Genomic DNA, 115343 nt, shown 5'->3' on the forward strand with positions numbered 1-115343 from the left:
CAGCGTTCATCCTGAGCCAGGATCAAACTCTCCAATAAAGTTAGTTTGTCTAGCATCTAAAAATAAAAATTGACGTTCACGTTGTTTGTTTCGTTCAGTTTTCAAAGAACTTGTCTGCCGCTTCAAAAGCGACTTCATCATATTAACATCTTCATTTTTCGATGTCAACTATGTTTTTGAATTTCTTTTTTGTCGTTTTCTGCGTTTCCGCATCAGCGACGTTTATTAATATACCATCATGGTTTTTAAATAACAAGTATTTTTTATAAAAAAATACAAAAAGTTATCTATCCTACTTTCTTCTATAGAAAGAACCCTTATCCTTTCTACTAAAAACATTCATTTTGATTGTATACAAGTTACTATACACTATTATTAACCAGGCAGTATTTCACAATAACTTCCTAACCTTTAGTCTTCTCCTTTTTTAATTTTATAATTACCATAGTTCTACTTAAGAAGGACAAATAATCATTTAAATGTAGAGTAATAAAAAACGTGGCCACTATACTAGAGCAAAACTTTAATTCCTGATTTTTCTCTCCAATCAGGAATTTTGCTTCCACAAATAACAAACTTCCCCTCGAAATATTAACTTAAGATTATTGTTAGAATTTTTTTACATTTAATTAATGAAAGATATCCAATTTTTGTTATATAGTAAGAAAGTGCCCACAAAACTATAAATAAACTAATGGAGGAATTATTTTATGGATAGGTTAACAAAATTTTCATTAAAAAACCGAGCCGCTATTATTATCATGGTTTTTCTCATTTCCATACTCGGTGTTTATTCCGGCTCTAAATTACCTATGGAATTTTTACCAAGCATCGATAACCCTGCAATAACTGTTACGACATTATCTCAAGGGCTCGATGCTGAAACGATGACCAAGGACGTAACTGATCCCCTTGAAAAACAATTTCGTAATTTAGAACATATCGATGGCATCACTTCTTCCACACATGAAGGATTATCACGCATCGACATTGCATATACATCCAAGGCAAATATGAAAGACGCGGCACGCGAAGTCGAAAAAACAATTAATACGATTAAATTGCCTAAAGATGTAACTAAACCTGTTGTTAGTCAATTAAACACTTCTATGATTCCACTCGCTCAAATTACCATCCAGAAGCAAAACGGATTTTCAAAAGCTGACGAAAAACAAATTGAGAAAGAAATCGTACCACAACTCGAAAGCATTGATGGTGTTGCCAATGTTATGTTTTTCGGAAAATCAACTTCCGAATTATCCATCGTACTTGATCCTAACCAACTAAAAGATAAAAACATAACATCACAGCAAGTATTAACAGTTTTACAAGGAAAAGAAACTTCCACTCCAGCCGGAGCAATTACCGTTAATAAGACAGAATACAATCTTCGTGTCATCGGGGATATAAAAAATGTAAATGACATAAAAAACATCACCATTACACCTCAAGTAAAATTGCAAGATGTCGCTCAAATTGAATTAAAACAACATTACGATACAATCTCGCACATAAACGGGGAAGAAGGAACAGGATTAATCATCATGAAAGAGCCGAGTAAAAATGCGGTTGCAATCGGAAAAGAGATTGATAAAAAGATTAAAGATATAAGCAAGCAATATAAAGATCAATTCTCTATTAAACTTTTAGCTTCAACTCATGAGCAAGTTGAAAATGCTGTTACTAGTATGGGAAAAGAAGTAATCCTTGGGGCAATTGCTGCAACTCTCATTATCTTAATCTTTTTACGCAGCTTCCGAACAACACTCATCGCTGTCATTAGTATTCCATTATCTATTTTATTAACACTATTTTTACTCCATCAATCTAACATCACACTTAACATTCTAACTCTTGGTGGCTTAGCCGTTGCAGTTGGACGTCTCGTCGATGATAGTATCGTTGTCATCGAGAATATTTTCCGTCGTTTACAAAAAGAATCTTTCTCTAAAGATATTATTCTCGATGCAACAAAAGAGGTCGCCGTCGCAATTACCTCTTCTACTTTAACGACAGTCGCCGTTTTTTTACCTATCGGTCTCGTATCGGGAGTAATCGGAAAACTAATGTTACCTATGGTGTTAGCAGTTGTGTATTCTATACTGTCTTCCTTAATTGTGGCATTAACAGTCGTTCCACTTATGGCTTTTTTACTGCTCAAAAAAACAAAACGTCGCAATTCACATTCTTCACCGCGATATGTCACTACATTAAAGTGGGCTCTTTCTCATAAGTTTATCATTCTACTCACTTCTTTTTTATTATTTGCAGGATCAATTGCAGCCTACATACTACTTCCGAAAGCGAACATAAAGTCTGAGGACGATACAATGCTTTCCGTTAACATGACATTTCCAGGTGATTATGATTCTGAAGCTAAAAAACAAAAAGCCTTTGATTTCGAAAAGAAACTCCTCTCTAATTCTGATGTAACAGATGTTATTTTGCGAATGGGATCTAGCGCAGAAGATGCACAATGGGGACAGACAACTCAAAACAATCTTGCAACTATATTTGTAGTCTTTAAAAAAGGATCTGACATCGACCAATATATTAAAGAATTAAAAAAGGATCATACAGCTTTCGAACCAGCTGAACTTGATTATATAAAGACGAGTTACTCTGATTCCGGAGGCGGAAACAACTTACAATTTAACGTAACCGCTACTAACGAAACAAATTTAAAAAAGGCCGCTAACATCGTCGAAACAAAACTAAAAGGTATGGACGATCTCTCTAAAGTAAAAACAAATATAGAAGAATCTAAAAAAGAATGGCAAATTCATATCGATCAAACAAAGGCTGAGCAACTAGGTTTAACACCAGAATTAGCAGCACAACAAGTATCATTCCTTATGAAGAAATCTCCTATTGGGGAAATCTCAATCAATAATGAAAAAACAACTATTATGATAGAACATAAAAAGGCATCCGTTAACAAACAAGAAGATATTTTAAACACAAACATACTATCACCTATTAACGGACCAATTCCTTTAAAAGACATTGCAACTATTTCAGAAAAACAACTTCAAACGGAAATCTTCCATAAAGACGGGAAAGAAACGATTCAAATTACTGCAGAAGCTTCAAGTGAAGATTTAAGTAAAGTAAGCGCAGAAGTAAACAAAGCTATAGCCGACTTAGATTTACCTACCGGAGCAAAAGTAAATATCGCAGGTGCTACTGAATCTATGCAAGAGAACTTCACAGATTTATTCAAAATTATGGGGATCGCAATCGGGATTGTATATTTAATTATGGTTATCACATTCGGGCAAGCACGCGCTCCTTTCGCAATTTTATTCTCTTTACCATTAGCTGCTGTCGGCGGTATTTTAGGATTAATCATTTCCAGAACACCTGTTGACATAAATTCATTAATCGGCGCATTAATGTTAATCGGGATTGTCGTTACAAATGCTATTGTATTAATAGAAAGAGTGCAACAAAATCGGGAAAACGGTATGGAAACCAGAGAAGCCTTACTAGAAGCAGGATCTACTAGATTACGCCCAATTATTATGACAGCTATAACAACAATCGTCGCTATGCTACCACTCCTCTTCGGGCAATCTCAAGCAGGAAGTATGGTATCGAAAAGTCTGGCCGTCGTTGTAATCGGTGGTTTGGCAGTCTCAACCGTTCTTACATTAGTAGTCGTTCCCGTTATGTATGAACTATTAGATAAAATCGGGAGAAAAAGACGCTCCCGCAGAAAAATAAGCACTTCTACAGAAACACCTGATATTTAAACTAAAAGGCGTTATCTTCAATTATGAAGATAACGCCTTTTTATCCCTCTACCTATCCATAATATAATCCATCACTTTTTTACCATACTTCTCTAGCGGCTCTCCAGAATCTACAATAAGATATTCACCATGTAAAGGCCTTTTACTGCCAGCCAGACATTTTTGAAATGCTACTTCTGATTCTACTTTTGTAATTTGACTTATCTTACGTTTACGCGTTTGTAACCTACGATTAATTTCTTCTATATTATTAAGATAACATTCAATATATTTATATGTAGCCCCATACTTCCGACATAAACCTATTCCTTTTTTAACCATCCCTTCATAGAGACATGGACTATCTAATATCACACTGTGCTCTTGCTCCAACAAAAAATCGATCAGTTCCCACTCAATATCATAGGAGATCCCCCCAACCACTGTTGGTTCAACACCTTTTGCCTTTAATGATTTTAATAAAGCTGATTTCACGACGTCATGATCTACAATAACAGCACCTGTTAACTTAGCGATATACTTAGAAAGAGTCGACTTCCCTGATCCAGGAAATCCCGACATTTGCAGAAAAAACACCTTCAAACCCCTCCCTATTTTCATCCGAATATCCACATATTAAATTACCTATTCAACAACTCTCCTTCTTTTCCTTCCAGCAACAAAATGACCGTAAAAAAACTCCCTGTTTTATAAACAGAGAGTTTTCATCTTCAACTTATGCCGCTTTTACCTTCTTCGTCGTTTTACGACTTTTTTTCGCTCCTGTAAAACGCTTGTGTAATACAGATGCTACGAAACGAGAAATGATATTAAAGAGTAATACCATAATAATTAATACAGCTGCAGATTTTGTTGCAATTAACTTCGCATCCGGGATAATCCCTTCAGAGTTTAATTTCCAAATGTGAACAGCTAACGTTTCAGCTGGTCTAAATGGATTTAAAGGATGCGAGGGGCTCGAGAAGTCCGCTGCTGAATTTAAAATAGGTGATGTTAAACCCGCTGTATAAATTAACGCCGCAGCTTCACCGAATATACGGCCTGCCGCTAAAATAATACCTGTAATGATTTGTGGTAACGAAGACGGGATAATGATGCGGGCAATTGTTTGCCATTTCGTTGCACCTAGTCCAAGACTCGCCTCTTTTACATTATGAGGAACTTCAGAAATCGCATTTTCACAAACACGTGTTAAACCAGGTAAATTCAAAATAGTTAAAGCAAGAGCTCCACCCATTACTGTATATCCCCATCCTGTCATGGTAACAAATACTAATAAGCCAAATAGTCCAACAACAATAGAAGGTAAAGACGCCATTGTTTCAATACATAAACGAACAAAACTTAAAAAACGACCTTGTTTTGCATACTCCGCTAAATATATTCCAGCCCCTAGTCCAAGAGGAATAGATATAATAAGTGTTATAACAAGCATGTAGAAAGAATTGAATAACTGTGGACCAATTCCCCCACCAGCTCTTGTATTGCTTGGTTCTCCGAATAAGAAACTAGGATCCCAAAATCCCCATCCCTTTTGCAGAATTTCGTACATTAAAAAAGCCAGCAAAGCTACAACTAAAGCTGCAACCCCATAAAAGATACCTGTCCAAACTTTATTTACCGTTCTTGCATTCATTATTATCGCTCACCTCTTTGACCAATCGCTCGAATTACTAAAATAAACAGGAATGAAATAACAAGTAAAATCATTGCTAACGTCCATAGCGCATTGTTCCAAGCTGTTCCGTTCAATGTATTCGTCATATCCATTGTCAGAATACCTGTTAACGTTGCTGTTGGACTATATATTCCTTCCGGTAATTTAATCGTGTTCCCGATTACCATTTGAACCGCTAACGCTTCACCAAAAGCACGCGCTAACCCTAAAACTATACCTGTTAAAATCCCTTGTTTTGCAGCAGGAACAATAACTCGGCTAATCGCTTGCCATTTCGTCGATCCTAGACCGTAAGAAGCTTCCAAGTAATCAAACGGAACAGAGCGTATTGCATCAGAGGCAATACTAGCAATAGTAGGTAAAATCATAATACTCAGGACAATAATACCCGCAATTAAACTAAATCCCACTCCACCGAACGAATCCCGTAATAGAGGAACCAAAATCGTAACCCCTAATAATCCGTATACAACTGATGGAATACCAACTAATAATTCTAAAACAGGCTTTAATACTTTATTCCCAAACTTCGGCGAAATTAAATTCATGAATATAGCAAGAGCTATAGCAATTGGTGCACTAATGACAACAGCACCTAACGACACAAGCGTCGAACCGACAATAAAGATGACAGCACCATACGTACCTTGATCAGCATTTGGATTCCATTTCATCGAAGTTAACACCTCAGAAAATGAGATACCACTTTGCGTGAAAGATTGAATGCCTTTACCGCAAATAAACGCAATAATAGCTAATGTAATAAAAACAATAAAGATACCGCAAAACGTAACAAGTGATCTACCTATATATTCACTCTTTACGTAATTAATTTGTTTTTTCCCCTTCATCACAGGACAGACCCCACTTCATAGATTGCATTGAACAGGACTGGCCTTGCAGCCAGCCCCATAAAATTTTATTACTTATTTAATTTAGACATTGGGATGTAACCCATATCTTCTACTTGTTTTTCGAAATCTTTACCTTTTACATAGTCAATGTAAGCTTTTGTCGCTTCTTTTGCCTCACCTTTAGTTACCATGTACTCGTAAGACCAGAATGGATATTTACCAGCAGAAATATTTTCAACTTTCGGTTCAGATCCATCAATTTTAACCGTTTGTAACGCACCTTTTTTCTCACCAACCATGTAAGACATTGCTAAGTAACTAACTGAACCTGGAGTAGAGTTAATCGCTTGCTCTACAGCACCATTAGAATCTTGTGTTGTACCAGTTCCATCATTAATCTTCGCGTCTTTCATCACTGTCTTTTCAAAAGTAGCACGTGTACCAGATGAAGCCGGTCGGTTAATTACATTGATTTTTTCATCTTTTCCGCCTACTTCTTTCCAGTTCGTTACTTTTCCAGTGAAGATATCTTGCACTTGTTTTACTGTTAAGTTATCAACTTTTACATCTTTATTTACGACAAGTGCGAATGCGATACCCGCAACTTTGTTATCTACTAATTCTTTTGCTTTTTCAGCATCTTTTATTTTATCTCCAGCTGGAACATCTGAGTTACCAATTTGTACCGCACCAGATGCTACTTGGTTAATCCCAGTTCCACTACCGCCACCTTGAACTTGAATAGAAACTTTTGAATTTTTCTCCATGAATTTCTTTCCAGCTTCCTCCGCAAGAGGTTGAAGAGCTGTAGAGCCAGCCGCTGCAATCGTACCTGATAATTCTTGTTTTGCATCGCTACCTTTAGTAGCTTCCTTATTATCCGTACTTTCTGCTTTTCCACATCCAACTAATGCACCTGCAACAACTAAAGCCGCTAAAGAAAATTTAATACCCTTTTTCATAACCATGTCTTGTACCCCCATTTGGATTATCACTTTTCGAATTCATCTTCTTTCGAACACAAATTCATTGTAGGACAACAATATTATGTGAGTGTTAAGCAATTTTTAAGTTTAAGTAAATAGAGATAACATCCCCTAAAAGCCAGACATTCCAACATTTACAGTTGAAAAAGCCAACAAAACCCACACTAAACACGTAGTATTGTAAATTTAATCTTAACAATGTAAATTCAATGTAAATGATTTTCTGTATTTTTCCCTTTAGGTTAAAACTACATTTACAATCCCCCTATATTTTTAAGCTTTTACACTCTTACTTTAAGAAGAATTCCAGTAATATTTTTCGGTACAACTAAATAAATTGGAACAATTCTAAAAATATTTGAATATTTTTAAAGTACTAATTGACAGCATCATTAAATGTAGTCTACTATATTAGTATCAAAAAGTTTACCTAAGGAAACTTTTTAAACTAAAACTAAAAATATAGAGATGAGGTAACTTTTATGGTATCGGCTAATACTAAACCCCTTTCCGAATTCAGAACAGGGGAATTTGTACAAATTGAGAAGATACAATTAGAAGGAACTATGAAACGACGTTTATTAGATTTAGGCTTTTTTCCTGGAGCGACAATTAAAGTATTACAACGCAGCCCACTTGGAGACCCAGTCGCTTATCAAGTAAGCAACACAACTATTGCACTGCGTAGTGAAGAAAGCTCCCTTATTTTCGGGGTATTAATAGGAGATGATTTCAGATGAGTAACCATCGCATTGCGTTAGCTGGTAACCCGAATACCGGGAAAAGTACATTATTTAATACTTTAACAGGCTTAAAACAACATACTGGAAACTGGACGGGGAAAACTGTTTTAAAGGCTGAAGGGGAATATAAGCATGGCGGAAATATATATACAATAATAGATTTACCTGGAACTTACTCACTGTATTCAAATTCGGCAGATGAAGAAGTAGCACGAGATTATATTATATTTGAAAAACCAGAAGTAACTGTAGTTGTTATAGATGCAACTGCAATGGAAAGAAATTTAAATTTAGCACTCCAAGTGATGGAAATGACAAACGATGTGGTCATTTGTATTAACTTAATTGATGAAGCGGAGAAAAAAGGAATCATTATTGACGAAAAGAAATTAGCAAAATCACTCGGTGTACCTGTAGTGAAGATTTCTGCTCGTAACCGAGTAGGCATTGGTCATTTGCTAAATGTCATCGCTAAAGTAGCAAATAAAAAACTCATTCCAACACCAATTAAAATTACTTATAATGAAAAAATCGAAAATATGATTCAAGAATTAGAACCACAAATTTATAAAGTGTTCGGCAATACGTATCCAGCACGTTGGATTGCGTTACGTATTTTAGATGGAGATAAAAATTTCTTAACTGCACTTCAAAAACATCATAACGAACCACTTGTAAGGGAGGTCGTAATAAATGGAATCTCACTCAGCCAGTAAAGCTCTTCCGCTGGACTATATTGTTCAACATGCACAAACACTTTCAAAAGAAGATATACGAGATGATATTGTCGGAGATATTTATCGAACCTCCGCAAGTATATGTAAAGAAGCTGTCCAATATACAAATACCGATAAATTGTATCGTTCTGAAAAACTAGATAAAATTTTCACATCTCCAATCTGGGGATTCCCAATTATGCTCGGTATTTTATCTATTGTTTTTTATCTTACAATTGCAGGCGCTAACGTACCTTCTGATATGATCGCTAAGTTCTTTGGCTGGGTAGAAGGATATTTAACATCTTGGTTCCAAGCAGCGCATGCACCTGAATGGTTACATGGCATTTTAATACTTGGTTTATTCCGCGGTACCAGTGCTGTTATAAGCGTTATGTTACCACCTATGGCAATCTTTTTCCCTATGTTCGCACTATTAGAAAACTACGGATATTTACCACGTGTCGCATTTAACATGGACCGCTTATTCAAACGATCTGGTGCACATGGCAAGCAATCTTTAACAATGGCAATGGGATTCGGTTGTAATGCAGCTGCCATTATGTCAACACGTATTATTGAATCACCACGTGAACGTATGCTTGCAATCTTAACAAACAACTTCGTTCCATGTAATGGGCGCTGGCCTATGTTGATTTTAATGGCTTCACTATTTATGGCTGCTGGTTATACAGGTAGTATGCAAACACTTGTTACTGCTGGCGTTGTAGTTGGAATGGTTGTAATTGGTGTCATTATGACATTAACCGTTTCTTGGGTACTATCAAAAACAGCTTTAAAAGGTGTTCCGACTCACTACACACTTGAGTTACCACCGTACCGTAAGCCAAAAGTTTGGAATACAATTGTACGCGCAACACTCGATAAATCAATATATGTTTTAAAACGAGCTGTAGTTGTAGCTGCCCCTGCAGCTGCATTAACTTGGTTACTTGCTAATATTTTCATCGGTGACACAAGCTTACTTATGTATTTTGTAAACTTCCTAGATCCATTCGCTAAAATGTTAGGACTTGACGGCTTTATTTTAGCTGCATTCATTCTTGGACTACCAGCGAATGAAATTGTTATCCCGATTTTATTAATGTCTTATTTATCAACTGGCGCTTTAACTGAAATAGATGATTTTAATCAAATTAAAAATCTATTCTTAGAAAATGGTTGGACTTGGTTAACAGCTTTAAACACAATGTTGTTCTCACTCCTTCATTTCCCGTGTGGAACAACACTAGTTAATATATATAAAGAAACAAAAAGTGCAAAATGGACATTCTTATCGTTCGCAATCCCTACTGTTATCGCAATTGTTGTTACATTCCTCTCTACACAATTGGTACATTGGTTAGAACTTGTATAAAAAACAAAGCATACATAGAAGGTATCCCCCTTCACATATGCTTTGCACGAAAGAAACCTGAAATTATTCAGGTTTCTTTTTTTCTTTCCACGGCTGAGCTCCATACGTTGTGATTTTTTTATGAATGGAGTATATGGCTCCCGGAAGAATCGCCATTAATATCGTGCAACTAATTCCTAGTCCAGTAAACAACTTAAATCACCTTATTTCACTCTCTTCGGTAAAGCTGAACCTGAATGCTCAATTGTCGGATGAACATGAACAGTAACCTCAGCATTACTAAAATAATTTTCACCTTGATCCCAATTTTTATCTATCTTCTTCCATTCTTTATAATTATGCCGCTTATATACTTCTCCTAACGCTAATACATCTACCTTATATTTTGTTTGAACAAGCTTAATCGATTTTTGGATACGCTTCTCCATTTCCTCCGCAATGGTTTTCTTTAATCGCTTTTCATTCATAATTTGTTTATGATCACTAAAATGCAACTCTGCTAAGGTCCCTTCCAAAGATAAATGGATATCAAACTTCGGTTTTGTAGCATTTTCCGTAGATACTTTAATCTTTCGGTGCATCTTATGAATTTCGTATGTAACAAGCTGACCTTGTTTACGGATAGTAAAGAACCCTCCAATTTTTTTACCTATTATATAATTCATCCCTAATGTTTCTTCCCCACTCAAACTGCCTACACACTTATTATCTTTTCCACGAAACAACGCTGCCCCGTTCATTTGTACCCCCTGCTTTGTTAGTTCGAGAATAGGTAATACGAAACTTTGGTTAGCAATCATTTTTTGCTGTACCTCACCAATTCTTGCAGCTTCAATCATTTGAGCATTTTTCGGAGGATGCTCAGCTAACATATCAATATACTGTGCCGGTAAGTTCTCAGGCTTGGCACTCTGCTTTAAAATAGCTTCTGCATTTTTCTTAGAAACGAACAAACGAATATTTCTTCTCATCTCGTGATCACGAATATATACATCTAACGTATTTTGTAAAACATATGGATTCGCTAGTAAATCTTTAGAAAAAATTATCACTTGTATATGCGGAAAGAATAGTGAGCGACTAATTTTTTTAGCAATAATTCGTATTTGCTCAAAGACACTATCTGCTTTCGCACTAACATTAATATAATTTTCACTATCTCCACCGCCTTGGCCACCTTGTTGCGCTAACTTACTGGGAAGTACCATCTGATACGTCCCTTTCATAATTGGATTCGATTTCTTTTCCTTCACAATATCGTAAGCTGCGCCTACTACAAATCCTCTTTCTTCTATTTCTTCTAGCTCAGAGCACCCACTTATAGATCCAGCTAAAACCATAACCATTATAATTTTAAGAAGGTGTTTCATTTCTACCATTCCTTCTTTTTATTTTATATACAATAAAAACTAACAAAGGCGCTAGCACGACAAACCCCATATCTATCCAAGCTAAATAAGTCCCATAACTTGACAAATTATTCAAATTACTAGGTATCATATTCGCCATAAAAATAATCGGGGCACTTACAAAAATGAAAATATGTTTCTTCACTTTCGGAAACATAGCACAAAATAATAAAGATGCGACGTCATAATACATTGCTGTAGTGTTATAAATAGTAATAATCCAAGTAGTAAAAAAAATGGCATCAAATCTTTCTAAAAAACCTCCACCAATTTCAATTTCTTTACCCAATTCAATTGTTGGATACGTCAATCCACGGGTTGTCATATACGAAAAAACGCTAATACAAGTTACATAAATTAAAATGTATGACAGCACATTTACCATCACTGCTTTTGCAACTGCCATTGGCGCTTTTTTCGCTGTCTTATCGTTCAGCATCACAGCATAAAACAGAGCTACCTCAAATCCGATAAATGTGAAAATAGAATTTTTAACTCCTACAGCATATTGACTTGCGTTCGTTTGAAAAGCCGGTAGTAAATTGTTTATTTCCATTAAATTCACATTCAATAAAGAAAGCAACACTATCGCAATGAACACGATAGGTAAAAATAGAACATTTAACCTTACTAAAGCCGCTCTCGATCCTGCTACTCCATAAATAACAACTAATAAGAAGAAGAAAGAGAGTAGCTGTATTGGTGTATCACTAAATAAATATGTTTGTGAAATAATTGCAATCATTCGCGATTCATATGCGGTCAAAGCAGCAAATGTTAATACTAAAATGCTACTAATTGTGTATGCAACAGGCTTCGTCAAATGTGCACTCGTATATTGAACAAAGTTTTGCTTTGGGAATAAAATAGCTATCCTCGTTACAAACCAACCTAAAACCGCACATATCAATCCACCCAAAAGCAAAATAATCCAACCATCCGAAAATAAAGTTTGGTCAGCAATATCTCGAGGCATAGATAATGCACCTATACCGATAATTGTTGACGATACCGCAAAACCAAGTTCCCGAGATCCAATTTCTTCATCCCCATATTCAAATGGCTTCAATTACTCTCGCTCCTTTGGACGTAGTGTAGAATCTTTCGTTTGTAAATATTCTGGCCTCTCTTTTAACATTGATTTTGGTAGGCGAACCAATTCTTCTTCCCAATCTTTATAAAAAGCAGGGGCAATAGGTGTTGTATACGGTACCCCAACACTCTTTAAATTTGTAATATGGATCGCAAGTGCAATAAGAGCTAAAATGATTCCGTATAACCCAAAAGCAGTTGCAGCTAACACGAAGACGAAAAGTAAAATTCGAAATGTAATCGTAATGCTATATACAGGAAGTGAAAATGTAGCAATTGCGGTAACCGCAATAATAATTACTAAAAACGGATTTACAATCCCCGCATTTACTGCCGCTTCTCCAATTACAAGACCACCTACGATGCCAATTGTTTGTCCCATCGGTTTCGGAAGCCTAATCCCGGCTTCTCGTATTAATTCCATCGTTAATGCCATCATTAACGTTTCTATATAAGCAGGAAACGGTACCCCTTCTCTCGCTCCCGCAATGGAATAAGCTAGTTTAGATGGAATAAGCCCTTGATGATACGATACAAGCGCTACGTACATGGCAGGTAATAAAACAGCAGCAATACCTGATCCCATACGTAACATTCTTAATAACGTTCCAATTATCCAACGCTCATAATGATCTTCTACAGATTGAAAAATATCAACAAATACTAGTGGAGCTATAAGAGCAAATGGTGACCCATCTACTAAAATGGCCGCTTTCCCTTTCGCCAATGCAGCCACTATATTATCTGGTCTTTCTGTATTTAAAAACTGCGGAAACGGCGATAAATTATTATCTTGAATTAATTGCTCAATCGTTCCTGTCTCAAAAATGACATCTGTCACTATTGATTGAAGACGCCGATCTAGCTCGTTTACGATGTAAGGGTTAATAATATCCTCTATATATACTAGGGTTACTTCTTTCTGCGATCGCTTCCCCATAATATAAGATTGAAACCGTAACTTCGGATCACGTAAACCACGGCGAATTAACATTTTATTCACATTAATATCTTCATTTAACCCAACCCTCGGTCCACGAATTAAATCTTCTGTCACTGGCGGTTCTAGACTTCTTTTCTCCCAAGCCCTACTGTTAACAACAATAGCCGTTTGAATATTATCAATTAATATGACTGTATCTCCTGCTAAAATCGCATTTATAATATCTGGAAAAGTCGTCTTCATACCGACTTCTGCAATAGAAATAAAACGATCCAATAATATCTGAACCACAGCTGCTTCATTTGGTATTTCTTCATATTGAAGTGTACGAACTACATATTTATAAACATTATCCTTATCTGTCAATCCACATAAGAAAACAACCGCACAACGTGTAAAACTACCAGCAAGAGCAACTTCTCTAATTGTTAAATCATTAGGTGAACCTAACTCATCTCTAATTTCCTTCATAACTTCAAACAAGTTACCTTTTAGCTCTAACAATTTCCCCACCTAACTTCCTTTTCAACAAGTTTTTAGTTAGATTCCGCTAATAGAAGAAAATATATACAAAAAAGAGCTATCTCTTTTCGAAGATAGCTCTAACATACGAATTACTTTTCTACTATTATATTGTCGGTCTTTACAGATACATTTCTTGTGAATCCACTAACGATAAACATCACAATCATATTCATTAACAATGCGACTATACCTACATTTAAATCTTTTATATATTGCGGAAAACTCGGAAACATCGTAGCTATAGTTGAACCAGATAAGGTAATATATGCGACAATTAACAACCCAATCCCCATTCCTGCAATCGCTCCTTGCTTCGTAATAATTTGACGTGGAAACAAACTACATACAAGTGCAGGGAAAAGTTGCGTAACTATACTGTACCCCATTAAAAGAAGAGCCCCTATCGTTTCTCCCCCTTTAAATGTAAACAATACTGCAACAAGCGTTACAACAGGTACAAATAACTTAGCTACTTTTGCAACTTGTCTATCTGAAGCAGATGGCACCATTGTTCGGTAAATATTTTTTGCTAACAACGTAGATGCCGCCATAACAAGCATGGAACCTGGAACTAATGCCGTTAACACTCCTGCACTACCAATAATACCAATAAACCATGGATCAAACGTTTGAAGAGCCAGACGGAATAATGAAAGATCTACATCCGCTCCCTTTAACCCTGGAACTTGCAAGATAGCAGCAAAACCTGCAAAGAACACAAAAAGCAAAACTAAAGAATAGAGAGGCATAATTGCTGCATTTTCCCTAAATACTTTTTCACTTTTCGCTGAGAAAGCTGAGGCAAATGTATGAGGCCACATATAAAAACCGAGAGCCGTTAATATAATAGTAGAAACAAACCAAGAAATACTCATTCCCTTTTCAGGTAAAGATAAAAAACCTGGTTTTGCAGCTTCTACAGCTTCAAACATCGGTTGAAATCCTCCGTAATAGTGATACGGTAAATATATACCTAAAAACATAACGATAAATAGTATCATAATGTCCTTCAAAGCAGCTGTCCAAGCCGATCCATGTATACCTGAAACCATTACATAAATCGTTATAACAATAGCACCAATCCATACCGCAATAACAGGTGTCACTCTTCCATAGGAAGCTTCCGAAACGATAATTCCTAATCCCTTTAATTGCAAAACAAGATACGGGATAATGGAAATAACACCAATAATTGAAACAATTACCCCAAGCGTCTTACTCCTGTATTTCTTCGCAAAGAAATCTGATTGTGAAATGAGGTTATGTTCTTTTGCATACTTCCAAATTGGAGGCAATAAGAAATACGATAAAATATAAGCTAATGCACCATACCCTAAAATATAAAATGTAGGAGCTCCTTTACTATAAGCCCAGCCACTTCCTCCTAAAAATGTGAACGTCGTATAAATTTCCCCTGCCATAAGGAGAAAAACGAAAATAGTTCCAAATCCTCTTCCTCCAACTGACCATTGTTCTAAATTCATATCTTTTCCATGTTGTGCCCGAATTCCTAAAAATAGTGCGAGAAACAAAAATATAATAATGATAAATAATGCAGTCATTTTACGTCCCCCTTATTAGCAGGATCGAATACGTACACAAGACCCATACAAAGAGACGTAATGAGCACTGATAATAGTACCCAAAATAATAAAAATGGCATCCCCCATACGTAAGGAGTGACCGAATTTGCAAATACTGGTCCAACTACTAAACAAAGAACTGGAATAAGTGCTAGCACGTGTATTTTTTTCATCTCATTCTCCTTTACTTATAAAATTCATAATGGATGATACAAAGACTTCCACTCCAATTGATAATGCGTCTTCGTCAATTGTAAAACGAGGGTGATGATGCGGATATATAATTCCCTTCTCTTCATTTCCTGCCCCTATAAAAAAGAACGTCCCTGGTGCCTTTTGTAAAAATGCTGAAAAATCTTCCCCTGCCATCGTTGGCTGTAAACGAACAACTCTTTCTCTTCCATACAGCTGTAATGCTGTATGTTCAATAAGCTCTGTAACTTCATAATCATTCACAACTGGGCGATATCCATATTCATAAGAAAATGTATACTTAGCACCGTAGGATTCTGTAATATGTTTTACAATCCTTTCAAGCTTCTTCTTTGTTTCTTCTCTTAATTCATGCCTTAAACTTCTCACTGTCCCTTCAATCTCCGCTTGTTCCGGGATAACATTATGAGTTGTCCCAGAATGAAATTGCGTAACAGATACTACGAGAGAATCTAACGGATTCGTGAGGCGAGATACAATTTGCTGAATTTGCGAAACCACTTGCGCACCAATGGCGATACTATCAACTGTTTCATGCGGAATTCCAGCATGCCCACCTTTTCCCTCTATCGTAATTTTAAAAACGTCCGGCGCGGCCATCGCAGGACCATAAATTACACCTACTTTTCCAACCTCTAATGACGCCCAAAGATGAGCACCAATAATGTAATCCACACCTGTCATCACTCCCGCTGCGACCATTTCCTCTGCACCGCCCGGAAAGTTTTCTTCTGCATGTTGAAATAAAAAGCGAATCTCTCCTTTAACTTTCTCTCTTTCCTCTACCAACTTATGTACTACACCAAGCAATATTGCCATGTGACCATCGTGACCACACGCATGCATCACACCTGGATATATAGAAATAAAATCAAACTTATTTTCTTCATGAATAGGAAGAGCATCCATATCAGCACGAACCGCGATAGTTTTACCAGGCTGCCTACCAATTAACCTTGCCATTACACTATATTTAGTAGGCCTTGAGACTTCTAAATACGGGATTTCCCGAAGTATGTCGAATACAAATTGAGATGTTTTTTCCTCTTGAAAAGATAACTCTGGATACTTATGAAAATGCCTTCTCCACTCAATCAACTGATTCTTTGATAAAACAAGTTCCTTTGCGACATCCATTTCTCTTCTCCCCTTCTTTACCAAGTTAAATGTTATTATAGCGTGAATTGTTAACTTCCGAAAGAATTTTCAGAATTTTCTATAATGAATATTCAAAAAGAAAAAGCCATCTCAAGATGACTTTTCATTTTATAAAATAGTAATTGCTTGTTTCCCCATTTGCTCCCATGCCTTTTCAAATTCAGCACGAGGAACAGCTTTTCGTGGATTGTTTGCAAGAGGATCATTTACGTATACAAAGTTTTGATCATATCCAATTACTACAACACTATGCTCATAATATGTAATTTTCACTTCACCTGAACTCGTATTCCATGTTTCAAAACTACTTTCGGCTAATGGTTTAAACGTTGTATTAATAATCACCCATACTGGAGAACCAGAACTAATTACTTTATATAGATCTTGCACGTCTCTACCCGTTAAATTAATTACTTTTTCAGGAACATACTTTTCTGCTAAATTAAAAATCGGTTGATTATATACACCGTATCCCGGCTCAGCTTTCGTGTAAATATTTCCAACGAATCCCTCATACGGATTTCCATGCAAACCATCTTGTTTAAATGGAACGCGATGAATTTCACTAGCAAGTTGCATCTTATCTACTTGTACACCTTTATGTTGTAGTAGCATAGTTAAACTTGTCACTTCACAACCTCTAGGTAATTCAGGTAACTGTCTAATAAACGGAACCTCTGTAATCATTGCACTTTCTTTCATCTCAGAGAAAAGGTCTAACCGAAATTCTTGTGCCTTTTTCATAATTTTATCTTTCTCGAAAAAGAACACGACAGCAAATATAATACCGAAAATAAAAATATATTTTAACTTTTTCATCATAAACCAAACTCCATTATATCAATTATTTTAAAGGCACAACTCCTATCATTGTACCTTTCTTCTTACTAGTTTGCTAGAAAGATTCTGTGAATTATTATTCACAAATACCTTTTTAAAATTCCTATTGTTTGAAATAGAAAGAAAAAATATAATTTTTCAGAATTTTTTACTAAAAAACAAAATTATTAACCTAGTGAACGAATCGCGTTTCCTTCACTAGGTTAATAAACATTCTAAGGTATTTAGTCATAGTTAGTTTTTCCTTTACATACTCAGTTCACAACAAAATAAACCAAGTATGTTTTTCACCCCCACTAATGATTAAAAGCACCGAATAAAATCTAGTTAAAACATACAAAAAAATATGGGGGGAGGGACATATGAATCAACAAGTAGAACAAGCAGAATTAAAATACCGCACACCACTTTATCCAATAGTTCCAATCGTAGCTTTCTCACTCAATTTCCTTACATTTGTTAGTTTAGCTTTCATTCCAGATAAGAGAATTGCTCTTTATTGCGGGGTTCCATTTATGATCATTTGTTACATTTTATACCGAGTTAAAGTTTCGGAAAGTTGTCACATTTGAGCAAAAAAGAAATATAACTTAGGTAAAAACTGAATATATTAAAAATTCAGTAATTTTCCTTATGATAAGATAATTTTTTTCTATTTATTGGGTATGTTGGTATAACTTTATTTATCTTAAAATTCTCACAATCACGTTTTTATTTGGAAAATAGTTTACAATGTTATCAAGTTACAAATGATATTCACCTTAAAAAGCGTGCATTTGTGTCTATTTTTTAACAATATAACAAAAACTATTGCCATCTATAAATTAATAGGTTTATATTGTTTTATTGGCATAGTTTCAATCCAAGGAGAAAGGAGATTTTCAATCGTGCAACTAAAGAAAGCATTTTGGAAGTTGGCTTCGCTTCTTCCGTTATCATTACTTCTGTTCCTCGGTGGCTGTGATAAAAAACTCGCAGTATTAAATCCGCAAGGACCTGTTGCAAAAGCACAGTATGATTTAATTGTTTGGTCATTCTTGCTTATGTCATTAATTATCGCAATTGTATTCATCTTGTTTACAGTCATCTTGATTCGTTATCGTGAAAAACCAGAGAATATGGACTATGAGCCACCTGATCAACATGGTAACACATTATTAGAAATCATTTGGACAATTATTCCTGTTATTATCGTTATCGCATTATCGATTCCAACAGTTAAAGCAACTTATGCTTCGGAAGAGGTTCCGCAAGAGTCCAAACATATTAAACCAGTTGAAATTTATGTTACATCTGCAAACTGGAAATGGTTATTTAGTTACCCGGAGGAAAAAATTGAAACCGTTAACTATTTAAACATCCCAGCTGGTGTACCAATTCAATTTAAACTGACTTCTGTAGGTCCAATGAATGCTTTCTGGGTACCAGAACTTGGTGGTATGAAGTATACAATGGATGGCATGATCATGGACTTATATTTACAAGCTGACAAACCAGGTTCTTACCTAGGTCGTAGCTCGAACTTCTCTGGTGAAGGATTTACTCACATGGAATTCGAAGTTGAAGCAAAAACTAAAGAGAAATATGATAAGTGGGTAAAAGAAGTACAAGAAACTGCCCCTAAATTATCAGAAAAGAAATATAACGAAATTATTAAACCTGGTGTAGTGGGGCGTATGACGTTCTCTAGTCACCACTTAAGTTATGTAGATCCAAAATCACTTGAATATTGTGATTACAACTACTACAAAAACAAAAAATAATAGCTATTATTCCAACAGATTGGAGTGAACACAGTGAAGCTTGATGAATTTTTTGTCACAGGTGACCCGATTATTTACGGAGCTGACGCTTCTATCGTTCTTGTGACATTAGCGATTCTTTTCGTACTAACAAAGTACAAAAAATGGAGATGGCTTTGGGATGAGTGGTTGACAACTGTTGACCATAAAAAAATAGGGACCATGTATATTATCTCTGCCGTTATAATGTTATTCCGTGGTGGTATGGATGGTTTAATGATTCGTGCCCAGTTAACATTCCCGGAAACAACTTATTTAAACGCTGAACACTATAACGGAATCTTTACAACACATGGTACGGTAATGATTCTTTTCATGGCAATGCCATTCGTTATGGGATTAATGAACCTTGTAGTACCATTACAAATTGGTGCTCGTGACGTTGCATATCCGTTCTTAAATGCTTTAAGTTTCTGGTTATTCTTTGTCGGAGCAATGTTATTCAACATCGCTTTCGTAATCGGTGGTTCTCCAGACGCTGGGTGGACTTCTTACTTCCCAATGGCAGGTACAGAGTTTACTTCTGGTGTAGGAAATAACTACTACGCAATTGCATTACAGATTTCAGGTCTCGGTACGCTAATGACGGGTATTAACTTCCTTGTTACTATCTTAAAAATGCGTACACCTGGTATGAAATTAATGAGAATGCCAATGTTTACTTGGTCAATCTTAATTACAACAATTATCATTATTTTCGCTTTCCCAGTATTAACAGTTGCTCTTGCATTAATGACATTTGACCGTCTATTCGATGCTCACTTCTTTACGATGGCGAGCGGCGGTATGCCAATGTTATGGGCCAACCTATTCTGGGTATGGGGTCACCCTGAAGTATATATTGTTATTTTACCGGCATTCGGTATTTTCTCTGAAATCATTAGTACATTCTCACGTAAACGTCTATTCGGTTACAGTGCGATGGTGTACTCGATGGTTGCAATTTCTTTACTAAGTTTCGTCGTATGGCTTCACCATTTCTTCACTATGGGTGCAGGTCCAGCGGTTAACTCATTCTTCTCGATTTCGACAATGGCGATTTCGATTCCAACCGGTGTTAAGATCTTTAACTGGTTGTTTACACTGTATAAAGGACGTATTCGTTTTACAGTTCCAATGCTTTGGTCATTGGCATTTATTCCAAACTTCGTAGTTGGTGGAGTTACAGGGGTTATGCTTGGAATGGCAGCAGCTGATTATCAATACCATAACAGCTACTTCCTAATTGCTCACTTCCACTATGTATTAATCGCAGGTACAGTATTCGCTATGCTTGCTGGATTCACATACTGGTATCCAAAAATGACAGGTCATATGTTAAATGAACGCCTAGGTAAATGGACATTCTGGATCTTTATGAGCGGATTTAACATCTGTTTCTTCCCAATGTACTTCTTAGGTTTAGACGGTATGACTCGTCGTATGTACACTTACTCTGAAAGTCTTGGATGGGGCTGGCTAAACCAAATCGCATCTGTTGGTGCTGTAATGATGGCTATTGGCTTCCTAATCCTTTGCTATAACGTAATTTGGAGTGCACGTCACGGTGAGCGTGACACAACTGGAGATCCATGGGACGGCCGTACACTTGAATGGGCAACTCAATCTCCTGTACAACATTACAACTTCGCGAAACTTCCTGAAATTAAAGAAGCTGATGCTTTCTGGTTCATGAAAAAACGTGGAGAAACAATTACACCAACAGCAGATGAATTAAAACCAATTCACATGCCAAGTAATTCTGGTGTGCCTATTATTGCGTCTTTATTCTTCGGTCTTGCAGGTTTTGCATTAGTATTTAGCTGGTTCTGGATTGCAGCAATCGGTGGTATTGGTATTTTAGGTTGCTTAATCTATCGTTCATTCGATTATGATGATGGCTACTACGTAAGCGTTGATGAAATTAAAGAAACAGAACATATAGCATGAGAGGTGAAATGACATGGCGGCTTTAGATAAAAGCTTACCTTTGGAATATCAATCCGAGCAAAGCAGATTGAATATCCTAGGATTCTGGATTTTTCTTGGGGCTGAAATTATGCTGTTCGCAACACTTTTCGCCTCTTATCTAGTCCTTGCTGGTCGTACGGCTGATGGCCCAACACCAGCGCAATTGTTTGAAGTTAAAACACTTTTAATTCAAACACTGTTACTTTTAACAAGTAGCTTTACATGTGGGATCGCAATTCACGAAATGCGTAAACACAATCAAAAAGGAATGTTAGCTTGGTTTATCCTGACTTTACTTTTAGGTGCAGGCTTCCTATTCTTTGAAATTGAAGAATTCATTTTGTACGTTGGTGAAGGTGCAACGATTCAAACAAGTGCTTTCTTATCGGCATTCTTCGTTCTTCTTGGAACGCATGGTGCCCACGTAACAGGTGGTATCATCTGGGCAACTTGTGTTATTATCCAAATTTTAAAACGAGGTTTAACACCAGTTACAGCTCGTAAAGTATTTATTATCAGCTTATACTGGCATTTCCTTGATCTTGTTTGGGTCTTTATTTACACACTAGTTTACTTGAACGGGATGGTGGCGTAAATGGGTCAAAATAACAACCAAGCAAACGAGCATGGGCATAGCGGATTCCCATGGTCACACGTTTTCGGATTTATTTTATCGCTTGCACTAACGTTTCTAGCGTTATACGTGGCACTTTACACAAACCTGCCACTTTCAACGATATTAACAACTATCATCATAATGGCAGTTGCGCAAGCGTTATTACAATTAATTATGTTCATGCACTTAAAAGAAGGAGAAGGAAGAATTCAAGTTCTTACAATGATATACAGTTTCTTCGTTGCAACTGCAACAGTTGGTCTTACTGTATGGATCTTCTTCTCAATGTAATTTGCATGAAAAAGACTGCTGGGATTCCTCAGCAGTCTTTTTTTATCCCCTATTAACGAGCAGTAAGACCCCCACTGATTAAAGTTTCACTTTATCCCCTCCCCTATTACATCCACATTACGGAATTAACAACAAAATCATGAAAAATATACTTATTACGACAAATGTTAAGAAAACTCTTTCTTTATGAAATCGAAACCATATCCGTTGCTTTTCTTCCTATTATATGGCTAAATAGTTACTATATTTATTTGAAGGGAGAGAACGCAATGGAACATCATTCTTCTGTTCTATCACTTATGGTTGTCGTCGCAATCGCGTTTTTCGTTCCCCTTTTGTTACAGCGCTTTAAATTAAACGCACTTCCTGTCGTTGTTGCAGAAATTATCGCAGGAATCTTTGTAGGTAAAAGTGGATTTAACATCATTGAGCCAGATATGTGGCTTCAAGTCTTATCAACACTAGGATTTATCTTCCTAATGTTTTTAAGTGGTTTAGAAATTGACTTTTCGATCTTTAAACAAAAAGGGAAAAAGAATACGACAAACGAACCGAACACATTCCAAGCAGCAAGCATTATCTTCTTGTTTATTTTCATTTTATCTTATGCCCTATCATTAATATTCGTATGGCTAGGATTCGTAGACAATGCAATGTTCATGACTTTAATTATTTCAACTATTTCTTTAGGCGTTGTCGTACCAACATTGAAAGAAAATAACTTAGGAAAAACCGCAATCGGGCAAATCATTTTATTAGTCGCTGTTATTGCAGACTTAGTTACAATGATTTTACTCGCTGTATTCGTCGGATTAAATTCCGAAAGTGGCCAAAGCATGTGGCTTCTACTTCTTCTATTCGGTGCTGGTATTGTAATTTACTTTGTCGCAAGACGTTTTAAAAATATTCCATACCTAGAAAGCTTAAAAGCCGGTAGTGTACAAATTGATACACGAGCTGTTTTTGCACTCATCTTAATATTAGTTGGATTATCTGAATCTGTTGGGGCAGAAAATATTTTGGGAGCCTTTTTAGCAGGTGTACTCGTATCTTTATTATCACCAAATGAAGATATGGTTGAAAAACTTGATTCCATCGGATATGGCTTCTTCATTCCTATTTTCTTCGTAATGGTTGGTGTAAATCTAGAAGTATGGTCTATTTTTAACGAGCCTTCTAGTATGCTAATGATCCCAATTCTAATTGTGGGACTCTTTATTTCAAAACTGTTGCCATCACTCGTCTTACGAAAATGGTACCCACGCAATATCGTACTCGGAAGTGCTATTTTGTTAACATCAACACTTTCTTTAGTTATTGCGGCTGCACAAATCGGTGAAAAGCTAGGCATCATTAGCCCAAGTTTATCAGCATCTCTTATTTTAAGTGCAGTTATTACTTGTATTTTTGCACCTATATTATTTAAAAAGATGTTTCCAAAAGTGGAAACACCAAAACCGAAAGTATCTATTATTGGTGCAAGCAGAATTACCCTTCCGTTATCACTTGATTTAAAACGTGAAGATTATGACGTAACACTATATATGATACGTCAAAATAAAATAAATGATGAGGAAGCGAAATCTCATGACTTCCCTATTGTAAAATTAGATGAGATTACTATTCAATCTTTAATGGGGCAAAAAGCTTTCGAAGCAGACCGTGTTGTTGTTGCGACAAGTGATGATGAACAAAACTTATTATTAGCAGAACACGCAAAAGAATTAGGTGTTGAACACGTCATCGCAAGTGTAGAAGATCCCCTTCTACAAGAAAAAGCGACTCAAGAACATATCGCTGTATTCTCGACTATTAACTCTACACGTATTTTATTACGTGCACTTATTGATAAACCGAGTCTCGTTCGCTTGATTACAACAGCAAATGAAACGGTGCGTGAGGTTGAACTACGAAGTAATAAATATAATGGCTTAGCACTTCGTCGCCTTCCGTTTCTAGGTGATGTACTTGTCATTCAAATTTACCGTGGTAATAAAGCATTAATACCACATGGTGATACGAAGTTACAGCATGGCGATACTTTACTTGTAACGGGTTCAAAAGAACATATTGATACAATGAAAAACATATTAGAATAGAAAATGTCCCTCACATAAATGAGGGGCATTTTTTCAATTTCATATGGTAAAATGTTACTATCACATATTATGGGGATGAATCACATTATGTCTATTTCAACTTTAGCTCTCTTATTATTAGCAGAAGTACTCGTCGCCATTATTCTCATCGGTATTAGCATTGAAATTTGTAGTTATGGATGGAAAAAATCGAATGGAATTAAGTACTTTTGTCTCTTAATTTCACTCCTTCTCGGAACAGCTAGCATACTAGGACTTCTCGTTGCACCCGCATATTTCTTCTTACAACTTATAGAAAAAGGCTTATAAGAAAGGATGATATTATGATTACAGTGAAACATATTGATGCATCTGAAACATACTTATTACGTCAAAAGGTTTTACGTCCCAATCAATCATTAGAAGATTGTAAATACGATTCAGATTACGAAACAGACGCCTTTCATTTAGGTGCATTTTTATATGATGAACTTGTTAGTATCGCCTCTTTCTCTAAAGAAATACATCCTGATTTACAAGCTGGTACCCACTATCGTCTACGAGGAATGGCAACATTACCTAATTTCCGAAACCAGCATGCTGGCAGCTCCTTAACCCGTAAAGCTGAGCAAGTCCTCCAAGAACGCGAAGCAAATATTCTATGGTGTAATGCCCGAATTACCTTAGCGGATTATTACAAACGATTAGGCTTCCATGAGCATGGTGAAATCTTCGAGATTGATCCAATAGGACTACATAAAGTAATGTATAAAGAAATATAAGAAAAGCTTTCTGCATATTGCAGAAAGCTTTTCTTATATTTCATTTTCACTTTTTATTTTTTTCATATATATGTATATAAACAAACTAGGAACTAAAAAACAAGCAAACATAATAAGTCCTGTTATACTAATTTCCTTCATTGAAATATCCGGTGTTACAATGATACAAATAGCTAAAATCCCAATAACAATCCCTACTGGAATTAATAATAGTTTCATAAAATAACTACGTGATACTCCCCCTGTATGTTCATACACTTCCACCGAATTTTTTAAGTTTAAAAAGTTAATAACTATTATCCCGCCCATAAATACCATTAATAAATCCGAAACACTTTCATATCCTGCCCCTTGCAAGACGTAACGGTAAAAAACAATGCCTAGTATGACGACATTTTGTAAGATGAAAGCCAATCTAATATGTTTTAATCCCTCAATCATTAAACGTTCATCTTTCACGATTTTCACCCTATCACTCCTTTTCCTCCCAAAACAAATCATTCAATGTTTTATCTACTGCATAACAAATTTTCAAACATAAATCTAAAGATGGATTGTATTTCCCCTTCTCAATTAAACTAATTGTTTGCCTTGTGACGCCTACTTTTTCTGCTAATTGTTGTTGTGTTAAATCTAACTGAACACGTGCGACTTTTATTTTACTTACAGCCATTCATGTTCCTCCTCTGCCTATATTGTAACATATATATTCCATTAAGTAATTTATATTTTACGTAATTGATTTGTTTTTTTCACTTTATTATACACAAAAAAGGAGCCTCTCATAAGAAGCCCCCTTTCCTATCTCTATACTATAAGAATAAATGACATCCAAATAAAATTGTAAATAAATATAGTAACGGATGTACTTCCATCCCTTTCCCCTTCACAATTTTTAATACTGGATACACTAAAAATCCAATTGCAATTCCATTTGCAATACTAGACGTTAACGGAATACCAACGAAAATTAAAAATGCTGGTAATGCATCTTCAAATTCATTCCAATTAATATCACGAATGCTTTGTGCCATTAAACTACCTACAATAATTAATGAAGGAGCTGTAATAGCAGCTACACTTGATAAAGACGCGATAACAGGGCTGAAAAATGCCGTTATAATCGTTAGACTAACAACTACAATACCTGTTAATCCAGTTTTACCACCTGCAGCAATACCAGCTGACGATTCAATCGTTGCTGCTGTTGGGCTTGTTCCGAAGATAGAACCTGTCGTTCCGCCAATCGCATCTGCAATAAACGCTTTGCCAAAACGTTTCTCTGTATTATCTGTAATTAAACCAGCTTGTTTAATTAAACCGAGTAATGCACCTGTCGTATCAAATAAAAGTACAAGTAAAAATGAAAATACAACACCATATAATCCATACTGAATTACATCTGAAAAAGCATTAATTGGATTTGAAACGATAATACCCTCTGGTAAATGAGGCATCGCTACAATTTTATCCTCAAACTTCAGTTGCCCCGTAAAGAAGGCGATAATTCCTGTCACAATCATACTAATAAATAATGCACCACTCACACGTAATACCATTAATACTGCCGCTAAAATTAAACCAATTAAAGTTAAAATAACTGCTGGAGAATGAAAATCACCAATCGTAACTAAGTTAGATGGATGATCCACGATAATTCCAGATAGACGTAATCCAATAAAAGCAATAAATAGTCCAATTCCACCTGCAATTGCATGTTTTAAACTGTCAGGAATTGCGATAATTAGCTTTTGCCTAAATGAAGTGAAAGATAATAAAAGAAAAATGATACCTGTTACAAATACTGCTGAAAACGCAATGACATATGTAATCCCCTCTGCCTGTTGAACAACAGAGTAAGCAAAATATGCATTCATCCCCATAGCTGGAGCAATAACAATTGGATAGTTAGCTAAAAACGCCATACATAGCGTCCCAATAACTGTCGCAATAATAGTTGCCGTAAACGCTTGATCAAATGGTACACCTGCATCAGATAATATTTTCGGATTGATGACAAGAATATACGCAAATGTAAAAAAAGTTGTGATGCCCGCTAAAAGCTCTTGCTTCACAGAAGTGTTATATTTTTGTAATTGAAACATGGCTATGTACCCTTCCTACACCTGAATTATTATCAAACATTCTTTTCTTACTAGTATGTGAGAAAATATAATACTTAATCTTAACAATCAATAAAAAGAAGAGTCAATATATTCTCTAATAGTGAGAATTTTAAGTTTAAGTCTGACAAGTTCAGATGTAGTACAGTTCATTTTGATTATTTTTGTAGCATAACAGATAGAAATGTTTTATAATTTGAAATAATTAAATATTTAGGTAGCTCATTCTACAAGGGGGATTCTTCTTATGCAGCACACAAACAAATCTGGAACTTTAAATCGAGGTTTAAAAGAACGACATATTACTTTAATGTCACTCGGTTCGGCTATTGGCGTTGGGCTATTTTTAGGATCTGCTTCTGCTATTAAACTAGCTGGTCCTTCCATCTTACTAGGTTATATGATCGCTGGACTCGTTATTTTTTTCATTATGCGCGCGCTCGGAGAAATGGCAATTGAACAACCGGTTGCCGGCTCTTTTAGTAAATATGCTAATGATTATATCGGCCCACTTGCTGGCTATATTACTGGTTGGAACTACTGGTTCTTATGGGTTGTTACTTGTATGGCTGAAATTACGGCGGCTGGAATTTACATGCAGTACTGGTTCCCAGATATCCCGCGCTGGACTTGGGCACTACTCGCTCTATTATTAATGAGCGCTTTCAACTTCTTATCAGTAAAAGTATTTGGAGAACTTGAGTTTTGGTTTGCTCTCATTAAAATTGTCACAATTATCTGTATGATAGTGATTGGCTTTGGTATTATTCTATTCGGATTTGGACATGGCGGCGTTGCAACTGGTATTTCAAATCTTTGGGAACATGGGGGCTGGTTCCCAAATGGCTTCTCTGGATTATTGCTTTCCTTACAAATGGTATTATTCGCTTATTTAGGCGTTGAACTAATTGGTGTTACAGCTGGTGAAGCTCAAAACCCGAAGAAAACACTCGCAAAAGCTATCGATAACGTATTTTGGAGAATCCTAATCTTTTACGTCGGGGCATTATTCGTTATGATGGCAATTTATCCATGGAACGAACTTGGCGAGAAAGGAAGTCCATTCGTATTAACATTCCAACAAATCGGCATTGCAAAAGCAGCAGGTATTATTAACTTTGTTGTATTAACAGCTGCACTTTCTTCTTGTAACGGTGGTTTATTTAGTACAGGACGTATGCTATTTACTTTGGCACAACAAAAGAAAGCTCCTGAAAGATTCGGTCGTTTAAATAAAAACGGTATTCCGAGTCAAGGAATTGTAGCAACGGCTATCGTTTTACTTGTTGGTGTTATATTAAACTACCTTGTGCCTGCAAAAGTATTTACATGGTTAACTAGTATTTCAACTTTCGGGGCAATTTGGACTTGGGGTATTATATTAGTCGCTCAAATTAAATTCCGTAAAGGATTATCAACTGAGAAAAAAGACAAGCTAACGTATAAAATGCCTTTACATCCATTAAGCTCTTACTTCTCACTTGGCTTCCTTGCACTTGTACTAGGTATTATGGCGTATTCAGAAGATACACGAATTGCATTAATCATTGGCCCAATTTGGCTTATCGGCTTAGCTATCGTGTATTACATGAAAGGGTTTCATAAGATCGATGAAACACCTAATTCAAAAATTAGTTAAACCTATGGTCTCTTCCTAATTTACTAGGGGGAGATTTTTTCATTATTCACACAAATATTTCTCAATTGAATTAACGTTATCTTTACACTATTTAATATTTTCTATCTTTATTTTTACAGAAAAATAAATTACATTATTAAAGCACATATATTTATTATTAGGGGGATTCTTCTATGAAGAATAAAAAATGGATTCAATTTTCTTTAGCAACAGCAATTACAATCAGTTTAGGAAGCGCTTATGTTCCATCTACTTATGCCGAAAGCTCTGTAGATCCAGCTCCTGAAATTGCTGCAAAGGTTGTAAATCAAAACAATGGGAAGAAAGTATTATTTGATAATACGCACGGTCAAACTGCAGGGACAGCTGACTGGGTTATTGATGGCGGCTTTTCTGATTTCGGAAATGGCATTGCCCAAAACGGATATCATGTAAAAGAACTTCGTAAATCAGCACCTATTACATACGAAGATTTAAAAAACTACAATGTGTTTATCGTTCCAGAGGCAAATATTCCTTACAAAAAATCTGAACAAGACGCAATGTTACAATACGTAAAAAATGGCGGCAGTATTTTCTTCATTGCCGATCATTATAATGCAGATCGTAATAAAAACCGCTGGGACTCCTCAGAAGTGTTCAATGGATATAGACGCGGGGCATGGGATAATCCAGCAAAGGGAATGTCTAATGAAGAAACAACTTCACAAGCTATGCAAGGAGTAGAAAGCTCTGATTGGCTATCCGATAATTTCGGTATTCGCTTCCGTTACAATGCACTTGGTGATGTTTCAGCTAAAAATATTGTCTCACCTGCGCAATCATTCGGAATTACAACTGGCGTTTCATCTGTAGCAATGCATGCCGGCTCTACCCTTGCGATTACAAATCCAAAACTAGCGAAAGGCCTTGTATATCTTCCAGAAAATCCATCAAAATGGAATAACGCTGTTGATAGCGGCGTTTATAACGGTGGTGGCGTTGCCGAGGGGCCTTATGCTGCTATTTCGAAAGTTGGTCTTGGAAAAGCTGCCTTTATTGGTGATTCTTCTCCTGTTGAAGATGCTACGCCAAAATATGTTCGCGAAGACTCAGGTCAAACAAAGAAAACTTATGATGGTTATAAAGAAGAAAACGATGCTGTTCTATTAGAAAACATCGTGAATTGGTTAGCGAAACAAGAAACATTTACAAGCTTAGATCAAGTGAGTGGTTTACAGCTTGATGCACCTACAGCTCTACAAACATTTGAACAACCAAGTTTATCAACAGAACCACAACCAGAACCTTGGAGCGCACCAACTCAAGGTTACCAGTGGTTCAATACAAATACTTTCAAACCAGGTTCATACGGCTATAACGGTGCAGTGACAACGAGTGATTACGTAATTACGCACCCTAGCATTCTACCAAACAATGAAGTGTTCCAAATGAAGATTCAAGTAAATAACTTATTACCAAATACAACATACAATAATTATTCTTTAGGTATCTTTACAACTGGCGGAACACAGGTGGCAAAAGTTCAAAATACAAATGGCACTTGGCCATCTTCTTTCGGATATAGCAGTGCATTCTCTTTCATAACAAATAGCCAAGGATCTGCTGAAAAAATTGTGAACGTACAACTTAATCCAAATACAACTGGACAAGCAACACTTCGCCTAAGACAAAACACAACAGCTAAATATAATGAGGCTGTAACGATTGGTAAGAAGTAAAGTAAAAGAAAAGGCAATCCGTAAAGGGATTGCCTTTTTCTCACTTCTCTTCTTTTGAGAAAAACATTCTTGAAATAACGATACCTATACTACCTACGATTAAGAATAACACCGCTCTAATCATCATCGACACCTCTGGTAGGTCGAGAAGGAATAACTTCCCTACTGTTACTACTAATACGACTAATCCAGCATATAATATTTCGTTCATCTGTCTATAACGGCCAAACCAAACTGCAAATAAAGCATATACCATCCATAATAATGATACAGATACGCTAATTATACTTCCATCTGTAGAAAGAACTTCACCGATCCTAGTAATTGTAATAAATACAATAACCATTAACGAGTAGAGCGCTATAGAATAAACATATTTACCTAAACTCGCTAACACTTCTTTCGCTTGTATCATGCAATAATAGAACGTTCCTATTAAAATAATATGAGCGACAAACCCTGCTGAAATGAACTCATCAAACGGGCTAAAAATCGTCTGTACCATTCCAATCGCATAAATCGTTGCACCTACATACAACTTAATATTTTGCTTTACTTTAATAGCAGTAACCATACCGAGGAAACCTTGTAACAATAATACGATTGCTGCATTCACCAAACTATACTCGTATAAAATCGCTAAACTAAATGATCCCATTGCAAAGCCAAATATTAGATTGGAAAATACAGAATGTTTATTCTTCCTATATTCAAGTACAAACATAACAGCATGCACAAATGAACTTATAACTAATCCCCACGTTGTAAATTCAGGAATTTGAGAAATGGCTAAAATAAAGAAAACTGCATTCGCACTAAATATCGCCAATCGTGCTTCTTGTATAAACCTTCTCTCCGAAAACATATGCCAAAATAATAGTAAATGAATTGCACCGTATACAACTGTTAACTGTACTTGCACATTCTCTACTAATATTGACATAACAACAAAGAAGACAAATAGGACAATTGCCGCAACAACATAAGAAATCATATACAAGTACTTATAACGGTTTCTCAATGCATACCATAATAGGCTAATTGTTAATATCGTCTCATAACTAAAGAAAATATACGTATTAGGAGTCGTACTATTTAACAAGAAAGGAACAAAAAATGCTCCCACCGCCACGAAAATAGCGAGATATTCCGATCTATATCTTTTCGCTAAATAAATCCCTAAAATAACCCATACAATATTACAGATAAACGCAATACTTGCAGGAATAAACTCATATAAATAATGTGCCGCAAACGTTGTTAAAACAATTCCCGTAATACTTCCTCCAGCTAATACTAACCCTAACGCTTGCCGCTCTCTTTTAATTTGTATATCTCCTACGTAATACAAACCGGCAGATAGTACTATACCAAACAAAACCCGTATCGCTGGTGTCAATAATCCGGCATCTACCCCTGCTTTGAATAACCAAATAACGCCAAGTAGCATAATACCGACAAATATGCGTGGTAACCACGTTTGACAAAACTTTATAATATTAAATGGTTCTGGTTTAAATGCAGATATATCTACTTGTTTCACCTCTGGCTCTTGCATGGACTTCCTCGTCTTAACTACATCTTCTTGTAACTTTTCATTACTTACCGCTTCAATATATTCTTTCTTTTCCTTATTAACATTTTGTTGAACTTTATCTACTTCTATTTTTCTTTGTTTCGCTTTCAATTCATAAAGTGCCTCTTGCATCGTTTCAATTGCCGTTTCGAGTGCTTCTATTTTCTTATTCAAATCCTCATTCATACGCTCCCCCCTCATCACTCATGTAAAACCTATATATTACCAATTACCTTTATCATACTCTTAGTCTATTCATTTTCAATACTATTTTTCCAAAAAAAGAAAGGTGTTTTCCGAAATAGGAAAACACCTCTTACTTATTTATTCTTATTTATAGCAATACTAACAATTACACCGAGGCAGACACCTACAAATGCCGGAACAATCCAACCTACACCTTCTGAATAAAACGGAAGCATTTTTAGTAGTGGTGTCCATTTATTCATCAGTACACTTTTGTTTAAAATATCAATCGCACTAAATACCGCTACGAGTCCAATCGTTACCGAATATACGTATACATACTTTCCAATATACTTATGGAATAACCCTAAAATAATAAGCGTTAGTGCAACTGGATAAATAAATCCAAGAATCGGTACCGATACTTTTAAAATTTGCGTTAATCCTAAATTAGCTAAAACCATACTAACAAAACTTAATATAAATGCCCAAACTTTATAAGATACTTTCGGAAATACACTTGCAAAAAACTGACTACAAGACGTAACCAGCCCAATTGAAACACATAAACATGCGATAGTAAAAATAAGGCCTAATAATACTACTCCGCCTTGTCCAAATAATGTCGTCATAACTTGTGCTAACACTTTCGCACCGTTATCAAATGTACCCAATGAACCACTAATTGAACCAACATATCCAAGAATGACATAAATAATAGATAATAAAAGCCCTGCTCCAATACCAGCAATACTCATATATTTCGCTAAACCTTTATCATCCGCTACACCTTTTGCACGCAGAGCATTTGCAATAACAATCCCAAATATTAAAGCTGCTAACGCATCCATCGTTAAATATCCATCTAAAAATCCTTGGAACATAGGAGCTTGTCCATAATTTCCTGCAGGCTCTTTCACACCGCCTACTGATGTAAACATACTTTTTATAAATATAATAGCAATCATACATAATAATAAAGGCGTTAACACCTTCCCAAACAAGCCCATTAATTTAGACGGTGATAAACTTAACCAGTAAACAATACTAAAGAAAATAGCCGTGTACAATAACAAAACTACGCTACCCGCTTCTGGGAACAACTGGCCTGGCCCCATTTCAAAAGCTAAACTTCCTGCACGTGGTATACCAAGACCTGGTCCAATAAATAAGTACACAATACACGGAAAAATAATTGCAAATGAAGAATGAACCCTGCCCGCTAACGTTTGAAAACTCCCTGCTTTCGCAATAGCGATAACACCTAATATAGGAAGCCCTGTTGCTGATATAATAAAACCTAACAATGCAATCCATACATGTTCTCCTGCTTCATATCCAAGGAAAGGTGGAAATATAAGATTTCCGGCCCCAAAGAACATAGAGAATAACATAAGACTAATAAGCAAAATTTCTTTTTTCTGTAACAATTTCATTTCTTTCTCCTTCTTCAATTTCACCTTACATGAAATCAATTCCACAAATAAAAAAATGCGGTAATCCGCTTCCTTACAAAGAAAACATAGTCCATAGTCTATCACAAAAGAAACACCCATTCTATAGCTATTTCCCTTTTCAAATTTCTTCTGAAAAATCAACCTTTATTGACTTATAATAGTTAATAAGGTAAAATATTAATCATATAATACTATTAACTTTGTTTTTTGCTTGTGTCAGGAGGAAAATATTATGGAATCAGCGATACAACTAGAAAGAGAACAACAAAGAAAAAAGAAACATCCTCCAGGTTTATACTTACTCTTCTTTACAGAAATGTGGGAAAGATTTAGTTACTATGGATTACGAGGATTATTAACATTATATTTAACAACAGCTTTAGTAAGTGGTGGTCTTGGGTTTAGTCCCGCTTGGGCACTCTCTATTTACGGATTTTATACTGGTGCTTGTTATTTCACACCATTGATCGGTGGATACTTAACGGACCGTTTTCTAGGCAAACGAAAAGCCATCACAATTGGTGGTATAACAATGGCAATCGGTAACCTTACACTATTTGCCTTGCAAAACCAAGTCGGTCTATACCTCGGATTAGCGCTTATTATTATCGGTAATGGATTCTTCAAACCGAATATCTCTACACTTGTTGGAGAATTATACGAAGAAAATGATCCAAAACGTGATAGTGCATTTACAATTTTCTATATGGGTATTAACGTCGGTTCATTTTTAGCTCCACTCGTTTGCGGGTTTTTATCAGAAAATTTATTCAAAACAACAATAGATGGCGTTGCTCATTTCGGATTCCGTTACGGTTTCTTAGCCGCTTCAATCGGAATGATCATTGGACAAATTTTATTTACAACACTATCAAATCGCTTCCTTGGTGATATCGGTAAAAAACCAACTCGCGATTTGCAAACGGCTGCTGGACAACAAACAATAGGAAATACACCGTTAACAAAAAAAGAAAAACAACGTACAACAGTTATCGTCATTTTAACATGCTTTGTTGTCTTCTTCTGGGCTGGATTTGAACAAGCTGGTAGTTCGTTAACATTATATACAAACAAATTTGTAGACCGCTCTGTGTTCGGATGGGAAGTTCCAACATCTTGGTTCCAATCGGTCAATCCGTTATTTATTATTTTACTTGCACCAGCTATTTCAGCATTATGGGCGAAACTGGCAACTAGAAAAAATGGTGACATGAAAATCCCAACAAAAATGGGACTTGGTATGATCTTACTCGGTATCGGTTATATTGTTCTTGTTATCGCTACATTAAAAACAGGCAGTGACGAACATAACATTACAGAAAAAGCAAACTTACTATTTATCGTCTTTACGTATCTTTTCCATACGTTAGGTGAGCTATTCTTATCACCTGTCGGGCTATCAATGGTTAGTGCTCTCGCTCCAGTAAAACTAGCCTCTTTATTAATGGGCGTATGGTTAGCAAGCTCAGGTATTGCTAATATTTTAGGCGGACAGCTTGCAAGCTTCACAACTTCACTTGGATATGCTGAAGTATTCACAGTTATTGGCGCTGTGGCGATCGTTTTAGGTTGTGTTTTATTATCAATTTCTAAGAAATTAGTGAAATGGATGGATTAAAAAAAGATGAGGAATTTTCCTCATCTTTTTTTACGCTTTCTTTCCCTTTTCTATTGCTTGTTCATACAAGCCTTTATGTTCTTTATATTCACTTGGCACGAAACTCTTATAGAAGAACGAAAGCCAGCTGTCTCCTTTTTTATATCCTTCTTCTCGAATTTCCGCTGCCTTTTTATTTGATTTAAATCCTTCAGTAAACCATTTCTTTAATGTTTCATTCTTTTCATACTTAGCAGGGACTTTTAAATCATAATTTTCAAATGCATATGTATATCCAGCTTTTTCCGCTGCCTTTTTGGCAGACTTATATCCCTTTTCATACGCGGTTTCATATACTTTCACATATGTATCCTTTTCAGTATTTCCAGGTTTCTTTTCAGCTAATTCTTTACCAGCATTTTCACCGAGTTCTGCTTGCTCTTTTTCAATTTTTGCTGTTCTCTCTTTATTCCCTACTTGGAAACCTCCTGCAAAGTTCCCCTTAAACTCAGGAGTAATTTGACTATCGTCCATTGCCTCTTGTGTTACCCCTTGCTCTTTACCTTTTTCAAAATGTGCTTTTTTCTGTTCTTCTAAAGACCATGCCGCAGCATACGCAGTTGTAAATGCTTGTTTATATGCGTCTGACTTTCCAGCTACATGTCCTTCTGCATTATTCTTTCCTGCTTTAAAATCTGTCTCTCCACTTTTTTGACCTTCAAGCTGCCCTTTTTCCATGTCAGCTTGACGCTGGGCTTCCTCTTGCTTACGTGCCTCTTCTGCTTTTCTTTGCTCTTCGGCTACACGTTGTCTCTCTTCTTCAGCTTTGCGTTGTTCTTCTGCAGCACGCTGTCTCTCTTCCTCTGCTTTACGCTGTGCTTCTGCAACTCTTTGCTTCTCTGCCTCCGCCTTACGCTGTGCTTCTGCTTGTTTCTCTGCTTCTACAGCACCATTATTATTTTGACTAGGCGCAGGGCTTGTTGTTCCACCGCTAGAAGCTGGTTTATTGTGATAATGATATTCCCCGTACTGCAATCCCCATTTTTCACAATTTGTACGACACGTATGTCCACCATTAGCATCTGTACGTCCTGGATGTGCATAAGCAGAAATTGGCGCTACCAATAACGCTACACTTGTTGTTAAAAGAAGTCTTTTTACTTGCTGTTTCACTTTTGTTCCTCCCAAAATCTAGAATCATTACCTTATTATATAAGAATAGAAAAATATTTAAATACCAACTAAAATATTCTTTTATTTCTCAACATTGGATAAAAAAGAAGGTTCACTCTTTAAAGAGTGAACCTTCTTTTTTCTTTATTTCTTAGCCTTTGTTCCTACTAAATCACCCGTAATAACAAAACGCTTAGAATTATCCTTAACAGATACACATGTAATAAGTGTTATCTCATCTTTCCCATGATCCTCTACAACTTCCCATTTATCAGGAGTCACTTCAGATACACCGGTAACAGTATACTCATACTCATTTGCATTGTCATACAAATAAATTTTATCGTTCTTCTTTAAAGTTGATACATCACTAAATAAAACACCTTTTTTTGACATATTATGCCCTGCAAGTGCATAATTCCCTTGTCCCATTACTTGATTTTCTCTTACAGTTGCCGCACCTGATAATAAATTCTTTTCAGTCGACGCTTTTAAAACAGGAAGTTCTAATGAGATGCTCGGAATTGAAATACGACCGATTACTTGTTTTTTATCTAACGATGCACTCGCTACTTCTGCCAAGTCTGGTTGATTAATTTTTGAAGCATCTACAAATTCTGTATCATGCTTTTCATATTCCATCTTTTGAACAGCTTGTACATTCGCTGTCTGCTTCTTCTCTGCATTATATCCATCATAAAATGGCTTTCCGATTAATACACCACCTACAATAAATAGAAGGATTGCTACTATACTATAAATTCTTTGCTTATTCATATACAATTCCTTTCCGTTACAAAATCTTACTCTATATAAAATGATAAGACAATATTGCTATATGTACAAGTGTAAGCTAAAAAAGAAACCTTCTTGCATCAGCAAGAAGGTTTTTTTTAGACTAATTTATTTCTGTACAGGGATACGTAAAAGACTGTCATTTGAATAAAAAGCATGAAAAATAAAATATATAATGGATATCCAGGAATATATAAATTAGCTACAGGAGAAAGTGTTAAAAATCCAATAGCAATAACTATTCCATACCAAAATGAAACAAATGTTGTCCGGCATGCCTTTTGTGTAATTGCTTTTTCCCGCTCGTCTTCTTGTGGAAATAATAACGGGTACATCCAATAAGAAAGAGCCTTATGTTTCTTCTTTTGAACTTTATAAAAAATCGTCGTTATAATAGCTACAATTGTTAACAATCCTAATGGCATCATGTTGATTGTTACTTCAAACGGTAATTTCTCAGTTTCAATAATATTTGCCAGCTCTATCCAAGCATAATAGAGCTCAATAAACGCCCAAAAAGCTATCACAAATCTCAGCACATTTAAGATATAAGAAACCCCAATTCTATTCATCCTCTTCCCCCTCCTTATTTAAAACAAATACATCTTCCATCTTTAACTCGAATACATCACAAATCGTCAATGCTAGTAATAATGAAGGAACGTAATCCCCTTTTTCAATTGCAGCGATCGTTTGTCTCGTCACCCCAACCTTTTCTGCTAATACACTTTGCGTAAAATTAAAGCGAGCTCTTAATTCCTTCACCTTATTGCAAATGGTCAAATTTACCACCTCTTACCATCATTGTATGCTGTCCTTAACAAAATGTAAACTCAACTTAACATTATTTTACAAAAAAATCCAACTTTACGTTTTGTAAAGTTGGATTACGTTTTAGTTTAAAATTGTAACTTTAACATTTTTTCTGCCCCAATTACTAGACGAGGCTTTATCCGGCATTAAAACATCGATTTTGTGACCTTTAATCGCGCCACCAGTATCTGCTGCAATTGCAATTCCATAGCCTTCAACATTTACAGTAGATCCTAATGGAATAACAGATGGATCCACCGCAATTAATTTCATTCCTGGGTTTGCAGTTAAGTTATAAGGCTTACCACTCGGTCCCCATGCAGAATATACTTGTTGACCTGCTGCATAACCATTTTCAGATGGATCTGCTGTATAAGCTGTTGCGTGTACATACATTTCTTTTCCGCCAGCAGTTATTTTAGGCTGTTCAGGCTCTACTTTCGAACTATTATTAGCAACTGGTTCAGCTGGTTTATTAGCAACCGGTTCAGCTGGTTTATTAGCTTTTTCTTGCTTTTCAGCAACTTCCGCTTGCGCTTTCGCTAAAGCTTCTTGCTCAGCCTTTGCAGCTGCTTCAGCTTTTGCGCGCTCTTCTGCTGCAATTCTTGCTGCTTCTTGTTCACGAGCAATTGTTTCTTGTACTGCTTTCATATTTGCTTCAACTTTTGCTTTCTCTTCCGCTGCTAAATTAAGTTGGCTTGCAATCTGATTATATTTAGCCTGAACCGTTTGTAAGTTATCTTGACGTTTTTTCAAGTTATCTTGCAAATCCGCTTGTGCTTTTGCTAATTTTTGCTTATCTACTACTAAAGATGCTTCTTTTTCGTCAATTGCTTTTTTATCTTCTTCAATTTGACGAAGATCTTGTTCTTGTAGACGTAAAATTTCTTTATCTGCTTCTAGAATAGTAGTAACTGCATTCATACGTTGTATGAAATCTGCAAAGTTTTTTGATTCTACAACAACTTCTACTACTAAACTCGTATTTGAGCTATTTTGAACAGAAACCATACGTTTTTTCATAATATCCTTACGAGCAAGGACTTTATCTTCTAAAACGATAATATCTGCTTTTTTTTGTTCAATCTGCTTATGTGTTTCATCGATTTTACGTTGAATAGCAGCTTGATCCTCTTTATTTTTTGCAATTGTATTATTTAAATTATGTAGTTCATTTTCGATACCTTGAATTTCTTTACTAACAGCTTGCTTCTCTTGCTCTTTCTTCTGCATATCTGCATCGTTTTGCTGCAATTGCTGTTGCATGTTGTTAAGTTTCTCGTCGTTTGACTCTGCTTTTACAGCGACTGTACTAGAAAGAACAATCATTCCTGCTAATACTAGACTACTGATTCGCTTAAAATAGTTCATAATCCGACTCCCTTCTTATACAGTTATACATGATTTATTTTACAGTTTGTTTACAGGACCATTAAATACAGTTTATTTTTCATGACAAAAAAAGAGAATTGTGAACAAAATGTAATAGATTCTTAAATATTTAACAATTCCTATATTTAAAAATTATAAAAGATGCTAAAATCCAAATATAGAGAAATTAAAAATCCTAAAGGCGGTTGAATTAAATAAAATGTTTACTCAAAAGAAATCACTCCAACATAAAATTGATCAACTAGAAACTCATATACATGAACTAGAAGCAGAATTAAAACAAAAAGATGTGGAAAAACAAGAAATTATATCTTCTATCCATAATCGTGTAAAAAGCGTTATGCAAGAGCACGAACTTGTAAATAGCCAACATCATACACTCCAAAACTTAATTCAACAATTGAACGCATGCTTTGAAAATGTTTCTACGCGTACTACACATTCCAACGAATTAAATAACGAAATGCTACAAAAAGAGCAAAACTTAATTCAATCTATTGAAGAAATTATCGATTGCTCTAATGAAGGAAAAGAATCCGTTCATCGCTTACTCATTGTAATTAATAGATTAGGTGAACAATCTCAACGTACTTCTAATAGTATGAATCATTTAAGCGAACGCTCTAAAGAAATTGAACAAATTGTAGAAGTGATTCAAAACATTGCAGCACAAACAAATTTACTAGCGTTGAATGCAAGTATTGAAGCTGCACGTGCTGGAGAACACGGTAAAGGATTTGCTGTTGTTGCTAATGAAGTAAGAAAACTAGCTGAAAGTACAGCTGAAAGTACAAAAAACATCGGTAACTTAACGAAAAAAATTCAAGAAGAAATTGAAAAAGCATATGAAAATACAAAAGATAATTTACATTTAGTTGATGAAGGTGTTGAAATGAGCGCTGATACTAACGCTAGAATTGAAAATATTTTAATGATGATTCAAACATTACAAAGTGGCGCTACAAATGTTATTAAAGCTATCGAAAACCAAAAATCTTGTAACGATGATATATTACGAGAATTTGCAAACACACAACAAATGTTCCAAAAATTAAACACTACTATTATGAATCATATTAATGATGCTGAAAAAGTCGATGTTCAATTATCAAAAAGTATTCAAAAAATAGTAGGTTTTCAGTAATGTAAAAAACCCCCTATGACGTCATAGGGGATTTTTATTATATTTTGAATATTATTTTCTTCTCAATATTCACTCTCTCTTTTGTTATAATAGAAAAGTTATTTCTTTCGACTAATACACAAGGAGGATGTTATGGAACAATTTTATTACATTTTAAAATATTTAATTCTTGGTCTATTCCAAGGACTAACAGAACCAATTCCGATTTCTTCAAGCGGTCACCTCGTTTTAGCACAGCATTTGCTAGGACTAAAAATAGAAGGGTTTAGCTTTGAGCTACTTGTTAATTCAGCTTCATTATTAGCTGTATTACTTATTTATAGAAATGACTTAATTCGTCTAACAAAGAATGGTCTATCTTATATATTCACAAGAGCAGAAGATGCAAAATCAGATTTCTTCTTTATTATTTACCTTGTTATTGCAACCATTCCAGCAGGTGTAATTGGAGTTTTATTTAAAGATTATATCGACCACTATTTAAAAGGTGTTAAAATGGTTGGGATTTCCCTTCTTATTACTGCTATCGGCCTTTGGATTATTCGAAACTTGCGTGGACGTAAAAATGATGGCGACCTTTCTATGAAAGATGCAATCATTATTGGTCTAGCACAAGCTTGCGCACTAATTCCTGGTATAAGCAGATCAGGTGCTACAATCGTGGCAGCAATGTTACTTGGTATGAAGCAAGAAACAGCTCTTCGCTTCTCATTCTTACTATACATTCCTGTTAGCTTAGGTGGTTTATTGTTAAGTATTACAGACATTGCAAACGATCCAAATTTAGATACATTATTTGTACCTTATATTGTTGCTTTCATCGCAACATTTGTCATGACATATATTTCATTAAAATGGTTTATGAACATTATGGCAAAAGGAAATTTAAAATACTTCTCTTTCTACTGTATTATCGTAGGTGTGCTAACTATCATTTTCTTATAAAATGAAACTTTAATCAGTGGGGGTTTTGTTCATCCCCCCTGATTATTAGCCCTCACCAATCGGGCTTTTACGGGCAGCAGGGCTCCCACCTAACTTCTTTGCTCCACCTGAATTTTGAGGTGGGAGTTTTACTGCCCACAAATAGCGGGATAAAAAACCACTTACTGCCCTCATACAGTAAGTGGTTTTTCCTTATGCATAAACTTTCTTTTCCTGACAATACAAGCGAATAACATGTGTATTTTTTTGAAATAAATCATGTGTTAAGCGAATAATAATAAAATTTCGTTTTGTATTATCATCATGAACAAAAATCTGTTCCCCCTCTTGAAAACGCCATGTGCTTTCAAAAGTTGTAATATGATCCCCGCTTACCGAAAAAAGCTCATATTGCATATCATGTACCCTCTTTCAACTTGTATAATCATAATATCTTTATATTAAACTTATTATAACTTAATCTATTTTAAATTTGTAATTTTTTCTATTTCGAGCTATTTCAACTTTGTTTTACATTCTTTTAAGCGCTATAATGATAAACGAAATTTCATTGAAAGGAGCTTCATTTTGACTGCATATTTATTTCCAGTAAAAACAGCTTTTATTTTATTTCCTATTTTAGCAATGTTTCTATTAATTCCTTTTTTAATATTTAATTATCGAAAATACGGTTATTTAAATAAATGGCGCTCATTTATTTTATACTCATTATTACTTTACTTATTAAATGCCTATTTTCTTGTTATTTTGCCGTTACCACAAACGTATGATACTTGTAGCCTACAACCCGCTAATACACGGCATATGCAACTCTTACCATTTTATTTCATACAAGAGATTAGTAATCATACATCGGCAATTTTAACGAAACCTACTACTTATTTCTTGTTATTAAAAGAATCTGCATTTTTACAAGTTGCTTTTAACGTTCTATTAACCGTTCCATTCGGTATTTACTTACGTTATTATTTCCGACGTAGTTTCTTCCAAACAGTGTGCATTTCTTTTTGCCTTTCACTGTTCTTTGAATTAACACAAGTAACTGGATTATATGGTATTTATAATTGTGCATATCGCTTATTCGATATCGACGATCTGTTTTTAAACACACTAGGCGGCGTAATCGGTTTTATCATTGCGCCAATATTTACGTACTTCCTGCCAAAAACAAGCGAATTAGATAGTCATATTGATTTGGAAACGAAACCAGTCGGATTCGTTCGTCGTCTCATCGCTATGCAAATTGATTGGATCTTCTTATCTATCGTTGTACCTTTCATTAAAAACAAAGGAAACTCACTATTTATTTCTAACATCCAATCTTATACAAATGTATACGAACTCCTTTTCATCGCATGTTCAATCTTAATTTACTTTATTATCATCCCATACTTTACAAATGGAAGAACAATAGGGAAAGCGTTGCTTCGTATTTACATTAAAGGACAAGCAGAGCGTATTACACTAAAAGAATTATTCATTCGTTACGGTATATTCTATTTCATTTTAGGTGGAATCAATTACATTCTTTCTAGTAGCTCTATTTTAAATCATACAGAGCCTTTAGTATTACTAGTTATACTGTTATTCCAATTTGTAATTAACGGGCTATTTATTATTCATGTTTTATTACATGTATTTAGTAGTGATAAATTACTATTTTACGAGCGTATTAGTCATACAAGAAATGCAATTACACTTAAAAAAGCTGACAAATACTAATTTGTCAGCTTTTTTTCATAATCGTAAATAACTTTTCTGTATAAGGGCTTAAAAATATTCCTGTTTCATCTAGTGACTTCCTCACTTTTAGAAACGAATGCAATTCTGGATATATATTTTGCAATTTTTCGTACGTTAACGTATGCATTTTCCCCCAATGTGGGCGCCCTTCATACTTTAGAAAAATTTTCTCCACTTCACCAAAATAAGCGGCATACTTCATACCTTTATACATATGAACAGCTATATACGCTGAATCTCTTCCATATGCTGGACTGAGCCATATATCATCACCTCTCACGTAGCGGCATTCAATCGGGAAGTGCACCTTATACTTTTTCTTTTCAATAAGATTTGAAATTTCTTCTACAACAGCCCTCATATCCTTTGAAGGGACACTGTACTCCATTTCATAAAATGGAACTGTACGTGATGTAGCGAACACTTCATAGCTTGGTCCAATTATTTTCGTGTTCGGTACAGCCTTAGCTGATAATCGGCTTACTCCTTTACTTATAGAAGGAAACCATTTACACCCTTTAGATAATAAAGAGAACATCCTATTTTCAAGTAACTCCACCTTTAGTTTATGCCATTTCAAATCACTTTCTTTACTCGTTGTTTCGTTTGTAAATTTCACTTGTACTTCATCTGAATAAGGAAAAACGAAAAATTCAAAATGACGATTCTTCTTATATTCTTCTAGTTTGTTCATTACAGTAGACAATGATTGTTTTTCACTTTCATAAACAAGCGAATACGCTGGGATAACCTTCAATTTTATCTTTACAATGATACCTAGCATTCCAAGCGACAACTGAAATGCTTTCCAATATTCAGCGTTCTCGGCTTCTGAACAAACTATACTCTCACCTGTTGATAAAACTGCCGTGATCTCTATAACTTGTGTTGATAAACTCCCAAATGTAACACCCGTCCCATGAGTCCCCGTACTAATCGCTCCTGCAATAGATTGTGAATCAATATCCCCTAAATTTTCTTGCGCATAACCTTTTTCCTGAAGTAACTTCCCTAAATCATGTAGCTTTGTTCCCGCCCATACTTCGGCAACCTTCTTCTCTGCATCAATATTCACAATGCCCTTCAATTCATCTAAAGAAACTAAAATTTCTTCCGTTTGCACAAGAGGTGTAAACGAATGACCTGAACCGACAACACGAATTTTCTTTCCTTTTTTTCGTGCAAGCCCCACAACTTCTACTACATCTTGTATACTTTTTGGATACATCGTATAATGCGGCGTTCCTTCTACATTCCCTGTCCAATTTCTCCATTTTTGTCCCTTTATAGAAAGCATTGTCCATCCCCCCGATATGTTGAATACTCTCCAACAATTTCCCCTTGTTTAATGCGATACAAAATAGGAAAACGCTCACATAACTCCCCAGCTTTACTATGACGAAACAAGATAGAATCTCCTATATCCACTCGTTCCTCGCCGTTATAAAAAATTGGCGTTTGCACTTCACCAGCACCTTCTAAAGCTAATAGTTTTGCACCATGCGGCATCCAAACCTCAGGCTCTTTATCTTTACCAACTGCACCTGAGGCAATATATCCGCCACCTAGGCAAGTATAAATAAAAGGAGCCGGTTTGCGTACAACTGGTAAAGCAAATCCGGCAGCTGGCTGGAATTTTACTTCTTTATAATAGTCAAACAGTTTAGGAGAGTAAAAGGCGGATCCTACAGTAATCTCTGAAACTGAGTTATCTTGCTCAGTTGTTTTTATACTTCCTGTTCCTCCCCCATTTACAAATCTTAGTTCAATACCAAGGTTTTGTATTTCTTTTACGATACGTTCTCTTCTTTCTTTAACCTCTAACACTGATTTCTTCTTTAAATACGAAACAGCTTTACTTTTCATCCATTGATTCGGTATATGATCCCCCACCCCGGCAATTTGAGCTTCATATCCCATTACACCATCTAGTATTAAATATGATGAGCCCTTCACCTTTTCTACTATTTTCAAAGCGCTCTGCACATCTTTTACCGGGGATCTTTTTACACCAAAATGAAATTTCAAAAAACGACTACTCATATCAATATCCAAACAAACGCGAAAACACCCTTTAGACTTCTCAGCAATCTTTTCTAAATAAGTAATATGGTCTTCACAATCCACCATACAAGTTATAATGTGCCCTTGCTTTGTTAGCAAACTAATTTCATGTAAAGCTCTTTCATCATAAACAGGATATCCGAGCAATAAATCATTAAATCCTTGTTCAATTAAAAACAAAGCTTCTCTAGGAGAAAAACACATAATACCTTGAAACCGATTATTTGCAGCTAAAATCTTTTTCATAACTGGAACAGAGCGTAATGATTTACTCGCTATACGAATTTTCTTATCTCCACTTAACTCTATAATCGATTGAATATTCCTCCCTAAAGCCACTTCATCTAAAAATGCACACGGTAATGGAACTTCCTTAAAAATTCCTCTATCCACATTTTTCTCTCCTCTTCTATATATGTCTTATACATATTGGAAAGAAAAAATGATTTTCCTGTTTTCAAATAAAAAAAGTTTCTTCTTCACGAAGAAACTTTTTTAAGACTACTCTACTTCATAGAAATAGTCGCCTCTACTGGATAATGATCAGAATAATCATCATACGTATATTTTTTGAACCATGATGTAACAGACCACTTTGGAGATTTCACTTGTAATACGTTATTCTCTACGAATGATGGATTCGCATGATCTTTACTCGCAATAATATAATCTAAATGTTCAGCAGGTGCATCTGGATAATTGTATTTCGCAATACTGTTTGTCGTCGCATCCCAAGTTGCTGCATGTCCTGTATAAGATGGAACAGACGCATGTAATGTTTTAAACATCGATGCATACTCTGAATTGCTATTATTCTCAGCATTTATTTTATTTACATTCATATCACCACCAATTAACACATACTCGTTATTTGGTATATTTTTATTTTTAATAAACTCTTGAATTTCTTGTAGCTGTTTTGTACGTACAGATGCTGGCGAAGTATTTCCACACATACTATCTTCAGCTTGTAAATGAGTCCCAATCACATGTACAAAACGATCATTTTTCTTAACTTTTGTGTATACAAATCCTTTATTTGATAAGTTATCTGGTCCACAGCCTTTTTCAAATACATATTGAATCTTTTCAACAATTGGCCATTTACTCACAATCGCTACACCTCCATCTTCAGGAGTCGAAGATGAATAATTTCCTAACGTCTTATCCCACTCGCTTCCACTACTACGACCTAATACTGCCGTTTGATTTGGATATTCTTTCTTCAAATTTCCTAATAAGCGATTTGAAGCACTATTATCAAACACTTCATTTAATATAACAACATCCTGATTCTTTATATAATCTGCCGCTCCAATTAAATCAGCACGCTCATTTTGTCCCCAGTTCGGATATAAGTTTGTTGATAGCATGTACACATTATGCGTCATCACTTTCAAAGTATTATTTTGATTTGTAGACGTTTCTGCTTGAGCTGAAGATCCTCCGTATAAAACTCCTAAACCAATCCCAAAGCTAAGTACACCTTTTAGCAATTTACTTTTCACAATTCATATCCTCCGTTTACTGTATAGTGATAAAAAGGCCAAATACTCTATTCTGAGATTTGACCTTTCTCCAATACTTAACGATTTCCGTACGTATCAAACCAAAGCTGAATGTATCCAGCAGTTACACGTTGCGCTTCCATTAATCGCTTACCAGTCATTGGTGTAACTTCAGCGCGCCATTTGTCGGCATAACTTTGTGATACAGCAGCTTGCACGAACCAACTTTTCGTATTACTATTTACGATACCAGGGAAATCTTGTTTCGCAGCTACCGCAGCACCATGAATCCAATCTTCAGGGTTTATACCTTTCCAATTCCAATATCCATTTCCGTCCGTTACTTTGTAATTATCTTTTATCGTATCTACAAAGTTTTCATATTTAGAATGGAATCCTTGTGGATAAGAAATATTCGTAAAGTTTGCTGCATGCATCGGTTGATTTACATCACCTAAATAATGAAGAGATAACCCTAAATAGAAGAATGCTTGTTTCATATCTTTATTTTTATAAGATTCACCAGCTAATTTAAAATACTTAGCTCCAGTTTCCTTCGCTTGCTTTGCAAGTGGAATGTATGTACTTCCATCGTCTGGATCATAGAAATGTGACGCAAATGTACTATTGTCATAATAAGGATTTTCATAATCAGCAGAATAAATGCCATTTTCTAAATCTGTGCGCCATTCATTTAATAGTGCAACTTGATCTTGTTTTACAATTGTCGTATTACGGGACATAATATCAATTGCACGATTCACGATCCATAAATGAGAATTTACACCTTCTGAATGCTTATCTTCAGCAGACCAATATTGAATAATCTGTACTCTATTCCCACCATCATTTTCATGAGCAAAAGCTACATTTTGTAACGGAGCTACTAACGTAATAGCTGCTGCTAAAGCGAGCACTTTCTTTTTCATCTGAAACCCTCCATTTTATAATTGAGTTATAGTAAATATTTTGTTAGGATCCTACTATGTCTTCTGGTTAACCTATGACTAGAATATCCCACCTTTCATGAAATTTCTATCAATAAATTAAAATATGCAAATGTTCATATCACTATAACTTTATACATAGCGAACGTAATGAATGAATGCACTTACATTGTAATACAGTATTGTTAAGCTACTGCAAATACTTGTCTAAACTAATGTAAAAAAAGAGTAAAGCGATTAACCGCTTTACTCTTTTTTTCTTTTCGATAATACACTTGGCAGTTGCACATTAACTGCCAATTTATGAATAAATCCAAACACTAATCCAATCCCGATAAATATGTATAAGATCGTAAATACCTTTCCGAAATCAGTTTGCGGACTAAAATTCCCATCACCGACAGTCGTCAACGTAACCACACTAAAATATAGGGCGTCAAGAGGACGTAATCCTTCAACTGTACTATAAAAAATCGTACCAGATGTTAATGTTAAAAATGTTAATACGAATAATACTTGAAATTCTTTATCTTTCCACGCTCGTAAACAAGCTTTTAACATCCGTTTCAATGTCAACATAAATGAAAGCATTAGACTTCCCCATCCAAACAAAATACCTGTAGTTAAAGGAAAGTCTATCACCTTTCTGTATAGAAAAAAAGTAGCCCTCTTCTATTTCTAGAAAAGGGCTACTTTTTACTATTCTCTATTATTTAGGTGAAACAAGAATTTTCACTTGTGTTTTATCTTTTACAAGTGCTTCAAATCCTTCTTCAACAACTTGATCCACTGTGATTTTTTTCGTAATTAATTTCTCTGCTTGAATTTGGCCAGAGCTAATTAATTTAATAACAGCTGGGAAGATATGACGGTATCCAAGAATACCGATAACTTCTTTTTCTTTTAGTACAAGGTTGTTTGGCGTAATTGTCGCATCTTTTTCCCACACACTAACAATTACAGTTTGTCCTTCAAAACTTGTACTTTCAATCGCTTGACGAAGTACTACTTCGACACCTGTTACTTCAAAGCTCACATTTACACCTAAACCATTTGTTAAGTTACGAATTTCTGCTAGTACATCTTGAGTTGCTGGATTTAATACGTAATCAGCACCTGCTAATTTAGCTAGCTCTTGACGTTCTTTAGAAAGTTCCACTGCGATAACAGGAGTTGCTCCTGCTGCTTTTGCTGCTTGGATTACAAGAAGCCCAATCGGACCACAACCAAATACCGCTACAGCTTCTCCCTCTTTTAATTTACTTTGACGTACTGCATGAACTGCTACTGCTGCTGGTTCTACAAGTGCACCTTGTTCATACGTCATTTCATCAGGAATATGGTGGACCATATCTTCTGGTACTACTGTATATTCAGAGAAACCGCCGCCTTCTCCGCCAAGACCGTGGAAAACAAGTTGTTCACAAACATTGTAATGTCCGTGTTTACAAGCTTCACATTTACCACAAGAATAAATTGGTTCTACAACGACGCGATCTCCCACTTTATGAGAAGTAACGCCTTCACCGATTTCAACTACCTCACCACTAAACTCATGACCTAAAATAACCGGTGCTTTTACGTGTGTTAATGGGTGCTCTTCTGTTGGAATAAAAATAGGTCCTGCTAAATATTCATGCAAGTCTGTTCCGCAGATACCACACCATTTAACTTTAATCTTAACTGCTCCTGGTCTTACAGTTGGTTCTGGTACTTCTTCTACTCGTACATCACGTTGATTATGCCAAAGTAGTGCTTTCATTTTATACATCCCTCTCTACGTATATACTTAACCTGGTGAAGTTTACAAATCTATTATAATACTTTCATCCATATATTTCAAAAAAACAATCTCATTTCCACTAAATTTTAACAAATAACGTTCAATATTTTGTCACTTTGTACTTTTTTCCACATCTGTTAATGCTAATTTCATTGCGGTTGAAATTAGCATTATGCCATAATAGCATAGGAGAGGTGAATATCGCTTGAAATATTTTATTTACTTTATTGTTATCGTAGCGTTTTTAGATACATTTTCACAATTACCTATTATGAGTACTTTCGCTCAAAGTCTTGGAGGAACCCCTCTTGTTATTGGGCTAGTTATCGGTATGTACTCATTCGCTAATATGATCGGTAATATTATCGCTGGAGCCGCTGTCGATAAATTTGGTGCAAAAAAAATCCTTTATATAAGCATGGGAATTACGAGTTTCATAGTCTTGTTATACACCGTTGTTCAAAGTGGTGAACAACTATTAGTTGTGCGCTTTATGCACGGTTTTAGTGACGGATTTTTAATTCCTGCTGCCTTTACGTTTTTATCAAAGCAAACGAATTCAGCAAGGCAAGGTAAAGCAATGGCTCTATCTGGTGCCGCTGTTGGAACAGCTGCAATCGTAGGACCTGCTTTCAGCGGCATTATGAAAGCAACAGCTGGTATAGAGTGGGTGTTCATTACTATTTCTATTTTAATGGTCCTTGGTACAATCGTATCTCTATTCTTCTTACCAAATAACGTATCAAGAAAAGATACATCAAGAACACAAATGATGAACAAAGAAGATATGATTGAACTATTGAAATCAGAACCGTTATTACAAGCATATATTGGTGCTTTCACACTAATGTTTTCACAAGGGATTGTCACTTATATGTTACCAGTAAAAGTTGAGGCATTAGCACTTAAAGCATCTACAACAGGCATGATGTTAAGTGTATTCGGAATTACCGCTATCCTCTTCTTCTTACTGCCAACAAATCGCATTTACGATCGATTTAATCGTTCCAAACTAATGCTAATCGGGATTGCAGTAATGGCACTAGCGTTATCTTTACTCGGATTATTTGCAACAAAAGGCATGCTCTTTATCGTTATGATGATTTATGGAATTGGGTTCGCTATCCTCTTCCCAGCAATTAATGCTTTACTTGTTGAAAATACGACAGATAATAATCGTGGGAAAGCATTCGGATTGTTTTATGCATTCTTCTCGTTAGGAGTTGTTGCTGGATCCTTTACAGTTGGAGCAATCGGAGCATCACCTAGCGCTAGCTTCGTTATCGGAACTGCATTCTTGTTAACATTTGCTGGAATGATTTTTGTAAGAAGCAAAGTAAAAAAGACAATGATGGGTTAATTCCATCATTGTCTTTTTTTAAAATGCATATTGATATAATCCGTAATATAACGGAAAAGTTGGGATAATGCCAATTAATTTAAATACAAAAGGTAATGGCTCATCTTTCTCTTCATATAATCGTAAAACAAAAACTGCAGTTAAAGTCCAAATGATGCTAAATACGAAGATGCATTGCCAAACGATCGGCGTCAATATTTGTACATCAAAAACAAATCCAAATAGTCCTATCCATGTAATAATAGACACTACAAAATCAAACTTTTGAATCGATGTTTGAAACATCCCTCTCACTAGCGAAGTAATAGCTAATATCGCTACAATTACCAAATAAATTTTCCACAACATAATGATAATCTCCTATTCAATTCAACTTTTAACTTTCAATAAACCATATTTAATGAATAATATGGCATTATATTTTTCATAGAAATAATACAACGGATAACAAAATAAGAAGAAAATAAGTACGGTTGGTACATTGTCTATAATAGAAAAATGTTTTACTAGCAATTCTTTAATACTCTCTCCAATAATAATAAACAGTGGGATAACACAGATTGCCGCTAATATTAAACATGGTGTTATCCTCATTTCTTTCAGCTTCACCTTACAATGCGGACACCTTAATGAAAAAGGATGTGGGATGTCGATAATATGTTGTGCAGTAATATTCTCTTCACATTGTGGACATGCAATTGTTTCTTTCATTTGTCCCCCCTCCTTTCTACTCATCAAAAAAGAGTTCTATTAAATAGAACTCTTTTTATTGCCTAATATATATTACTTTTGTATATAACCAAATATCAATGTAAATAAACTTGCATATAAAAGCAATACTACTTTCTCCTTTTAAAAAAGAAAATGAATAAATATCGACGATACTTCGACAATTTCCTCGGAAATATTTCTTTTCCACACATAATTTGATACACTACATATGGATAAACACTTGTATTACATAAGCTAAAATAATAACTTAATGTACAAATAAAAGAGCACACTCTTCATATGAAGAATGTGCTTTTATTTTATCCCGCATTAACGTCTAATCCAAACAGCGCCTGCCGACTTATCCTCTGCCTGTCCAACAACTTGGAATTTAAGTCCAAGGTTTGGAACTTTTCGTCCTGCGTCAGCAATTTGCTTATTACTGTATACCTTTGAATCATCAAACGTTGTAACGCCTTGTAATCCAGTATAATTAAACTGTCCTCGTGTAAATGAATTTACACTCCATGAAGGTGTTTGATCAAATGAAAATGCAGCATCTGCAATTTGAATTCCAGTATTACCGTATGCTGGTTTCCCACCTAAATTTCCAACAATCGCTTCTGGATGAGAATCTACAACACCAAGGAATCCTTCACCTGGATGTAACCCAACCCAGTTATCTTTGAAACTATCATCTGCATACCAAACGACAAGACCTGTATTATACACCGGACCTTTTCCCGCTTTTAATCCATTATCTGATCCAGCATAGTTTCTCCACTCTAGATAATAATAATGGGGTTTCTGTTCTGTCCCATCAGAAACAACGAATCCATTTAACTTCATTTTAGACTGTCCTTCTGCGTCATCTGAAAATACTACTTGTCCATCAACTGTTACATTTACATTATCCATTGCGAAACCTTTATATGTTAAAGCTGGATCTGTAATATAGTCGAATTGTAGTTTAACTTTCTTCCCTTTAAATTGACTTAAATCATATGATTTATCAATCCATTTTCCATCTGTTGTATCTTTATTTTCTTGGACTATGTTTTCTCCCAATCTATCAATTAATGTTTTCGTTCCATCTTCAGTTACAGCATGTACTTCGATGAAATCACACTCTGCTTCTAGTTCATAATTCGCTTTATAATCAAATTTCGCATTTGTTCCTTTTGTTAAATCAAAGAATGGTGTTTCTAATGTCGTATGCATATCATCTCCTCTTGTACTATAATATGCATGCTTTCCAAACTCCGGTTTAATTGTTTCAACACTTTTACCTGGTAAGTTAACACGTACGACACCTGGACGATTGGATTTCGTAACACTTTGATCAATATATGTAGGAACGCCTACACCACTCTTAATTTTATCGTAATCTACTTCTAAAATTTTCGCCCAGTTTCCACCCATATTCTTTTGTAAGAAGTCTTTATTTTGTGGTGAAAAACTAGTTGGCTCTGTTCCAGCGATTTTTCCTGTCCAGCTACCTCCACTCATTAATGACCAAGCTTCGACAGGTGATCCCATTCCAGTATAATTCGTATCATACTCATCTGGTAAACCAAGGTCATGTCCAAATTCATGTGCAAACACACCTACTGCACCGTCTTCTGGTTCAATTGTGTAATCATGAGCCGCTACTTTTCCACCAAAGTAATCTACCTTTGATTTTGTACCTTCAATCGCTACTGGATCTGTTGCTAATTTTGAACGATGTGACCAAATCGCATCATCACCTAATTTACCGCCACCAGCTTCTTGACCAACACCAGCATGGATTACCATTAAATGATCAATTACACCGTCAGATTCATTTTGATTACCATCACCATTTGTATCATATCTGTCAAATTGATCAAATTGAGATAAATCTAATCCTTTATCCGCTGCAGCTTTTAATGCTTCTTTCACTAAATCACGCGCACCTTTTGGTCCTTTATTATCGTGACCGCTACTACCATCAGCACCATAATCAGCGGCTTTACCTGGAACAGTTAACCACTCTGTTACATATCCGTCTGTCGTATAACTACCACCAGACTGTTCTTCATAATATTGCTTAAATGTTTTTACTTTCGAACCATCAAATAATGTGTAAGGCTCATTACCAAATAACATTTTTTGATAATGTTCTCTACTAAAGTCTTTCGAATACATATAACCTGGTGTTTGCTCAATATTATTATGTTTATAATCACTAAATTCAACGAGTAACACTAACACTTTATCATTGCGGACAGGTCCACTATATGGAGCTTGTTTCGCCTTAGAAGTTGGAACTTTCCCATCTAATTGCTTTTTATTTGGCTCTGGCTTTTGCTCAGGGCTAACATTTTTTTCAGCTTTCTTTACTTTTTCCTTTTCTTCCATCTTCTTCTCTTTTACCTTTTTCACGAAATCAGATGCTTCTTGATTCGCATCGGGAAGAATTTCTTTATTCGCCTGATCCCCTTGTTTCTTTTCAATATATTGCTCTACGGCCTTTTTTGTCTCTTCTTTAGACGATGCTGGATTGATTGTTCCTCTTTCTTTCAGCGCTTCCGCTAAACGATCTTCTTGAATTAAGTTATGATCAATTGGCGTTGTAGACACACCTTCTTTTGCTGACGTTTCTGCATATGCTAACGGAGCACTCATTACAGCTGAGCATCCGATGAGTGTTGCGATCGTTAATAATGACAACACTTTAAATGGCGCTTTTTTTCTCATTTTAATCATCCCCTTGTATCAATCTTAAACTTCAGATAAAAATATGTAATCTATCCTCCCTTGTATAATAAAAGACATGATTCTATAAGAAATAAGCTTTCTGTTATAGAATCATGCCCTCCAGTTTTCTGGTCAGACCCTCTATCTTTTTATGTCGAAATGTGAAAAATAAAGAGTGATTTGTATATATTAAATAGCTTATATTAAAAATTTAAAAGACAATATGCACAATTGCATGAAAATTCTTTCAAACGAAAAAAGAACCCAAGTTAATTAAACTTGGGTTCTCCATTTCGTATTATTTCTCTTGTGTTTTTTCCCAATCAGCTAAGAATTTCTCAATTCCTTGATCTGTTAATGGGTGCTTCACTAATGAAGCGATTACGTTTGCTGGAATTGTTGCAATATGTGAACCGTTTAATGCTGCTTCTGTTACGTGAACACTATGACGTACAGATGCTGCAATGATTTCTGTTTCAATGCCGTGAATTGCAAAGATTTCTGCGATTTGGCGAATTAAGTCCATACCGTTATGACCGATATCATCTAGGCGACCTAAGAACGGTGAAACGTATGTCGCACCAGCGCGAGCTGCAAGTAATGCTTGCACTGCTGAGAATACTAATGTAACGTTTGTACGAATTCCTAAATCTGAGAATGCTTTTACTGCTTTTAAGCCTTCTGTTGTCATTGGAACTTTTACAACAACATTTGGAGCGATTTTTGCTAACTCTTTTCCTTCTTCAATCATTTTATCAGCTTCTAAGCTAATTACTTCTGCGCTTACAGGTCCTTCAATAAAGCTGCAAATTTCACGAATACGCTCATGGAAATCTACGCCTTCTTTTGCTACAAGTGATGGGTTTGTCGTTACTCCAGCTACTACACCTAATGCATTTGCCTCTTTAATTTCGTTAATGTTTGCTGTATCAATAAAAAATTTCATTTGTTATTCTTCCTTCCTAATTTTCATTTTATATTTATTTATTTTTTCTTAATAAGCTCTAATTCAATCGGAATAAATTTGTCCACTTTTTTACCTTGTGTTATCTCTTTTGCTGTTTCCATCGCCTTCTCTCCGATTAATTCCGGTTTTTGAGCGACTGTTGCTGCCATACGCCCATCTTTAACCGCTTTTACAGCATCATCCGTTGCATCAAATCCAACAACGACTACATCCGTTTTACCAGCAGATTTTAATGCCTCAATTGCGCCTAATGCCATTTCATCATTATGAGCAAATACCGCTTTAATATCGCTATTTGCTTGCAAAATATTTTCCATAACGGATAACCCTTTTGCACGATCGAAATCAGCTGCTTGTTTTGCTACTACTTTTAAAGACTTATCAGCTACGTTATGGAATCCTTTCCCACGCTCACGAGCAGCAGACGATCCAGGTATTCCTTCTAACTCAGCGACATTTGTTCCTTCACCAACTACTTCCCGAATGTAATCACTAGCCATTTGACCACCTTCTACATTGTTGGAAGCTATGTGAGAAACAACTTTACCTGAATTTGCAACTCGGTCTACTGTAATAACAGGAACATTGGCCGCATTGGCTGCACTTACCGCTGAAGCAACAGCATCTGAGTCGGTTGGATTAATAACAATTACATCGACACCTTTTTGAATTAAATCTTCAACATCGTTTGTTTGCTTCGCTGCATCATTTTGTGCATCAACAGCAATTAATTCAATGCCGCTATCTTTTGCTTTCTTTTCTGCACCTTTTTTCAACGTGACGAAAAATGGATTATTTAAAGTTGAAACAGAAAATCCAACTTTAATAGTTTTATTTCGACCTTTATCGCTAGAATCCTTTGCCCATTCTGGTGGCTCCATTGAACAACCAGCAGTAACTACCATGATGCATGCAACGAGTATCAGTAACCATTTTTTCATGAATTGTCCCTCCATTACGCTTCTTTTCGACGATCAATTAGTACAGCTAGTAAGATTACAAGTCCTTTTACAACTTGTTGGAAGAAAGAAGATACACCTAATAAATTTAAACCGTTATTTAGTACACCAATAATAAGCACACCGATGAATGTACCAACAATCCAACCTCTTCCACCTGAAAGACTCGTTCCTCCTAACACAACTGCAGCAATTGCATCCAATTCGTAAGAAGTACCAGCAGTCGGCTGTGCAGAATCTAACCTTGATGTTAAGACAATACCTGCAAGCGCTGCCAAAATTCCGGAAAGACCGTAAATCATTACTTTAATTCTCGTAACATTAATACCGGATAAAGCTGCCGCTTCTTCATTTCCACCAATCGCAAACGTACGGCGACCAAACGTTGTTTTCTTTAAAATAAAGTACAGTACTGCAAAAGCGATCATCATTGTAACGGCTGGCACAGGAATACCAAGGAAATAACCACGGCCAAACATTTGGAACATTAAATGATCACCAAGACCAGTGATCGGACGTCCGTCCATATAAACAAGCGTCAACCCGCGAAAAATAGTCATTGTTGCTAAAGTTGCAATAAACGGAGCTACTTTTCCCTTCGCAATAATAATACCGTTTACAATCCCCATTGCAAGACCTGCTAATAATCCAACTACCATTGCAAGGAACGGATCCATGCCACTTGCCATCATTCCGGCAACAAGTGCACTTGATAATGCTAAAATAGAACCTACCGATAAGTCAATACCCCCTGTTAAAATAACGAAGGTCATTCCAAATGCAATGAGTGCATTAATCGATACTTGGCGCAGTATATTAAATAAATTTGGAATTTCAATAAATGCTGGATTTAAAGCTGTAATTACTACGATAATTAATACTAATCCAATTAAAGAACCAAGTTGTTGTAATACATTCCCCTTCTTAGCCATATCTTACTCTCCCCCTGTAGCTAGTGCCATAATAGACTCTTGCGATGCCTTATCTTTCTCTAAAATACCACCGATTTTCCCTTCATGAATGACGAGAACTCGATCACTCATTCCTAAAACTTCTGGAAGCTCAGACGATACCATAATAACGGCATCTCCTTGCTCGGTAAGCTTATTCATAATAGAGTAAATTTCTTTTTTAGCCCCAACATCTACACCTCTCGTTGGTTCATCTAAAATGAGTAACTGCGGATGAATACCTAACCATTTTGCAATTACAATCTTTTGCTGATTTCCACCAGAAAGAGATTTTACAGCTTGCTCTCCGTTTGCTGCTTTCACATTAAGAAGCTTCATCATATCCTCAGTAAATTGCTGTTCTAAACCTTTATTAACAACGCTTCCCTTTGAAAGACTTTCTAAATTTGGTAAAGCTAAATTTTCACGAATCGAAAAATCTAACACAAGCCCTTCAGATTTTCTATCCTCTGTAATAAAGGCAATTCGTTGTCTAATCGCATCAATTGGACTATCAATTTTTACTTCTTGTCCATTCATGAAAATTTTTCCTGAATCGAGCAGTTCATATCCAAATATTGCTTTCATAATATCCGTGCGACCAGCTCCCATCAAGCCCGCAACACCAAGGATTTCACCTTTTCTAACTTGAAACGAAACATTTTCAAATTTCCCCTTTTTCGTTCCGTTTCGCATTTCAAAAATCACTTCGCCAATTTGACTATTTCGTTCTGGATAACGTTCACCAATACTGCGGCCCACCATCATGCTAACTACTTCATCAAATGACGTTTCTGGAATTAATCTTTTCCCTACATATTCTCCATCACGCAAAATCGTAATAGCATCACATATTGAAAAAATTTCTTCCATCCGGTGTGAAATATAAACGAATGAAACGCCCTCTTTACGCAATTTATTAATAACAATAAACAAAGTTTCAATTTCGCGATCTGTTAATGCCGCTGTAGGTTCATCCATAATAATAACGCTCGCCTTTGTCATTAATGCTTTAGCAATTTCAATAATTTGCTGTTGTCCAACTGATAATTCACCTGCTAGCATAGCACCTCTCACATGTAGACCAAGATCTGCTAATTGTTGCTGGGCAATCGCATTCATTTGACGCGTACGTAAAATGCCCGTTTTCCCATACATTAACTCTTTTCCAAGAAACATATTTTCAGCTACCGTTAAATTCGGTAATATGTTCAACTCTTGATGGATAAATGCAATACCATACTCTTCAGCTTCTTTCGCATTTTTAAAAGTTCGTTCTTTCCCATCAATCATGACTGCTCCACTGTCTTTTTTATATACACCTGTTAAAATCTTCATGAGCGTCGATTTCCCCGCTCCATTTTCCCCCATCAATGCATGGACTTCTCCTGTTTCAATCATAAACTGTGCATTTTTTAGAACAGGATTACCACTGAACGCTTTTGAAATGTTCTTCATTTCAATATGCATTCTCATCACATCCCTCTATTAAAAAATCACGCCTGCATGTAAAATAACATTCGCATAAGGCGTTGCTTCTCCTGTACGAATAATCGCCTTCGCTCTCTTTGTATGCTCTTTAAATTCCTTATGAGACACATATTCAAATGCTGGCTCTATTAATCGCATCTCAATTTCTTTATTTACCTCTGCATTATTCATAATAACTTCTTCTGCTAACATCACTTTTTCAATTGCCATATCATCAGCAACTACTTGTAATACGTCTAAAAAACTAGGTTTTCCGATTTCAACTGCTAAATCAATTCGTTTTACTCCATCAGGAATAGGTAACCCGCAATCAGCAATTACAATCGTATCTGTATGTCCAAGTGAAGCAAGGACCGCCGCAATTTCACTATTTAATACACCGTGTTTCTTCATCCGACAATCACCTGCACTTCACGTACTCTATCTCTCGTTGGCATACCGCCCTGTGCCCCAAGTTTCGTTACAGAAAGACCACCAGCAATGTTCGCAAAACGAATTGCTTTTTGAAGTATTTCTCCTTCAGAAAGTGCAACTGCTAGCGCGCCGTTAAATGTATCACCAGCTCCAGTCGTATCCACTACGTCTACAGCAATACTTGGAACTTGAACAACTTCCGTTCCGTTATGGAAACGAACACCGTTAGACCCTTCCGTCATCAATAGCTTATTTGGATATTTCGCAAGTAACTCTTCAATTGGTGATGTGAAATCATTTAATACGATGCGACATTCATGTTCATTCGGCGTAATATAAGTCGCTTTTTCTAAAATATCTTCTGATAAGATTTGTGCTGGAGCCGGATTCAACATAACTGGAATGTTATGCTCCTCACAAATAGCCAGAACGTATTTTACTGTTTCAAGCGGAATCTCTAGTTGAAGAACAACCATATCTGCTTTTACAAGAAGGTCTTTTGAACGATCTACAATCGACTCATTTACAAGAGCATTTGCTCCTTGTACGACAACAATACTGTTATCCTCTTCTGCTAAAACGATATGAGCGATTCCTGTCGTCCTATCTGTAACCGGTACCACATAGTCGATAAAAATGCGTTCGTTCTCCAAATTTTTTCTAACTACTGTTCCGTAATCATCATTTCCTACTGCACCAACCATCGCTACATTTGCTCCTAATCTAGCTGCAGCAACTGCTTGGTTGGCCCCTTTTCCTCCTGGTATCGTATGAAACGCTTCACCAATTACTGTTTCTCCTGCTTTCGGCCGTATTTTTGAAACAGCCACTAAGTCCATTGAAATGCTACCTACTACTGCAATATTTGGCATCTGTCTCATCTCCTTACTTCGTTGTATTTCGTTCTATAATTTCAATCGGTAAACGATAGTGTTTCTCTTCTAATGGATTTCCTTCCATCTGCTCTAACAACAATTCTGTTGCAATTTTCCCCATTTCATAAATTGGCTGTGCAACAGTCGTAATAGATGGATACATCATTTCAGTTAAAGAAATTCCATCGAATCCAATAATTTGTAAATCGTTTGGAATAGAAATTCCCTTTTGAAGTGCAGCCTTTACAATACCAATTGCAATTAAATCATTCCCAGCAACAATTCCATCAATATGCGGATATTCTTCTAATAATTCCACCGCTACCTGTTCACTATTAGCTGGATCGAATGTACTCTCTGCAATCATATAAGAAAGATTATTTTGCGTAATAACGTCTACAAAACCTTCAAAACGTTCATTAGCTGTGCTCACATCACGCGGTCCACGAATATGTGCAATATGTTTACACCCTTTGTCTATTAATAACTTTGTCGCCGCCTGGCTCCCTGCATAGTTATCTGCATATACAGTAGGAATGCGCTCATTAAACATACGGTCAATCGCAACAACTGGAATAGACAAATTCATGTAATTAACACTATTTTGTGGATTCGTTGCTACAATAAATCCGTCCACATTATTTTGTCTAAGCACATCAATGTATTGCTTCTCTTTTTCTAAATTTTCATCAGAGTTACAAAGTACAACTGTGTATCCTTGCTTATGTGCTACATCTTCTACAGCACGTGCAACTTCCGGAAAGAATGGATTCACGATATTTGGAACAACTAAGCCAATTAAACGAGACTTTTTATTATATAAAGAACGCGCTACTGTACTAGGCTTATAATCTAGCATTTCAATTGCTCGCTCTACTTTCTTTAATGTATCCTCATGGACATATCCATTTTTATTTAACACTCTGGAAACGGTCGCAACAGATACCCCTGCTAATTTTGCAACGTCTTTAATCGTACTCATTCTCTTTTCTCCTCATTTCATGTAACCGTTTACAGGAAATAATATAACGCATTTATAAAAATACGTCAATCATTTCTAACTAAAAAGCTTTTAAGGTTATACTCAAAAAAAGCATCGCCATAAGGCGATGCTTTTTTATTACGAATATGATACAGTTTTTTCCTTTTCTTCTACAGCAGGCTCTTCAGCATCTTTTTTACGATCAGACAGTTTAATTTTCTGTAAGAAAATCGTAAAGATAGCACCTACTACGATAAATACCAATCCTGTTAAGAATACAGTATGAAGTGAGTCCACTAAAGAGCTTTTCAAAATTGGTACGATGCTATTAGAAAATGCTTCTGGCATTTGTTTTAATGCCTCTGGACTAAATAGCATAGAATATAAACTTTGTGGATCTGTATGAATCATATCTTTAAATTTTGTTACCATTTGTCCCGCTTCTTTTGGGAATGTGTCTAATACAGGTACTAATTTATTTGTTAACGTTGTGCCTGAAGTGTTATTCATAATTGATCCTAAAATTGTAATCCCAAACGTTCCACCGATTTGACGGAAGAATTGACTTGATGATGTTACAACGCCAAGATCTTTTTTCGGGAAGCTTTCTTGTAATGCTAATGTTAATATCGGCATAACAAGACCCATTCCTAAACCGATAACCATCATATAAGAAGTAGCGGTAAGCTTAGTTGTATGCATATCCATCGTTGTTAATAACCAGAAACCACTAGCCATAATAAGCATCCCTGTAATAATTTGTGGTTTCACACCAATTTTTAATACAAGCTGACCACCGATAATACTCATAACGATCATTGTAATCATCATCGGTGTCATAATCGTTCCTGATTCAGCAGCACTTACGCCTACAATTCCTTGCATAAAGAACGGTACGAACATAATTGCTCCAAACATTCCGATACTCATAAAGAAACCAATCGCATTCAGTAGTGTAAATGTACGGTTTTTAAAGAAGTGCATCGGTAAAATTGGTTCTTCAGCCTTCGTTTCAACGATAACAAAGCTAACAATACCAATGGCAGCTAGTGCAAATAACCCGATAATTTGCCAAGAACCCCATGCATAATCTTTCCCGCCAAACGTTAACGCAAGTAATAAACTTACAACACCGAGAATCATCGTGAAGATTCCAGCGATATCAATTTTAATTGGTCCTGTTTGTTTATGTGCTTTTAATCCCATTGCAATGAAGATTGTCGCTAAAATACCAACTGGTAAGTTAATATAGAATACCCATCTCCAGTTCACTGCGTCTACAATCCAACCACCAACTTGTGGTCCAATTACAGAGGCAAGACCGTATAGAGCTCCAAAAATACCTTGCCATTTAGCACGTTCTTTTCCCGTGAACATATCTCCGATAATAATCATAGCCATTGGCATCATAATACCGCCACCAAGACCTTGAATACCACGGAAAATAATTAATTCTGTCATACCGTTTGCCATACCACATAACGCTGAACCAACCATAAAGATAATTAATCCTGCTATATATACGTTACGACGCCCAAGTAAATCCGCTAATTTACCTGCAATCGGTACAACCGTTGTTGATGTTAACATGTAAGCTGTTGTTAACCATGTCATTAAACTTAATCCACCTAGTTCACCGACGATACGCGGCATTGCTGTACCAACGATTGTTCCGTCCAATGCAGCAAATAGCATTGCGATTACTAAACCGATTAACAACAACTTTCTATTCTGATTTTCTTGTTGCTCCATGTAATCTCCTCAATTCCTCTTAGTTTTTCTCTTTTTTCTCTGGTTTCCCGCAAATAATTGTTTCTAGCTTTTCAAAGAGGCGCAACAAATCTTCCCTCTCTTGTAATTCTAAGTGTGAGAAGTATTTTGCAATATGCTCATTACGAGCCGCCATCGCTTCTTCTACTGTAGTTTTCCCCTTCTTCGTTAGCTCAATGACAACAACGCGGCGATCATTATCGTCGTGATAGCGCTCTACTAACCCATGATCAATTAAACGATCAGTCATTACTGTAATCGCGCTTGGTTTCACGTACATTTTCTCCGCCAATTGTGTCGCTCTTGAAGCTCCGTAATGATCTAAAATCTTTAAAATATAAAACTGCGGTGGTGTAAGTCCTGATGCTTGCATTTGTTCTAATAGCTCTGTTTGCATTTTCTTTCCTATAGCGAATGTAAGAGCTTGAATCTTATCAATATGAGTCATATCATTTGGCATGTTATCCACCTCTTATTTAAGCAATAAAATATTTAACGTATTTAAATATTAATCCCACAAACAAAATACGTCAACAACTTTCTTTATAAAAACGTTTACATTCTTGTCACAAAGTTGTATAATTTTCGTCGAAGTTAATATTGACAGTCACGGAGAATCGGAGTATATGGCTATGAATCATAAAAAAGGGAACTTTTTTATATTTCATAGCCTTTTTGTATTCTCTCTGTCTTAAAACGCTTCCAATTAATTAGGGGAGGATTTTCATTTTATGTTTTTCACACAATTATTTAAACCTGCGCCCCACGCAGAACGCTTACCAGCTGATCGCACTGATAGCGAATACCGCAAATTGCGTTTGCAAGTATTCTTAGGCATCTTCATCGGTTATGCGGGTTACTACTTTGTTCGAAAAAACTTTTCACTCGCAATGCCATACTTAATCGAACAAGGCTTTAGTAAAGGGGAACTTGGGGTTATCCTTTCAGCAGTATCTATCGCTTACGGATTAAGTAAATTTCTTATGGGTATCGTATCCGATCGTTGTAATCCTCGCTACTTTTTAGCAGCTGGGCTATTTTTATCCGGTATCATTAATATTATTTTCGGCTCATTTTCTTTCATTACAACGAGCATTATACTTATGTTTGTACTTCAGTTTTTAAATGGATGGGTACAAGGTATGGGATGGCCTCCTTGTGGTCGTACGATGGTTCACTGGTTCTCCGTTAGTGAACGTGGTACAAAAATGTCTATTTGGAACGTCGCTCATAATGTCGGCGGCGCGCTTATGCCTTCTCTCGTTACATTAGGCTTATATTTCTTTGCAAATGACTGGAAAAGTATATTTTACTTCCCAGGTATTCTTTCAATTTTAGTGGGGATTTATGTATTAATTACGATGAGAGATACACCTCAATCTTGCGGATTACCTTCTATTGAAGAACATACTGGGGAATATCCATCAGATGAAAAAGTAGCGGACCGTGAACGCGAACTTTCGGTAAAGGAAATTTTATTTAAATACGTATTAAACAATAAGTTTTTATGGTACATCGCTATCGCTAACGTTTTTGTTTATTTCGTTCGTTACGGCGTTGTAGACTGGGCTCCTACTTATTTAGTTGAAGAAAAAAGCTTTACTCATAGTAGCTCACGTACAGCTTATGCTCTATATGAATGGGCTGGTATTCCAGGTACGCTTCTTTGCGGATGGATGAGTGATAAACTATTTAAAGGACGCCGTGCACCTGCTGGTATTTTATTTATGGTTGGTGTATTTATCGCAGTTCTTGTTTACTGGCTAAACCCTCCTGGTAATCCAATGGTTGATAGCATCGCACTTGTCGCAATTGGATTTTTAATTTACGGACCTGTTATGTTAATTGGCCTACACGCTCTTGACTTAGCACCAAAGAAAGCTGCTGGAACTGCCGCTGGGTTAACTGGGTTCTTCGGTTACCTAGGGGGAGCTACTTTTGCTAGCGCAGCTATGGGCTTTATTGTAGATGGATTCGGATGGGACGGCGGATTCATTTTGCTCCTTGCTTCTTGTGTGCTTGCAATGTTCTTCCTTGCTCTTACTTTAAATACAGGATCTACAAAACAAAAACAAGCTTAAACAATAATATTATACTTACAAAAAAAAGAGAGACAGTTCTTTCCAGAACACCTCTCTTTTTTCTACATATAGTACTTTTTTATTACAAATAATTTATCAATCCACCCCATAATTGTGAGCGTTTTAAAAGGGTTTTTATCCTTATATTACTGCATCTCATCTCTATATAAAAAGATTTTTGAATATTTACTCTTGTCAAACATTGTCACTTTATATTAAAATAGCAACAACATACTAAATATTTAGTCTTTTCAGAAAAGATGGAGGGATAACCATGAAGAATCCACTTCTTCGCATTGAAAACTTACAGACTTCCTTTCGCATACAAGATCAATATCATGCAGCAGTTGATAACGTTTCGTTAACTGTCCATGAAAATGAAATTGTCGCGATAGTTGGTGAATCCGGTTGCGGAAAAAGTGCACTTGCCCTTTCCATTATGCGACTGCATAATGAAGCAAATACAAAATTACAAGGGCAACTTAACTATAGAGATAAGGATTTACTTACTATGTCGACCGCAGAGATGAATAAAGTACGCGGATCAAACATCGGTATGATTTTCCAGGAACCTCTTACAGCACTCGATCCTCTTATGACAGTTGGAAAACAAATCGAAGAAAACTTAGACTACCACACAAACCTTTCGAAAGCAGAAAAGAAAGAACGCACCTTAGAACTACTCCATCAAGTTGGTATTCCAAAACCAGAACTTACATATAAACAATACCCTCACGAATTATCTGGCGGAATGAGACAAAGAATTGTTATCGCGATTGCGATTGCTTGTAACCCAGCACTCATTATTGCGGATGAGCCAACAACGGCTCTTGACGTAACCATCCAAGCACAAATTTTAGACTTACTAAAATCTATTCAAGAACAAACGAAAATGGGCATCATTTTAATTACACATGATTTAAGCGTTGTTGCCGAAACAGCTGATCGTATTGTCGTTATGTATGCAGGACAAGTTGTAGAAACAGGAACAGTAGAAGAGATTTTTAATAACCCGCTTCACCCATATACTCGTTCTCTATTAAACTCCATTCCATCTGCGTATGGTGAAAAAGAAAAATTGCATGTAATTCAAGGCGTGGTTCCTTCGTTAGCGAAGCTTCCTCGCACTGGATGTCGATTCCAAGCCCGAATCCCTTGGGTTAGACCAGATCAACATGAGGAAAATCCTGTTTTACATGAAGTAAAACCAGACCATTGGGTACGTTGTACTTGCTATAAGCACTTCAACTTCCAACATAAGAAAGGAGATGATGTAACTCATGGCACTGCTTAAAGTAGAAGATTTAAAAGTACACTTTCCAATTAAAGGCGGTTTCTTCGGACGTACATTAGATTACGTACGAGCTGTCGATGGCGTAAGCTTTGAATTACAACCTGGTGAAACATATGGAATCGTTGGTGAATCAGGTAGCGGCAAATCAACAACTGGTAAAGCAATTATGCACTTAACGAAAGCTACAGGCGGTAACATTCATTTTAATAATAGAGATTTAACGAAATTAAGTCGCTCTGAGTTAAGAGAACAACGAAAAGATATCCAAATGATTTTCCAAGATCCGTATTCATCATTAAATCCGAAGAAACGTGTTATTGATATTATTGCCGAACCACTTCGGAATTTTGAAAAGCTCTCACCCGATGAAGAGCGTCGAGCAGTTCAAGAATACCTTGATAAAGTTGGGTTAAATCCAGAGTCTATTTATAAATACCCACATGAATTTTCCGGTGGGCAGAGACAGCGAATTGGTATTGCACGTGCTCTTACATTAAAACCAAAACTTATTATCGCGGATGAACCAGTATCTGCACTTGACGTGTCGGTACAAGCGCAAGTTTTAAACTTCTTACAAGATTTACAATCTGAACTTGGATTAACGTACCTATTCATAAGTCACGATTTAGGCGTAATTCGTCATATGTGTGATCGCATCGGTGTAATGTATCGAGGGCGCATTGTCGAAGAAGCAACTAGTGCAGAAATTTATAGTAATCCGCAACATATTTATACGAAGCGCCTAATATCTGCAATTCCTGATATTCGTCCTGAAAACAGAGAGAGACAGCGTAAGATCCGTCAACAAGTAAGCTCTGAATACGAGAAATCATACGAAAATTATTTCAATGAAAACGGTCGGGCTTATGACTTAAAAGCAATCTCGCCAACGCACCGGGTGGCATTACCATAAGGGAGTGATAAAACATGTGGAAGTTTATATTACGGAGATTTTTAGTGATGATCCCGCAATTATTCGTGTTAAGTGTACTTGTCTTTCTACTAGCTAAGGCAATGCCAGGCGATGCCTTAACTGGCAAAGCAATGAATCCAAAAGCGGATCCAAAAGTGATTGAAGAACAGCGAGAAAAGCTTGGATTAAATGACCCAGTTACAACACAATATGTTCGCTGGATTAAAAATGCAGCCCAAGGTGACTTTGGTATTTCCTATGCACATAAAATGAAAGTAACCGATTTAATTGGAGAACGACTTGGAAACACAGTATCTTTAGCACTTGTCATTCTTATTCTTACTTATTTAATTGCCATACCACTCGGAGTTATAAGTGGGCGTTGGAATGATACCTGGGCTGATCGACTCATTACCATTTACAACTATCTAGGTTTTGCTACACCACTATTTATATTTGCACTAGTTATGCTCTTCCTATTCGGATTTAAGTTTGCAATATTCCCAACCGGCGGTAGCGTAGATCCTCAAGTTGCAACAGGTACATTTGCTTACTATTTAAGCAAATTGAATCACATGCTACTACCAGCTTTATCCGGGGCATTAATCGCAACAGTTGGTACTGTTCAATATTTACGAAGCGAAATTATTGATACGAAACATAAAGATTTTGTTCGTACAGTAAGAGCAAAAGGTGTTCCAGAATCAAAAATCTATTCTAGACATATTTTACGAAATTCATTCTTACCAATTGCAGCCTTCTTAGGCTATGAAATTACAGGATTAGTTGGCGGTGCCATCTTTTTAGAAAGTATTTTTAGCTATCCAGGAATTGGACAACTATTTATACAATCTATCTCTCAACGTGATTTTAGTGTAATAACTACACTCGTTATGTTTACTGGATTTGCAACGTTACTTGGAACTCTCCTTTCAGATATTATTCTAAGCATCGTCGATCCACGTATTCGTATTGATTAAAGAAAGGAGATGACGTTATGTTAGCAAACCCTGAAAAACAAACTGAAGTTATTCATTACGAAAAAAGCCCTTCTGGTTTCTCTATTATGTGGCGAGAACTTCGTAAAGATAAATTAGCAATGTTTTCACTTATTTTCCTAGCAATCTTATTAGTAGCAGTCTACGCAACATCTTTTATTATGAAACAAGAAGATATTGTACGAGTTGATTTATTCGCTATTTATGCTCCTCCCTCTGCTGAACATTGGTTAGGAACAGATTACGGAGGACGCGACATTTTCGGCCAACTTATTATTGGTACACGTAACTCCTTTACAATTGGATTAGCAATTACTATTCTTTCTTGTTTAATTGGTCTTTCAATTGGATTAATTGCCGGGTATTTTGGAGGAGCTATTGATAATATCATTATGCGCATTATCGACTTTGTTATGGTTTTACCATTTTTAATGCTTGTAATTGTATTTATTACACTTGTTCCTACATTCAATATCTTTACTTTCATTTTAATTATGAGCGTGTTCTTATGGACAGGAAAGGCCAGATTAATTCGCTCAAAAGTATTAACTGAAAAAGAACTAGATTATGTCTCTGCATCTAAAACTTTAGGAACACCAAACTGGAAAATCATTCTTTTCCAAGTACTACCTAACTTAAGCTCAATTATCATTGTTAGTGTTACATTAAATCTTGCTGGAAACATCGGTATTGAATCTGGTCTAACTTTCTTAGGATTTGGTCTACCAGAAAGTACACCAAGCCTTGGTACACTTGTTAGTTATGCTAGAAATCCAGATGTATTACAAGAGAAATGGTGGATTTGGTTACCCGCATCAATCATGATTTTAGCATTGATGCTGTGTATAAATTTTATTGGTCAAGCGCTACGTCGTTCGGCCGACGCAAGACAAAGAAAAGGATAAGGGGTGGAAGAAATGACAAATAAGCCAAAATTTTTCAAAGTATTAAGTACACTTGCGGTTTCAACATTACTACTTTCAGCATGTGGGGGCAGTGGTGGTAGTGAAAAAACGAGCAGCACAAAAAAAGTAGATACAAATAAATTTAGTGCATCTGTTAAAAATGATAAAAAGGAAATTAAAGATGGTTCATTAACATATGGTCTTGTTTCTAACACACCATTTGAAGGACTTTTGAACTTCGCTGTATATGAAGGAGATCCTGATAACCAGGTCATTACAATTTTCGATGAATCTTTATTATCAAATGACGAAAACTGGGAATACACGAATGATGGTGCTGCTACATATGAAATTTCTAAAGATAAAAAGACAATTACCCTTAAAATTAAAGATAATGTAAAATGGCATGATGGAAACCCTGTTACTGCTGAGGATTTAGAATACTCTTATCTAGTGATTGGTAACAAACAATATGCCGGTTCTCGCTATGACACTCAAATGCAAATGATTGAAGGTATGGAAGATTACCATAATGGAAAAGCCGAAAAAATTTCAGGTATAAAGGTAACGGATCCAAAAACAATTTCGATTACGTTTAAAGAACCGAATCCTTCAGTGAAAACTGGGCTTTGGACATACCCTCTTCATAAGAAATACTTAGGAGATGTACCAATCGATAAATTAGCAGAATCTGATAAAATCCGTAAAAACCCAATTGGTTTCGGACCTTTTAAAGTGAAGAAAATTACGCCAGGTGAAGCTGTTGAATTTGAACGTTTTGATGATTATTATGGCGGAAAACCAAAACTAAAAAGTATGGTTTTAAAAGTTGTTAACCCTTCCGTTGTTAACGCGTCCTTGAAAAATGGTGATATTGACATTGCCGAAGTAAGTGCAGATCAGTATCCAAATGTAAGTACATTAAAAAATGCACAATTAGTCGGTAAAACTGATTTATACTATAGCTATATCGGTTTTAAATTAGGCCATATGGATAAAGAAAAAGAAGAAGTAGTAATGGATAAGGAGAAATTTAAAGATGTTCGTGTACGTCAAGCAATGGCGTATGCTATCGATCGAAAAGAAATTGGTGAAAAATTATATCACGGCCTACGTTATCCGGCTAACTCACCAATCCCACCATCTCTACCAAAATATCATAACAATAAAGCTGGTGCCTATGATAAAGATATAGAGAAAGCTAAAAAATTATTAGATGAAGCTGGCTATAAAGATACGAACGGAGATGGATTCCGTGAAGATCCGAATGGTAAAGAATTTAAAGCTAATTTCTTATCAATGAGTGGTAGCGATGTAAGTGAACCACTTGCAAAATTCTTTATTCAATCTTGGAAAGACATCGGCCTAAAAGTAGAGCTTCTTGATGGTCGCTTACATGAATTTAACTCATTCTACGATATGATTAAAAAAGATGATCCAAAAGTTGATCTTTTCGCGGCAGCTTGGGGAACTGGATCTGACCCAGATCCTTCTGGTATTTGGGCTAAAGATGCAGCGTTCAATTACCCACGTTGGGCTACTGACAAAAACACAGAATTATTAAAACAAGGTATTTCTCCAGAAGCTGCTGATGAAAAGTACCGTAAAGATGTCTACGATAAATGGCAAAAATTAGTTCATGACGAAGTACCATTAATTCCACTTCATTATAAATTTGACTTAAAAGGTGTAAATAATCGCGTAAAAGATTATAAATATACACCAGAAGATCAATACAAGTGGGGTAAAGTTAGTGTAACAAGCGATAAAGCAGAAACAGAGAAATAAGAAAATAGCTCCTAGCACTAAGATACATGCTAGGAGCTATTTTTTATTTATAATACTTCTCTTGCTATTAATAACAACCAATTCCTTCCCTACTCTAAAATTAAAAGATTTGATGAACCATCTTTATTAAAATAGCTAACGTAACAGATGCAGCAAATCCGCCTAAACAAATTAAGCTTACCCCTTGACTATATGATAAATTTTGCAATGATTTCATACCTTCCATCCTCCCTATCTCCCCTTTGATACTCTTATTTTACCAATGGGAAAAATTTCATAACATCGATTTTTCTGACAACAAACTTACAAATTTGTAAGTTAACGATTTCCCTTTAAACTTATATATCTAGTATGTCCGCACTCTCCCTCTTTATACGCAAAAAAAGACCTCAAATTATATCAAGGTCTTGCTTACACTACATAATATCTCACTCAACTTATTTTATCCTGCTATTCGCCGGGCAGTAAGACCCCCACCTCAAAATTCAGTGAAAGCAAAGAAGTTAGGTGGGGGATGAACACCCCCCCACTGATTAAAGCTTCACTTTATAATCATAACCGGGCATTTCACACGCTTTGCTATTTTATGACTTACACTACCAAGCACCATCTCTTGCAGTGTATTTAGCCCTCTACTCCCAGCAATAATAAGATCTATATCTCCTGTATTTACATATTGAACAATCGTATCTCCTGGATCGCCATGTAGAATCGTAATTTTGTAGGAAATGTTCTCTTTCTTTAATAAACCCTCAATCTCTTTTAATTTATCTTTTCGACTAGCTGATATTGTTTCTAAATCCGTTTGTCCTTGTATAATATCTGACTTTGCCGTTCTATTATCCACTACGTACACAACTTCAACATGTGTTTCTTCGTTAAATTTCGCAATATATGTTGCATGCTCGGCTGCTCGAAGTGCATGTTCAGAACCATCGCATGCTAATAAAATTTGTTTGTACATATGCTGAATCCCCTTTTCGTTATCCTACCCGTATTATATAATAAAGCCCCCTAAAAAGGAGGCTTCTAACTAGCAATTCTCTTATTATAAGTAGCTAAATTCGCAACGAGCTTCGAGCTACGTTCATTTAACCCTGTGATCCTTACTTTCACACCGTTCTGTTCATATTTCATGATAACTTTATCAATTGCCGCTACTGCTGAATCATCCCATACGTGTGCGTTAGTAAAGTTCATCTCAATTTCTTTCACATCTTCATTGTATGAAAAAGCATTTATATACTCTGCCGTAGATGCGAAGAATAGTTGGCCGTGAATTTCGTATATTTTCTTATTTTCAATATACAAATGTTTCACGTGAATCTTTGCCATATTAAATGCAAATAAAACTGCACTAATTATCGTTCCGATAATTACACCTAATCCTAAATTATGTGTAATTAGGACAATCACAACTGTTACGATCATAACAAATGCGTTTCCTTTTGGTACTTTATGAATCGTCGCTACAGAGTTCCAATCAAACGTCCCAATCGAAACCATAATCATAACTGCAACTAAAGCTGCCATCGGAATATGAACAACGTAATCACCTAAAACAAATAGCAATACGATTAAAAAACCACCGGCTACAAACGTCGATAATCTCCCGCGACCACCTGATTTAATGTTAATAACAGATTGTCCAATCATTGCACATCCTGCCATTCCTCCGAAGAAACCAGCAACAACGTTCGCAATCCCTTGTCCACGTGCCTCTTTATGCTTATTACTTTCCGTATGTGTCATATCGTCTAAAACCGACGCCGTTAATAATGACTCTAGTAAACCTATAACCGCTAGCATAACTGAATACGGTAAAATAATTGCTAATGTCTCAAGTGTAAATGGAACATCAGGAATACTAAAGAACGGTAATTCTTTCGGTAAACTTCCCATATCCCCTACTGTTTTTAACTGTAATCCGCTCATAAGTGCAATGCTTGTCACAATAATAATTGAAATAAGTGTAGACGGAACAGCCGTCGTAATACATGGAAATAAATATATAATTGCAAGTCCTAATGCGACAAGTGCATACATTTGCCAAGTTGCATTTTTAAAATGTGGCAATTGCGCTGTAAAAACTAAAATTCCAAGTGCGTTTAAAAAACCACTCATAACAGATTTAGGAACAAACTTCATAAATGAGCTCAGCTTGAACACTCCGAAAATAATTTGAACAATACCTGTTACTATTGTCACAGCAAATAAATATTGCAAACCGTGATCCTTCACAAGAGTGACCATTAATAATGCCATCGCACCCGTTGCCGCCGAGATCATCCCTGGTCTTCCGCCGACAAACGAAATTGTAACCGCAATACAAAAAGCGGCGTATAACCCAACGGTCGGATCTACACCTGCAATAACAGAAAAAGCTATCGCTTCAGGAATTAATGCTAAAGCAACAACACCCCCCGATAGCACGTCCCCTCTCATATTTGAGAACCATTCATTTTTTATAGTTTGAAACAAAGTAACACTCCTCCACTCTTTTATCATTTGATTTTCTCCGTAAGAAAATCCAGGCCGACTGCACGAAGGCTATTATATAACGAGCAAAGGATGTTGTGCTATGTAAAAGTTTCCTAAAGAAAAGACGCTACCTTAGCAGCGTCTTTTCTCATTTTATTAATGTCCACCGTGACCTTGACCACTTTCCTGAACAATCTCTAACCTCTCATCTAATATCCCTTGTGTTTCAAATGAGATATCACTAGTACTTCCTAATAGGAAACCATGGTTATATGGTCCAAGTGTTGGGTCATCCTTAAACTTCGGCTGAATAGTAGCAAGGAAGTCATAAACTGGTTGTTTTGCTTTTCCTTCCTCAAGCAAAACAACAGGGGCATGTTTACCCATATGTGAAAACGGTGCTCCCGCAATTGCTAAGTCTGGTGTTTTGCTTGAAACAAATGACAAACCGTGACCTGGTTTTGTGAATCCCCAGCCAAATTTCGTTTTTTCATCTTTAAATTTCGCAAATGCAACCGAATTTTCTGTTGGAGTCTCCCCACTAATACGGGTCACTTTTCCGTATTTATTTAACTCTTTTTCTACTTCTTTCGAAACGATTTTTTCTGGTCCTAACACATATATATTTGCTTTATCTTTTCTCATTTTTAATGCCTCTATCGTCGCTTCTGGCACCTTATCTTTTTCTACATATAAAAGTGGTTCTGGCATATGAGAAATCCAATTTACAGCTGGTGTTGTATATAAACGTCCTTCTTCTTCAGACGAACCGATAATAACGCTATTTGGATAATTTCCTGTTATATCGGCATATTCTTTATCAACATCTTTAGCAAATTTAGCTGGGTCCGTTTCTTTTATTTGCTTTACTTTATATTCTTTTAATTGCTCTAAGGTAGATGCACCAACATCCCCCATTACCATAATTTGCGTTCCATCTTTCGTTCCGAGCGGATTTAATCGTTTTATTTCTTTTAACGTCATTTCGGGTACATTTTCTTTTTCTATAAATAAAATCGGTCCGTTATTCGGATGATGAATAAGATCCGCACTTGCAATACCTAATTGCCACTCGTTTACTGGTACTAAAATAATAGCGCCTGGCTGATTCTCTTTATGCGTTGCTGGCCATATCGTTTGCGAAGTTAATACTGCCATTTGCAGAGAATCATTTGTATTTAATCTCGTTACATTTTTTAAACTTGTCGTTAATAAATCATTCGATGCACCTTGATTCATTTCTTTCGGCGCAGTTACCTCCTGATTCATTTTCATTTCCTTTTTCTCTGTTTTCTTCTCTTCTTTAGATTCATGATTTTTATGATCTGTATTCGTTTGTCCACACGCCGCAAGACCAACCGCCGCAATTATTGTTATCCCAAGAATTCGGATCATCTTTTTCACTATATCGCCTCCGTATTATTCTTTTTCGAGCCAATATTATTACCTAAAATGGAATTTCAACTTTACAATAACAAGCAATTCTGAAGAAATTATGCAGATGCATTATAATCTGCACCATTTCTTCATGATTTTGCCTTACAATTTAAGTAATAACTACAAATGCGGAGGTACTCTATGATCGATATACTACTCGTAGATGATGAACCGAGAATGCTTGAATTATTAACGCTTTATCTTACTCCAATCGGATATAACTGCGTATGTGCAGCATCCGGAGAAGAAGCTATTTCACATATAGAAAATCGAAAATTCAAATTTATTTTACTCGATATTATGATGCCAAAGATGGACGGGTGGGAAACTTGCAAAAGAATTCGATCATTTAGTAACGTTCCTATCATTATGGTAACTGCTCGTGATCAGACGGTAGATGTCGTTCAAGGGTTAAAACTTGGAGCAGATGATTACGTGACGAAACCATTCCACGAAGAGGAGCTCTTCGCAAGAATTGAAGCTGTTTTACGCCGAACCAATCAACATGCACAAATCCAATATCACGGCATTTTATGGGATGAGGCCAAGCATTTCATTTCTGTCCATAATGAAGAACTTCTTCTCACCCCAATCGAATTCTCTTTACTCGGATTATTTTTACGTCATGTGAACTACGTATTAAGCCGTGATCAGCTCATTGAACGAATTTGGGGATTAAATACAAATACAGAAGATAGAACAGTCGATTCACATATTCGTAATTTACGTGATAAATTACGAAAAGTAAATTTCCCCATTGATCACCATTTAAAAACTGTTTACGGAGTAGGATATCGATGGATTGATATTGAAAACTAAGGAGCAAAACGATGAAGCGAATTTCTATTCAACTCGGATTTTATTTTCTAATTGTTACACTTTTAATCGAAAGTGTTCTATTTGTCTTGCTCTATTATAGCCTTGTAAACAATAGAGTAAATGAAGAAATGACTGCTTTATTAAAGCGTGGAAATAGTCACCGAGATGTCCTTGAAAAATATTTTGACAGGCAAACAATCTCCCATGTTGCTTTAATGGAATCCGAAGCTGAAACAACTGTTATTATTACAAATGCAAATAAGGAAATACTAGCTAAATCCAATGAAATAAATACTACTATAAAAAAACATATTGAAGGAATGCAAACACGAACAGATCATGATGGAGCAATTATAGAGAATCATTGGAAAACATCTAATTATATATGTACAGTTAGCCCAATTGTAGTGGCAGGAAAAACGGAAGGCTATGTATATATGTTTCTCGGGACGGAATCAATCGAAGAAATGGTTAATGGGCTCACACGGCAATTCATTATCGCTGGAGTCATTACTTTCCTATTAACAGCCATCACCATTTTTCTATTATCACGTTTGTTAACAAAACCATTGTTACACATGAAACAAGCGACTGAAAAAATGAGTAAGGGCGATTTATCCGTTTCATTAACAACTACTCGAAATGACGAAATTGGTGAACTAGCACAATCTATCCAAACTCTCGCAAATGATTTACATTACATGAAAACAGAGCGAAGTGAATTTCTAGCAAGTGTTGCTCACGAATTACGAACACCATTAACGTACGTAAGAGGTTATGCTGACATTGCATTAAAAGAAAACACACCCCCAGAGCAACGTCTACGATACTTATCCATTATAAAAGACGAGTCTGATTATATTACAAACTTAGTTCAAGATTTATTTTCACTCGCTCAAATGGAAAAGCATAACTTTTTCATTCAAGAACAGGAAGTGCATTTACACACCTTCCTTACTCGCATCACTGAAAAAATAAATGTGATGTACGGAGAAAAACAAATTAAAGTTGTTTTCACATGTCCTTCCTCACTCTTAGTAAAGCTAGATGAGCAACGCTTTGAACAAGTTATGGCTAACATTTTAAATAACGCGTATAGACATTCAAAAGAACATTCTCATATTAATATTTCTGTTACAGAAGAACATAAACATATTTCCATCAAAATTAAGGACAAGGGAGAAGGTATTCCCCCTGAAGACCTCCCTCACATTTTCGATCGCTTTTACCGTGTTGATAAAGCGCGCTCTAGAGCTACAGGAGGCACTGGTTTAGGGCTCTCCATCGTAAAAGAAATCGTAGAACTACACGGTGGGAATATTACTGTCACAAGTGAAATTGATCACGGATCTTGCTTTACAATTTCATTGCCATCTATATAGAAACACGACTATCATCAATAGTCGTGTTTTCTTATCCTTTAGGACTTTACTTTATAATATAAATTTACGAATTGGCCAAAACGTTTCGTATCCGTTAAAGTTAAATGAATTTCCGGGTTCTTTTCTTTAAATAACGGAACTCCAGAACCTAATATATGAGGTGTAATCGTAACAACATATTCATCAATTAAATTATTCTTAAAAAATCCTCTCAGTAGACTCCCTCCACCGACCATCCATATTTTAGATCCTTCCTGCTCTTTCAACCTTTTTGTAAACTCTAATACATCTTCATTTACAAACTCTACATGTTCGTTTGAACCTTTTTCTGAATTAGAAAAAACATAACATTTTTTATCTAGGTACGGGAATGTTTCCGTATGCTCTACCACATAATCGTACGTTCTCTTTCCCATAATTATCGTATCAATTGTTTCGTACATTTCTGTATAACCGTTGTCTCCCTCACCTTCTGTTTCCATTAACCACTCTAAATCATCATCTTCTTTCGCGATAAATCCATCTAAGCTCGCTGCAATAAATAAAACAATTTCACGTGACATATCTTTTCCTCCTTACAGCTTCTATTGATAAAATCATCTTATAAGCACTATACTAACCATAAAACATGACAACTTATGTCATGTTAAAAAAGAAAAAGGTGATATCCTTGTCAAAAGCAAAACGTTTACTAGACATTCTTATATTTGCTTCTACGAAAAAAACATTTACAGCTCAAGAAATAGCTGATGAATTTAATATTTCCGTTCGTACGGTCCATAGATATATTTTAGATTTAAGTGATATGGGATTACCCATTTACGCTGAACAAGGTCGTAACGGAGGATATAAAGTATTAACGAATAAAGTCATTCCCCCTATTTTATTTACCGAAGAAGAAGCAGTATCCATCTTTTTTGCTTTTCAGTCTTTAAGCTACTACAGAGACTTGCCTTTTAACACAGAAATCAATTCCGTTACGCATAAACTGTATAGCTCCCTACAACATGATGCGAAAGCGAAAGTTGATAAAATACGATCTTATATCTCTTTTTGGAATCCGAAGAGAACAATTGATACACCTCTTTTAAACGAAGTATTAACCGCGGCTATTGAAAATAAAAATTTACACTTTCAATACGAATCTAAATCAGGGATAAAAATAAAATATGTTCATCCTATCGGTGTATATGCTCATGATGGGCTATGGTACTTACCATCCTATGACTTCAGCAGCAAAAAAATATTACTGTATCGCGTTGATCGTATTCTTTCTATATTATCAACAGAAGAAAATAAAGATACGTTCATGAATTTAGAAGAATGGTTTGCCTCTAGCTCTAACGTAGTGCATATTCCTACCCAGTTACATGTTTTATTAACGACTGAAGGCGTGCGCCAATGTAAAAGCGTTCCTTACCTTGAAGAATTCATGGTAGTAAACGAAGACGGGACAGGTTATATACATTCAACAATTGATAAAGGTGAAATTAACTTTATTACCCCTTTATTTTATAGACTTGGAAAAGATGCACGAGTTTTAGAACCGAAAGAATTAATAGATGGTTTACGTATACGTGCGAAAGAAGTTTTAAGTATGTATGAAAATTAAAAAGCTGCTATATATAAGCAGCTTTTTAGTCTAGTTGTTCCTATTATGTTTACGATTGACGAATATCGAACCACCAACGATTTTTCTCATTCATATTCTCAGTTCCACTAGAACCACTGTAACGGAAAGCTTCAAGGAAAAGTGAACCTAATTTATCCTCATCTACAAAATAACCTAATTTAACATTTACCGTTTGTCCTGGTCGAATACTGCCAATATTATAAAAGCTTTTTCCATCTCCGTGAGGTTCTAAATAATCAACTTCGCCTGTCATAATATTTTTTTCCTCAATTCCATCTTCTTTAGCGTAGTTCCATGCATTACCTTCAGATTTAAGCAACTTTATGGATGGATGCATATAGATTTCTTTTGTCGACTTTTTACCAATATTTTTCACTGTTGTTGTTAAGTAAACAAATTTAGGATTAACTAATTTTGATTCTACTAATTTATCAATTGAATCTTTACCATTTCCAATTTTATATTCATCCCGTCTGTATGGTAGCAATTCTCCTATCTGATTTAAAGCCTTATTCTTGCTTAGTATTTCTAAGCCAAATTCATTAAAGTTTTCTTGTTTAAAATCTTTGATTGAATCGAAGACTTCAACTTTTTCTATAACATATTCAATTTGGCTGTTATCCATGATTATAGTTACTGGAACATTTTGCCCTATATGAAATAGTCGTTTGCTATCTTTTTTCAAAGGAATAACCTTAGTCTTTTTAGGTTCATCTGCTTTACTAAAACGATTTTCATCATAATCTACTATATGTGATGCCTTTTCTTTTGACGTAGGCTCAAGTGAAATGTTCCCTAACACATCCATCATTTGTTCTTCGTTTACATCGGATCCAATATAACTTTCTAACATAATCCCTTCTTTCTCAAAAAAGAGAAAGACCTTTCTGTCAAACATTACATTGTTGTTTCCTGTTTCTTTATGGACAATTACTGCTTTCCTACCATTTATCTCTTTTTCTTCGTAACTTTTCGAATACAGAGTTTGAAAATCTGTATTTTCCCCTACTCTCCGAAGAGCGAATGAAAATCCCCCCTTTGCATAGTTATCTTTAAATGAATATTTCATAGCAGAGTCATCAATTGCCTCCATATTTTCTGGTAATTTACCAACTTTCAACTTATACCACTTATCAGCCTTTTTCGAGTCCTTATTTGTTACTGAAACATTTACTTCGTAATTTTGTTTTTGAACAATCATATTGTAGACTTTTACTGCTCCAAAAACGGTTGTCGGCATGCCGATCAATAAGCACGCAGCAGCGATTAACATACGATGTCTTTTTCGCTTTTTCTGTGGTTTTCCATCTTTCAGCTTCATTTCCTCCATAAACAATTTCTTTTTGCGCGTATATGTATGTGAGAATTCATGTTGTTCTTCGAGTTTATCAAAATCATCTAAAGCAATTTTTTCAGCAAGGTCATACATTTCTTTGGAGTTCTTTGAATTCGTCATTTTGTATACCTCCTATAATACTTTGTACTCGTTTTCGAGCGCGCTCAAATTGCTTGCGGACATTAGCCTCGGTTATCCCCATTACACTTGAAATTTCTTGATACGTTAAGTTATAGAAGACTTTGTACTTAAACACTTGTCTGTTAGATTCATTTAGCCCTTTTAGCAATGTATCAATCTGAACCTCAGACATTATACGTTTTTCCCACTCTTCAATATTTTCATCTACTACCTCTGTTGATTCTCGTTGATATTCTTCTAAAAATGTTTCATGTCGTTTATTTTTCCGGTAGCTATCAATCGCTTTGTTTTTCGCAATCCTCAAAATATACCGTTTAAGCTCTTCAGTGTTCAAACCATGGAGCTTTTCCAAATTCTTATAAAGTGTAATAAACGTCTCTTGAACCGCATCTTCAGCTTGCTGAATATTATTTAAAATAGAATAAGCTACATAATAAATTTTTTGCTCATACAACTCGTATAGCTCTTCCATCTTTTCGTAATCTTTGTTTGTAACTTTCATATAATTCCTCCTCTCATTCTATATAACGAATGAGCGATATACTTTGTGACACTGCAGAATTCTTTAATAGAGAAAATTGAATAATAGAATAAAGAAAAGCCCAATTTCTCTATTTTAACTGAGAAATTGGGCTTTTTAATATTAGAATTTTCCTGACTGTCCCCTTAAGAAAACCCCTCTTACGCCTTTTCGCTATGTATTATTTGCTCTATCGCTTCTTTTAACAAATGCTTTGTCTCTTCAAAGTTATGATTCTGTTTTTCTCCCGATTGTACCATATAAAACTCAGCAAACGAACGCTCTTTATATCTTGGTACGACATGCATATGATAGTGTGTTAGCTCGTTAAAGATTCCACCATTTTGACAAATTGTAATTCCGTCTGGTTTATATAATGCCTTAATCGCTTTTGCAATAAGCTTAGAAGCATCCATAATCGATTTCGCTACAACATCATCTAATTCGTCCACTTCTAAAACATGCTTCTTTGGCACAATTAAAGTATGTCCTGGGTAGAAAGGCGCATGGTCTAAAAAACAAGTTACATAATCATCTTCATACACTTTATATATAATTTCTTCTTCATTTGCTAATTTACAACCTAAACATTCCATCATTCTTCCCCCTCTGCCAAAAACATAAAAACGTGAGCGCCCTATTCTCACGTTTTTATGTTTCACTTTACTAATTCAATTGTTTCTGTAACTTTTATACTATCCTTTATAGATTGAACAATTGTGCAATTTTTCACCGCAAGTTGTAGCGCCTTGTCTAATTGTTCTTCTGTAATGTTTTGCGCTTTAATTTTATAGTGCAAATGAACACTTTCAACTGGTTTTGATAAAGCTTCACTTCTACCAATTTCAGTTTCAATTGTAAACGTATCGTATGCAATACGTTTCTTTTCTAAAATCGTTCGAAAAACAATTGCACTACATCCTGCGATAGAAGAAACGAGTAATTGTAACGGTGAATATCCGTTTTCTTTCCCAATCGCTAAGTGACCATGCGATAAATCTGCCTCTATATCATCATGCTTAATTTTTATTTTCATACTTTGCTTCCATCTCCACTTTCATCGGTTTCTTCCGTTTCTTACTCATATAATAATATATGTAGCAGAAAATGATAAATGGAATACCACAATATAAAGCCATTCTTTGTTCTGGAATAAACGCTAAACTAATAACAACGATGCTATTTGTAATTAAAGCTAAAATTGGAACAAGCGGGTATAGTGGTGTTCTATACTTTAAGTCCTCTAATTTTCCTCCGCCTTTTAAATACTGACTTCTAAAGCGAAGTTGTGATAAAGCAATAATGATCCAACTTGAAACAGCCGATAAACCAGCTATAGATAATAAGTACATATATACTGTATCTTCTGCAAGGAAACTTGTTAATAAAGATAACGCCGCTACAGCAATTGTTACGACTAACGCTGTAATCGGAATACCACGTTTATTTACTTTCTTGAAAGAAGTTGGTGCCATTCCTTCATTTGCAAGTGACCATAGTATACGCGTTGCTGCATATAACCCTGAGTTCGCTACAGATAGAAGAGCTGTAATAATAACGAAGTTCATAATATCAGCTGCATATGGAATACCGATTTTATCAAATACAACTACGAATGGGCTTTCAATTATCCCTGCTTCTTTCCAAGAAATTAACCCTACTAAAATTGTCATTGTTAAAATGAAGAATAACATAATGCGCCATACTGTATTACGAATCGCACGTGGAATTGTTTTTTCAGGATTCTGACTCTCTCCTGCTGCAATCCCGATTAACTCTGTTCCTTGGAAGGAAAAGTTAACTGTAATCATCGTAAGAAGCACTGCAGCTAGTCCATTTGGGAATAGCCCACCATCACTTACAAAGTTAGAGAAAAGAGGCGCTGCTTCTTTTCCATCGTATGGTAAGAATCCTAGTAATGCGCTACCACCAAGTAGAATAAATGCAATAATTGTAACTACTTTAATACTAGAGAACCAAAACTCTAATTCAGCATAACTCTTCGCTGATATTGCATTTGAAGCATATAAAATAACTCCGAATACGAGACACCATACCCAAACATCAACATTCGGAAACCATCTTTTCATCATTAAACCGATCGATGTTAATTCTAATCCTACTGTTACTGCCCATCCAATCCAGTATAGCCAACCGATCATAAATCCAGTTCCTGGTCCAATAAACTTCGTCGCATACTTTTGGAAAGATCCTGAAACTGGCATTGCTACCGTTAGCTCTCCAAGACAAAGCATTGTTAAATACATAATAAATCCGCCCACTAAATATGAAAGGATGGCTCCCCCTGGTCCAGCCTGATTAATGGTGTAACCTGAACCTAGAAAAAAACCAGTTCCGATTACACCACCTAGTGCGATCATAAATAAATGTCTACTCTTCATCGTACGATGTAATTGCTCATTCGTTGTTTGCTGCATCTTAATCCTCCCCCTACAAGTACCCCTATCTCTTTTTAAAATTTTCTGATAATAAAAATATACACGAAAGCGATTACAATTTCTATATAAAATTAAAACTTTTCTGATAAAATAATATAAAAATTCAACTATTAAGAGCTTGCAATACTAATTTGAGGCAAAAAAGGATTTATAAGGAAAAAACTCTTACATTTTTTGTAAGAGTTAACGTATTTCTAATCTTCTAGATAAAATTGATAAACCGTAGTTTACAACAAAATACATACAAGCTACTACTATAAACGTTGGAATCATATAATTTACATTCTGCCCGCTAATAATTTGAGCATTATGCATAAGCTCTGGCAGTGATATACCAACTGCTAATGATGTATCTTTCAGCAATGAAATAAACTGACTGACAAGCGGCGGGACCATTCTTCTTAATGCTTGTGGTAAAATGATATGCCACAGTGCTTGAACATACGTTAATCCTGAAGATCTTGCGGCCTCAATCTGTCCTTTTTCAATCGATAATAAACCACTTCGAACAATTTCAGATATCATTGCTGCTTCAAATATTGTTAAAGCAACAATTACAGCTGTTATAATCTCTAATTTCAAGCCTGCTTCTGGAAGCGCAAAATATGTGAAAAATATAATTAAAAGTAGTGGTAAGTTTCGAATCACTTCAACGATAATTCCTAATACTTGTGAGACGACAGGTATTTTCATGTAGCGCAATATCCCTATTACACTACCAATAATAAAGCTAAGTACAATTGCTACGAGCGCTACCTCTAACGTTATGAGTAATCCTTTTAATAAAAAGAGGATATGATCACCTGTTATCGCTCCTTTAAAATCCATTTATACCGCCTCCTTTGCCAAGCGTTTTTCTAAATAACGCACTAGCATACTTAGCGGTATTGTTAATACTAAATAAAACATCCCGACAAATATATATACATCAAACGTAACGAACGTCTTCGTTGAAATTAAGTCTCCTTGATACATTAAATCCGTTCCAGCAATAATTCCGAGTATTGAAGAGTTTTTTACTAAATTGAGAAATTGATTTCCTAGAGGAGGAATGACGATTTTCATCGCTTGAGGTAAGACGACATGATACATCGCTTGCGTATAAGTTAATCCTGAAGAACGTGCTGCTTCCATTTGACCTTTCGCGACTGATAAAATACCAGCACGAATTACTTCCGCAATAAAAGCCGCTGTATAAACTGTAAGCGCAACTGTCCCTGCTACAAAACCGTTGAAAGTAATTCCTATTACAGGCAAAGCAAAATAGAAAATGAATGCAATTAATACGAGTGGAATATTTCTAACAAACTCTACATAGGCAGAGCCAATCCAATTCAAAATACGAATAGGTGAAATTCGCATCACTGCCATAACAATTCCTAAAACAAAACTTCCTATTAGCGCAACTACACTAGACATAACCGTATATTTAAATCCTTCTAAATACATATCAATGTTATTCGTTAATATAGAAAAATCAGGCACATATTCTCCCCTCTTTCTTTACAAGGAGAGGATGAGTACTCTCATCCTCTCACTCTTACTATTTATCACGAGAAATAAAGTTTCATTTTACTTCTCTTGTTTTTGACCAATCCATTTTTCATACAATTTATCGTATTCTCCATTCGCTTTCATATCTTTTAATAAACTATTAATCTCTTTCGTTAAATCGTCTGCACCTTTTTGTACTGCAATTCCATACGGTTCATCCGTGAAAATTTTCCCTACAACTTCATAATTAGAATCTTGTTTTGCCATTCCGTAAAGAATCGCATTATCTGTAGTTAAAACATCGCCTTTACCTGCTTTTAACGCTGTAAATGCCTCACTATAATTCTCAAACTCTAATACTGTTGCTTCTGGTGATTTTTGGCGAATGTTATTTGTAGATGTTGATCCTTTTACAGCTAATACTTTAACGCCTTGTTTTATATCATCAATGCTCTTAATATTGCTTCCTTTTTTCACAAGTAACGATTGTCCTGCTTTAAAATATACATCTGAGAAAGCTACTTCTTTTTTGCGTTCTTCCGTAATTGTCATTGTCGCAATAATTGCATCAATATCACCATTTTTCAGTAGTGGAATACGCGTTTTAGACGTTACTTCTTTTAATTCTAATTTCTTTTCATCTCCAAGGATTTTTTTCGCAAGCGCCTTTGCGATATCAACATCAAACCCTTCTACCTGTCCTGTCGAAGGATTTTTCAAGCCAAATAAGTTCGTATCATTCTTCACCCCAACTACTATTTTCCCGCTCTTTTTAATTTGCTCAACAGCCCCGCCTTGTTTCGTATTCGTTTCTTTCGTCTCATCTTTTTTACTTCCGCATCCAGCAACGACAAGTACGAATAAACATGAAAATACGATTAACGTAAACAACTTTTTCATTTTAAGCATAAAACTCCCCCTTTAATGATTTAACACTCTTCTTAAAAATAGACGAGCTCTTTCTTGTTCAGGACTTGCAAAAAATTGTGATGGTGTTGTATCTTCGATAATTTGACCGTCATCCATAAATAAAATTCTATCTGCTACCTCACGTGCAAATCCCATCTCATGTGTGACGACGACCATCGTCATTCCTTCTTTAGCCAGCGCTTTCATAACATCAAGCACCTCTCCGATCATCTCTGGATCAAGAGCGGACGTAGGCTCATCAAATAGCATAATTTTCGGTTGCATCGCGAGCCCTCTAGCAATAGCTACCCTTTGCTGTTGACCTCCGGATAATTGATGAGGATATACACCTGCCTTCTCCGGGATTCCTACTTTCTCTAAATAAACCATCGCTGTTTTTTCTGCTTCTTCTTTTGAAGTTTTATTTACTTTAATTGGTGCTAGTGTAATATTTTGCAGAACTGTTTTATGTGGGTATAAGTAAAAATGCTGGAAGACCATACCAATATTTCGGCGTAATTCATTCATATCTGTTTTTTTATTGTGTACGTCTGTATTTTGTACGATTAACTCTCCATCAGTAATCGCCTCTAACTGATTTATACACCGAAGCAATGTACTTTTTCCTGATCCTGAAGGACCAACAACTACTACCACTTCACCTTTTTTCACTTGCATATTAATATTTTTCAAAACTTGGAAGTTACCATAATATTTATTTACATTACGAAACTCTATCACCATACTCCCCCCTCCCCTAAACAAAGCATGTACATTCTTTTTATATTCAAAAATAGGCAAAAAAATAACTTTCATCTTCACTTTGTCCATAAAAAAGAGCAAAGGGATCTCCCTTTGCTCCTTCATTTCTATTCTCTTAAGATACTTCTTCTTTCTTGTCTTTCCCGTATTCATGCTCCCAGAAATCAGCATTTTTAATTCCTAGTTTCTGCGGATCGAACACTGGATCTTTTCCTTCTTTTTTCTGCTTTTCATAATCCTTTAATGCGATCAATGCCGGTTTTTGTAATAATAGAATCGCAATAATGTTAACCCATGCCATAATTCCTACACCAATATCCCCTAAAGCCCATGCTGTTTCTGCTGTTTTTACACAACCGTAGAATACAACTCCTAAGAATACAAACTTTAGTACGATAGACATCCAAGGACGGTCTTTATCACGATTTAAGTAAGCTATATTCGTTTCTGCAATGTAGTAATAAGCCATAATTGTTGTAAATGCGAAGAATAGTAAAGAGATTGCTACGAAACCGTTTCCAAATCCAGGGAAAACAGATTCTACTGCTGCCTGTGTATAACCAGGACCTGGCTGTGCACCATTTAATTTATTGACGATAAAGTTTTTTCCGCTTGCATCAAATACGTTATACATGCCTGTAATAATCATCATAAATGCTGTTGCTGAACAAACAAATAATGTATCAATGTAAACGGAAAATGCTTGTACTAACCCTTGTTTAGCTGGATGCGATACTTCAGCAGCAGCTGCTGCATGGGCCCCAGTTCCTTGCCCTGCTTCGTTTGAATAAATACCACGTTTTACACCCCAAGAAATTGCTAAACCAATAATCCCGCCAAAAGCTGCTTCTAATGCAAATGCACTTTTTAAAATTAACATGAAAGCGTCTGGTAATTTTTCAATATTCATACCTACAATTACACAAGCTACTAAAATATAGCCAAGCGCCATAAACGGTACTACAACTTGCGCTACGTTAACAATTCGCTTAACTCCACCAAAAATAATAAGTGCTAATGCCGCTACTAATACCACCCCTGATACAGAAGTATTAATACCAAAAGCTGTTTCTAGACTTACAGCAATACTATTCGCTTGAACACCTGGAAGCAGCATTCCTGTTGCAAGAATTGTCGCTGCGACGAACACTAATGCGTACCATTTAACACCTAGTCCTTTTTCAATGTAATAAGCAGGACCACCGCGGAATTGCCCTTGATGCTTCGTCTTATATATTTGTGCAAGCGTCGATTCTACATATGCAGAACCAGCTCCTAGAAAGGCTACCGCCCACATCCAAAATACAGCGCCTGGACCACCAAAGGCAACAGCCGTTGCAACACCGGCAATATTTCCGGTTCCAACGCGCCCTGATAACGAAAGTGCTAACGCTTGGAACGAAGAAACACCCGCATCAGACTTTTCTCCCTTAAATGTAAGCTTCACCATTTCTCCTACATGTCTTACTTGTAAAAACCTTGTTCGAATGGAAAAATATAGACCTACTCCTAAACATAAATAGACAAGTGCTGGACTCCAAACAATATTATTTATCCAACTTACGATAGCTTCCAACTTTCCCCCTCCTTCTTTATAAAGAATATTCAGAATATATATAAAATTATAAGTGTATACCGAATCTATAACAATATTATTTTAATAAAATAAACATATTTTTGTATAAAAAAACAAAGTATATATTTATTTTATATACTTTGTTCCCTTATACCTGTATTATATATTCACTATTGCTTCCTTCTTTATAATTCTTTCATAGAGTTGTTCCGCTAATTCTATGAAATGATTTGGCATATCTTTCCCTTTAAACTTCTTTTGAAGCGTACCGTATAAACCAATATCACGTAGACGCAAAAATAACGGTAACGATTCATACCAACTATCCGCCAGTCTGTGCTCATATTCATAACCTTTTCGTAACACTTGTAACTGTTTACGAGCAAATTCAGTCTTTTTCTCCAATGTCCACGGTGTAAAAAGAACAGAGTAATAAAGAACCATTGCTAAATCATGAATGAAGTAATTATAGGCAGCGTCATCAAAATCAAAGATTGTTAGCTCTTTACCATCATAATGAAAGTTACCTGGATGAATATCACCATGCATAAGACCGAATGTTTCTCTTTCAATTGGAAGAGCCTTTATTTCATCCATTAATACAGAAGCAATCTCTTTCACCTTCGCATCTTCTAATCCGCTAACAATGCTACTTTCATCCTCTTCCCACGTATCACGGTAGTCTGTTTTAGGATAATCCATTGTAAGGCGGTGCAGTTGTCCAATCGCTTTTCCCCACGCTTCAAAGAAAGCATCTCCCCAATAAGCCGATTCTTCTCCTTTTACTTGCTCACCTTTTGCATATGTAAATAAAGACGTAAAAAAGAAAGTACCATCTTCCGCTCCGATTTCTTCTACAAGATTTTGAGATATTGAATTAAGAGGTCCCGCCACTTTCGCCCCATGCTCCGCAACATACCGTAAAAAATCTAGTTCGGCCTCTACCTCTTTTTTAGAACGATGAGAAGAATGAGTTAAGCGTAATACATAATCTTCATTATTTTTACCCTTCGCCTTAAAAATATAATTTTCAAAATCACCAAGTGGCTTTTCTTCCACCGTTACATGATATGCCTTTGCTGCTCTTGCTAAAATTTCATTCGTAAAAACACGTTCTACCGCTATTTCCATTTGTATCCCTCCTATATATCTTCTTAATTCGACATAAATGTAAGAAGTACTGCTATGAAATTAAATAGTGCGTGTGCAATCATAGCCGATAAAATAGAATTTGTTTTTTCATATAACCACGCGAATACTACACCGCTTAAAAAATTCACCGGTAATGTGTTATATGTTGGAATATGAACAACGGTAAATATTATTGAACTTATAATCACCCCGCCCAATATGCCATATCTATCACGAAAAAATGTATAAAAAACACCTCGATATAAAATTTCTTCATAGATTGGTGATATAACTACTGCTCCAATTACCGCGATACAGAACGCATATATTGATTTATCATTTTGGATCGTCTCCGTTTTACTATTTTCGAAAGAAAACCCCAGTTTTTCCATTATCATTAATACTCCAACACTCACTACAATCAAAGAAATAACCGCTACAAATGTCCACAATAAATCTTTCCATGAAAGCTTCCGAACTCCAATATCTTTCCACGACAGTTTATATCTTTTTATGCAAAAAAGATAAACTACAAACGTAAATATCACTGCCATTATAAGTCCCATTAATACTCCAGCATATAATGAGTTCCCTAGTATTTTTAAAGCATAATCATAAAAAAGAGATTCAACCATTACTGGTACAATCAGAAATACAAAAACAAATAAATATAAAATTTCTTTCCATCCCCACATACATTTTAAAGTCATCTACACCATCCCCCTATATCCTATTTTCTTTAGTATAAAAGATGACGTAACGTAACTTTCAAGCTACTTTTTTAAAAAGAATATAAGCATAATTTTTTCATAAAAAGCAAAAATTAACAGTGATAATTCAATTCTAAAAGGGTGGGCCTTATGACAGAGCAAAGCAATAACCAACAAAAAAATAAAACGAAGCATATGTTTCCATCACTTTCGGAAAATGTTAATTACATTGAAAATAAGCTCTGCCATTCTGATGATATAAAAAAATTAGATGTTCCTTTTCAAAATGGAAAAGGAACAATCTTATATATCGAATCTTTAGCAGACCAAAATTTAATTCATCAATTGGCTCTTGAGCCATTATTAACGCGGTCGGATTTGCCTTTAGATAAAGCTTTTTCCACATTAAATATGAAAAAAGAAACAAATTTAAATTATGGTGTGCAACTTTTATTACAAGGAAAATCATTATATTTTCATGAACAAGTCGACAGTTTTTGTATTTTCGAAACAGCTTTATCTTTAAAAAGGGATATAAAAGAGCCTGACAATGAAGGTGTTGTACGCGGACCACATTCTGGTTTTGTAGAAGATTTAGCTACTAATTTAGCTTCCGTACGGAAACTAATTAAGAGTCCAAATTTAGTCGTTAAATATTTTATCCTTGGTGAAGAGATGCACACGAAAGTAGCAATTGTTTATATGCAAAATATAGCTAATGATGATCTCGTCACAGAAGTAAAAAGAAGATTAGAAACGATTAAGACCGATGCACTAATGCCACCAGGATACATACAAGAATTTATAGAAGACACGTCTTTCTCACCATTTCCACAACAATTAAATACAGAGCGTCCCGACCGAACTGCGGCTAATTTAATGGAAGGGCGCGTTGCCATTTTATCAGATGGAGATCCAACAGCACTTATCGTTCCTGTCACTTTATTTGCTTTTTATCAATCACCTGATGATTATAATAATCGGTGGATTGTTGGTTCTTTCGTACGAATGATTCGGCTCGTTAGCTTTTTAATCGCATTTCTCTTACCAGCTATATATATCGCAACCGTCGCTTTTCATCCTGATGTATTACCACTCGAACTCGTTTATACAATTAAAGCTTCATTAGAAAAGGTACCTCTTCCTCCTATATTTGAAGCTTTATTAATGGAATTAATCTTCGAATTATTAAGAGAAGCTGGTATTCGTCTGCCGAGTCGCGTTGGACAAACAATCGGTATCGTAGGAGGTTTAGTAATTGGTGATGCGATTGTAAAGGCTGGGCTTGTCTCTTATACAATGATTATCGTTGTAGCTTTAACTGCAATTGCGTCTTTTCTCGTTCCATCAAACGATATGAGTTCAGCAGTTCGGATCCTTCGTTTTCCGTTAATGATCCTTGCTGCTATATTCGGGTACGTAGGAATATCATTTGGTCTAATTATAACTTTCGTTCATTTATGCCAGCTACATTCATTTCATACACCATATCTTTCTCCTATTGCACCGATGCGAATAAAAGATATGAAAGATTCTTTTGTAAGACTTCCAATTTGGTCGTTTCGGGAACGACCTCATGATCCAAAGCCGAAAAAAATGCAACGACAACATGTAACGAGAGAGGATGAGAACGGTGACAAACACGCAAAGTAAAATTTCACTTGTTCAATTTACCTTTTTCGTTATTCAATGCCAAATTGGAGTTGGTATACTTTCTTTACCAAACCGCCTTCACCCCATTGCGAAAGGCGGTGGGTGGATTTCTGCTCTCATCGCTGGTCTTGCAATTCAACTTATTATTATACTTATGTGGCTTTTCTTAAAACGCTTTCCTGATGCAGATATGTATGAAAGTGTTTGTATGCTATTTGGTAATAAAATCGGAAAGTTATTAGGTTTTTTTTATGTTTTTTATTTTACTCTTATCGGTATGACCGTCATGTTAAACGCTTGTAACGTCATTAAAGTATGGGTCTTACAAGCCACCCCTTGGTCTGCAATTCTCATACTATTTACAATAGCTTGTTGCTACGTAGCCTATAATACATTTAAAGTGATTGTACGATTTTATGTCATGGCTTCTATTCTTATTATCCCAATGGCACTTTTAATTGCACTTGGGCTCACACGAGCTGATTTTTCTTATATTTTTCCACTTACAGAAGCCGGATGGTGGAATATAATTCAAGCATCCAAGGAAACAATTACAGCCATGTATGGTTTTGAAATTATTCTTATCGCTTTTCCAAAAGTAAATGGCAGTTCTGTGGCAAAACTGAAGGCCATTTCTATCGCTAATGGATTTGTAACGCTTTTTTATACTTTTACTGTTTGGATTTGCTTTATCGTATTCAGTCCAAAACAAGTTGAACTTATTCCAGAGCCAGTTGCTTACTTATTACGCTCCTTGCATATCGGGATTATAGACCGAACTGATTTACTATTCATACCAATATGGATGATAACAGTTGTCGCTTCTATTGCTAGTTATTACTGTGCTGCCTCAATAGGAATTGGACATATATTCAACCTTGCTAATCATAAAAAGGCCGTTCCAATCGTTGGTATTATTGCTTTTAGTGTAGCCTTATTTATAGATACACCTGAAGAATTAAAAGTAATTTCAACTTTCACTGATAAGTTCACCTATATTTTCATAGTTGTTCTCCCTCTTTTATTTCTACTTTATTCAGTAATACGAAATAAGAAAGGAGAACAGTATGTTCAAAAAAAGAGTTAAACTACTTTTTATATTATGTGCTAGTTCATTCCTTTCTGGCTGTTGGGATCAAGAACCATTAAGAGAGGCCAGATTAGCTTATAGCATTGGATCTGATATTACGGAAGAGAATAAACTCCAGCAAACAGTCGAGCTCGTAAAAAGTTCAAGCGGAGAGCAATCTTCATTCGAGAATGAAATACATTCAGCAACCGGGCATAACATAAGGGATACAAGCGATGCCCTAAAAAAAAATGTAACTGGGAATATTCGCTATTTCAAATATGGTGTTCAATTACTAGGAACCAAAATTCTAAAAAAAGGTATACTACCCTATTTAGATGTTAGCTTTCGGGATCCAACAAACCCAACTGCTTTAGTAAAACTTATTGCAGTAGATGGTGAAACATCCGAGATACTCGAAAAAAAGAAAGTAGGAAATTTACTAATTGGAGATTTTCTAAAGAAAAAAGTGAAAAGCTTAGAAGATATGAGTGTATTTCCAAAAGAAACTTTAGAAACAGCCGCTACAAAAATGTTAGATCCCGGTAAAGACTTTACCCTCCCTTCTATAAAAATAAAAGGAAAAGAAGTAATTACAAACGGGTTAGCTTTATTTAACAACGATAAATTAACTGGGTATTTACCTTTGAAACAATCTGTTCTATTCGTGTTATTAACCGGAAAAATGGGAACAAGTGCCCGTATAACCCAAAAACTTACTAGCGATGAATCAGAGAAGACATCTGATTATTTAACAATGGAAGTGAGCAATCGGAAACTAAAAAGAGACTTGAATATAACGACTGACAAAAAAGGAAATGTTTACGCTCATCTAAAACTAAAGCTACAAGTAATCGCTCTTGAAGCACCGAGAGATAATCTTTATAAAATGGGAGAAAGAAAAAAACTAAACAAAGAATTATCTAAGCAGCTCACAAAAGAAGCAAAACGCATAACGAAAAAACTACAAAAAGCAAATTGTGATGCTTTCGGTATCGGGAGACACCTTATCGCTTATCACCCTGATTTATGGAAGAAAAAAAATTGGAATGAAGATTATGCAAAAGTGAAGTTCAAACCAGAAGTAGAAGTAAATATTTTATATAGCGGTGTCTTAAAATAAAAAGTTGTACGCCCCGCGGGCATACAACTTTTTTATTTTGTATATCGATATACAATTGATTCATAAGGTCTTAAGTTAAGATTTGTAATATCTCTGCTTGGATCTTTATAATTTGATAATAATACTTCTTGCTTCATTCCATCCAATTGAACATTCACTGGTACAGAGTACATTATTTCTTCTCCATAGAAGTTATTGATAACAAGTAATACTTCATTATTTACAGTACGTGTATACGCCCAAATGTTAGGATGATTTCCATCTAAAATAGCATATTCCCCTTCTGTAATTACATCACAAGTTTTTCTAAGTTCAATTAACTTTTTATAATGATAAAATACAGATTCTTTCTCTTCTAACGCTTTTTCTACATTAATCTCTGTATAACTATCAGCCACTGAAATCCAAGGTGTACTCGTTGTAAAACCACTATTCACCTCTCCATCCCACTGCATCGGAGTACGTGAATTATCACGAGATTTTTGTTTTAAAATCCCTATAATCTCTTCTTTTGATAATCCTTCTTCTAGCTTTATATCATATATATTTAACGATTCCACATCACGATATTGCTCGATGGACTCGAATTTAGGATTCGTCATACCGATTTCTTCACCTTGATAAATGTAAGGCGTTCCTTGCAACATATGCATAGCTGTCGCTAACATTTTCGCAGATTCATTTCGGTACTTCTCATCATCACCAAACCGTGAAACGATACGAGGCTGGTCATGATTACACCAGAATAACGCATTCCATCCTCCGCCCTTTTGCATTTCAATTTGCCAATTAGACATAATTTCTTTTAATTTAATGAAATCAAAATCAGCTTTCGTCCACTTATCACCATTCGGATAATCTACTTTTAAATGATGGAAACTAAACGTCATGCTTAGTTCATTGCGCTCAGGATTTGAATATTTAATACAATTATCAATTGTCGTAGATGACATTTCTCCAACTGTAATTACATCTTTCCCTTCAAAAACATTTTGGCTCATCTCTTGTAAATATTCATGGACGCGTGGACCATCTGTGTAATATTTACGCCCATCACTTGTAGCCGTGGTGCCTTCATCACTTAAAAATCTTTGATCTTTTGAAATTAAGTTAATAACATCAAGGCGGAATCCTTTTACACCTTTCTCCAACCAAAAGCGCATCATATCGTACACTTCTTCACGAAGCTTTTCATTTTCCCAGTTTAAATCAGCTTGCGTCTCATCAAATAGATGTAAAAAATATTGCCCTGTTTTCTCATCATATTTCCAAGCAGACCCTCCAAATTTAGACTGCCAATTATTCTTTTCATCACGCCAAATATAATAATTTCGATACGGACTATTCTTATCTTCTTTTGCTTCTTTAAACCACTTATGCTCCGTTGAACTATGATTTACAACGATATCAAGCATGATTTCAATGTCACGTACTTTCGCTTCTTCTAAAAGCTCTTCAAACTCTTCCATCGTCCCGTAAGATGGATCAATGCTGTAATAATCACTTACATCGTATCCATTGTCATTTTGTGGTGATCGGTATATCGGTGTTAACCAAATATAATCCACTCCAAGTTCCTTTAAATAATCTAATTTCTCTGTAACTCCCTTTATATCACCGGTTTCTTTATTATAGTAACTATTAAAGCTCTTCGGATAAATTTGATAGACTACACTTTTATGCCAATCTTTCATGCTTAATTTCCTCCTACTTCTGTTTTACTCGTTTCGCAAATAACCATGTTAATGTAAATGGAATTACTACTGCGATTATCATCCCTACAATAAACATTGGAATCGATTTCGGAATGATAGAAATAAATGCTGGCAATCCGCCAATTCCGATTGCTGGTGCTAATACACCATTTAATGTAATAAATATCGCTGCTATAGCAGACCCAATAATCGCTGCATAGAACGGGAATTTATTTCTTAAATTCACACCGAACATCGCTGGCTCTGTAATACCGAAGTACGCTGAGATTGCTGATGTTGATGCCATACTTTTATCATTTTGATTTTTAGAAATCCAGAACATCGCTAGTGCCGCACTACCTTGTGCAATGTTAGAAAGAGCAATCATCGGCCAAATAAATGTACCGCCGTGCTGTGCAATTAGCTGTAAATCAATTGCAATAAACATATGATGCATTCCTGTAATTACGAGCGGTGCATATAATGCTCCAAATAATACTGCTCCAACTACTGGTACCGTTTCATATACGCCAACTAATCCAGCCGTTAATAAATCGCCAATATGACGTGTAACTGGACCGATAATTCCTAACGCTAACACACCCGTTACAACGATTGTTGTAATTGGTACAACTAATAATTGAATTGCGTTTGGCACATGTTTCTTTAAGAAGATTTCAACTTTACTTAATACGAATGCTGCTACTAAAATGGGTAAAATTTGACCTTGATACCCTACCTTTTCAATTTGGAATAGCCCTAAAATATCGAAGTACTCAATCTTTTGTCCCTCTAAACCAGTCGCTGCTTTTCCATAATCCCACGCGTTTAATAAGGCCGGATGCACAAGCATTAATCCCATAACAATCCCTAGTATTGGACTACCACCAAAGCGCTTCGTTGCTGACCAACCAACAAGTGCCGGTAAGAATACGAATGCTGTATTGGCCATCATATTAATTAAATCCCAAAGCCCACCTAAGTTCGGATATACTTCTAATAAATTTTTCCCATCAAAAAATAAGTCCTTTGCCCCTAACAGGTTATTAATCCCCATTAGTAAACCTGCCGTAATAATTGCTGGCAAAATCGGCATAAATACATCTGAAAATACTTTTACAAACTTTTGAACTGGATTTAATTTTTTATCCCCTGAACCTTTTACGTCAGCTACTGTCGATTCTTCCATACCTGCAAGCGTTATCAATTCAGCGTATACTCGATCGACATCACCTGGACCAATTACAATTTGAAATACCCCAGCGTTATGAAACGCTCCCTTTACTAATGAAATAGACTGCAATTTCTCATTATCTATTTTACTTTCATCTTTTAAAGCGATACGGAGCCTCGTTACACAGTGCGCAGCTTGTTCAATATTGTCTTTTCCACCAATATACTGCAACACTTCTTTTGCTGTTTTACGATAGTCTTTCCCCATATTCCCGTCCCTCTTTTCTTTTTTTGATACCGTTTACACTTACATATTAACTCGTATATATAAGTTAGTCAACACTCGTATATATAAGTTGGTGATTTTTTTATAAAGTGAAACTTTAATCAGTGGGGGTTTTGTTCATCCCCCACTGATTATTAGCCTTCACCAATCGGGCGTTTACAGGCAGTTGATCTCCCACCTAACTTCTTTGCTCCAGCTGAATTTTGAGGTGGGAGTTTTACTGCCCACAAATAGCGGGATAAATAAAGAGATGGAACGATTATTTCGCTCCATCTCTTTATTTTCTTCGCGCCACATCCGAAAAGTGAAAAATATCTAAACGGTGACGTGATTCCGTATATTCGAACTGACTCCCATCGTATAAATGAGTAAAGTTTTTTACAACGACAACATAGTCTGTTCCATTTAAATCCAAATACTTTCGGTCATCCTCTGTACATGGTTGGACTTCAATTACCCGCTGTGAATAGCTAATATGTAGCCCTAATTCTTTCTCAATGTATTTATAAATCGATGCAGTTGCAATTTCTCTCGTTAATCCTGGAATATATTCCGATACAAAATGGTTTATATCTAAAATTACTTTTTCTCCATCAATATTTCGTACACGTTTAATATGATTTATTTCCGTTTTTTCTTTCACGTTTAATAACTTTGCTACATCTTGTGTCGCTTTCATTTTCTCTATTTCCACGACTTCTGTAATACAATGACGTCCTAAACGTTCATTTTCTTCTTGAAAACTTACAATACCACCAAAGTTAAATTCAATGTTTTTGCGCTTTAATACAAAAACACCTTTTCCGTGTATTTTTTGAACATATCCACGCTCTTGCAATAAATCTACAGCTTTTCTTACAGTACCCCTACTTGCCTCATACTGCTTCATTAATTCCGTTTCTGATGGGATTTTACATCCTTCTTTTAATTGTTTATTATCAATAGACTTGCTGATTTCTGTATAAATTTGTTCATACTTACTCATCATCTACAATAGCCCCTTGTCACCTTCTAGTTCTATATGTATTATACCACGCTATACTCTTCTGCCAATCTCTCACTTATTTTCCAGTACAAGAAAACTATAGGTAAATATTTAGTCTCTAAAACGTATTTTTATAAATTTTTCTTTTCATTCAAAAAAACATGTAGTATACTAACTTCAAAATCAGAGGAGAAAGGGAGCAAAGAACTATGCTTACTTATACAACTGTAGTTACATTTGCACAAAAACATCATCATCATACTTAACCCTTGAAACCTAGCGGAAAAATTACGCGTAGGTACAAGGGTTATTCCCGTTGTACCTACGCTTTGGCAAAGAGCCATGTAGGTATTTTTTATCTACATGGCTCTTTTTTTATTGCCAAAAATGCTAGTAAAAAATGATGTTTAAGCAAAACTTACTACAAAGGAGTTAACAAAAATGGAAACGAAAAAATGGGGATTATGGATTTTAACAGCTTTTGTTATCGGGAATATGGTTGGCGGTGGCGTATTTATGCTCCCAGCAAATTTAGCACACGTATCAGGTCCAATGGGATCTACACTGGCATGGAGTATTACAGGACTTGGTGTATTTATGATTGCACTCGTATTTGGAAATTTAGCAATTCGTAAACCAGAATTAAAAGCAGGACCACAAAGTTACGCCCAAGCAATGTTTACTTCTCAAAAGACAGGTAAAGTTGCGGGATATAGTATGGCTTGGGGATACTGGGCTGCTAACTGGGCTGCTACAGCATCTGTAATTATTTCCTTTGCAGGATATTTATCAACATTCTTCCCAGTTTTACAAAGTAAGCAAATTCTCTTTTCAACAAACGGATTTTCATTAGAACTTGGAAAAGCTTTAACCTTCATAGTATGTAGTATGATGCTATGGGGAATTCAATATATTCTTTCTCAAAATATTGATAGAGCCGGAAATATGAACCTTCTGGCAACAATCGCAAAAATCATCGGATTTACAATGTTTATTGTAATCACATTATTCATTTTCAATGCCTCTAATTTCGGGGACGGTCAAACATTTATGAATGAAGCTGGACAACCTATTTCGTTGGGTGGACAAATAAATTCCGCTGCTATTGCAACACTTTGGGCGTTTATCGGTATTGAGTCAGCAGTTATGCTCTCTAACCGTGCAAAATCTCAGCACGATGTTAAGAAAGCTACGATTTTCGGATTAATCATCGCTCTTCTTATTTACATGGCAATTACTTTACTAACAATGGGCGCTCTTCCACAAGACGCTTTAAAAGAGTCTCAAAAACCATTAGTAGATGCATTAAATTTAGCAATTGGTACTAAAGGTGCTTATATAATGGCCTTACTTGCACTCGTATCTTTATTCGGCTCTACTGTAGGATGGATCGTTGTTAGCTCAGAAGTACCTTACCAGGCTGCTAAAAATGGCCTTTTCCCTAAGTTTTTCAGTAAAACAAATAAAAAAGGTAGTCCTTCAAAATCATTATTTATTACAAATGTGATGACGCAAATTTTCTTATTCTCAACGATTTCTGGTACTGTTTCAGAAGCATATAATTTCGCTATTGTTGTAGCGACATTAGCATATTTAATCCCGTACCTTGTTTCTACCTTGTATCAGTTAAAATTAGTTATTACGGGGGAAACGTATGATATAATGCCGGGATCTCGAATAAAAGATGGAATCATTACTGCATTAGCATTTTTATATTCCATATGGGTTATTAAAACGGGAACTGCTGATTTAAAAACATTCTTCTTAGGCATTGGTTTGTTTGTATTAGGTCTTATTCTTTATCCAGTTTTAATGAAAGATTCACAAAAAAAACAATAAAAAAGAGAAGCTTTTCGCTTCTCTTTTTTTATTAAAAATCAGTTAATAACTTTTCTTTTAGTTCCCCTATATCTAACGGTTTCGCATAATAAAAACCTTGTACAAAGTCGCAACTCATTGATTTTAATAAACTTTCTTGTTCTACCGTTTCTACCCCTTCAGCAACCACTAATAAATTTAAACTATGGGCGATTTCAATAACCGATTTTACAATCGTTCGCTCTGGTTGTGCATGATCATAATGAAACTCACGAATAAAATTACGATCAATTTTCACAATATCAAGTGGTAGTTGTTTTAAATAATATAATGAGGAATACCCTGTTCCGAAATCGTCTAAAGCGATTAAAATTCCCATACTTCTTAATTCTTGTAATGTAGCAATAATATAATCAAAATGACGTACAGCTATACTTTCTGTTATTTCTAATATTAAACGATTTGGCGGAAACCCTGTTCGCTTCAATATACTACGAACAGATAAAATAAATCGCTTTTGCATCAATTGTTGTATTGATAAATTAACAGATAACTTCAGTCCCTCTTGATAATCTGGTAAAGTTTTAAACAGTCGACATGACTTTTCTAGTACCCAGTCTCCTAGTTTTATAATAAGTCCACACTCTTCAGCTACAGGGATAAATTCACTTGGTGAAATAGGACCTTCTTCTGTCTTACAGCGTACTAAAGCCTCAATACCAGTACATTTCTTTGTTTTCAAATCAATAATGGGCTGTAATGCCACTTTTAATTCTTCGTCACGAATCGCTTTTTGCAAAGCAAATTCTATTTTCATTCTACGGTTTATTTTCGCACGTAATTCATCTGTAAAGAAGCACGCCGCATTTCTTCCTTGCTCTTTCGCACTATACATGGCTAAATCCGAATTTTTTAATAACGTTTCAACATCTTTTCCATCTTGCGGATAGGAACAAAGTCCTAGACTAGCTGAAATATATATTTCATGACCTTCAAGCATAAATGGCGCTTGAAAGCATGACAACACGGATGTCGCTAACTGCCTCATCTCATCATGTGTATGAGTTTTTGTTAACAGTACAAATTCGTCGCCACCAAGCCTAGCTAGAACATCTTTCTCTCCTAGCACATAATGCAACCGTGAAGCAACTTCGCTTAAAAGTAAATCTCCTATCATATGACCTAACGTATCATTCACTAATTTAAAACGATCTAAATCAAAGTAAATCATGCCAAACTCTATTTTCTCTGCAATCATCTTATTTACAGTCGTAATTAACTGTAAACGGTTCGGTAAACTTGTTAACGCATCATGATAAGCAAGTTCCCTATAACGACTTTCGCTTAATCGTAATCTTTGTTCTGCTTCTTTCCTACTACTTATATCATTTCGAATTGCAATAAATTGATAAGGTTCTCCCTTTTCATTTAAAAATGGAACAATTGTTGTTTTAACCCAATAATACGTACCATCTTTTGCTTGATTTCGAATTTCCCCTGTCCAGACTTTTCCACTCAAAATACGCTTCCATAGGATTTGAAAAAATGCTTTCGGATGATATCCGGAATTTAAAATACGGTGATCTTTTCCTATTAACTCTTCTCTTTTATATTTTGATATTTTACAAAATTTATCATTCACATATGTAATAAGACCATTTCGGTCTGTAATAGCAACAATTGAAGACTCATCTAATGCTAATTTTAAATCTTGCAATGAAGAGTCATATAATGCATGACCTCTTTGTTCTAGCATGCGCACCTCTCCTTGCTTCCTATCTGACTAAAACACAACTCGTTTCTCTTCATAGAAATAGAGATATTTCATTTTCTAACAATACGCCTTTACATAAAATGAAACTTTAATCAGTAGGGGGGGGTGTCCATCCCCCACTGATTATTAGCCTTCACCAATCGGGCTTTTATCTCCCACCTAACTTCCTCACATTCACCGAATTTTGAGGTGGGAGTCTTACTGCCCGTTAATGCGGGATAAATCACAATTTTTTTCTAAATAGGCCGATTAAAATAACATAATATTATTTATAAAAAAAAGCAATATGGTGCTGTTTTAATTATAGTAGAAGCTTCTCATCTCTCTACTTATCTAAGCTTATTATACAGTATTCTCTTACATTCTTTGAATTTGTAAAGTGACAATTTCATCACTATTAGCCTCTGCTCCCTACTAATACGACCTCACACCTAACCTCTTTTATTTCATTAAATGTTAAGATGTAAATCTAACTGCCGATACATAATGAAATAGAGATTAATATACAAAATGCAACGATTCACGAATAATACTATAAAGTGAAACTTTAATCAGTGGGGGTTTTGTTCATCCCAACTGATCACCAATCGTGCTTTTACGGGTAGCAGGGCTTCCACCTAACTTCTTTGTTCCAGCTGAATTTTGAGGTGGGGGTTTTACTGCCCACAAATAGCGGGATAAAGCCAAAATTTGCATTTAACATATTGAATTATAATAACAACATATTAACATATTTTCACCTTGGTTTTGGAAATATTTATAAATAAAGTATTAAACTAAAAAAGAGGATATCCTCTTTTTTAGTTTAATACTGATATGGTATTTGCTGATAACCCGGGTATGGCATTGGATATGGTGCTGGATACGTTACTGGGTACGGTGCTGGATAGTAGCCTCCACCTGCTGCACCCGTTAATGCGCCAGCTGTAAGCCCACCTAACATGCCTCCAGCAAAACTTCCTGGGAAAAACCCTCCGCCCCACGAGCCGCCACCCCAGCCCCATCCACCACCGTGATGATGATGATGATCATAATGATTGTGCCCATCATGGTGATTATGTCCTCCATGGTGATTATGCCCTCCCCCACCATGATGATTACGATAATATCCTCCGTGATTTAGCATATAGTTCATTTCTCTTCCTCTCCTTTTCAATTTCCCTACTTTAATATGTGTTGTATGAATAGTAAGGATACTGTTAATAATCCGTATAGTATGGATAGCAATATCCGCCATAACTAAACGCAGGACTAAGTAAAGCCCCTTCCAGGAAAGAATCCTCCTCCTAAAAATGGAGAATGTACAAATCCACCAAATGGAAGATCGTACATTTTATTCATCCCCTTTTCTATATAAAAATGTAATAATATACTGTATGTAGGACAAATGCGGAAAGCATGGGGAAAATGTCTATATTTTGTAAAAAAAACAAAACACTTTATAATAAGAATGTCAGATTACACCTTTTATATAAGAAGTCTATATTTAAGAAAGATTTGAGGAATTTTATAGAAATGAAGAAACCTATCGTTCAATTATTATTAATATTTACAATCGTATCTATCGTTCTTTTCCTATTAAATACATCGGTTATTTCGTTATATACGTTTGTTGGTGCTCTATGGTCCATCACAATCGTAGGAATTTCATTCGTTATTTTTATCGAAAATAGATCACCCCAAAGCACCTTAGCGTGGTTTTTAGTATTAGCACTTCTTCCTGTTGTAGGTGTCCTTTTATACTCTATTTTCGGGCGTAGCCGTTGGAGAAGAAAAAAACATCTTCATCGTTCAGAAGAACAAAGAAAGTTATTCCGCGAAATATTAGAAGGAAGACGACTAGAATTATCACTCACAGTCCCATTACATGAACGTTCTATACATTTAACAGAAGTCGTACAAAAATTCGGAGGCGGGCCTGCCGCAGATAGAACGACAACAAAACTTTTAACAAACGGTGATCAAACCTTTTCAGAAATTTTGAACGCAATCGAGAATGCAAAACATCACATACATATTCAATACTATATTTATAAATCTGATGAGATTGGTACAAAAGTACGAGATGCTTTAATACAAAAAGCAAAAGATGGTGTTATTGTACGCTTCCTTTATGATGGACTCGGAAGTAATACGTTAAGACGACGATTTTTACAACCTATGAAAAAAGCTGGAATTGAAATTGTCGAATTTGACCCTATTTTTTCAGCTTGGTTACTCGAGACAGTTAATTATCGTAATCACCGTAAAATCGTCATTGTAGATGGAGAAATTGGTTTTACCGGAGGGCTCAACGTCGGTGATGAATATCTTGGTCGCTCAAAAAAATTCCCTGTTTGGCGTGATAGTCATTTAAAAATAGAAGGAAAAGCATTGTATAAATTACAAGCCATCTTTCTAGAAGATTGGCTTTATGCGTCTAGTGGATTGAATACTTATTCTTGGGATCAATTTATGAATAGACACTACTTCCCAGGAAAAGAAATTCCGGATGCAGAAGGTGCGGTGCAAATTGTAGCAAGTGGACCAAGCTCAGATGATAAAAGTATTCGTAATACATTACTAGCTATTATGGGCTCAGCCAAAAAATCTATTTGGATCGCTACACCATACTTTATTCCGGATCAAGAAACTTTAACATTATTACGCTTAAGTGCAATATCTGGCATAGATGTACGCATTTTATATCCTGGTAAGAGTGATAGTATTATTAGCGATCAAGCATCTCAATCCTATTTCACTCCACTTTTAAAAGCTGGTGCTTCTATTTACAGTTATAAAGATGGATTTATGCACGCAAAGATTGTACTCGTTGACGATAAAATTGCAACAATCGGAACAGCAAATATGGATGTACGTAGCTTTGAATTGAATTATGAAATTATTAGCGTACTATATGAATCAGAAACCGTTCATGATATTAAACGCGATTTTGAAGAAGACTTTAAACACTCCACTGAAATTAAATGGAACTCGTTCCAAAAAAGAAGTATCAAAAAACGAATATTAGAGTCCTTTATGCGACTCATTTCTCCTTTACTATAAGCAATCAATGTGATATTGATTGCTTTTTCTTTTATATTTCCCCCTTCTCCTTTTCTTTGCATACCATATTAAAACAAGTTATCATAAGATGTATTACTTTATGAAAATAATGTTAGGTGGGAAATACATGTTAGAACAATTTCATATACATTCTGATTTAAAACAGCAGCTTTCTACAATTCACGAAAAGAATAAACAAGAAGCTGGTGAAAATGCACATTTAATTGGCAAGAAAATATATAAAGCATCTGATAACAGCATTATTGAAGATGCCATTACAGCACTTTTACTTGGTAAAAACATTCTATTAAAAGGACCAACTGGTAGTGGTAAAACAGTACTAGCGGAAACTCTTTCTTCTTTATTCCAAAAACCAATGCATAGCATTAACTGTTCTGTCGACTTAGATGTAGAAGGTATTTTAGGATACAACACATTACAAACAAAAGACGGCGCATCTGAAGTTACGTTCGTTAACGGTCCTCTTATGAAGGCAATGAAAAACGGTCATTTCCTTTATATTGATGAAATCAATATGGCAAAACCTGAAACGTTACCACTTCTTCACGGCGCATTAGATTACCGTAAAATGATTACAAACCCATTTACACAAGAAGTTGTATACGGTGATGACGAATATCGCGTAATTGCTGCGATTAACGAAGGTTATGTTGGGACAAGTGAACTAAACGAAGCTTTAAAAAACCGTTTCGTTATTATTGAAGTTCCTTACATTCAAGGTGATACATTAAAAGAACTATTACTATCTGAATCAAAATTAAATGATGTTGCAACAATTGAAAAGTTCGTTGCATTCGCAAGCGATCTTATGCCTTTAGCTCGTGATGGGCGCGTAAGTGAAGAAGCAGCTAGTATTCGTGGCATTATCGATGCATGTGATTTAGGTGTATATATTCCTGTTATGCGTGCAATTGAACGTAGTATTATCGCAAAATTAAACGATGAAACAGAACAAATGACTGTCCGTGAATTAGCAGAAAGTTATTTCTTTGAGGGATAATTCATGAGACAAATTTTTAGTGACAAAAAAATTGATGCGTCGCTGTTTCTACAAATGGAAAACTTAATGTATGCTCTTCTAAAAGAAGACGATGCCTATCTTGAGTATGGCTATAAAGCATACTACGACGAAATTGAAAAAAAGGTTGTCATTAGTCACTTTTGGGATGATCGAAAAGAAGAGGATACAGTAATCGGATTAAAAAGCGAAGTGTTCTTAAAGGCACTTGGTAATAAACATTACTCGGACATGACTTTAATTCGTTCTTATGCGATTGAGTTACAAGAATCGCCTCTAAAAAAGTTTTTAACACAATTATTTGTTCTATTAGAAGATTTACGTGTTGAGGAAATCGTCAAAAATTTACGTCCTGGCACAAAACATATTTTTAAACGCCGAAAAGAAATGTATCGCAATTACTTTGGCTCACAAAATGAAATAAATCGTGTTCGTAACTATCACGGTGATCGTCTATTTTGTCTATGCTATCTTTCATTAACGAGTGATAAATATGAAATGTTTAATAATGAATATTTCGAGCAAATTGAATCAATTTTGCATGAAACATTCCAAGCTCGTAATACGGAAGATATTATGTATATTGTTGAGAAAATCCGCTATCGTTTAGAAGGACTTCTTGAAAGTGATATGCTTAATAATTATTTCGGACATGCACCGCTTTATTTATCTGTTATTACAGATGAGAAAGACAGTCGCGCTGAAAAATTAGCAAATGATGATACGCAGCTCCTAGATGACGATGATAACAAAAACAAAATGGATGAAAGCTTCTCGACATGGCACCGTGAAAATAAAAACAATGAAAACGAGAACTTTTTACGCTTTGATTTAGAAAGCGGAACAAAAACAAATATGATGGGTGATACTGCTCGTGAATCAGAAGATGGTGACCAAGCACTTGGTTCTGTACAAGGTACTTCCCAAAAAAGTACACAATCTAACTTTGATGGTGCTGATACAGAGGAAGCAAGAGCGTCTCATGCTTCTAGCCAAAACGACGGTGCATACGGCAAGTATAATGTGGGAGCTTCTCATACATTTAAAGAAGCTCGCAAATCGAATCCTGATGAGAAAAAAGATTACCAAGCCATCAAATCAGTCGTTAATAAAGATGTAAAAGAATTAAAGAAAATTATCGAAAAAACAATTGAAAACAAAACGAATGCAAACAGTGATAAATATTACGGAAGGCTTCGTAAGAAATTCCTTCGTATTTATACTGAAAAACAGCCGCGTATGTTTTATAAAAAAGGACAAGAATCACAAGAGCTCGACGTTGCATTCCAACTATTAGTGGACTGCTCTGGTTCTATGTATAACAAAATGGAAGAAACGAAGAAGAGTGTGGTCCTATTCCATGAAGCTTTAAAATCTTTAAAAATTCCGCACGCTATTAGTGGATTTTGGGAAGATGCTTCTAGTGCTAAACCTGAAGATAAACCGAACGTTATCCATGAAGTTGTTACGTATAAAAACTCAACGTTACCAAACGTCGGTCCAGAAATTATGCAACTTCGCGAAGAAGAAGATAACCGCGACGGGTATATTATTCGTATCGTTTCCGAAAAGCTTGCGAAAAGACCAGAAAAACATAAATTCTTACTTGTCTTTACAGACGGTGAACCTTCTGCACTAGACTATCAACAAGACGGAATTTTAGATACGCACGAAGCAGTCAAACTTGCTCGTAAAAGTGGTATGGAAGTAATCGGCATCTTTATCGAAGAAGGCGAAGCGAAAGAAGCGACTTATCAACTAATGAAAAACATTTATAACCATCACTTCTTAGTTGCAAATCATGCTGAAGATTTACGCCTGAAGATTAAACCATTGTTGAAGAAACTATTACTGAAGACGATTGAATAGAAAAACAGGAGCCACGAGGCTCCTGTTTTTCTTCGTTAACTTACTTTGTTTCTGGTTGAAACTTGTATGGAATGGAAACTTCTAATAATAATTCGAACCCTCCATCGTAGTATGGGAATCGCTCATTCGCGATTTTTCTATCTACCCACTCGATTGCGGAAATTTCTCCTTCATCTTCTGCACGAAGTTCACCTGTTACTACATTTGCTCGGAATGTAAAAAACAATGCATGATGTCCTTTCTCTTCAAAAAACTTCTCATTTAATGCGACAAGTCCACTGAGTGCGGCAGTTAAACCTGTCTCTTCTTTCACTTCTCTTACTAGTGCTTCCTCTAATATTTCACCTTTTTCAACAGCCCCGCCTGGCAATGACCAAACGTTTTGTTCTATATTATGTACCATTAATATTTTATCTTTTTCGCTATCGTGTATTAATGCATATACAACATCAACTCTTTGCATGTTGCTTTTCTCCCTTCCTAAAATAATTAAGAGCCAATTCCTAAGAATCGGCTCTTCCTATTAATTCATTACTAACTCAGATGCGAGCTTTTTTTTTAACTTAGCCAGCATATCAGTTGTCATTCTGTCTAAATCATATTCTGCTTTAAAGCCCCACTCTTTCATTGCTGCTGTTGCATCAATAGAGTTCGGCCAGCTATCAGCGATTGTTTGACGAGCTGGATCTACTGCGTAATCCATTGTAAAGTTCGGAATGTGTTTACGGATTGATGCTGCAATTTGCTCTGGTTCAAAGCTCATTGCTGTAATGTTAAACGCATTTCTATGAACTAGTTTATTTGGATCAGCTTCCATTAATGAGATGATTGCTTGTAAAGCATCTGGCATATACATCATGTCCATGTATGTTCCTTCTGCAATGTATGAGGTGTATGTACCTTTTTTAATCGCCTCATAATAAATTTCAACTGCATAGTCAGTTGTTCCGCCTCCTGGAGGAGCTACGTAAGAAATTAAGCCTGGGAAACGTACACCGCGCGTATCAACGCCAAACTTTTGATGATAATAATCACATAGTAATTCTCCTGCTACTTTGTTTACCCCATACATCGTAGTAGGACGCTGAATTGTATCTTGTGGTGTATTATCTTTTGGCGTTGATGGACCAAATGCACCGATAGAACTTGGCGTGAAAAACTTACAGTTTAATTCACGTGCTGCTTCTAATGCATTTACAAGTCCGCCCATATTTAAATTCCAAGCAAATAACGGATTTTTTTCTGCAGTTGCTGAAAGTAAAGCCGCTAAATGAATAATTGTATCTACTTCATTACGCTTTGCAATATCATGTAATTTTTGTCCATCCGTTACATCTAACGTTTCAAATGGACCAGACGTTACTACTTCACTGTCTGTTTCACGAATATCTGTTGCAATAACATTTGATGCGCCGTATACATCACGAAGTTTCATTACTAGTTCAGAACCAATTTGCCCTAAAGAACCGGTTACTAGAATTTTTTTCATTTTTCCCACTCCCCATTTGCAAGCTATTCAAAAGATGTCGTTACTTAAATGATACCCATTTCTTTCCCTACTTTTTCATACTTACGAATTGCTTCATCTAGCATTTCTTTCGTATGAGCTGCTGTAGGCATATTACGAACGCGTCCCATTCCTTTTGCTACGGTTGGGAATACGATAGATTTTGCGTAAACGCCTTCTTCATTTAGACGTTTACTAAATTCTTGTGTTAATACTTCATCACCAATAATACAAGGTGTAATTGGTGTTTCACTTTCTCCAATGTTAAAGCCAAGTTCTTTTAACCCTTGTTTTAAATAGCGACCATTTTCCCATAAACGATCGTGTAACTCTGTGCTTTCCATTAGAATTTCAATTGATCTCATACAAGCAGCTGCATCAGCTGGTGTTAAAGCTGTTGAGAATAAGAATGGACGTGAACGCACTTTTAACCAATCGATTAAGTTTTGTTTCCCAGCTACATATCCACCAATTACCCCAATTGCTTTTGATAATGTACCCATTTGGAAATCAACTTTATCAGAAAGGCCGAAATGTTTTACAGTACCTGCACCTTTGCCAAGTACACCTGAACCGTGTGCATCATCTACATATGTCATTAAATCCAGTTCTTCTGCAATTTCAACAATCTCTGGTAATTTTGCAATATCTCCATCCATTGAGAAAACACCGTCTGTAATAACCATTAATTTATTATAAAGACCTGATTCTTTTGCCTCGATTGCTTTTTTGCGTAAATCTTCCATATCAGAATGCTTATAAACGATGATTTTCGCTCTTGATAGACGACTACCATCAATAATAGATGCATGGTTTAATTCATCTGAAAGAATCGCATCATTTTTATCCATAACAGCTGAAATCGCTGCCATATTACAGTTAAATCCTGATTGATAAGCAATTGCTGCTTCTGTATGTTTAAACTTTGCAATTGTTTCTTCTAATTTAATATGCAAATCTAAAGTACCGTTAATTGTACGAACAGCTCCTGCTCCAACACCGTACTTATGAATTGCACCAATTGCTGCTTCTTGTAAGCGATTATCAGTCGCTAATCCAAGGTAGTTGTTTGAAGATAAGTTAATATATTCTTTTCCGCCAATTGTAATAATCGGTCCATTTGGACTTTCAAGCGGATCAATTACGTTATAAAGCCCCTTTGATTTTAAATCCTCTAAATTTTCTTCTAAAAAGTTTGCAAGTGTTTTACTAGACATCGTGAAGCCTCCCATCGTTCATGTAAGCGGATTATTGTCTTAATAGTTCTAATAATCCCTCTACTAGCTTAACACGTTTTCAGAATTTATTATAGAAAAATAGTTTAAAGAAACCGCTTACAATTTTAGATTATATATGATTCATTACAAGAAATCTATCATTTACTTTTCATATTTGATAGAATAAAAAAAATATTTAGGGAGGCTTTAAACATGGCATTTACTGAATCTGATGTATATAATAACGAATCGTTTTTAGAGCAATATATGCAGCGAAGATATCGAGAAAATAGTCCAAACGAATCCCTTGAAAAACCAGCATTCTTTCAGCTCATTGGCAATGTAACAGGAAAACAAATCCTCGATTTAGGTTGTGGTGATGCTAAATTCGGCGAAGAATTATTAGAACATGGATGCCACTCTTACACTGGTATTGAAGGCTCCGAGCTTATGTATGAAAAAGCTAAAAAACAACTAGAAAATAAAAATGGCACCGTTCATTTTTTAAACCTCAAAGACTACACATACCCTCCTTCTACTTTTGATTTAGTAACATCTAGACTCGCCTTACATTATATTGAACACCTTGATATCATTTTTCAAAATGTGTTTCAAGCTTTAAAAACACACGGAACCTTCACCTTTAGCGTTCAACATCCCGTTATTACCTCTTCATTTGAAAGCTTACAAACGAGTGGTAAAAGAACTAGTTGGCTCGTCGATGATTATTTCGAAACAGGAAAACGAGTTGAGCCATGGATTGATCAAGAAGTTATTAAATATCACCGGACTACGGAAGAATATTTTACATTATTACAACAAGCCCGATTTACGATTACAAGCTTAAAAGAAGCTACACCAAATCGAAACTGTTTTCAAGATGAAGAAGAATATGAACGACGTTTACGTATTCCCCTTTTTCTATTATTTTCTTGCCAAAAATAAAAAAGACGATGAATCCTCATCGTCTTTTTTCGTTATCTCATCGCCTGAACAGCCTCTTTAAGTACACGTCTTCCTCTTCCATGCGGGATACAGAGCGGTGTCCCAAATAACGGATCAGCGCTTATTTGACACTCCATACGGAATACATCCCGAACTAACTTCTGGTCAATAACTTCTTCTGGTTTACCTTGCGCATATATTTGTTTATCTTGAATAGCTACAATGTTGTCTGCATAACGACATGCCAAATTTAAATCGTGCAAGACCATAACAATCGTTCTTTGCTCTGTTTCATTTAATTCAAATAATAAATCTAACACTTCAATTTGGTGCGTCATATCTAAATATGTAGTCGGCTCATCAAGCAAAATAATATCTGTATCTTGTGCAAGGGTCATTGCAATCCAAGCACGTTGACGTTGTCCACCTGAAAGGGCATGAACATCACGCTCAGCAAATTCTGTCATACCCGTTGCAGCAAGCGCTTTTTGTACCATTTCCTCATCTTTTTCGGACCATTGCTTCAGCCATGTTTGATATGGATAACGTCCTTGCTTTACAAGTTGTAATACCGTAAGTCCTTCCGGTGCTTGTGGCCCTTGCGGTAAAATCGCCATTTGACGAGCGATTTGCTTCGTTTGCATACTTTGAATTGCTTGATTATCTAACAAAATGTCACCGGTTGTTGGCTTTAATAATCTAGCTAGTGAACGTAATAAAGTTGATTTCCCACAACCGTTAGAACCGATGAAGATTGTAATTTCCCCTTTTGGAATTTCTAAATTCAGCTCATCGATAATAATCGTTTCACCATACGACAGCGTCAAGCGTTTCGTCTCCAATGCTTTTTGCATATTCATCTCCCTTTATGAATTCCGACTTTTATAAAGTAAATAAATAAAATAAGGTGCACCAATTGCTGATGTAAATACCCCTGCTGGAATTTCAAGTGGTGCGAAAACTGTACGCCCAATTAAATCTGCAGCGAGTACTAGAATTGCACCGATAATCGCCGCAACTGGGAGCAATGCACCGTAGAAAGAGCCAACTAATCTTCGCGAAATATGAGGTGCCATTAAACCAACAAATCCAATTCCTCCTGCAAAGGCAACTGCCCCGCCAATTAAAGCTGTACTAAGTAATAACATGAATACGCGTGACTTCGTTAAAGGAACACCCAGTCCTACCGCAATATCATCCCCTAACTCTTGAGCATTTAAATGTCTAGCCGCTATAAATGATATTACCGTTAAAATAAGAACCCACGGCGCAAGTATCATAACGTTTTGCCACGAAGAGCCATAAACAGTACCTGTGATCCATACATTCGCTTGACTTGCTTGATAAATTGGTGCTAACAACATAAATAAAGTTGTTGCTGCTTTCGTTAATGCCCAAAATCCAACACCAATTAAAACGAGACTAATCGGTGATAATCCATCATTTTTCCAGGCAAATAAATATACAAAAAACGCTACAATTGTTGCCCCAGCAAAAGCTGCTAGCGGCATATAATGAATGCTTACTGTTAACGCATTGTTTTTATCACTAAATATAGCTAAAAAGAGTACAACTGCAACACTTGCCCCGCCCGTAATTCCGATGATATCAGGAGAAGCAAGTGGGTTTCGAACGAGCCCTTGTAAAATACAGCCCGCTACCGCAAGCGCAATTCCTACGAGGATAGCAATTAAAATACGTGGCATACGAAATTTATTTACAACCATATTTGACATCGCATCACCATTTCCGGTAATCGCTTGCCATACGTCATAAGGAGCAATTTTCATATCTCCCATACCTGCACTCGCAAAAAATAATCCTATTAAAACAACTAGTAAACTCAATAAGACGAGACAAGCTCGTTTATACATTAAAAACGAGAGCTCGCCTTTTCCAATACGAAACGGAATATACTTCTTCATTTGCTAAGCCCTCTCTTACGTGCAATATAAATAAAGAATGGGGCCCCGATAAATGCTGTCATAACCCCTACTGGTACTTCTTGTGGCATAATGACATATCTTGCTGCTATATCAGCCAAGATTAATAGTATTGCACCTAACAATCCGCTATAGGGTACTCTCCATCTGTGATCTACCCCAACAAGAGCTCTTGCGAAATGAGGAGTAACGATGCCAATAAATCCAATTGGACCAGCAACCGCAACTGAACCACCAGACAACAGTACAATAATAAGTAACACGAATGATTTCATTAAAATCGTTCGTTGCCCGAGCCCCTTTGCGACATCTTCCCCCATCATTAATGTATTTACTTTCCCTGCCATCATAAAAGATGCAATCCAGCCTATTAATAAATACGGGAATACTGATTGTAAAATCTCTAACTTTCTTCCTTGTACAGATCCGGCAAGCCAAAATAACACTTCTTCAAATGCTTTTTCATTTAATACAAGTAACCCTTGTGTTAATGATGAAAATAAAGCGCTTATCGCTACACCTGCTAATGTTAACTTAAGAGGCGTTGTCCCTTCTTTTCCTAAAGAACTAGAGGCAAATACAAGTACTGCTGCAACTGCCGCTCCTAAAAAGGCAATCCATGTAAAAGCTGATAATGATGTCACGGAAAAGAGTACAATTGCTACAACTATAAAGAACGCAGCGCCTGAATTTAATCCAATAAAATCTGGAGAAGCAAGCGGATTCTTTGTTAAAGTTTGCATTAAACAACCTGCAATGGCTAAACTAGCACCAACACTTGCTGCAATTAACGCCCTTGGTAGACGCACATTTTGAATAATAATATGCTCATTTGAACCATTAAAATGGAAAAAAGCATCTAAAGCTAATTTCCAGCTCGTATTTGTATATCCGAAAATAATGCTTCCCCAAATACAAATAACGACTGCAATGATTCCAACAAGTAATCCAATCCATTTTGCTTGATTTGTTTTTAATAACATGCAGCGTTTCCCCTTCAATGTATAATGATACGTTGTAAGTGTATTTCAACTTAATTCTCATTGTCAACGATAATGAGAACTATTTTCAGTAATATATATTGACAATCAAAAGATAAAGGCTTAATATCATGCTTGCTATTGAAAAATATTCTCAACATGTAGGGGGTACATAATGAATTTCATGCAAAAGAAATCGTTTACAGTATTTGTATTTCTGCTAGCTTTTTCACTTCTTTTAAGTGCTTGTGGAAAATCAAATAACAAAGAAGAATCAACAAAAGAAGATAATAAAAAAGAAATGATTACCGTTGAACACGCAATGGGTAAAATAGAAGTTCCTGCTAATCCAAAACGTGTAGTTATTTTAACGAATGAAGGAACTGAAGCTTTACTTGAATTAGGTGTGAAACCCGTTGGTGCTGTAAAGTCTTGGACTGGTGATCCGTGGTATCCACATATTAAGGATAAAATGAAAGATGTAAAAGTTGTTGGCGACGAAGGACAAGTTAACGTTGAAACGATTGCTTCTTTAAAACCAGACTTAATTATTGGTAACAAAATGCGCCACGAAAAAGTGTATGAGCAATTAAAAGCTATTGCACCTACTGTTTTCTCGGAAACATTACGTGGTGAATGGAAAGATAACTTCACATTTTATGCAAAGGCTTTAAATAAGGAAAAAGAAGGTCAAAAAGTTTTAGCTGATTACGGAAAACGTATGGAAGATTTAAAAGGCAAACTTGGTGATACAGTAAATCAAGAAATTTCTATGGTACGCTTTATGCCTGGTGATGTTCGTATTTATCATGGCGATACATTCTCTGGTGTTATTTTAAAAGAACTTGGATTTAAACGTCCTGGAGATCAAAACAAAGATGATTTCGCCGAACGTAACGTATCTAAAGAGCGTATTTCAGCAATGGATGGCGATGTATTATTCTACTTCACATTCGATAAAGGCAATGAGAAAAAAGGTTCTGAACTAGAAAAAGAATATATAAACGATCCTCTCTTTAAAAACTTAAATGCAGTAAAGAGCGGAAAAGCATACAAAGTTGACGACGTTATTTGGAATACAGCTGGTGGTGTAATGGCCGCTAACTTACTACTAGATGATATTGAAAAACGCTTTGTTAAATAATTTCATTGTAACCAGCTCCCTCTTTTATGGAGCTGGTTTTTTCATTTCACTGAAGTGTCACATTATTTCATTTTGTATTTTTATTACCGATATGTTATATTGTAAAAGTAAA

General features: G+C 35.7%; 105 protein-coding genes and 2 pseudogenes. 37 read left to right on the plus strand and 70 right to left on the minus strand.

Going from position 1 to position 115343, the window contains the following annotated elements:
- Positions 1 to 6 precede the first annotated feature (6 nt).
- Positions 7 to 141, minus strand: a complete 135-nt coding sequence (locus tag MR066_RS27225) for a hypothetical protein (RefSeq protein WP_274605602.1) — start codon at positions 139 to 141, stop codon at positions 7 to 9.
- A gap of 569 nt (positions 142 to 710) precedes the next feature.
- Between MR066_RS27225 and MR066_RS19240 the strand changes: the two genes are divergently transcribed.
- A complete protein-coding gene (locus MR066_RS19240) occupies positions 711 to 3755 on the plus strand; it encodes an efflux RND transporter permease subunit (RefSeq protein WP_242248222.1) in 3045 nt (1014 codons plus the stop codon).
- Positions 3756 to 3803: 48 nt separating this feature from the next.
- Here MR066_RS19240 and MR066_RS19245 read toward each other — a convergent pair whose 3' ends face one another.
- From MR066_RS19245 to MR066_RS19260, 4 genes are all read right to left on the minus strand, one after another.
- The gene (locus MR066_RS19245) at positions 3804 to 4331 is read right to left on the minus strand and encodes a P-loop nucleotide/nucleoside kinase family protein (protein ID WP_242248223.1); all 528 of its coding nucleotides are present in this window, start codon (positions 4329 to 4331) and stop codon (positions 3804 to 3806) included.
- 139 nt (positions 4332 to 4470) lie between these two features.
- The gene (gene pstA, locus MR066_RS19250) at positions 4471 to 5391 is read right to left on the minus strand and encodes a phosphate ABC transporter permease PstA (RefSeq protein WP_002010630.1); all 921 of its coding nucleotides are present in this window, start codon (positions 5389 to 5391) and stop codon (positions 4471 to 4473) included.
- A gap of 2 nt (positions 5392 to 5393) precedes the next feature.
- Complete coding sequence (gene pstC / locus MR066_RS19255) at positions 5394 to 6284, minus strand: phosphate ABC transporter permease subunit PstC (protein ID WP_016101789.1); 891 nt, start codon at positions 6282 to 6284, stop codon at positions 5394 to 5396.
- A gap of 71 nt (positions 6285 to 6355) precedes the next feature.
- Positions 6356 to 7255, minus strand: coding sequence for a phosphate ABC transporter substrate-binding protein PstS family protein (locus tag MR066_RS19260; protein ID WP_133116631.1), 900 nt, complete (start codon positions 7253 to 7255; stop codon positions 6356 to 6358).
- Between the two features lie 500 nt (positions 7256 to 7755).
- Between MR066_RS19260 and MR066_RS19265 the strand changes: the two genes are divergently transcribed.
- From MR066_RS19265 to MR066_RS19275, 3 genes are read left to right on the plus strand one after another with little or no spacing between them, the layout of a single operon-like run.
- A complete protein-coding gene (locus MR066_RS19265) occupies positions 7756 to 8013 on the plus strand; it encodes a FeoA family protein (RefSeq protein ID WP_002090873.1) in 258 nt (85 codons plus the stop codon).
- The gene (locus tag MR066_RS19270) at positions 8010 to 8732 is read left to right on the plus strand and encodes a FeoB small GTPase domain-containing protein (protein WP_002090874.1); all 723 of its coding nucleotides are present in this window, start codon (positions 8010 to 8012) and stop codon (positions 8730 to 8732) included. The genes MR066_RS19265 and MR066_RS19270 overlap by 4 nt, the downstream gene beginning before the upstream one ends.
- Positions 8710 to 10110: a ferrous iron transporter B gene (locus MR066_RS19275; protein ID WP_193663934.1), complete on the plus strand. Its 1401-nt coding sequence runs from the start codon at positions 8710 to 8712 to the stop codon at positions 10108 to 10110. The genes MR066_RS19270 and MR066_RS19275 overlap by 23 nt, the downstream gene beginning before the upstream one ends.
- A gap of 63 nt (positions 10111 to 10173) precedes the next feature.
- On the opposite strand, the gene MR066_RS27230 is transcribed toward MR066_RS19275, so the two are convergent.
- The 8 genes from MR066_RS27230 to MR066_RS19310 all read right to left on the minus strand — a co-directional run bounded on the left by MR066_RS27230 (position 10174) and on the right by MR066_RS19310 (position 17852).
- Complete coding sequence (locus MR066_RS27230) at positions 10174 to 10302, minus strand: hypothetical protein (RefSeq protein ID WP_012260330.1); 129 nt, start codon at positions 10300 to 10302, stop codon at positions 10174 to 10176.
- A gap of 11 nt (positions 10303 to 10313) precedes the next feature.
- The gene (locus MR066_RS19280) at positions 10314 to 11480 is read right to left on the minus strand and encodes a Ger(x)C family spore germination protein (RefSeq protein ID WP_242248224.1); all 1167 of its coding nucleotides are present in this window, start codon (positions 11478 to 11480) and stop codon (positions 10314 to 10316) included.
- A complete protein-coding gene (gene gerLB, locus MR066_RS19285) occupies positions 11464 to 12588 on the minus strand; it encodes a spore germination protein GerLB (RefSeq protein WP_012260328.1) in 1125 nt (374 codons plus the stop codon). Before gerLB ends, MR066_RS19280 begins: the two co-directional genes overlap by 17 nt.
- The gene (gerLA, locus tag MR066_RS19290) at positions 12589 to 14067 is read right to left on the minus strand and encodes a spore germination protein GerLA (RefSeq protein WP_002029834.1); all 1479 of its coding nucleotides are present in this window, start codon (positions 14065 to 14067) and stop codon (positions 12589 to 12591) included.
- A gap of 101 nt (positions 14068 to 14168) precedes the next feature.
- Positions 14169 to 15641: a sodium:solute symporter family protein gene (locus MR066_RS19295; protein WP_242248225.1), complete on the minus strand. Its 1473-nt coding sequence runs from the start codon at positions 15639 to 15641 to the stop codon at positions 14169 to 14171.
- Positions 15638 to 15835 (minus strand): DUF3311 domain-containing protein, encoded by a 198-nt coding sequence (locus MR066_RS19300; protein ID WP_002029838.1) that lies wholly within the window; start codon positions 15833 to 15835, stop codon positions 15638 to 15640. Before MR066_RS19300 ends, MR066_RS19295 begins: the two co-directional genes overlap by 4 nt.
- 1 nt (position 15836) lies before the next feature.
- A complete protein-coding gene (locus MR066_RS19305) occupies positions 15837 to 17012 on the minus strand; it encodes an amidohydrolase (RefSeq protein ID WP_242248226.1) in 1176 nt (391 codons plus the stop codon).
- Between the two features lie 129 nt (positions 17013 to 17141).
- The gene (locus MR066_RS19310; RefSeq protein ID WP_033708611.1) at positions 17142 to 17852 is read right to left on the minus strand and encodes a C39 family peptidase; all 711 of its coding nucleotides are present in this window, start codon (positions 17850 to 17852) and stop codon (positions 17142 to 17144) included.
- A 407-nt stretch (positions 17853 to 18259) separates the two neighbouring features.
- Between MR066_RS19310 and MR066_RS19315 the strand changes: the two are divergent.
- The 8 genes and pseudogenes from MR066_RS19315 to MR066_RS19350 form a co-directional block, all read left to right on the plus strand.
- Positions 18260 to 18467, plus strand: a pseudogene (locus MR066_RS19315) (amino acid permease); the annotation flags it as partial.
- A 293-nt stretch (positions 18468 to 18760) separates the two neighbouring features.
- Positions 18761 to 19636 carry a cytochrome aa3 quinol oxidase subunit II gene (locus MR066_RS19320; protein ID WP_002010605.1) on the plus strand — a complete coding sequence of 292 codons (876 nt, stop codon included), beginning with the start codon at positions 18761 to 18763 and terminating at the stop codon, positions 19634 to 19636.
- Between the two features lie 33 nt (positions 19637 to 19669).
- A complete protein-coding gene (qoxB, locus tag MR066_RS19325; RefSeq protein ID WP_002063826.1) occupies positions 19670 to 21604 on the plus strand; it encodes a cytochrome aa3 quinol oxidase subunit I in 1935 nt (644 codons plus the stop codon).
- 13 nt (positions 21605 to 21617) lie between these two features.
- On the plus strand, positions 21618 to 22220 hold the full coding sequence (gene qoxC / locus MR066_RS19330) for a cytochrome aa3 quinol oxidase subunit III (RefSeq protein ID WP_002029841.1): 603 nt from the start codon (positions 21618 to 21620) through the stop codon (positions 22218 to 22220).
- Positions 22221 to 22532: a cytochrome aa3 quinol oxidase subunit IV gene (gene qoxD / locus MR066_RS19335; protein ID WP_242248228.1), complete on the plus strand. Its 312-nt coding sequence runs from the start codon at positions 22221 to 22223 to the stop codon at positions 22530 to 22532.
- 269 nt (positions 22533 to 22801) lie between these two features.
- Positions 22802 to 24631 (plus strand): monovalent cation:proton antiporter family protein, encoded by a 1830-nt coding sequence (locus MR066_RS19340; RefSeq protein WP_002090890.1) that lies wholly within the window; start codon positions 22802 to 22804, stop codon positions 24629 to 24631.
- An 18-nt stretch (positions 24632 to 24649) separates the two neighbouring features.
- Complete coding sequence (locus tag MR066_RS19345) at positions 24650 to 24940, plus strand: DUF4022 family protein (RefSeq protein ID WP_002090894.1); 291 nt, start codon at positions 24650 to 24652, stop codon at positions 24938 to 24940.
- 14 nt (positions 24941 to 24954) lie between these two features.
- Positions 24955 to 25392 (plus strand): GNAT family N-acetyltransferase, encoded by a 438-nt coding sequence (locus MR066_RS19350; RefSeq protein ID WP_242248229.1) that lies wholly within the window; start codon positions 24955 to 24957, stop codon positions 25390 to 25392.
- Positions 25393 to 25425: 33 nt separating this feature from the next.
- Here the strand turns inward: MR066_RS19350 and MR066_RS19355 are convergent, their stop codons facing one another.
- The 3 genes from MR066_RS19355 to MR066_RS19365 all read right to left on the minus strand — a co-directional run bounded on the left by MR066_RS19355 (position 25426) and on the right by MR066_RS19365 (position 27497).
- Complete coding sequence (locus MR066_RS19355; RefSeq protein ID WP_242248231.1) at positions 25426 to 25860, minus strand: hypothetical protein; 435 nt, start codon at positions 25858 to 25860, stop codon at positions 25426 to 25428.
- A 4-nt stretch (positions 25861 to 25864) separates the two neighbouring features.
- On the minus strand, positions 25865 to 26065 hold the full coding sequence (locus MR066_RS19360; RefSeq protein WP_000301182.1) for a helix-turn-helix transcriptional regulator: 201 nt from the start codon (positions 26063 to 26065) through the stop codon (positions 25865 to 25867).
- Between the two features lie 139 nt (positions 26066 to 26204).
- Positions 26205 to 27497: an NCS2 family permease gene (locus MR066_RS19365; RefSeq protein ID WP_242248233.1), complete on the minus strand. Its 1293-nt coding sequence runs from the start codon at positions 27495 to 27497 to the stop codon at positions 26205 to 26207.
- Positions 27498 to 27762: 265 nt separating this feature from the next.
- Here MR066_RS19365 and MR066_RS19370 point away from each other — a divergent pair, with 265 nt between their 5' ends.
- Together MR066_RS19370 and MR066_RS19375 are read left to right on the plus strand one after the other, a co-directional pair.
- Positions 27763 to 29154, plus strand: a complete 1392-nt coding sequence (locus MR066_RS19370) for an amino acid permease (RefSeq protein ID WP_242248235.1) — start codon at positions 27763 to 27765, stop codon at positions 29152 to 29154.
- A 173-nt stretch (positions 29155 to 29327) separates the two neighbouring features.
- On the plus strand, positions 29328 to 30875 hold the full coding sequence (locus MR066_RS19375) for a DNA-binding protein (RefSeq protein WP_242248237.1): 1548 nt from the start codon (positions 29328 to 29330) through the stop codon (positions 30873 to 30875).
- Between the two features lie 40 nt (positions 30876 to 30915).
- Here the strand turns inward: MR066_RS19375 and MR066_RS19380 are convergent, their stop codons facing one another.
- Both MR066_RS19380 and brnQ1 read right to left on the minus strand, forming a co-directional pair.
- The gene (locus MR066_RS19380; RefSeq protein WP_242248238.1) at positions 30916 to 32637 is read right to left on the minus strand and encodes a DUF2339 domain-containing protein; all 1722 of its coding nucleotides are present in this window, start codon (positions 32635 to 32637) and stop codon (positions 30916 to 30918) included.
- A 134-nt stretch (positions 32638 to 32771) separates the two neighbouring features.
- Complete coding sequence (gene brnQ1, locus MR066_RS19385) at positions 32772 to 34073, minus strand: branched-chain amino acid transport system II carrier protein BrnQ1 (protein ID WP_394818271.1); 1302 nt, start codon at positions 34071 to 34073, stop codon at positions 32772 to 32774.
- 253 nt (positions 34074 to 34326) lie between these two features.
- On the opposite strand from brnQ1, the gene MR066_RS19390 reads away from it, so the two are divergent.
- Positions 34327 to 35712: a peptide MFS transporter gene (locus tag MR066_RS19390; RefSeq protein ID WP_061689184.1), complete on the plus strand. Its 1386-nt coding sequence runs from the start codon at positions 34327 to 34329 to the stop codon at positions 35710 to 35712.
- A gap of 30 nt (positions 35713 to 35742) precedes the next feature.
- On the opposite strand, the gene MR066_RS19395 is transcribed toward MR066_RS19390, so the two are convergent.
- The 5 genes from MR066_RS19395 to MR066_RS19415 form a co-directional block, all read right to left on the minus strand.
- Positions 35743 to 36864, minus strand: coding sequence for a YHYH domain-containing protein (locus MR066_RS19395; RefSeq protein WP_242248240.1), 1122 nt, complete (start codon positions 36862 to 36864; stop codon positions 35743 to 35745).
- 144 nt (positions 36865 to 37008) lie between these two features.
- On the minus strand, positions 37009 to 37641 hold the full coding sequence (locus MR066_RS19400; RefSeq protein ID WP_242248242.1) for a class A sortase: 633 nt from the start codon (positions 37639 to 37641) through the stop codon (positions 37009 to 37011).
- Positions 37642 to 37757: 116 nt separating this feature from the next.
- Positions 37758 to 38231 carry a DUF2178 domain-containing protein gene (locus tag MR066_RS19405; RefSeq protein WP_199673898.1) on the minus strand — a complete coding sequence of 158 codons (474 nt, stop codon included), beginning with the start codon at positions 38229 to 38231 and terminating at the stop codon, positions 37758 to 37760.
- The gene (locus MR066_RS19410) at positions 38224 to 38451 is read right to left on the minus strand and encodes a helix-turn-helix transcriptional regulator (protein ID WP_078185072.1); all 228 of its coding nucleotides are present in this window, start codon (positions 38449 to 38451) and stop codon (positions 38224 to 38226) included. The genes MR066_RS19405 and MR066_RS19410 overlap by 8 nt, the downstream gene beginning before the upstream one ends.
- Positions 38452 to 38553: 102 nt before the next feature.
- A complete protein-coding gene (locus MR066_RS19415) occupies positions 38554 to 39843 on the minus strand; it encodes a 3D domain-containing protein (protein ID WP_242248243.1) in 1290 nt (429 codons plus the stop codon).
- Positions 39844 to 40504: 661 nt separating this feature from the next.
- Between MR066_RS19415 and MR066_RS27405 the strand changes: the two are divergent.
- A pseudogene (locus MR066_RS27405) lies at positions 40505 to 41008 on the plus strand (methyl-accepting chemotaxis protein); the annotation flags it as partial.
- Between the two features lie 132 nt (positions 41009 to 41140).
- Entirely contained in the window at positions 41141 to 41953 is an 813-nt protein-coding gene (locus MR066_RS19425; protein WP_002010553.1) for an undecaprenyl-diphosphate phosphatase, read from the plus strand.
- A gap of 192 nt (positions 41954 to 42145) precedes the next feature.
- Here the strand turns inward: MR066_RS19425 and MR066_RS19430 are convergent, their stop codons facing one another.
- Positions 42146 to 42349: a hypothetical protein gene (locus MR066_RS19430; RefSeq protein ID WP_002010557.1), complete on the minus strand. Its 204-nt coding sequence runs from the start codon at positions 42347 to 42349 to the stop codon at positions 42146 to 42148.
- Positions 42350 to 42520: 171 nt separating this feature from the next.
- On the opposite strand from MR066_RS19430, the gene MR066_RS19435 reads away from it, so the two are divergent.
- Positions 42521 to 43675, plus strand: a complete 1155-nt coding sequence (locus MR066_RS19435) for a VanZ family protein (RefSeq protein WP_242248245.1) — start codon at positions 42521 to 42523, stop codon at positions 43673 to 43675.
- 4 nt (positions 43676 to 43679) lie between these two features.
- Here MR066_RS19435 and MR066_RS19440 read toward each other — a convergent pair whose 3' ends face one another.
- The 6 genes from MR066_RS19440 to bdhA all read right to left on the minus strand — a co-directional run bounded on the left by MR066_RS19440 (position 43680) and on the right by bdhA (position 49977).
- A complete protein-coding gene (locus MR066_RS19440) occupies positions 43680 to 44993 on the minus strand; it encodes a D-arabinono-1,4-lactone oxidase (RefSeq protein WP_242248246.1) in 1314 nt (437 codons plus the stop codon).
- Positions 44981 to 46153 (minus strand): amino acid deaminase/aldolase, encoded by a 1173-nt coding sequence (locus MR066_RS19445; protein WP_242248247.1) that lies wholly within the window; start codon positions 46151 to 46153, stop codon positions 44981 to 44983. Before MR066_RS19445 ends, MR066_RS19440 begins: the two co-directional genes overlap by 13 nt.
- 113 nt (positions 46154 to 46266) lie before the next feature.
- On the minus strand, positions 46267 to 47268 hold the full coding sequence (sph, locus tag MR066_RS19450; RefSeq protein ID WP_242248248.1) for a sphingomyelin phosphodiesterase: 1002 nt from the start codon (positions 47266 to 47268) through the stop codon (positions 46267 to 46269).
- A gap of 77 nt (positions 47269 to 47345) precedes the next feature.
- On the minus strand, positions 47346 to 48197 hold the full coding sequence (gene cerA / locus MR066_RS19455; RefSeq protein ID WP_219300165.1) for a phospholipase C: 852 nt from the start codon (positions 48195 to 48197) through the stop codon (positions 47346 to 47348).
- 264 nt (positions 48198 to 48461) lie between these two features.
- Positions 48462 to 48806, minus strand: coding sequence for a potassium channel family protein (locus MR066_RS19460; protein WP_002090921.1), 345 nt, complete (start codon positions 48804 to 48806; stop codon positions 48462 to 48464).
- A gap of 118 nt (positions 48807 to 48924) precedes the next feature.
- Positions 48925 to 49977 carry a (R,R)-butanediol dehydrogenase gene (gene bdhA, locus MR066_RS19465; protein ID WP_000645834.1) on the minus strand — a complete coding sequence of 351 codons (1053 nt, stop codon included), beginning with the start codon at positions 49975 to 49977 and terminating at the stop codon, positions 48925 to 48927.
- A gap of 226 nt (positions 49978 to 50203) precedes the next feature.
- Between bdhA and MR066_RS19470 the strand changes: the two genes are divergently transcribed.
- Positions 50204 to 51358, plus strand: a complete 1155-nt coding sequence (locus MR066_RS19470; RefSeq protein WP_044444498.1) for an MFS transporter — start codon at positions 50204 to 50206, stop codon at positions 51356 to 51358.
- 18 nt (positions 51359 to 51376) lie between these two features.
- Here MR066_RS19470 and MR066_RS19475 read toward each other — a convergent pair whose 3' ends face one another.
- The 12 genes from MR066_RS19475 to MR066_RS19530 all read right to left on the minus strand — a co-directional run bounded on the left by MR066_RS19475 (position 51377) and on the right by MR066_RS19530 (position 63658).
- Positions 51377 to 51706 carry a hypothetical protein gene (locus MR066_RS19475; RefSeq protein ID WP_242248249.1) on the minus strand — a complete coding sequence of 110 codons (330 nt, stop codon included), beginning with the start codon at positions 51704 to 51706 and terminating at the stop codon, positions 51377 to 51379.
- A gap of 21 nt (positions 51707 to 51727) precedes the next feature.
- Positions 51728 to 52069, minus strand: coding sequence for a hypothetical protein (locus MR066_RS19480; protein WP_002029794.1), 342 nt, complete (start codon positions 52067 to 52069; stop codon positions 51728 to 51730).
- A gap of 330 nt (positions 52070 to 52399) precedes the next feature.
- Entirely contained in the window at positions 52400 to 54790 is a 2391-nt protein-coding gene (inhA2, locus tag MR066_RS19485; protein WP_242248250.1) for a M6 family metalloprotease immune inhibitor InhA2, read from the minus strand.
- A gap of 298 nt (positions 54791 to 55088) precedes the next feature.
- Entirely contained in the window at positions 55089 to 55736 is a 648-nt protein-coding gene (fsa, locus tag MR066_RS19490; protein ID WP_000667669.1) for a fructose-6-phosphate aldolase, read from the minus strand.
- A gap of 38 nt (positions 55737 to 55774) precedes the next feature.
- Positions 55775 to 56698 (minus strand): ribose ABC transporter substrate-binding protein RbsB, encoded by a 924-nt coding sequence (rbsB, locus tag MR066_RS19495; RefSeq protein WP_002090926.1) that lies wholly within the window; start codon positions 56696 to 56698, stop codon positions 55775 to 55777.
- Positions 56699 to 56712: 14 nt separating this feature from the next.
- The gene (locus tag MR066_RS19500; RefSeq protein WP_002029798.1) at positions 56713 to 57648 is read right to left on the minus strand and encodes an ABC transporter permease subunit; all 936 of its coding nucleotides are present in this window, start codon (positions 57646 to 57648) and stop codon (positions 56713 to 56715) included.
- Positions 57649 to 57651: 3 nt separating this feature from the next.
- Positions 57652 to 59136, minus strand: coding sequence for a ribose ABC transporter ATP-binding protein RbsA (gene rbsA, locus MR066_RS19505; protein ID WP_242248324.1), 1485 nt, complete (start codon positions 59134 to 59136; stop codon positions 57652 to 57654).
- 18 nt (positions 59137 to 59154) lie between these two features.
- The gene (rbsD, locus tag MR066_RS19510; protein WP_002167102.1) at positions 59155 to 59550 is read right to left on the minus strand and encodes a D-ribose pyranase; all 396 of its coding nucleotides are present in this window, start codon (positions 59548 to 59550) and stop codon (positions 59155 to 59157) included.
- The gene (rbsK, locus tag MR066_RS19515; protein WP_002140386.1) at positions 59547 to 60443 is read right to left on the minus strand and encodes a ribokinase; all 897 of its coding nucleotides are present in this window, start codon (positions 60441 to 60443) and stop codon (positions 59547 to 59549) included. Before rbsK ends, rbsD begins: the two co-directional genes overlap by 4 nt.
- A gap of 13 nt (positions 60444 to 60456) precedes the next feature.
- Positions 60457 to 61428 carry a ribose operon transcriptional repressor RbsR gene (gene rbsR / locus MR066_RS19520; RefSeq protein ID WP_002029805.1) on the minus strand — a complete coding sequence of 324 codons (972 nt, stop codon included), beginning with the start codon at positions 61426 to 61428 and terminating at the stop codon, positions 60457 to 60459.
- A gap of 138 nt (positions 61429 to 61566) precedes the next feature.
- Positions 61567 to 63180 (minus strand): MDR family MFS transporter, encoded by a 1614-nt coding sequence (locus MR066_RS19525; RefSeq protein WP_044444494.1) that lies wholly within the window; start codon positions 63178 to 63180, stop codon positions 61567 to 61569.
- Positions 63181 to 63199: 19 nt separating this feature from the next.
- Positions 63200 to 63658, minus strand: a complete 459-nt coding sequence (locus MR066_RS19530) for a MarR family winged helix-turn-helix transcriptional regulator (RefSeq protein WP_061673982.1) — start codon at positions 63656 to 63658, stop codon at positions 63200 to 63202.
- A gap of 271 nt (positions 63659 to 63929) precedes the next feature.
- Between MR066_RS19530 and glpT the strand changes: the two genes are divergently transcribed.
- The 6 genes from glpT (at position 63930) to opp4A (ending at position 71177) form a co-directional block, all read left to right on the plus strand.
- Complete coding sequence (glpT, locus tag MR066_RS19535) at positions 63930 to 65279, plus strand: glycerol-3-phosphate transporter (RefSeq protein WP_002029809.1); 1350 nt, start codon at positions 63930 to 63932, stop codon at positions 65277 to 65279.
- Positions 65280 to 65553: 274 nt separating this feature from the next.
- Positions 65554 to 66573, plus strand: a complete 1020-nt coding sequence (locus MR066_RS19540; protein ID WP_016101810.1) for an ABC transporter ATP-binding protein — start codon at positions 65554 to 65556, stop codon at positions 66571 to 66573.
- Complete coding sequence (locus MR066_RS19545) at positions 66560 to 67486, plus strand: ABC transporter ATP-binding protein (protein ID WP_242248251.1); 927 nt, start codon at positions 66560 to 66562, stop codon at positions 67484 to 67486. Before MR066_RS19540 ends, MR066_RS19545 begins: the two co-directional genes overlap by 14 nt.
- Before the next feature lie 14 nt (positions 67487 to 67500).
- Positions 67501 to 68466, plus strand: a complete 966-nt coding sequence (gene opp4B, locus MR066_RS19550) for an oligopeptide ABC transporter permease (protein ID WP_242248253.1) — start codon at positions 67501 to 67503, stop codon at positions 68464 to 68466.
- A 17-nt stretch (positions 68467 to 68483) separates the two neighbouring features.
- On the plus strand, positions 68484 to 69389 hold the full coding sequence (locus tag MR066_RS19555) for an ABC transporter permease (RefSeq protein ID WP_078176720.1): 906 nt from the start codon (positions 68484 to 68486) through the stop codon (positions 69387 to 69389).
- Positions 69390 to 69401: 12 nt separating this feature from the next.
- Complete coding sequence (gene opp4A / locus MR066_RS19560; RefSeq protein ID WP_033708792.1) at positions 69402 to 71177, plus strand: oligopeptide ABC transporter substrate-binding protein; 1776 nt, start codon at positions 69402 to 69404, stop codon at positions 71175 to 71177.
- Between the two features lie 100 nt (positions 71178 to 71277).
- Here opp4A and MR066_RS19565 read toward each other — a convergent pair whose 3' ends face one another.
- The 4 genes from MR066_RS19565 to MR066_RS19580 form a co-directional block, all read right to left on the minus strand.
- On the minus strand, positions 71278 to 71403 hold the full coding sequence (locus tag MR066_RS19565) for a DUF4027 family protein (protein WP_088031288.1): 126 nt from the start codon (positions 71401 to 71403) through the stop codon (positions 71278 to 71280).
- 315 nt (positions 71404 to 71718) lie between these two features.
- Positions 71719 to 72141 (minus strand): universal stress protein, encoded by a 423-nt coding sequence (locus MR066_RS19570; protein ID WP_002010593.1) that lies wholly within the window; start codon positions 72139 to 72141, stop codon positions 71719 to 71721.
- A 65-nt stretch (positions 72142 to 72206) separates the two neighbouring features.
- The gene (locus MR066_RS19575; RefSeq protein ID WP_242248254.1) at positions 72207 to 73658 is read right to left on the minus strand and encodes a SulP family inorganic anion transporter; all 1452 of its coding nucleotides are present in this window, start codon (positions 73656 to 73658) and stop codon (positions 72207 to 72209) included.
- A gap of 156 nt (positions 73659 to 73814) precedes the next feature.
- Positions 73815 to 75062: a cell wall-binding repeat-containing protein gene (locus MR066_RS19580; protein WP_242248255.1), complete on the minus strand. Its 1248-nt coding sequence runs from the start codon at positions 75060 to 75062 to the stop codon at positions 73815 to 73817.
- Between the two features lie 174 nt (positions 75063 to 75236).
- Between MR066_RS19580 and MR066_RS19585 the strand changes: the two genes are divergently transcribed.
- Both MR066_RS19585 and MR066_RS19590 read left to right on the plus strand, forming a co-directional pair.
- The gene (locus MR066_RS19585) at positions 75237 to 75914 is read left to right on the plus strand and encodes a response regulator transcription factor (RefSeq protein WP_242248256.1); all 678 of its coding nucleotides are present in this window, start codon (positions 75237 to 75239) and stop codon (positions 75912 to 75914) included.
- An 11-nt stretch (positions 75915 to 75925) separates the two neighbouring features.
- Positions 75926 to 77296: a sensor histidine kinase gene (locus MR066_RS19590; RefSeq protein ID WP_242248257.1), complete on the plus strand. Its 1371-nt coding sequence runs from the start codon at positions 75926 to 75928 to the stop codon at positions 77294 to 77296.
- Between the two features lie 38 nt (positions 77297 to 77334).
- Here MR066_RS19590 and MR066_RS19595 read toward each other — a convergent pair whose 3' ends face one another.
- The gene (locus MR066_RS19595; RefSeq protein ID WP_002010525.1) at positions 77335 to 77859 is read right to left on the minus strand and encodes a dihydrofolate reductase family protein; all 525 of its coding nucleotides are present in this window, start codon (positions 77857 to 77859) and stop codon (positions 77335 to 77337) included.
- A 65-nt stretch (positions 77860 to 77924) separates the two neighbouring features.
- On the opposite strand from MR066_RS19595, the gene MR066_RS19600 reads away from it, so the two are divergent.
- A complete protein-coding gene (locus MR066_RS19600) occupies positions 77925 to 78908 on the plus strand; it encodes a helix-turn-helix transcriptional regulator (RefSeq protein ID WP_242248258.1) in 984 nt (327 codons plus the stop codon).
- A gap of 49 nt (positions 78909 to 78957) precedes the next feature.
- On the opposite strand, the gene MR066_RS19605 is transcribed toward MR066_RS19600, so the two are convergent.
- The 12 genes from MR066_RS19605 to MR066_RS19660 all read right to left on the minus strand — a co-directional run bounded on the left by MR066_RS19605 (position 78958) and on the right by MR066_RS19660 (position 89967).
- The gene (locus MR066_RS19605; protein WP_242248259.1) at positions 78958 to 80385 is read right to left on the minus strand and encodes a DUF4367 domain-containing protein; all 1428 of its coding nucleotides are present in this window, start codon (positions 80383 to 80385) and stop codon (positions 78958 to 78960) included.
- Positions 80351 to 80908 (minus strand): RNA polymerase sigma factor, encoded by a 558-nt coding sequence (locus MR066_RS19610; protein WP_242248260.1) that lies wholly within the window; start codon positions 80906 to 80908, stop codon positions 80351 to 80353. Before MR066_RS19610 ends, MR066_RS19605 begins: the two co-directional genes overlap by 35 nt.
- A 179-nt stretch (positions 80909 to 81087) precedes the next feature.
- Positions 81088 to 81522: an HIT family protein gene (locus MR066_RS19615; RefSeq protein WP_242248262.1), complete on the minus strand. Its 435-nt coding sequence runs from the start codon at positions 81520 to 81522 to the stop codon at positions 81088 to 81090.
- A 62-nt stretch (positions 81523 to 81584) separates the two neighbouring features.
- Entirely contained in the window at positions 81585 to 81962 is a 378-nt protein-coding gene (locus MR066_RS19620; RefSeq protein WP_242248264.1) for an OsmC family protein, read from the minus strand.
- On the minus strand, positions 81946 to 83364 hold the full coding sequence (locus MR066_RS19625) for an amino acid permease (protein ID WP_002029755.1): 1419 nt from the start codon (positions 83362 to 83364) through the stop codon (positions 81946 to 81948). Before MR066_RS19625 ends, MR066_RS19620 begins: the two co-directional genes overlap by 17 nt.
- A gap of 204 nt (positions 83365 to 83568) precedes the next feature.
- Positions 83569 to 84213 (minus strand): amino acid ABC transporter permease, encoded by a 645-nt coding sequence (locus MR066_RS19630; protein ID WP_002029756.1) that lies wholly within the window; start codon positions 84211 to 84213, stop codon positions 83569 to 83571.
- Positions 84214 to 84870, minus strand: a complete 657-nt coding sequence (locus tag MR066_RS19635) for an amino acid ABC transporter permease (protein ID WP_002090963.1) — start codon at positions 84868 to 84870, stop codon at positions 84214 to 84216.
- A gap of 87 nt (positions 84871 to 84957) precedes the next feature.
- Positions 84958 to 85788, minus strand: a complete 831-nt coding sequence (glnH, locus tag MR066_RS19640; protein WP_242248266.1) for a glutamine ABC transporter substrate-binding protein GlnH — start codon at positions 85786 to 85788, stop codon at positions 84958 to 84960.
- A 12-nt stretch (positions 85789 to 85800) separates the two neighbouring features.
- A complete protein-coding gene (locus tag MR066_RS19645; protein ID WP_313954360.1) occupies positions 85801 to 86655 on the minus strand; it encodes an amino acid ABC transporter ATP-binding protein in 855 nt (284 codons plus the stop codon).
- Between the two features lie 10 nt (positions 86656 to 86665).
- Positions 86666 to 88126, minus strand: coding sequence for an alanine/glycine:cation symporter family protein (locus MR066_RS19650; protein WP_242248267.1), 1461 nt, complete (start codon positions 88124 to 88126; stop codon positions 86666 to 86668).
- Positions 88127 to 88285: 159 nt separating this feature from the next.
- A complete protein-coding gene (locus MR066_RS19655; protein WP_242248268.1) occupies positions 88286 to 89257 on the minus strand; it encodes a phosphotransferase enzyme family protein in 972 nt (323 codons plus the stop codon).
- Positions 89258 to 89280: 23 nt separating this feature from the next.
- Positions 89281 to 89967: a CPBP family intramembrane glutamic endopeptidase gene (locus tag MR066_RS19660; RefSeq protein WP_242248269.1), complete on the minus strand. Its 687-nt coding sequence runs from the start codon at positions 89965 to 89967 to the stop codon at positions 89281 to 89283.
- A gap of 150 nt (positions 89968 to 90117) precedes the next feature.
- On the opposite strand from MR066_RS19660, the gene gerKA reads away from it, so the two are divergent.
- Genes gerKA through gerKC form a run of 3 tightly spaced genes read left to right on the plus strand, consistent with a single transcriptional unit; the run spans position 90118 to position 93812 of the window.
- The gene (gene gerKA / locus MR066_RS19665) at positions 90118 to 91620 is read left to right on the plus strand and encodes a spore germination protein GerKA (RefSeq protein WP_242248270.1); all 1503 of its coding nucleotides are present in this window, start codon (positions 90118 to 90120) and stop codon (positions 91618 to 91620) included.
- On the plus strand, positions 91601 to 92707 hold the full coding sequence (locus tag MR066_RS19670) for a GerAB/ArcD/ProY family transporter (RefSeq protein ID WP_016101831.1): 1107 nt from the start codon (positions 91601 to 91603) through the stop codon (positions 92705 to 92707). Before gerKA ends, MR066_RS19670 begins: the two co-directional genes overlap by 20 nt.
- The gene (gerKC, locus tag MR066_RS19675) at positions 92688 to 93812 is read left to right on the plus strand and encodes a spore germination protein GerKC (RefSeq protein WP_242248271.1); all 1125 of its coding nucleotides are present in this window, start codon (positions 92688 to 92690) and stop codon (positions 93810 to 93812) included. The genes MR066_RS19670 and gerKC overlap by 20 nt, the downstream gene beginning before the upstream one ends.
- 32 nt (positions 93813 to 93844) lie before the next feature.
- Here gerKC and treC read toward each other — a convergent pair whose 3' ends face one another.
- The 3 genes from treC to treR form a co-directional block, all read right to left on the minus strand.
- Positions 93845 to 95506, minus strand: a complete 1662-nt coding sequence (treC, locus tag MR066_RS19680) for an alpha,alpha-phosphotrehalase (protein ID WP_242248272.1) — start codon at positions 95504 to 95506, stop codon at positions 93845 to 93847.
- Positions 95507 to 95519: 13 nt separating this feature from the next.
- On the minus strand, positions 95520 to 96947 hold the full coding sequence (gene treP / locus MR066_RS19685) for a PTS system trehalose-specific EIIBC component (RefSeq protein ID WP_242248273.1): 1428 nt from the start codon (positions 96945 to 96947) through the stop codon (positions 95520 to 95522).
- Positions 96948 to 97242: 295 nt separating this feature from the next.
- The gene (gene treR / locus MR066_RS19690; protein WP_002010502.1) at positions 97243 to 97953 is read right to left on the minus strand and encodes a trehalose operon repressor; all 711 of its coding nucleotides are present in this window, start codon (positions 97951 to 97953) and stop codon (positions 97243 to 97245) included.
- Between the two features lie 438 nt (positions 97954 to 98391).
- Between treR and MR066_RS19695 the strand changes: the two genes are divergently transcribed.
- Entirely contained in the window at positions 98392 to 99789 is a 1398-nt protein-coding gene (locus MR066_RS19695) for an amino acid permease (protein ID WP_002010500.1), read from the plus strand.
- Between the two features lie 31 nt (positions 99790 to 99820).
- Here the strand turns inward: MR066_RS19695 and MR066_RS19700 are convergent, their stop codons facing one another.
- The gene (locus MR066_RS19700; RefSeq protein ID WP_088038439.1) at positions 99821 to 101524 is read right to left on the minus strand and encodes a putative bifunctional diguanylate cyclase/phosphodiesterase; all 1704 of its coding nucleotides are present in this window, start codon (positions 101522 to 101524) and stop codon (positions 99821 to 99823) included.
- Positions 101525 to 102347: 823 nt separating this feature from the next.
- Positions 102348 to 102677, minus strand: a complete 330-nt coding sequence (locus tag MR066_RS19705) for a hypothetical protein (RefSeq protein ID WP_242248275.1) — start codon at positions 102675 to 102677, stop codon at positions 102348 to 102350.
- A 380-nt stretch (positions 102678 to 103057) separates the two neighbouring features.
- Here MR066_RS19705 and MR066_RS19710 point away from each other — a divergent pair, with 380 nt between their 5' ends.
- The 3 genes from MR066_RS19710 (at position 103058) to MR066_RS19720 (ending at position 107495) form a co-directional block, all read left to right on the plus strand.
- Entirely contained in the window at positions 103058 to 104587 is a 1530-nt protein-coding gene (locus tag MR066_RS19710) for a cardiolipin synthase (protein WP_002090987.1), read from the plus strand.
- A 127-nt stretch (positions 104588 to 104714) separates the two neighbouring features.
- A complete protein-coding gene (locus MR066_RS19715) occupies positions 104715 to 105608 on the plus strand; it encodes an ATP-binding protein (RefSeq protein WP_000892986.1) in 894 nt (297 codons plus the stop codon).
- A gap of 3 nt (positions 105609 to 105611) precedes the next feature.
- On the plus strand, positions 105612 to 107495 hold the full coding sequence (locus MR066_RS19720; RefSeq protein ID WP_002063762.1) for a vWA domain-containing protein: 1884 nt from the start codon (positions 105612 to 105614) through the stop codon (positions 107493 to 107495).
- Positions 107496 to 107535: 40 nt separating this feature from the next.
- Here the strand turns inward: MR066_RS19720 and MR066_RS19725 are convergent, their stop codons facing one another.
- The 3 genes from MR066_RS19725 to MR066_RS19735 are packed head-to-tail and all read right to left on the minus strand — an operon-like array spanning position 107536 to position 110219.
- Positions 107536 to 107958, minus strand: a complete 423-nt coding sequence (locus MR066_RS19725) for an NUDIX hydrolase (RefSeq protein WP_002090992.1) — start codon at positions 107956 to 107958, stop codon at positions 107536 to 107538.
- 60 nt (positions 107959 to 108018) lie between these two features.
- Positions 108019 to 108984 carry an L-threonine 3-dehydrogenase gene (locus tag MR066_RS19730; RefSeq protein ID WP_002125175.1) on the minus strand — a complete coding sequence of 322 codons (966 nt, stop codon included), beginning with the start codon at positions 108982 to 108984 and terminating at the stop codon, positions 108019 to 108021.
- Positions 108985 to 109028: 44 nt separating this feature from the next.
- Positions 109029 to 110219 (minus strand): glycine C-acetyltransferase, encoded by a 1191-nt coding sequence (locus MR066_RS19735; protein WP_242248277.1) that lies wholly within the window; start codon positions 110217 to 110219, stop codon positions 109029 to 109031.
- 213 nt (positions 110220 to 110432) lie between these two features.
- Between MR066_RS19735 and MR066_RS19740 the strand changes: the two genes are divergently transcribed.
- Positions 110433 to 111164, plus strand: coding sequence for a class I SAM-dependent DNA methyltransferase (locus MR066_RS19740; protein ID WP_242248278.1), 732 nt, complete (start codon positions 110433 to 110435; stop codon positions 111162 to 111164).
- A 32-nt stretch (positions 111165 to 111196) separates the two neighbouring features.
- Here the strand turns inward: MR066_RS19740 and MR066_RS19745 are convergent, their stop codons facing one another.
- Genes MR066_RS19745 through MR066_RS19755 form a run of 3 tightly spaced genes read right to left on the minus strand, consistent with a single transcriptional unit; the run spans position 111197 to position 114090 of the window.
- Positions 111197 to 112018 carry an ABC transporter ATP-binding protein gene (locus tag MR066_RS19745; RefSeq protein ID WP_002167083.1) on the minus strand — a complete coding sequence of 274 codons (822 nt, stop codon included), beginning with the start codon at positions 112016 to 112018 and terminating at the stop codon, positions 111197 to 111199.
- Positions 112019 to 112030: 12 nt separating this feature from the next.
- Positions 112031 to 113089, minus strand: a complete 1059-nt coding sequence (locus MR066_RS19750) for a FecCD family ABC transporter permease (RefSeq protein ID WP_002169174.1) — start codon at positions 113087 to 113089, stop codon at positions 112031 to 112033.
- Complete coding sequence (locus MR066_RS19755) at positions 113086 to 114090, minus strand: FecCD family ABC transporter permease (RefSeq protein WP_002029732.1); 1005 nt, start codon at positions 114088 to 114090, stop codon at positions 113086 to 113088. Before MR066_RS19755 ends, MR066_RS19750 begins: the two co-directional genes overlap by 4 nt.
- A gap of 172 nt (positions 114091 to 114262) precedes the next feature.
- On the opposite strand from MR066_RS19755, the gene MR066_RS19760 reads away from it, so the two are divergent.
- Positions 114263 to 115231, plus strand: a complete 969-nt coding sequence (locus tag MR066_RS19760; RefSeq protein WP_242248279.1) for an ABC transporter substrate-binding protein — start codon at positions 114263 to 114265, stop codon at positions 115229 to 115231.
- Positions 115232 to 115343: the final 112 nt, after the last annotated feature.

It is taken from the genome of Bacillus cereus group sp. BfR-BA-01523 (assembly GCF_022662615.1).
GTDB lineage: Bacteria > Bacillota > Bacilli > Bacillales > Bacillaceae_G > Bacillus_A > Bacillus_A mycoides.

What these genes read in the sequence shown, in the direction of transcription:
- MR066_RS19475 (WP_242248249.1), bottom strand. Translation starts at nt 51,706, where the DNA reads ATGTTGTGGAAAATTTATTTGGTAATTGTAGCGATATTAGCTATTACT.
- MR066_RS19555 (WP_078176720.1), top strand. Translation starts at nt 68,484, where the DNA reads ATGTTAGCAAACCCTGAAAAACAAACTGAAGTTATTCATTACGAAAAA.
- treC (WP_242248272.1), bottom strand. Translation starts at nt 95,506, where the DNA reads ATGAAAGATTGGCATAAAAGTGTAGTCTATCAAATTTATCCGAAGAGC.
- MR066_RS19625 (WP_002029755.1), bottom strand. Translation starts at nt 83,364, where the DNA reads ATGCAGCAAACAACGAATGAGCAATTACATCGTACGATGAAGAGTAGA.
- inhA2 (WP_242248250.1), bottom strand. Translation starts at nt 54,790, where the DNA reads ATGAGAAAAAAAGCGCCATTTAAAGTGTTGTCATTATTAACGATCGCA.
- MR066_RS19660 (WP_242248269.1), bottom strand. Translation starts at nt 89,967, where the DNA reads ATGACTTTAAAATGTATGTGGGGATGGAAAGAAATTTTATATTTATTT.
- opp4A (WP_033708792.1), top strand. Translation starts at nt 69,402, where the DNA reads ATGACAAATAAGCCAAAATTTTTCAAAGTATTAAGTACACTTGCGGTT.
- rbsR (WP_002029805.1), bottom strand. Translation starts at nt 61,428, where the DNA reads ATGAGTACGATTAAAGACGTTGCAAAATTAGCAGGGGTATCTGTTGCG.
- bdhA (WP_000645834.1), bottom strand. Translation starts at nt 49,977, where the DNA reads ATGAAAGCACTACTTTGGCATAATCAACGTGATGTACGAGTAGAAGAA.
- glnH (WP_242248266.1), bottom strand. Translation starts at nt 85,788, where the DNA reads ATGCTTAAAATGAAAAAGTTGTTTACGTTAATCGTATTTTCATGTTTA.
- MR066_RS19305 (WP_242248226.1), bottom strand. Translation starts at nt 17,012, where the DNA reads ATGGATGTCGCAAAGGAACTTGTTTTATCAAAGAATCAGTTGATTGAG.
- MR066_RS19380 (WP_242248238.1), bottom strand. Translation starts at nt 32,637, where the DNA reads ATGAATGAGGATTTGAATAAGAAAATAGAAGCACTCGAAACGGCAATT.
- pstA (WP_002010630.1), bottom strand. Translation starts at nt 5,391, where the DNA reads ATGAATGCAAGAACGGTAAATAAAGTTTGGACAGGTATCTTTTATGGG.
- MR066_RS19415 (WP_242248243.1), bottom strand. Translation starts at nt 39,843, where the DNA reads ATGAACTATTTTAAGCGAATCAGTAGTCTAGTATTAGCAGGAATGATT.
- pstC (WP_016101789.1), bottom strand. Translation starts at nt 6,284, where the DNA reads ATGAAGGGGAAAAAACAAATTAATTACGTAAAGAGTGAATATATAGGT.
- cerA (WP_219300165.1), bottom strand. Translation starts at nt 48,197, where the DNA reads ATGAAAAAGAAAGTGCTCGCTTTAGCAGCAGCTATTACGTTAGTAGCT.
- MR066_RS19340 (WP_002090890.1), top strand. Translation starts at nt 22,802, where the DNA reads ATGGAACATCATTCTTCTGTTCTATCACTTATGGTTGTCGTCGCAATC.
- MR066_RS19585 (WP_242248256.1), top strand. Translation starts at nt 75,237, where the DNA reads ATGATCGATATACTACTCGTAGATGATGAACCGAGAATGCTTGAATTA.
- MR066_RS19350 (WP_242248229.1), top strand. Translation starts at nt 24,955, where the DNA reads ATGATTACAGTGAAACATATTGATGCATCTGAAACATACTTATTACGT.
- MR066_RS19620 (WP_242248264.1), bottom strand. Translation starts at nt 81,962, where the DNA reads ATGAAAATAAAAATTAAGCATGATGATATAGAGGCAGATTTATCGCAT.
- gerKA (WP_242248270.1), top strand. Translation starts at nt 90,118, where the DNA reads ATGACAGAGCAAAGCAATAACCAACAAAAAAATAAAACGAAGCATATG.
- rbsA (WP_242248324.1), bottom strand. Translation starts at nt 59,136, where the DNA reads ATGCATATTGAAATGAAGAACATTTCAAAAGCGTTCAGTGGTAATCCT.
- MR066_RS19280 (WP_242248224.1), bottom strand. Translation starts at nt 11,480, where the DNA reads ATGAAACACCTTCTTAAAATTATAATGGTTATGGTTTTAGCTGGATCT.
- MR066_RS19530 (WP_061673982.1), bottom strand. Translation starts at nt 63,658, where the DNA reads ATGCCAAATGATATGACTCATATTGATAAGATTCAAGCTCTTACATTC.
- MR066_RS19400 (WP_242248242.1), bottom strand. Translation starts at nt 37,641, where the DNA reads ATGAATAAGCAAAGAATTTATAGTATAGTAGCAATCCTTCTATTTATT.
- MR066_RS19740 (WP_242248278.1), top strand. Translation starts at nt 110,433, where the DNA reads ATGGCATTTACTGAATCTGATGTATATAATAACGAATCGTTTTTAGAG.
- MR066_RS19695 (WP_002010500.1), top strand. Translation starts at nt 98,392, where the DNA reads ATGGAAACGAAAAAATGGGGATTATGGATTTTAACAGCTTTTGTTATC.
- MR066_RS19240 (WP_242248222.1), top strand. Translation starts at nt 711, where the DNA reads ATGGATAGGTTAACAAAATTTTCATTAAAAAACCGAGCCGCTATTATT.
- MR066_RS19705 (WP_242248275.1), bottom strand. Translation starts at nt 102,677, where the DNA reads ATGAACTATATGCTAAATCACGGAGGATATTATCGTAATCATCATGGT.
- MR066_RS19275 (WP_193663934.1), top strand. Translation starts at nt 8,710, where the DNA reads ATGGAATCTCACTCAGCCAGTAAAGCTCTTCCGCTGGACTATATTGTT.
- fsa (WP_000667669.1), bottom strand. Translation starts at nt 55,736, where the DNA reads ATGAAATTTTTTATTGATACAGCAAACATTAACGAAATTAAAGAGGCA.
- MR066_RS19365 (WP_242248233.1), bottom strand. Translation starts at nt 27,497, where the DNA reads ATGTTTCAATTACAAAAATATAACACTTCTGTGAAGCAAGAGCTTTTA.
- gerKC (WP_242248271.1), top strand. Translation starts at nt 92,688, where the DNA reads ATGTTCAAAAAAAGAGTTAAACTACTTTTTATATTATGTGCTAGTTCA.
- MR066_RS19270 (WP_002090874.1), top strand. Translation starts at nt 8,010, where the DNA reads ATGAGTAACCATCGCATTGCGTTAGCTGGTAACCCGAATACCGGGAAA.
- MR066_RS19525 (WP_044444494.1), bottom strand. Translation starts at nt 63,180, where the DNA reads ATGGAGCAACAAGAAAATCAGAATAGAAAGTTGTTGTTAATCGGTTTA.
- MR066_RS19440 (WP_242248246.1), bottom strand. Translation starts at nt 44,993, where the DNA reads ATGCTTTCTATAAAGGGACAAAAATGGAGAAATTGGACAGGGAATGTA.
- MR066_RS19630 (WP_002029756.1), bottom strand. Translation starts at nt 84,213, where the DNA reads ATGGATTTTAAAGGAGCGATAACAGGTGATCATATCCTCTTTTTATTA.
- MR066_RS19755 (WP_002029732.1), bottom strand. Translation starts at nt 114,090, where the DNA reads ATGTTATTAAAAACAAATCAAGCAAAATGGATTGGATTACTTGTTGGA.
- MR066_RS19405 (WP_199673898.1), bottom strand. Translation starts at nt 38,231, where the DNA reads ATGAATAGAATTGGGGTTTCTTATATCTTAAATGTGCTGAGATTTGTG.
- MR066_RS27225 (WP_274605602.1), bottom strand. Translation starts at nt 141, where the DNA reads ATGATGAAGTCGCTTTTGAAGCGGCAGACAAGTTCTTTGAAAACTGAA.
- MR066_RS19655 (WP_242248268.1), bottom strand. Translation starts at nt 89,257, where the DNA reads ATGGAAATAGCGGTAGAACGTGTTTTTACGAATGAAATTTTAGCAAGA.
- MR066_RS19565 (WP_088031288.1), bottom strand. Translation starts at nt 71,403, where the DNA reads ATGGAAGGTATGAAATCATTGCAAAATTTATCATATAGTCAAGGGGTA.
- qoxD (WP_242248228.1), top strand. Translation starts at nt 22,221, where the DNA reads ATGGGTCAAAATAACAACCAAGCAAACGAGCATGGGCATAGCGGATTC.
- MR066_RS19500 (WP_002029798.1), bottom strand. Translation starts at nt 57,648, where the DNA reads ATGGCTAAGAAGGGGAATGTATTACAACAACTTGGTTCTTTAATTGGA.
- rbsB (WP_002090926.1), bottom strand. Translation starts at nt 56,698, where the DNA reads ATGAAAAAATGGTTACTGATACTCGTTGCATGCATCATGGTAGTTACT.
- MR066_RS19605 (WP_242248259.1), bottom strand. Translation starts at nt 80,385, where the DNA reads ATGACGAATTCAAAGAACTCCAAAGAAATGTATGACCTTGCTGAAAAA.
- glpT (WP_002029809.1), top strand. Translation starts at nt 63,930, where the DNA reads ATGTTTTTCACACAATTATTTAAACCTGCGCCCCACGCAGAACGCTTA.
- MR066_RS19310 (WP_033708611.1), bottom strand. Translation starts at nt 17,852, where the DNA reads ATGAAAAAGTTAAAATATATTTTTATTTTCGGTATTATATTTGCTGTC.
- brnQ1 (WP_394818271.1), bottom strand. Translation starts at nt 34,073, where the DNA reads ATGAAATTGTTACAGAAAAAAGAAATTTTGCTTATTAGTCTTATGTTA.
- MR066_RS19545 (WP_242248251.1), top strand. Translation starts at nt 66,560, where the DNA reads ATGGCACTGCTTAAAGTAGAAGATTTAAAAGTACACTTTCCAATTAAA.
- rbsK (WP_002140386.1), bottom strand. Translation starts at nt 60,443, where the DNA reads ATGCCAAATATTGCAGTAGTAGGTAGCATTTCAATGGACTTAGTGGCT.
- MR066_RS19345 (WP_002090894.1), top strand. Translation starts at nt 24,650, where the DNA reads ATGAGGGGCATTTTTTCAATTTCATATGGTAAAATGTTACTATCACAT.
- MR066_RS19265 (WP_002090873.1), top strand. Translation starts at nt 7,756, where the DNA reads ATGGTATCGGCTAATACTAAACCCCTTTCCGAATTCAGAACAGGGGAA.
- MR066_RS19570 (WP_002010593.1), bottom strand. Translation starts at nt 72,141, where the DNA reads ATGTACAAACAAATTTTATTAGCATGCGATGGTTCTGAACATGCACTT.
- MR066_RS19610 (WP_242248260.1), bottom strand. Translation starts at nt 80,908, where the DNA reads ATGAAAGTTACAAACAAAGATTACGAAAAGATGGAAGAGCTATACGAG.
- MR066_RS19730 (WP_002125175.1), bottom strand. Translation starts at nt 108,984, where the DNA reads ATGAAAAAAATTCTAGTAACCGGTTCTTTAGGGCAAATTGGTTCTGAA.
- MR066_RS19370 (WP_242248235.1), top strand. Translation starts at nt 27,763, where the DNA reads ATGCAGCACACAAACAAATCTGGAACTTTAAATCGAGGTTTAAAAGAA.
- opp4B (WP_242248253.1), top strand. Translation starts at nt 67,501, where the DNA reads ATGTGGAAGTTTATATTACGGAGATTTTTAGTGATGATCCCGCAATTA.
- MR066_RS19720 (WP_002063762.1), top strand. Translation starts at nt 105,612, where the DNA reads ATGAGACAAATTTTTAGTGACAAAAAAATTGATGCGTCGCTGTTTCTA.
- MR066_RS19390 (WP_061689184.1), top strand. Translation starts at nt 34,327, where the DNA reads ATGGAATCAGCGATACAACTAGAAAGAGAACAACAAAGAAAAAAGAAA.
- MR066_RS19295 (WP_242248225.1), bottom strand. Translation starts at nt 15,641, where the DNA reads ATGACTGCATTATTTATCATTATTATATTTTTGTTTCTCGCACTATTT.
- MR066_RS19425 (WP_002010553.1), top strand. Translation starts at nt 41,141, where the DNA reads ATGGAACAATTTTATTACATTTTAAAATATTTAATTCTTGGTCTATTC.
- MR066_RS19480 (WP_002029794.1), bottom strand. Translation starts at nt 52,069, where the DNA reads ATGAAAGAAACAATTGCATGTCCACAATGTGAAGAGAATATTACTGCA.
- MR066_RS19595 (WP_002010525.1), bottom strand. Translation starts at nt 77,859, where the DNA reads ATGTCACGTGAAATTGTTTTATTTATTGCAGCGAGCTTAGATGGATTT.
- rbsD (WP_002167102.1), bottom strand. Translation starts at nt 59,550, where the DNA reads ATGAAGAAACACGGTGTATTAAATAGTGAAATTGCGGCGGTCCTTGCT.
- MR066_RS19760 (WP_242248279.1), top strand. Translation starts at nt 114,263, where the DNA reads ATGAATTTCATGCAAAAGAAATCGTTTACAGTATTTGTATTTCTGCTA.
- MR066_RS19735 (WP_242248277.1), bottom strand. Translation starts at nt 110,219, where the DNA reads ATGTCTAGTAAAACACTTGCAAACTTTTTAGAAGAAAATTTAGAGGAT.
- qoxC (WP_002029841.1), top strand. Translation starts at nt 21,618, where the DNA reads ATGGCGGCTTTAGATAAAAGCTTACCTTTGGAATATCAATCCGAGCAA.
- MR066_RS19710 (WP_002090987.1), top strand. Translation starts at nt 103,058, where the DNA reads ATGAAGAAACCTATCGTTCAATTATTATTAATATTTACAATCGTATCT.
- MR066_RS19375 (WP_242248237.1), top strand. Translation starts at nt 29,328, where the DNA reads ATGAAGAATAAAAAATGGATTCAATTTTCTTTAGCAACAGCAATTACA.
- MR066_RS19715 (WP_000892986.1), top strand. Translation starts at nt 104,715, where the DNA reads ATGTTAGAACAATTTCATATACATTCTGATTTAAAACAGCAGCTTTCT.
- treR (WP_002010502.1), bottom strand. Translation starts at nt 97,953, where the DNA reads ATGATGAGTAAGTATGAACAAATTTATACAGAAATCAGCAAGTCTATT.
- MR066_RS19260 (WP_133116631.1), bottom strand. Translation starts at nt 7,255, where the DNA reads ATGGTTATGAAAAAGGGTATTAAATTTTCTTTAGCGGCTTTAGTTGTT.
- MR066_RS19600 (WP_242248258.1), top strand. Translation starts at nt 77,925, where the DNA reads ATGACAACTTATGTCATGTTAAAAAAGAAAAAGGTGATATCCTTGTCA.
- MR066_RS19615 (WP_242248262.1), bottom strand. Translation starts at nt 81,522, where the DNA reads ATGGAATGTTTAGGTTGTAAATTAGCAAATGAAGAAGAAATTATATAT.
- MR066_RS19645 (WP_313954360.1), bottom strand. Translation starts at nt 86,655, where the DNA reads ATGAAGGAGCAAAGGGAGATCCCTTTGCTCTTTTTTATGGACAAAGTG.
- treP (WP_242248273.1), bottom strand. Translation starts at nt 96,947, where the DNA reads ATGGGGAAAGACTATCGTAAAACAGCAAAAGAAGTGTTGCAGTATATT.
- MR066_RS19590 (WP_242248257.1), top strand. Translation starts at nt 75,926, where the DNA reads ATGAAGCGAATTTCTATTCAACTCGGATTTTATTTTCTAATTGTTACA.
- MR066_RS19745 (WP_002167083.1), bottom strand. Translation starts at nt 112,018, where the DNA reads ATGCAAAAAGCATTGGAGACGAAACGCTTGACGCTGTCGTATGGTGAA.
- MR066_RS19460 (WP_002090921.1), bottom strand. Translation starts at nt 48,806, where the DNA reads ATGCTTTCATTTATGTTGACATTGAAACGGATGTTAAAAGCTTGTTTA.
- MR066_RS19300 (WP_002029838.1), bottom strand. Translation starts at nt 15,835, where the DNA reads ATGAAAAAAATACACGTGCTAGCACTTATTCCAGTTCTTTGTTTAGTA.
- MR066_RS19360 (WP_000301182.1), bottom strand. Translation starts at nt 26,065, where the DNA reads ATGGCTGTAAGTAAAATAAAAGTCGCACGTGTTCAGTTAGATTTAACA.
- MR066_RS19700 (WP_088038439.1), bottom strand. Translation starts at nt 101,524, where the DNA reads ATGCTAGAACAAAGAGGTCATGCATTATATGACTCTTCATTGCAAGAT.
- MR066_RS19725 (WP_002090992.1), bottom strand. Translation starts at nt 107,958, where the DNA reads ATGCAAAGAGTTGATGTTGTATATGCATTAATACACGATAGCGAAAAA.
- MR066_RS19750 (WP_002169174.1), bottom strand. Translation starts at nt 113,089, where the DNA reads ATGAAGAAGTATATTCCGTTTCGTATTGGAAAAGGCGAGCTCTCGTTT.
- MR066_RS19430 (WP_002010557.1), bottom strand. Translation starts at nt 42,349, where the DNA reads ATGCAATATGAGCTTTTTTCGGTAAGCGGGGATCATATTACAACTTTT.
- MR066_RS19540 (WP_016101810.1), top strand. Translation starts at nt 65,554, where the DNA reads ATGAAGAATCCACTTCTTCGCATTGAAAACTTACAGACTTCCTTTCGC.